The sequence below is a fragment of the Novosphingobium huizhouense genome (assembly GCF_020179475.1).
Taxonomy (GTDB): domain Bacteria; phylum Pseudomonadota; class Alphaproteobacteria; order Sphingomonadales; family Sphingomonadaceae; genus Novosphingobium; species Novosphingobium huizhouense.
The window spans coordinates 55,934-167,989 of record NZ_JAILXZ010000003.1 but is presented as its reverse complement, the minus strand read 5'-3'; the positions used below and the strand labels follow the sequence as shown (position 1 = coordinate 167,989).

Genomic DNA, 112,056 nt, shown 5'->3' with positions numbered 1-112,056 from the left:
CGGGCCCAGGTGGTCGAACGCTTGTCGGGAAAGAACCCGACCAGCGGCGGGTCGAGCGAGATCGAGGTGAACGAGCCGACGACCAGCCCATGGCGTGCGCCGTCCTCGCCAAGCGCGGTGATCACGCAGACCCCGGTTGGATAGGATCCCAGCACGTCGCGGAACTGGCGCGGTTCGATCATTGATTACCCCGTTTCACTTCGCCGATGCCCTTCCGCCGCCGCACGCGCCGATGCAACACCTTCCTTGGCCGCTGCCCCTGAAGGTCGGTCGGCGGGATCGCTGCCGCTAGGCCAATCCGCGCGGCTGCGCCAATGCAATATGCTCATCAACGCATGAGCCGCGCCCAAGGCACCCGTCGCGCTGGAATGGCGCCCTGGCCGCGGGCACGGAACCGGGGCGCCGCCCGTACGCTGCACCTGCAACCAGCACGAGGACCGACCCGATGCAATTCAAGACTCTCCCGGCCGGGGCTTTGCCCATCCTCGCCGCGCTGGCCCTCTCGGCCTGTGACAGCGGCGGCGGCGGCGGGACGCAGCAGGACGTGCCGGAAAACCAGGGCATAGGCAGCAGCGTGGGCGACGGCGCGCCGGGCGGCAGCACAGGTGCAAGCGATACCGCCGTGCCGGCCACGCAAGGCCCCAACACGGCCGCGACGGGAGCGACCACGCCGGCCGCCACCGGCAGTCTTTGAACGCGCAATTCGCGGAGCCTTGCCACACCCCTTGTAATCGCGTCCGGCGGACCCCACATCCGGACCATCGCCTGCGCCTTCATGCATCCAGGCGGCTGAGAGACCCCGCGCGCTCCCGCATGTTAGGAGCACGCCCGTGGACCTCAACCATCTTCTCTATCAGCAGCAGGTCGCGATCCTGCGGAAGAGCGAAGAGACCCCTGCCCGCTGTAGCGCCGGGTTTGACCTCGTTCGCCATTACCAGCGTCGTATCGACCGGCTTCGCGAAGACCTGGGCGCAACCGGCTGGCCGGAATGGTGCGCCGCTGGCCCCGGCATGCTCGCATGAAGCCCGCGCCAGCGCAACTTTCCCGCATCCCCCGATGCCTATTCCGGAGAGACACGTGATCACGAGAGCCATCAACCTTGCGCTTCCTGAACAGGAAGTGCGCAGCCGCTGCGACGCGCGCAAGATCAAGGTAAGCGCGATGGAGACGCTTCCGTCGGGGGGAACCCATCTCGTCTGTCTGACGATCGAGGGCGCCGACGACGCACGCGCGCATTTCAAGAAGGCGATCATGTCCGGGCCAGTGCCTCGCTTCGCCTTCCTGCGGCACGACGAGGCACGCGCGCGCTCGCGCTGAACTTGATAGACCTACGAAAAAGGGGCTGCTCCGAGATGGAGCAGCCCCATTTTTGCATTCGGGTGCGGATGCCACGCGGCGTCCGCCCCTTCAGGTCAGCCTTGCGACTGCAGGTTGACCGCGCTGGTCTTGCCGCGCTGGTCGGTTGCCAGTTCGTAGCTCACGCGCTCGTTCTGGCTCAGCGTTGCGAGGCCTGCGCGCTCGACGGCCGAGATGTGGACGAAAGCGTCCTGCCCGCCGGTTTCAGGGGCGATGAAGCCATAGCCCTTGTCGGCGTTGAAGAACTTGACGGTGCCGGTGATGGTCGAACTCATGATGCGTTCCTTCGATTGGCGGACGGCCGAGAGTCGGCGATCCTCTTGCTGCAAGGGCAGGGAGTGAAGGAAACGCAGCAGCCGCAAAGCGCCGAAAGACCGTCAGTATGCGACTGTTAGCAGTAGCGTAGATAGGGACGATTGGAGCGGGTTCAAGGGGCGCGACGCCCCGGCGCATGCAAAGCCTGCGCCGGGCTCGCTCACGCTCCCGATGAGCGGATCATTCCTCACCCATCCGCAGCGCGGCGATGAAGGCTTCCTGCGGGATCTGGACGTTGCCGTATTCGCGCATGCGGGCCTTGCCCTTCTTCTGCTTTTCCAGAAGCTTCTTCTTGCGGGTGATGTCGCCGCCATAGCACTTGGCGGTGACGTCCTTGCGCAGCGCGGCGATGGTTTCGCGGGCGATGACCTTGCCGCCGATCGCCGCCTGGATCGGGATTTTGAACAGGTGGCGCGGGATCAGGTCCTTCAAGCGTTCGCACATGCCGCGACCGCGTTCCTCGGCGACGGCGCGGTGGACGATCATCGACAGCGCGTCGACCGGCTCGTTGTTGACGAGGATGCTCATCTTGACGAGGTCGCCCTCGCGCAGGCCGATCTGCTCGTAGTCGAAGCTCGCATAGCCGCGGCTGATCGACTTGAGGCGGTCGTAGAAGTCGAACACCACTTCGTTGAGCGGCAATTCATAGTTCACCTGCGCGCGGCCGCCGACATAGGTCAGGCCGGTCTGGATGCCGCGCCGGTCCTGGCAGAGCTTGAGGATCGAGCCGAGGTATTCGTCGGGCGTGTAGATCGTCGCCTTGATCCACGGCTCGTCGATCTGCTCGATCCGGTTGGGATCGGGATAGTCGGCCGGGTTGTGCAGCAGGATCTCGCGCGCGTCGTCGGTCTTGCTGGCGCGCAGCTGGATGCGATAGACGACCGAGGGGCTCGTGGTGATGAGGTCGAGGTCGTATTCGCGGCTGAGGCGCTCCTGGATGATTTCCAGGTGGAGGAGCCCCAGGAACCCGCAGCGGAAGCCGAAGCCCAGCGCCGCGCTGCTTTCCATCTCGAAGCTGAAGCTGGCGTCGTTCAGGCGCAGCTTGGCGATGCTCTCGCGCAGCTTGTCGAAGTCGGCGGCGTCGACCGGGAACAGGCCGCAGAACACCACGGGCTGCACTTCCTTGTAGCCCGGCAGCGCCTCGAGCGCGCCACCCTTCACCGTGGTGATCGTGTCGCCGACCTTGGCGGTTTCGACCTCCTTGATCTGCGCGGTGATGAAGCCGATCTCGCCGGGGCCCAGCTCGGGCAGGTCCTCGCGCTTGGGCGTGAAGCAGCCGACGCGATCGATCAGGTGCTCGGTGCCGCCGGCCATGAACTTGACCTGCAAGCCCTTCTTGATCACGCCATCGACCACGCGGACAAGGATGACGACGCCGAGATAGGGATCGTACCATGAGTCGACCAGCATGGCCTTGAGCGGCGCGGCGCGATCGCCCTTGGGCGGCGGAATGCGCTCCACCACGGCGTCGAGCACATCCTCGATGCCGATGCCGGACTTGGCGCTGGTCAGCACCGCCTGGCTCGCGTCGAGGCCGATCACTTCCTCGATCTCGTCCTTGACCTTCTCCGGCTCGGCCGCGGGCAGATCGATCTTGTTGATCACCGGCACGATCTCGTGGTCGTGCTCGATCGACTGGTAGACGTTGGCGAGCGTCTGCGCCTCGACCCCTTGCGCGGCGTCGACCACCAGCAGCGCGCCCTCGCAGGCGGCGAGGCTGCGGCTGACTTCGTAGGCGAAGTCGACGTGGCCGGGGGTGTCCATCAGGTTGAGCTCGTAGGTCAGCCCGTCCTTGGCCTTGTAGTTCAGGCGGACGGTCTGCGCCTTGATGGTGATCCCGCGCTCCTTCTCGATGTCCATGTTGTCGAGCACCTGCGCGCTCATCTCGCGCTCGGTCAGGCCGCCGGTGTACTGGATCAGGCGGTCGGCCAGCGTGGACTTGCCGTGGTCGATGTGGGCAATGATGGAGAAATTGCGGATCAGCGCGAGGTCGGTCATGCCGCGCGCGTTAGCAGCGCGCCGCCATGCTGTCATCTGCCCCGATTCCCGGAGGGCCATCTGTCCCCAGCGCATTTTTTAATTGATCAATTAAGGCAGATGTCGCAGCGTCGCGGATGTGGCCCAGCGCGATTCCGCGCAAGGCTCAAGAACATTGCCCATGGGAGTGGCGGCATGAATCTCGATTTCTCCGACGAGCAGAAGGCGCTCAAGGACCAGGTGCGGCGGTTCCTCGAGGACCGTGGCGGCGTGGCGCAGATGCGCGCCGTGCTGACCAGCGATGCGAGCTACGACAAGGATCTCTACAAGGGCCTCGCCGAACTGGGCGTGCTCGGCGCGGCGATCCCGGAGGAATTCGGCGGCGTCGGCCTGTCGCACCTCGACCTGTGCGTGGTGGCCGAGGAACTGGGGCGCGTGATCGCGCCGGTGCCGGTCGCCTCGTCGATCTACCTCGCCGCCGAATTCCTGCTCCAGGCGGGATCGCAGGCGCAGAAGGAAGCCTGGCTGCCCAAGCTCGCCGCCGGCGAAGCGATCGGCGCCTTCGCGCTGAACGAAGGCGAAGGGCGCATGGGGCCTGAAAAGATCAAGGCCAGCGTTTCGGGCGGCAAGCTCACCGGCACCAAGAGCCCGGTCGCCGATGGCGACTGCGCCGATGTCGCCATTGTCGCCGCCAAGTCGGACAGCGGCGCTGTCTCGCTCTACGTCGTCGATCTCAACGGCCCGGGCGTCGAGCGCCGGACGCTGGGTTCGATCGACCCGAGCCGTGGGCAGGCGGTGCTGACGTTCAGCGGCGCGCCGGCCGAACTGCTCGGCGGCGAAGGCGATGGCTGGCACATCGCGACGCAGGTGATGGACCGCGCGGCGATCCTGATGGCCTACGAGCAGCTGGGCGGCGCCGACCGCGCGCTGGAAATGGCGCGCGACTATGCGCTGGAGCGCATGGCGTTCGGCCGGCCGATCGGCTCGTTCCAGGCGATCAAGCACATGCTGGCCGACATGTACGTTTCGGCGACGCTCGCGCGCTCGAACTGCTACTACGGCGCCTGGGCGCTCGCTTCCGGCGCATCGGAGCTGCCGGTCGCCGCCGCCACCGCGCGCGTTTCGGCGAGCCAGGCCTTCCAGCACTGCGCCAAGAACAACATCCAGGTGCACGGCGGCATGGGCTTCACGTTCGAGTACGACTGCCACCTGTTCTATCGCCGCGCCAACGCCCTCGCGCTCGCGCTCGGTTCGGTCTCGACCTGGGAGGACATGCTTGTCGACCGCATGACCACCGGCAACGTCGCTGCCGCCGCCTGACCCCTTTCATTCGGAGAGCAATGATGGACTTCGAAGATACCCCGCAAGAAGCCGCCTTCCGCGCCGAAGTGCGCAGCTGGATCGACGCCAACGCCCCCAAGCACCTCGAGGACCAATTGAAGCGCGCCAACTTCGGCGACATGGGCATCACCAGCGAGGACCCGATCCAGGCGTGCAAGGCCTGGCAGAAGAAGAAGGCCGAGGCCGGCTGGGCCTGCCTGCACTGGCCCAAGGAATACGGCGGCGGCAACCGCACGCCGATGGAACGCGTGATCTGGAACCAGGAAGAGGGCATCTTCCGCGCGCTCGGCGGCCTGTTCACGATCGGCCAGGGCATGTGCGGCCCGACGGTGATGGCCTGGGCCGATGAAGAGACCAGGCGCCGCATGCTGCCCCCGCTCGCCTCGGGCGAGGAAGTGTGGTGCCAGCTGTTCTCCGAACCCGCCAGCGGCTCGGACCTTGCCGGGCTGCGCACCCGCGCGGTCAAGGCCGAGGACGGTTCGGGCGACTGGATCGTCAACGGCCAGAAGATCTGGACCAGCGGCGCGCAGAACTCCGACTGGGGCCTGCTGATCGCCCGCACCGACCCCGACGTGCCCAAGCACAAGGGGCTGACCATGTTCTTCCTGTCGATGAAGTCGCCGGGGGTCGAGGTCCGCCCGATCAAGCAGGCGAACGGCCAGTCCTCGTTCAACGAAGTCTACTTCACCGACGTGCGCATCCCCGACAGCCAGCGCCTCGGCGCGGTCGGCCAGGGCTGGGAAGTCTCGCTGACCACGCTGATGAACGAGCGCCTGTCGATTGGCGCGGGCATGTCGACCGGGTTCCCGCAGCTGCTGTCGCTGTGCATGGACGTCGAAGTGGACGGCAAGCCGGCGGTGCAGGATTCGAACGTGCGCTCGAAGCTCGCGCAGTTCGCGGTGCGCGAGATGGGCCTCAAGTACACCGGCATGCGTGCCATCACCGCGCTGTCGAAGGGCGAAACGCCGGGGCCGGAAAACTCGATCGGCAAGCTCGTCGCCGGCGCCACCATGCAGGACCTCGCGATGTTCGCGCTTGATCTGCAGGGCCAGTCGGGCGTGATCTGGGAGAAGGACGGCCCGCACGATGGCCGCTTCCAGGCGATCCTGATGCGCTCGCCCGCCACCCGCATCGAAGGCGGCTCGGACGAGATCCTGCGCAACATCATCGGCGAACGCGTGCTGGGGCTTCCGGGCGACATCCGCGTCGACAAGGACGTGGCGTTCAAGGACATCCCGACCAGCGGCCGAAAGAAGGCTGCCGCCGCCGCCTGATAAGGGCCGGGCACGAACGAACGGAGGGCGCCCCCTTGCGGAACGGGGCGCCCTTCTTCGTGTGGCGCGTGTTGCAGCGTGGGCCATCCTGCGCCAAGGCGCCGCCATGGAGCAGACCCCTTACGAACTCTTCGGCGGCGAGAGCACCGTGCGCGCGCTGTGCGCCCGCTTCTACGCGCTGATGGACACCCTGCCCGAGGCCCACGCGGTGCGCGCGGTCCATCCGCCGTCGCTGGCGAATGCGGAGGTGAAGCTCTACGATTACCTGACCGGCTGGCTCGGCGGCCCGCCGCTCTATACCGACAAGCATGGCCACCCGCGGTTGCGCATGCGCCACTTCGTCGCCCCCATCGGCCGGGCCGAGATCGAAGGCTGGCTGCTCTGCTTCCGTCAGGCGTGGGGCGAAGTGATCGCGCCCTCGCCGCTTGCGGACGCGATCATGGCAAAGGTCGAAGCGCTAGCCTGGCACATGGGCAACCAGCCCGACGCCGCAGCGCCTGATTGAACGCCCGGCAAGCCTGTCCTAGAGAAGGCGCGGCAGGCAGGATGAGGGACGAATGATCTGGCAACGTCTCGTGCTGGCGGCGTTCTGCGCCTCGCTCGGGGTCAACCTTTGGGGCGCGCTGCGCGATCCATCGCTGCTCGCGATCCCGGCGGCGCTCGGTGGGTGGTACCTCGCCGACCTGCTTTCGGGCCTCGTCCACATGGTCATGGACTACCGGCCCTGCCCCGAGGGCAAGGGCCTTGCCGCGCTCTACTTCTACGAGGGGCGGCGCGGGATGCCCGCATACCAGGCGCAGTTTCGCGATACGATGCGCAAGATCAGCGTCTTCGAGCGCATTTCCTACGACTTCAAGAACCACCACCCGCGGCCCGACGCGCTGGGGCGCCGGTCGGTCTGGCGGCTGATCGGATCGACCGTGATCGCCGCTGCGCTGCCGCTTTCGCTGCTGGGCAACGCGCTGGTGCTGCTGACGGCGGTGCCGGGCTGGGTGATGGCCTTCGCCACCGCGATGCTCGTCGGCGGCGGCTTCGCGCAATACTTCCACGGCACGCTGCACCGGCGCGAGAACCCCGGGTTCGTGACTGCCCTGCGCCGGGCGGGACTGCTGATGACGCCACAGGCCCACCAGATCCACCACGATACGCTGCGTCGCGACTTCGCCACCAATTGCGGCTGGTCCAACCCGGTGATCAACCGCCTGTTCCTTGGCCTGCGCGCGCGCGGCATGCTCGACGATGCGGGCCTCGAACCGCGGTCGTGATGTCCACAGCTTTTCCACAGGACCTGCACTTGTTCGGCGATCGCCGCGATCCAAGTCGCTGATCCACAAGGTTCGCCTGCAAAGGGCATCACGCCCGCCCCGTTTGGCCCCGGGCGCCTCCGCGCGTACGAACGGTCACGGGATCTGACGGGGGGTGCGCCGATCATGCTTGCCGACCATCTCGACCACACACCACTTGCCACCGCGCGTGGCAAGCTGATGCTGGCAGGCCTGCTCGCCGCCCAGGGAGCGCTTGCCACCTGGGCGTGGAACGGATGGGTCCATCCCGTCTCCAATGCGCCGCTCCTCGTCCTCGGCATCGGGGCGGGACTGCTGGGCTCGTCCTGGACTCTGATTGCGATCGCGTTCCTCGGCCGGCGGCGTCGCGCCACCTGGCCGGTGCGCTGGCTCGTATTCCTCTGGGCCGCCGCAGTCACTCCCGCCTGCGCCGCCTTCTTCAACAGCCACAGCCCCGCGACCGCGCTGACCGTCGGGATCAACGAGGAGTTCTGGAAGGTTACGCCGCTGCTGCTCGCCGCCTGGTTCGTGCCCTGGTCGCTGCGCGGCACGCGCGACGGGCTGCTCATGGGCGCGCTCGGCGGGGTCGGCTTCAACGTGATCGAGCTTGCGGTCTACTACATCCGCATGTCCTACCCGCAGCAGGGCCTGTTCCGCGGTCTCGACGCACAGCTCGGTCGCCTCGGGCTGTGGGGCGTCGACAATCACGTCGTCTGGAGCGCCCTCGTCGGAGCGGGAATCGGCCATGCGATCCACACCCGCTCGGGGCGGCGGTGGCTGATTCCGCTCGGCACTTACCTCCTCGCCGCGGTGACCCACATGGCGCAGGATTTCCTGCTCGGCCCCGTGCTTCTCGTGCTGATCCTCGCTGGGATCGTCCAGAGAACATCAGGTGTCTCCATCGTGGGCACGCCGACGAAGGCGCAGGTGGCGATGTCCGAACGCTGGCTGCCCACGGCCTCCGGGCTCGAGGTCATCGCGATCAATATGGTCATTCTTCCGCTTCTGGCGCTCGCCCTGCTTCGCAGCGGGCACGAGGAGCGCAAGGCGCTGGCTGCGGCCCTTTCGGGCGAGGACGGCACCATCGTGACCCCTGAGGAGCTTGCCGACGCCAACCGGGCCACGCGCTTCCACAGGCGCATGATCACGGCGTCGACCGCCCGCGCTCGCAAGCACATCCGCCGCGCGCAGGATGCGCTGGCGTTCCGCAAGGAGTTCCTCGCCCGGATCGGGATCGACGACAGGGCCGACCCGGTGGCGACCCGCTATCGCGCGCGGATCACCGCACTGCGCTCCGCGCCCTGAGCCAGCGCGCCAGGACCACCAGTACCGCGAGATTGACCAGCGGGCAGAGCACGACGACCAGGCTTCCCGTGCCGGCGGTCACATCGCCCGCGCCGGTCATGGCGACCCAGGGCAGGCCGAGCGCGACGAGGTAGATCGCCCCGAAAGCGGACCGTTGCGATACCGGGCCGACCAACGACAGCGCGAACACGCCGAGCGCTATCGCATAAGCAAGCAGATATGCGCGGATCACCCATTTCATCGCCAGGCCCTCCACCCGCCATGCTGGCGAATCGCCGCCGGCGATTCAAGCGGTCAGCCGACCTTGCGCTGCGCCATTTCGAGCGCGGGATTGCGCAGCGTGACCGCGGCGATGCGGCCTTCCTCGTCGAGTTCGAGCGGCATCGAAAACTCGACGCCGAGGCGGTCGTCGTTCGACCAGCGGCATGTGGCGGTGACGGGATAGCTTTCCGACAGCAGCACGCGGAAGATCGTGCCGGGCGGCACGTTCCACAGCCCTTCGATCAGCGCGCCGGTGCGGCTGATGTTGCGGATCGTGCCGTGATAGCGGTGCCCGGCATGGTCGAGCACGACCTTGCGCAGCATCGTCTGGCGGCTGGCGCGCGCCGAGCGCGGCCCTTGCGCGATCGCGACGAGGCCCGAGGACAGGCGCGCGGCGGCGGATTCCGCCGAGAGCGGGCGTTCGTAGATATAGCCCTGGACATGGCTGCAACCAAGCACGCGGATGAGGTCGAGCTCGTCGAGCGTCTCGACCCCTTCGGCGGTGGTCTCCATTCCCAGCGCCTCGGCCAGGCTGACGATCGAGGCGATGATCGCACCGTTGCGGCTGCCCGGCTGGGTCGCGCCGCGCACGAACGACTGGTCGATCTTGATCTTGTCGAACGGCGCCTTCTTCAGATAGCCGAGCGAGGAATAGCCGGTGCCGAAATCGTCGAGCGCGAGCCGCACGCCGACCGACTTGAGCGCCCGGAACATCGCCTCGGTGTCCGAATCGTCGTTGAGGAACACGCTTTCGGTAATCTCGAGCTCGAGCCGCTGCGGATCGACCTGTGCGTGCGCCAGCGCGCTGGTGACGATCGACGGCAGCGACGGGTTCGAGAACTGCAGCGGCGAGACGTTGACCGCGACGCGCACGTTGGCCGGCCACTTCGACAGGTCCTGGCACGCGGTGCGCAGCGCCCATTCGCCGATCGTGGTGATCAGCCCGGTATCCTCGGCGATCGGGATGAACTTGGCCGGGGAGATGTAGCCCTGCTCGGGGTGGTGCCAGCGCAGCAGCGCCTCGAACCCGGTGATCCGCTCGGTCGCGGTCTGGACGACGGGCTGGTAGTAGAGCTCGAGCCCGCCGTGGGCGACGGCATCACGCAGGTCTTCCTCGAGCTGGCGGCGCTCCTCGGCATCGCTGTGCAGGTCGGGCGCGTAGAAGTGGTAACGCCCGCGCCCGCCGTCCTTGGCGGCATAGAGCGCAAGATCGGCATTGCGGATCAGCGCCTCGCTGGTCACGCCGTCGTCGGGGGCGAGCGCGATGCCGACCGAGGCCCCGATCATCACCCGGCTGCCGTCGATCGAATAGGGCTGCGACAGCGTCTCGATCACCTGGCCAGCCAGCGCCGCGAGCCTCTCGCGCTCGACCTTGCCGGGCAGGATCACCTCGAACTCGTCGCCGCCGAGGCGACCGACCCGGCCGTTGTTGCCGACCACCCGCTCGAGCCGCTGCGCCACCTGCTTGAGCAGCGCATCGCCCGCGGGATGGCCGAGCGTATCGTTGACCTGCTTGAAGCGGTCGAGATCGAGCAGCATCACCGAACAGGTGCGATGGCTGAGCTGGGGCGCGTTGAGGATCTTCTCGAGCGACTGCGACATGCGGAAGCGGTTCGACAGCCCGGTGAGCGAATCGAAGTGCGCCAGCCGGCTGGCGTGCTCCTGCGAGCGGCGCTTTTCGGTGAGATCGGTGCCCGAGCCGCGGAAACCCTGGAAGTTGTTGAACAGGTCGTAGGTCGGCCGGCCGGTGATCGACCACCAGCGCTCCTCTCCACTGGTTGCGGCGCGCACCGCGAGGTCGGAGAAGCTCGACCGCGCCGAAAGGTGGAAGGCGAGCGTCCGCTCGCCCTCGCCCGACTGGTCGGCGAGGTTGAACAAGTCGGAGAAGGGACGGCCGACCAGGTCCTCGACCGCACGCCCCAGAGTCTCGGCGACCGGCGGCGAGAGATAGGTGAGCTGGCCGCGGCGGTCGGTCTCCCAGAACCAGCCCTGCCCGGTCTCCTCGTAATCGGCGAGGATTTCCTGCGCGCGGGTCTGGACGCGCGCCTCTTCCTGCGCGCGCTCCTGCGCCCTGAAGTCGATCTCGCGCTGGCGCACGTAGGCGACCGCGGCGATCGCGCCGCCGAGCACCAGCACCACCGCCCCGCCCTGCGGGCTGACCACGCAAGTCACCCCCGCCCACAGCGCGACCTGCGCCGCGAGCATCGCCGCAAGCCGGCCCGACTGGGTGACCGTCGCGAACAGCGATATGGTTACCAGAAGCGCCAGCGACTGGGTCCAGGGCACGTGCCCGGACTGGGCCCACAGCCCGACCGCCGCGCCATACACGAACATCGGCAAGGCGACGACGAGCGCGAGCAGGCCGGCGCGCAGCCCGGTGGTGAGCCGCGCCTCGCGCTCGACCCGGATGGCGAAGCGCGCGCCGACCACGAGCACCGCCGCGACCAGCGCCATCACCGGCGCGGTCCACGAGGTAAACGCCGCGTTGACGACCAGCAGCCCTGCAATCCCGCCGGCCATCGGCAGGCCCATGTTCGGCCATTCCTGCCCGACGATCTGCTGGTTGCGCCGATCCCCGAACAGGAACGCGGCCCCCGGCGGGGTCGTCGCCGACCGGTCGCGCCGCCTCTGCGTGCGGGCGAAATCGCGGCCGGACAAGGGCTTGGCGGGTGGTTCGGCCAGGGTCGTCGCCAATTCTTCGGACATGACTGACCAATTGCCGGGTTTGCTTTGAAAAAAGGTTAAGTGCACACGCTTCGCCCCTCGCGGATCGCGCGACTTTTGCCGATGGAGCGAAGCTGCTAGGCCGCTGCGCGACGCAACTTTTGAGGCGCGAGGAACGATTGGCTTCGACGGCATCCTATTCCCTGATCGGCGTGGCCGGGCGGCGGCTGCGGGTCGGCCAGTGGGACATCGGGCGCGGCCCCGCCGGATCGGGGCGCGCGGCCTCGGGCCATGGCCGTCCCGGCGAGCCGCACCCGCTGGTCGTGCTCAACGGCATCGGCATGAACATCGAGCTGCTCGAACCGATCGCGCAGGCCGTCACCGACCGGCGGATCATCGCGCTCGACATGCCCGGCATCGGCGGCTCGCCCGACCCGGTGTTTCCCTATACCATCCCGTGCATGGCGCTGGCGCTGGCCGCGCTGCTCGACCGCCTGCGGATCGAGCGGATCGACCTGCTCGGAATCTCTTGGGGCGGCGCGGTGGCGCAGCAGTTCGCCTTCCAGCATCGCGCCCGGCTCGGCAAGCTGGTGCTGGCGGCGACGGCCAGCGGCGGGGCGACGATGGTCCCGGGCAACGTCGCGCTGCTCGGCAAGATGGCCGACCCGCGCGAATACACCGTGGAAAAGACGCTGCGGCGCAACCTCGCGATGCTTTACAACGGCGGCGGCTCGGGCCGGGTCTCGCTCAACGCCGCGCGCGCGCCCTCGCCCACCGGCTGGGCCTGCCAGCTCGCCGCCTTCGCCGCCTGGTCGAGCGTGCCGTTCCTGCCGCTGATCGGCGTGCCGACGATGGTCATGGCCGACGAGGAGGACCAGCTGATCCCGCCGGTCAATTCGCACTTCCTGCACAATGCCATTCCCGGCAGCCGGCTCGAGATGTTCAGCGGCGGCGGCCATCTGTTCATGCTGTCGAAGGCCGAGGAGTTCGGCGAACGGCTCACCGGATTCCTCGACGAACCGCCTGGCCCGACCTGATTGCGCGCAACGCTTTCCTTTTGCCGCCGGTCCGTTAGCATCACCCGCAGAATCACAACGAAGCGCGGGAGAGCGCATGCGGCACATCGCGATCATCGGGTCCGGACCGGCCGGGTACTATACCGCCGAGGCGGCGCAGAAGCAGTGGGGCGATGACGTCCGCGTCGACATCTTCGACCGCCTGCCCGTTCCCTACGGCCTGATCCGCACCGGGGTCGCGCCCGATCACCAGTCGATCAAGGGCGTCTCGCGCCGCTACGAGCAGACCGCGCTGTCCGACAACGTCCGCTTCGTAGGCAACGTGACGATCGGCGAGGATGTCTCGATCGACGAATTGCGCGACCTCTACGACGCGGTCGTGCTCGCCACCGGCGCGCCGCGCGACCGCGGTCTCGACCTGCCGGGCGACCACCTGCGCGGGGTCTACGGCAGCGCCGCCTTCGTCGGCTGGTACAACGGCCACCCCGAATTCGCCGCGCTCGATCCCGACCTGTCGGGCGAGACCGCGGTGGTCATCGGCATGGGCAACGTCGCGCTCGACGTCGCGCGGATCCTGTCGAAGACGCGCGAGGAATTCGCCGGCAGCGACATCGTCGGCCACGCGCTCGATGCGCTCGCCGGCTCGAAGATCCGCCGCATCGTCGTGCTCGGCCGGCGCGGGCCGCACCAGATCATGATGACGCCCAAGGAACTGGGCGAACTCGGCCACCTTGCCCGGGCGACGCCGCGCGTCGATCCTGCCGACCTGCCCGACATTGCCGAGGACGCGCTGCTCGAGCCGGGCCTGCGCAAGTCGGTGACCCACCTGCGCAACTTTGCCGAGCACGGCGAAGACGCGCCCGCCGACATCGCGGTCGAGTTCGACTTCTTCGCCGCACCTCGCGGGCTGCTCGGGCAAGGCCGGGTCGAGGCGATCGAGGTCGAGCGCACGAGGATCGAGGCGGGCCGCGCTGTCGGCACCGGCGAATTCTACGAGATTCCGGCAAGCCTGGTGGTCGCCTGCATCGGCTATCGCACCGCGCCGATCCCGGGCGTGCCGTTCGACGAGCGGGCCGGTCGCTTCGCCAACGACGAAGGGCGCATCCTGCCCGGCCTCTACTGCGTCGGCTGGGCGCGGCGGGGTCCGTCGGGCACCATCGGCACCAACCGTCCAGACGGCTTCGCGGTGATCGAGAAGATTGCCGAGGACATGCCCGCCTTTGCGCACAATCAGGGCCGCGCCGGGTTCGACGCGCTGGCCGCGGCGCGCGGAATCGACGTTGTCACCTTCCGCGACTGGAAACGGATCGAGGAAGCCGAGGCCGCGCGCGCCCGCGAAGGCGCCCCGCGCGAAAAGTTCGTCGATGTCGCGGAGATGATCCGCGCGCGCGGCTAGCAGTTGACCGTTCCCCGGGACTCTGACTTAATCGGTTGACTAAGCGACGGCAGGGAGAGAACCGGATGACCATTCGCGCGATGCAGCTGGGCGCGCAGCCCGCGACGCTGGACAGCCTCAAGGCGGTGGAGCTAGGCGACCCTGGCGCCCCTGGCGCGGGCGAGATCCGCGTGCGCATCCACGCCTCCTCGTTGAATTTCCACGACTACGCGGTCGTCGCAGGGATGATCCCCGCGCCTGCCGAGCGCATCCCGATGTCCGACGGAGCGGGCGAAGTCGTCGCGGTCGGCGATGGCGTCGGCGAGTTCGCGGTGGGCGATCATGTCGTCTCGGTGTTCTTCCCGCTGTGGGACGATGGCACGCTCCACCAGCCGATGCAGTTCCGCGTGCCCGGCGACAGCACCGACGGCTACGCCCGCAGCGAGGTCGTCGTCCCGGCGCGCTGGTTCACCCGCGCACCCAAAGGGTTCAGCCACGCCGAGGCGGCGACGCTGACCTGCGCCGGCCTCACCGCCTGGCGCGCGCTGTTCGTCGATGGCGCCACCGGTCCTGGTTCGACCGTGCTGGTCCAGGGCACCGGCGGCGTCTCGATCTTCGCGCTGCAGTTCGCCAAGGCGGCCGGCGCGCGGGTCATCGCCACCAGTTCGTCGGACGGGAAGCTCGAGCGGCTGCGCGCGATGGGCGCGGACGAAGTGATCAATTATCGCCGGGTCGAAACCTGGGGCGTCAAGGCGGCGGAGCTGACCGGCGGGCGCGGCGTCGACACCGTGGTCGAGATCGGCGGCGCCGGCACGCTCGAACAGTCGATGGTGGCGACGCGGGTCGGCGGCCACATCGCGGTGATCGGCGTGCTGGCCGGGTTTGCCGGGCCGGTGAACACCGCGCTGCTGATGAACAAGAACCTGCGGGTCCAGGGCCTGACGGTGGGATCGCGGGCGAGCCAGCTCGACATGATCGCGGCGATCGAAGTCAACGGCATCCACCCGGTGATCGACCGCCACTTCGACCTCGAAGCGCTCGGCGATGCCTTCCGCCACCAGATCAGCGGCGCGCACTTCGGCAAGATCGTCGTGGATATCTGAACGCGCCGCGCGACGGCGCAAGGCCGTCAGGCGGCGCGGCGCATCCCGCGCGAGGGGCGGCCTTCGTTGCCGAGCTGGAAGCGGTCCACCAGCTCCGCCATGCGGTCGGCCTGCCCGGCGAGGTTGCGCGCCGCCGCCGTCGCCTGCTCGACCATCGCCGCATTCTGCTGCGTCATCGTGTCGAGCTCGCCCACCGTCTCGCGGATCTGGCCGATGTTGGTCGCCTGATCGCGCGCCGAGGCGGCGATGCTGCTCGCCAGCTCGGCGATCTCGCCGACCCGCCCGACGATGCGCGAGAAGGTCTCGCCGGTCTGGCCGACGATGGCGACGCCGCGGTCGACTTGCGCCGAGCTCGCGCCGATCAGGTTCTTGATGTCGAGTGCAGCGTCGGCCGATCGCTGCGCCAGCGCCCGCACTTCGTTGGCGACGACCGCGAAGCCGCGGCCGGCATCCCCGGCGCGCGCCGCTTCGACCCCGGCGTTGAGCGCGAGCAGATTGGTCTGGAAGGCGATCCCGTCGATCACCGCGATGATCTTGCCGATCTCCTGCGCCGACTGCTGGATGTCGGTCATCGCCTGGACCGCTTCGCCGACCACGGCGCCGCCGGTCTGCGCATCGGCATGGGTCTGGCGCACGGCATTGTGGAGATTGCCCGAATCGTCGGCGGTGGAACGCACGCTGGCAGCGAGCGCGGTCATCGCCGCCGAGGCTTCCTCGAGGCTCGCGGCCTGGTGCTCGGTGCGGCGCGCCATGTCGTCCGAGGCCTGGCGGATTTCCTTGGCGCCGGTATCGACCGCGCCCGAGGCCTGCGAAACCTCGGTCAGCGCCGCCGCGACCTTGCCGCGCATCATCTCGAAATCGGACTGGATCGAGGCGAACTCGGGCGGCAGCGTGTCGATCGGCGAATGGAAATCACCGTTGGTCATCCGCTGCAGCGCCGCGCCGAGATGGTCGATGACCGCGAGCCGCGCCTTCTCGGCGATCTCGAAATACGTCGACAGCGCGATGTTCATGTCGAGCTGGGCCATCTTGACCATCGTGCCCACCATGCGCGCCTTGCGCCGGGGCGAAAGCGTCGGCAAGGCGCCCGCCAGCCCCACGATCACTTCGTCGATCACGCTGGCATAGGCGCCGATGTACCAGTCGGGCGACAAGCCGATGCGGGCATGGACGCGCCCGATCGTGCGGGCGCTGTCGAGGTAGGTGGCATCGGGGCGACCCGAGAACATCTTCTGCCAGTGCAGCAGCTGCTTCTCGCGCGCATGGGCCATCGCCGCGCGCGAGCCGAAGAGCCCGGAGATTTCGGGCGAGACCGCAATGCGATCGTAGAGCCGCTCGAGCGCAGACGGCGCGAGCTTGGCCATCGCCGCCGCGATCGCCGGAAAACGCCCATAATCGGCGTCGGTCAGCGTGAAGAATTCGAGCGTTCGCGACAACGAGGGCGGAGACTGGGACATGACGGGACATCCAGGGTTGGTTGTCGCGTTATGTCAGACCATCCTCAAACAAGACTGCCCGGCTGCTAGGTACGAATACGTCTCCCCAAAGGCCGGCTTGCCGCCCCCCGGGCGAGCCTGGTCGTCAGACCCGCATCGGCATCAGCACGTAGAGCGCGGGCGCCTTGTCGTCCTTGCGGATCAGCGTCGGCGCGCCCGCATCGGCGAGGTGCAGTTCGACCGTATCGCCGTCGATCTGGCTGAGGATGTCCTTGAGGTAATTGGCGTTGAAGCCGATCTCGAACCCGTCGGCGCGATAATCGGCGGGCAGTTCCTCGGCGGCGGTGCCGTTGTCCGGGCTCGTCACCGACAGCGTCACGCGGTCGCTTTCGAGCGCCATCTTCACCGCGCGGGTCTTTTCGGTGGCGATCGTCGCCACGCGGTCCACGCCCTGGAAGAACGAGCGCGGATCGAGCTTGAGCAGCTTGTCGTTGCCGGTCGGGATCACGCGGTTGTAGTCGGGGAAGGTGCCGTCGATCAGCTTGCTGGTCAGCACCACGCCGTGCTCGCCGCCGAGGGTGAAGCGCACCTTGCTTGCCGACAGGTCGACCAGAACGGCCGTGTCGAGCACTTCTTCGAGCAGCTTGCGCAGCTCGCCGACGCATTTGCGCGGGACGATCACGTCGGGCATGCCCTCGGCGCCGTCGGGACGCGGCAGCGTATAGCGCGCAAGGCGATGCCCGTCGGTCGCCGCTGCCTTGAGCACGTCGTCGGCGACGTGAAAGAAGATGCCGTTGAGGTAGTAGCGCGTCTCTTCGGTGCTGATCGCGAAGCGGGTGCGGTCGATCAGTTCGGCCAGCGTGCGCGCCGGGATCTCGAAGCTCGTCGGCAGGTCGCCCTCGACGATCACCGGGAAGTCGTCGCGCGGCAGCGTCGGCAGCTGGAAGCGGCTGCGCCCGGCCTTGACCACCATGCGGTTGTCGGCGGTTTCGAGGCTCACCTGCGAACCGTCGGGCAGCTTGCGCGCGATGTCGAACAGAAGGTGCGCCGAAACGGTGATCGCGCCGGGGCCGTCGACGGTGACTGCCGGCATCGATTCGACGATCTGCAGGTCGAGGTCGGTCGCCATCAGCCGCACCGAATTGTCGGGCGCGGCCTCGATCAGCACGTTCGACAGGATCGGGATGGTGTTGCGCCGTTCGACCACCGATTGGACATGGGACAGGCAGCGCAGGAGCGTCGCGCGTTCGATCGTCGCCTTCATGTTCGTCTCTCGTCCCCCCAGTCGGCCGGTGCCACGCGGGCCTGATGCCACGGCGGCCCTGCCGGTCGGTGTCAGCTAAGGTTTCCAGCGGAATCGCCCGGAAACGCAGGTCAATTCGGACTACCTTCCTTAGCGCGCCGACAAGCGCGGGCAAGCGCCGCGCGCGCCCGATGGTGCGAAGCTGTGCATAAATTGCCGGAATCCCGCCTCAGTCGGTGCGGCGCAGGCCATCGAACATGGTCGCCGTCGCGGCGATCCACGCGGTGACCAGCCGCCAGCCATCGGCATCGATCGCCGCCGGATCGGTGCCCGCCTCGCGCAAGGCCGCCGTGATCCGGTTGAGATCGCCCTGGGTGACCTTCTCGGCAGGGTTGTTGGCCCGGCCCGGACCGATGTCGAGCGCCTCGTCGATCAGCGCGACCCGGATACCGATGGCCGCGAGCCGCGCGTCGAGCACGTCGCGCCCCATCCGCCCCAGCGTGTAGTCGAAGTAGGCGTCGGTCTGCTTGTCGTTCAGGAACTGGTCGCGCGCGCAGGATTCGACCACGGCGCGCAGCGCGTCGAGCGTCGGTTTGCCGCGCGCAGGGTCCTGCATCACGATCACGTCGGCGACTTGCGCGTCGAGCCCGGCAGGCGCGGCCTTGACCGCGCAGGCCAGCGCCTCGGGCGAGCGCGCCTGCGCCCCTTGTGCGCCGGCCAACAGCAGCGCCGGCGCGACAAGGAGCGCGCGCAGCGTCACGAAAGCATCGCCATGCCGCCGTTGACGTGCAACGTCTGCCCGGTGACGTAGCCCGCTTCCTTGCTGGCGAGGTAGGCCACGGCCGCGCCGATGTCACTGCCCTCGCCCATCCGGCCCATCGGGATGCGCGCGTTGAGCGCGTCCTTCTGCGCATCGGGCAGCACGTCGGTCATGGCGGTGCGGATGAACCCCGGCGCGACGCAGTTGACGGTGATGTTGCGGCTGGCGAGTTCCTGGCCCAGCGACTTGCTCATGCCGACGAGGCCGGCCTTGGCCGCGGCATAGTTGACCTGCCCCGGATTGCCGGTGGCGCCGACCACGCTCGTCACCGTGACGATGCGGCCGAAGCGCGCCTTCATCATCGGCTTGGTCGCCGCGCGCATCAGGCGGAACGCGGCCTCGAGGTTGACCTTGATCACCGCGTCCCATTCCTCGTCCTTCATGCGCATGGCGAGGTTGTCGCGCGTGATGCCGGCGTTGTTCACCAGGATGTCGATCTTGCCCAGTGTGTCGATCGCTGCGGGGACCAGGTGCTCGACCTGCTCGGTGTTCGAAAGGTCGCAGGTGATCTCGACATGATCGTGGCCGTAGGTGTCGTTCAGCTCCTCGCGAAAGGCGCGCAGCTTGGCCGGATTGGTCCCCGACAGCGCCAGCCGCGCCCCCTGCCGCGCCAGCGCATGGCTGATCGCCGAGCCGATGCCACCGGCCGCGCCGGTCACGAGGGCGGTCATGCCGCTAAGATCGAACAGGCGATTTTCCATGATGTTGCTCCATTTGTAGTTCGCGCAGAGGCCGCAGAGAGCGCAGAGACTACTGCTCCGGACGATAGTCGTTCACCAGCCGGCGGATACCTTCCTTCATCGTCAGACCGGAAAAATTCAAAAGCAGCCCAACGGGCTGCTTCATCAAGCGGAGATACGTCAAAAGCTGGCGCGCATGAACCTTGGTCAATTGATCCACCGCCTTGACCTCCAGGACGAGCGTGCCCTCCACCAAAATGTCGATGCGGAATGCGCCTTCTATCTGCATTCCATCGTACTGGATCGGAACCGAAACCTGCCGCGACACGTCCAACCCGCTTCTCGACAGCGCTGCCGCAAGCACCGTTTCGTAAACGCTTTCTAGCAGGCCAGGCCCAAGTTCGCGATGTATCTTGATAGCCTCGCGCACAACGACTGCGCTAAGGTCATCGATCCTCATGACGCCCCCTCTGCGCTCTCTGCGGCCTCTGCGCGAACCAAAAAATCAAATATCCTTCAGGATGGCTTCGATGTCGGCCATGCCGACGACGCTGGTAACCGAGACATCGGCCACGGTGCGGTTGATCATGGGCGAAAGGACCTTGCCGCCCAGTTCGATGAACTGTTCGACGCCGGCGTCCTTCATGGCGATCGCGCTTTCGCGCCAGCGCACGCGGCCGGTCACCTGCTCGACCAGCAGGCGCTTGACTTCGGCAGGGTCGGTGACGACCGCTGCAGTCACGTTGGCGAAGAGTGCCACCCGCAGCGCGGCCGGTGGCGTCTTTTCGAAGGCTTCGGCCATGGCATCGGCCGCCGGCTGCATCAGCGGGCAGTGGAACGGCGCGGAAACCGGCAGCAGCACGCCGCGCTTGATGCCGTGGTCCTTGACCAGTGCCACGGCGCGCTCGATCGCGCCCTTGTGGCCGGACAGCACGACCTGCGTCGGGTCGTTGTCGTTGGCGACGGTGCAGACTTCCCTTTCCGCCGCCGCTTCGGCCAGCGCCGAGGCCTTTTCGATATCGGCACCCAGCAGCGCCGCCATCGCGCCCACGCCCACCGGCACGGCCGCCTGCATCGACTGGCCGCGCAGCTTCAGCAACCGCGCGGTGTCGGCAAGGCTGAACGCGCCCGCGGCACAGAGCGCGGTATATTCGCCAAGGCTGTGGCCCGCGACGAAGTCCGCCTTGTCAGCGAGGGCAATGCCGCCTTCCTTTTCCAGCACGCGCAACACGGCGATGGCGTTGGCCATGATCGCGGGCTGAGCGTTCTCGGTCAGCGTCAGCGCGTCTTCCGGCCCTTCCTTCATGATCTGGAACAGCTTCTGGCCAAGCGCGTCGTCGACTTCCTCGAAGACTTCGCGCGCGGCGGCGCTCGCTTCGGCGAGTTCCAGCCCCATGCCGACCTTCTGGCTGCCCTGCCCCGGGAAAACGAAAGCTCTCATGTCCTCTACGCTCCTTTGGGCGCGCGCCCTATTGCCGTCACTCGCGCGGGGCAAGCCCGAACGGGACGATCTTGTTGTCGATATCGTGGCCGATGTCGGCCGAACCCAGGAAGGCGAGGCCGGCAGCGGCGCACCAGTGCCGCGCCATGGCGTCTGGCGCAAAGCCGAACGGCCGGTCGTTCTCGGGTACGTCGCTGACGCGGCCGAGGCGAAGCCCGGCAGCCCCGTGCGCGGCAAGGGCATGGCAGACGTGGAACAGCAGCCGGTCGACGGCATAGTCGTATTCGGCCACTTCCTCGACCAGCACCTCGTGGCCCGCAAGGTCGGGCATCAGCGGCGTGCCCAGCAGCATGGCCAGCGTCATCAGGTTGAACGCAACGCGGGGGCGCGCTGCCGCCGAGGGCTCGATCCCGTCGCGCGCGCCGCTCAGGAAGCCGAGCGTGCGCCGCACCGCCGCCTCGCCGCCGCTGCGCCGGATATCGGTCGGCATCGGCGCATGGACCTGCTGCCCCACCCCCGCGCCATAAAGCGCGCCGAGCAGCGTGCCGCCGTCCGAATAGCCGAGATAGAGCTTGTTGCGCGCACCCACGCCCGCCTGCGCCACGGCGCCGGCCGCGATCCGGTTTGCGCCATAACCGCCGCGCACGAACCACACCGCGTCGAACGCGGCATCGTTGGCGCAATCGAGGAAGGCCGCCAGCCGCACCGCGTCGCTCCCGGCAAAGTGGCCCTCCACCGCAAAGCACTGCTCGTGGAAATCGAGCGCAACCTGCGGGAACTCCGCCGCCGCCAGCGCGACCACGCGCGCCGCATCGTCACGGGTGAACGGGGTCGAGGGAGCGCAGATAGCGACACGCATCGCCCTGCCATAGCGACAACCCCGCGCCGGCGCAAAGCAATGGGCCGGCGTTCGGGGCACTGAGGCTGGACTGGCGCGCCGGTTGCTGTATCGCCCTGCCCCCATGACCTCTCCGACCGCCACCGACCTCACTTCGCGACCCTGGTTCTTCTGCGGCATCGGCGGATCGGGCATGCTGCCCCTCGCCCTGATCCTGCGCGGCCTCGGCGCGCAGGTCGCAGGCTCGGACCGCAGCCGCGACCAGGGCCGGAGCCCTGAAAAGTTCGCCTGGCTCGAAAGCCTCGGCTTCCAGCTCTTTCCGCAGGACGGCAGCGGCGTCACTTCGAGCGAACAGGTGCTGGTCGCCTCCGCCGCGGTCGAAGACACCGTGCCCGAAATGGTCCGCGCCCGCGAATTGGGCTGTCCGCGCATGAGCCGCGCCGAACTGCTCTCGCGCCTGTTCAACGCGAGCAGGACAGGCATCGCCGTCGGCGGCACCAGCGGCAAGTCGACCGTCACCGGCATGATCGGCTGGATCATGACCCTGGCCGGACAGGACCCGACGATCATGAACGGCGCGGTGATGAAGAACTTCCGCGCCCCTGATGCGCCCTTTGCCTCGGCCCGCGTGGGCAATGGCGACGTGTTCGTGTCCGAAGTCGACGAAAGCGACGGCTCGATCGCGCTCTACACGCCGACGATCGCGGTGCTCAACAACGTCAGCCTCGACCACAAAAGCCTCGAGGAATTGCGCGAACTGTTCGGCGATTTCCTCGCCCGCGCCGCGATCGCCGTGGTCAATGCCGACGACGCCGAAAGCCTCGCGCTGCTGCCCCGCGCCCGCACTTCGCTCACCTTTGGCGTTTCACCGCAAGCGCAGATCTCGATCGATCCCGACAGCGTGATCGAAGCTCCCACCGGCATAACCGCCGTGATCGTCGACCGCCGCGACGGCGCCGCCATCCCGCTCGCGCTGCAGGTCCCCGGCCGCCACAATCTCGCCAATGCGCTGGCCGCGCTCGCCGCCGCCAGCGCCGCCGGCCTGCCACTCGCGCAAGCTGCAAGCGCGCTCGAAACCTTCACCGGCCTCGCCCGCCGCTTCGACATTGTCGGCACCAGCCGATCGGGCGTCACCGTGATGGACGATTTCGGCCACAACCCCGACAAGGTCGCCGCCACCCTCGCCACGCTCAAGGCGCACCCCGGCCGCGTGATCGCCTTCTTCCAGCCCCACGGCTACGGCCCGCTGCGCCAGATGGGCGCCGAACTCGCCGAAGTCCTCGCCACGCGCCTCGGCAGCGAGGACCTCACCATCCTGTGCGACCCGGTCTACTTCGGCGGCACCGTCGACCGCTCGGTCGGCTCCGAACGCATCGTCGCGCTGATCGAGGCGCACGGCGGCCACGCCGAACACATCCCCGAGCGCGCCGACTGCGCCGACCGCATCGTCGCCCTCGCCCGCCCCGGCGACCGCATCGTCGTCATGGGCGCCCGCGACGACACCCTGTCGACCTTCGCCCAAGCCATCCTCGCGCGGGTCTAGGGCAAGGGCAACTTTCGCCAGCTTCCGTCATCCCAGCGAAAGCTGGGATCGCTGGCGGTCGAGCGGACCATCAACGTCACGGCAGCCTTTCGACGAACTCACTGCACTGCACGCAGAAACATTGACCGTTCCGTAAATCGATAGCGATGCCAGCTTTCGCTGGCATGACGGATGGACATCCGCCCATCCCCTCTCACCCGAACCGCTTCTCCAGCAGCACCAGGTGCGGGTCGCCGTCGAGCCCGTGCGCTGCAAAACCCTTCTCGCGCTCCAGTTCGATCGCGGCGTGGTTGTCGCGGTCCTCAATCGAGATCACGCGGGCAAGGCCGCGCTTGTCCGCCTCGGCCGCCAGCAGGTCGAGCATCGTCCAGCCCACGCCCCGGCCGCGATAGTCGCTGCGCACCGAGACGGCGATCTCGCCGGTGTCCATCCGCCCGTCGCAGGCGAGCATCGCCGATGCGACCACTTCGCCCGTCGCCGCATCGAACGCGACGAAGCTTTCGGTGCGCCAGTGGTCGACATGGGTCAGCGGCTGGAGCTGCTCGTGCTCGAGATGCTTGACCGCGGTGAGGAAGCGGAAGCGCCGGTCCTCGGCGCTCACCTTGTCGAAGAAATCGGCGAGCGCGCCCTCGTCCTCGGCATAGGCGGCGCGCACGGTCAGCACGGTGCCGTCGCGGGTGGTCATCTGGGTCATCGGGGCAAGCTCCGCAAGCGTGGTGGTGGTCAGCGTCATGGCGGGATCTCCGTCGATTTGGGGTGATGGAGACACGTTAGCGCCCGCAGCACGCGCGACCTTGATCCAGCGCAATCGCCCGCTTGCGAAAGACACGGTTTTGCTTGCGTTTCGCGCGCGCCTGACATAGGGGCCGCGGGTCCGCCGGACGGCTGCAGAGCCCTTCGCCCGGATGCCCGCCACGGCATGAGGCCCGGCGGGCGGATCGGCCCTTTTTGGCCCGCTTTCCCGCATGGTGCGGACGGCGGAGGAAAGACCGGCGGAGACAACCGCCTGGCCGGAATAACACGATACAGGAAGCATAGCATGGCTAGCACTCCCACGCGCGACGATTTCGCCGCGCTGCTCGACGAGACGCTGGGCGCCGCCGCCAATGGCGGGTTCGAAGGCCGCGTCGTCAAGGGCACCATCACCGCAATCGAAAACGACAAGGCCGTCATCGACGTCGGTCTCAAGAGCGAAGGCCGCGTGCCGCTGCGCGAATTCGCGATGGCCGGCCAGCCGCACGGCCTCTCGGTCGGCGACGAAGTCGAAGTCTACGTCGACCGCGTCGAGAACGCCGACGGCGAAGCGATGCTCAGCCGCGACCGCGCCCGCCGCGAAGCCGCCTGGGACAAGCTCGAGAACGAATTCGGCGAAGGCAAGCGCGTCGAAGGCGTGATCTTCGGCCGCGTCAAGGGTGGCTTCACCGTCGACCTCGACGGCGCCGTGGCCTTCCTCCCCGGCAGCCAAGTCGACATCCGCCCGGTCCGCGACGTGACCCCGCTGATGGACATGCCGCAGCCCTTCCAGATCCTCAAGATGGACCGCCGTCGCGGCAACATCGTCGTCTCGCGCCGTGCGGTGCTGGAAGAAACCCGCGCCGAACAGCGCTCGGGCCTGATCCAGAACCTCAAGGAAGGCCAGATCATAGACGGCGTCGTCAAGAACATCACCGACTACGGTGCGTTCGTCGACCTGGGCGGCATCGACGGCCTGCTCCATGTCACCGACATGAGCTACAAGCGCGTCAACCACCCGAGCGAAGTCATCGCCATCGGTGACACCGTGCGCGTCCAGATCGTCCGCATCAACCAGGACACGCAGCGCATCTCGCTGGGCATGAAGCAGCTCGAAAGCGATCCGTGGGATGGCGTTGCCGCCAAGTACCCGGTCGGCGCGAAGCTGCACGGCACCGTCACCAACATCACCGAATACGGCGCCTTCGTCGAGCTGGAGCCGGGCATCGAAGGCCTGGTCCACGTTTCGGAAATGTCCTGGACCAAGAAGAACGTCCACCCCGGCAAGATCGTCTCGACCAGTCAGGAAGTCGACGTCATGGTGCTGGAAGTCGACAGCGACAAGCGCCGCATCTCGCTCGGCCTCAAGCAGGCCCAGCAGAACCCGTGGGAAGCCTTCGCCGAAAAGCACCCGGTCGGTTCGACCGTGGAAGGCGAAGTCAAGAACGCGACCGAGTTCGGTCTGTTCATCGGCCTCGACGGCGACGTCGACGGCATGGTCCACATGTCGGACATCGCCTGGGGCATCTCGGGCGAAGACGCGCTGGCGCTTCACCGCAAGGGCGAGCAGGTCTCGGCCGTGGTGCTCGACGTCGATGTCGAGAAGGAGCGCATCTCGCTCGGCATGAAGCAGCTTGAAAAGGGCGCTCCGGCGGCCGGCGGCGTTTCGGCTTCGGGCGGCAGCAGCCTGCGCCGTGGCGAAGTCGTCACCGTCACCGTCCTCGAAGTCCGCGATGGCGGCCTCGAAGTCCAGGCGGGCGACGACGGCGCGACCGGCTTCATCAAGCGCAGCGACCTCGGCCGCGACCGCGACGAGCAGCGCCCCGACCGCTTCCAGGTCGGCCAGAAGCTCGACGCCATGGTCACCGGCTTCGACCGTTCCAAGAAGCCGAACTTCTCGGTCAAGGCCCGCCAGCTGGCCGAAGAGAAGGAAGCCGTGGAGCAGTACGGCTCGTCGGATGCCGGCGCTTCGCTCGGCGACATCCTCGGCGCCGCGCTCAAGGCCCGTTCGTAAGCCGAGCGCAGGTGAGCAGGCGACGTTTGCAACGCATACGGCAGCCTGCCCACCGCCCGGCGCGAAGGCCGGCCAGCGGCCCGCAGGGCCGACTGACGTCACGGGATTTACTCCCGTGACGGGGCCGGAGGGCACAACGCCCGCCGCACGCACCAAAGCAAGGCCCGTCCGGAGCGATCCGGGCGGGCTTTTGCTTTCTCCGCGCCCGCGCGCTAGCCTGCCGCGATGCGCGCCACCTGCCAGTGCGGCCAGCTCGTTGCCGAGATCACGGGCGAAACCGACCAGATCGTCGCCTGCCACTGCCGCGCCTGCCAGAAGCGCAGCGGATCGCCGTTCGGCGTCCTCGCCTATTTCCCGGCTGGCGCCGTGACGCTTTCCGGAGAGGCGCGAGACTTCGCGCGCGCCGGCGCGAGCGGCGCCGCTTTCGTCAACCACTTCAGCCCCACCTGCGGCGCGACCGTCTGGTGCGACACGCCGTTCAAGCCCGATGCGATCGGCATTCCGGTCGGCGCCTTTGCCGATCCCGGCTATCCCGCGCCGGTGCGCTCGGTGTGGGAAGAGACCCGCCACGACTGGGTTGCCATTCCCGGCGCGATCCCCCACTTTCCGCGTGGCCGCAGTTGAGGGGTATGATGTCGCTCGAAGTCCACCAGTTCCCGTGCCTGTCCGACAACTACGGCTACCTGCTGCACGACCGCGACAGCGGCGCGACGGTGGCGATCGATACCCCCGATGCCGCGGCCTATCTCCGTGCGGCCGAGGCCAAGGGCTGGAAGATCACGCAGATCTGGAACACGCACTGGCACCCCGATCACGCTGGCGGCAACGAGGCGATCAAGGCCGCGACCGGCTGCACGATCGTCGCGCCTGCGGTCGATGCGCCACGCATCGCCGCCGTCGACCGCGCCGTCGCGCAGGGCGATCGGGTGCGGCTGGGCGCTTCCGAGGCCGAGGTGATCGACGTCGGCGGGCATACGCTGGGCCATGTCGCCTACCACCTTCCCCAAGCCGGCATCGCCTTCGTGGGCGATTCCCTTTTTGCTCTCGGCTGCGGGCGCATGTTCGAAGGCACGCCCGACCAGTTCTGGGCGAGCCTGCTGCGGCTCAAGGCGCTGCCGACCGCGACGACCATCTACTGCGCGCACGAATATACCGCCTCGAACGCGCGCTTTGCCGTCCATGCCGATCCCGACAACGGCGCGCTCGCCGCCTATGCCGCAGAGGTGGAGCAGCGGCGTGCAGCCGAACTGCCGACCGTGCCCACCACCCTCGATCGCGAACTTGCCACCAATCCCTTCCTTCGCGCCGACGATCCTGCCATGCAGGCGCGCTGGGGGGGCACGAATGCAGTGGAAACCTTTGCCGCGCTACGTGCCGCCAAGGATGCGTTCCGCTAGGCTCTGCGCGGACCTGAGGGGATCGACAAGCCGATGACCGAAAAGCGCCTGACCCGCGTTACCTCGTTCGACGTGGCCGAGGCGGCGGGCGTGAGCCAGTCGACCGTCAGCCGCGCGCTCGCGGGCGACACCTCGATCAGTGAGCCGACCCGCAAGCGGGTGATCGAGGCGGCGCAGAAGCTCAACTACCAGGTCGACGAGAACGCCGCCCGCCTGCGCCGGGGCAAGACCGGCACGCTCGCGCTGGTGATGATCTGCCGCCCGGGCCAGGACCGCAAGGACCTCAACCCGTTCTACTTCGCGCTGCTCGGCAGCACTTGCGCCGCCGCCTCGGCGCGCGGCTACGAAGTGCTCGTCGCCTTCCAGGACAGCCCGGAGAACTTCTGGGGTCATTACCAGGAGCGCCGCAAGGCCGACGGCATGATCGTCATCGGCACCAGCGAGAACACCGAGGCCTGGGACTACTTCGGCCGCCTGCCCGAAGGCACCAACTGGGTCTGCTGGGGCGCGCCGAACGACGATTTCCCCTGGATCCGCAGCGACAACGCCGCCGGCGCCGCGCTGGCGACGCGGCACATGCTGGTGCGCGGCTATCGCCGGATCGTCTGCCTGGGGTCCGAAACCTCGCCGCAGCGCCAGTTCAAGGAGCGCTTCGACGGCTATGCCGCGGCGATGCGCGAGGCAGGGCTCGAGCCCGTCCTGCAGAAGATCGAACGCGGCCTCCCGCGCGAGGAGCAGGGCCGCCTCGCCGCTGCCGCGCTGATCGACAGCGGCCGCCCGTTCGACGCCGTGTTCGGCGTCAGCGACGAGATCGCGCTGGGCGCGCTCAAGGAACTGACCCGGCGCGGGTACAAGGTGCCCGAAGACATCGGCGTGGTCGGCTTCGACGGCGTGCGCGCGGGCCAATGGTCGGTGCCGCCGCTGACCACCGTCGAATCCGATTTCGAGGTCGCCGGCTCGTTGCTGGTCGACCGGCTGATCGCAACGATCGGTGGCGACGCGCCCTCGCCGCGCCGGGCGCCGGTGCGCCTCGTCGTGCGTGGCTCGACCCGCGACTGAGGTGCGGATCCGCTCGGCGGTTGCGCGCGACGCCGATCGCATCTGGGCGATCCTCGAGCCGGTCATCCGCGCCGGCGAGACTTATGCGCTCGATCGCGCGATGCCCCGCGATGCGGCGCTCGCCACCTGGTTCGCGCCGGACAAGCAGACCTTCGTCGCGGAGGCCGAAGGCCTCGTCCTCGGCACCTACTACCTGCGCGCCAACCAGGCCGGCGGCGGCGCGCACGTTAGCAACTGTGGTTACATGACCGCGGCCGACGCCACCGGTCGCGGGGTGGCCCGCGCGATGTGCGCGGATTCGCTCGAACGGGCGCGTGCGGCCGGGTTCACCGCGATGTAGTTCAACTTCGTCGTCAGCAGCAATGTCCGCGCGCTCGCCCTGTGGCGCTCGTTCGGCTTCGTCGAGGTCGGGCGCCTGCCGCGCGCCTTCGACCATCCGGCGCTGGGGCCGGTCGACGCGCTGGTCCTGCACCGCTTCCTTTAGACAACAAAAAACCCCGCCGTTTCCGGCGGGGTTCTTGTCCGGGAAGGCGGGAAGCGCCTTGCGATCAGTGCGACAGCCCGGCGATCGCCCCGTCGACCAGCGCCTTGTCCGCGCTCGCGCCATGGTTGGTCGCGATGAGCTGGCTGGCGGCAGCCGCAGCGGCGCTGACCGCCCGGGCGCGCAGTTCGTCGACCGCCGCGCGTTCGGCCGCGCCGATCTTGTCCGCCGCCATCTTTTCGCGACGGGCGATCACGTCGGCGGTGTCCTGCGTCGCCTTGGCCACGATCAGGTCCGCTTCGTGGCGCGCATGCGCGAGCATGGCGACCGCGTCCTTCTCGGCATTGGCGATCCTGGTCGCATACTCCGCGCGGAGCTTCTCGGCTTCGGCGCGCAGCGCCTTGGCCTCGTCGAGCTGCTGGCGGATCGCGCCGATCTGCTTGTCGAGCCCGCCGACGATCGCTGCCGGCACCTTCTTGACCACGAGGATCAGGAGGAAAACCAGCATCGCCGCCGCAACCCACATGCCGGGGGTGAGGCCCAGTGCGGTGGGTTCGACTTCGTGCTCGCCGCCGTGCGGCTGTTCGACGGTAGCGGTGGTTGCGCCGGCTTCAGCCATGGGCGAGAACTCCCTTCACGGCGGCCTGCGCCTGTTCGGCCGGCACCGAGATGCCGGCAAGGCGGGCCACGATGTCCTGGGCCGCTTCGGCGGCGACGGCCTCGATCTCGCCGAGCGCTGCGGCGCGCGCAGCGCCGATCCGCGCTTCGGCGGCGGCGAGCGTTTCGTCCACCTTGGCGCCCGCCGCGGCGAGCGCCGCTTCGGTCGACTTGGCGGCATCGGCCTTGGCCTGGGCGATCAGCGCCTGGGCCTCGGCGCGCTGCTTGGCGGCCGTGACCTTCCATGCCTCTTCCTCGGCATCGGCGGCGGCCCGGGCGGCTTCGGCCGCGGCGAGGTCGTCGGCGATCTGCTTGTCGCGCAGGTCGACGGTCGAGGTCACCTTGGGCAGGAGCCCGAGGCCCACGACGAAGAAGACCAGGCCGAAGCACACCAGCAGCCAGAAGATCTGGCTCGAATAGGTGGTGGCAAGCTGTGCTATCTGAGGCATCGCGTTGGTCCGCGCTTCTTGCGGCCGGGATCAACGCGATCTGCGCGCCCCGGCCGTTGCATCAACAGTATTCGAAACGTTCGATCAGGCGACGAAGATCAGGATCATCGCGACGACGAACGAGAGCAGGCCGAGGAGTTCCGCGGCCGCGAAGCCGATGAACAGGCGGCCCTGCTGGCCGTCGGCAGCGCCGGGGTTGCGCAGCGCGCCTTCGAGGAACTTGGCGAAGACGTTGCCCACGCCGAGCGAGGCGAGACCCGCACCGATGGCGGCCAGACCAGCGCCGAGAAGCTTTGCGCTCTGTGCGTCCATGATAAAAACTCCCTCTTTCAAATCCGTAGTGGAAAGGTTGAAACTGTTCAGTGAAGGTTTTCGGCGTCGTTGAGATAGACGCAGGTAAGCAGGGCAAAGACGTAAGCCTGGATGCCCGCGACCAGCAGTTCGAGCGCGCAGATGCCGATCATCAGCAGGAAGCTGGGCAGCGCGGCGATGCCGAAGGTCAGCGCGCCGGCATTGGTGCCGGAGATGACGAAGCCCGACAGCACTTCGAGAAGGACGTGGCCGGCCATCATCGCGACGAACAGACGCAGGCCGAGCGAGAACGGACGCACCATGAACGAGATCAGCTCGATCGGGAAGATGATCGGGATCATCGGCAGCGGCGTGCCGTGGGGCACGAACAGCGAGAAGAAGTGCAGGCCGTGCTTGGCGAAGCCGACCGCGAGCACGATCGCGAAGCTCATCACCGCCAGCACGCCGGTCACGGTGAAGTGGCTGGTCGCGGTGAACGGGTGCAGGCCGACCAGCGCCAGCGGCAGTAGGCCGAGCAGGTTGGCAAAGAGGATGAACATGAACAGCGAGAAGATGTACGGCAGGTACTTGCGCCCGGCCGCGCCGATGTTCGACTGCAGCAGGTTGTCGACGAAGCCGGTAAAGCCTTCGACCGCCATCTGCCAGCGGCCCGGCACCACGGCGCGCTTGGCGCCGCCCGCCACGAACACGATCAGCACGACGGCGGTGATCGCCATCCACAGCGCCGAATTGGTGAACGCCACGTTGTAACCGGCGATGGACCAGTGATCGGTGCCGAACAGCGGCTCGATCGTGAACTGGTGAACCGGATCGACCTTGCCTTCGGCCACGCGCTTGTCCCCGTCAGACTCAAAACATCACCACGGCGCCCTATTCGGGCGGCCGGCTCGAAATCCTGATGATATTGCGGAAGGCAACTGCGACCCCCACGAACAGCATCACCAACAACCCCCAGGGCGACGTTCCGGCAAACTGGTCGATGACCCAGCCGATGAACGCACCCCCCACCATGCCGCCCACAAGTTCGGCCAGCACTCGGTTACCAAGGCGATAGTTCGCGTCGGACCCATCCGGTGCCGGCTTGTTGACCCGCTCTTCCTCGCGCTGGCGGGCGGCTTTCAGCCGCTCGTCGAGCGTGGAGATCCGCGGATCCTCGCCGATGGGCGCCACGTCGGATGTGTCGTCGGTCATGCTGCTCTCCCTAAAGTCGCGGTTTATCCCGACCTTGGAGCGCTGCGCAACCAACGGCTGTCCGCCGAGGGCGCCTGCCCCTTAGGCGGGGGGTTTGTTCAAGTCAACCGCTACAGGGCCGTCACGATCCGAAATGAAAGCCCCTTCCCGCGGGTGCAGGAAGGGGCGGAATCTCGTGGTTTGCTACGTATGCGCTGGGCGGCGCGGCTTCAGGGGCAACGCGCATCGCGCAAGGGCGGCGCGGCGGTGCGCGTCTGCCACGATCCGTCGGGCGCCTGGTACTTCTCGCCCGGCCTGGTCTGCGCGATCAGCAGGCAGCCGGACGTGAGCGCATACTCCTCGACGGTGGCGCTGTTGGCCTTGGCCTTGTCGGCGTAGACCGCCTTGCGCTTGATGTTGATGTCCTCGACCACCGCGCGCAACGCAGGGCTCGGCGGCACCACGTAGCCGAGGTAGCCGTCCATCTTCTCGCCCACCTGGCCGCCCGCGCGCGCCGCGGCATAGGCCGGGTCGCGCTGGGCGAAGGCGACGGCGGGCAGCACCAGCCCGGCGAGCGCCGCGGCTGCAACAATCCTGGTCCCGATGCGTGCCATGATCAGAAAATCCCCGCGTTCTTGTCGATCGTCTGCGCAGCGTCCGCCGCCAGCCGATAGACCACTTCCTGCTTGATGTTGATGTTGAGCTCGATGACGATCGGCTTGTCGGGCGCCTTCACCGAAATGCACCCCGCCAGCACCGCCGTCGCGCCCATCACTGGAAGGAGCCGCAGCGCGCGCCTTCCGCGTTTCGACCTGATCGCGCTGTCCCTCATCATCCGCAGGGTCGCAGGGTTCGCGTGACTGGTCAATTCGAGGCTCCTCATGGCATGGTTCCGCTTGCTGGAGGCTGAATGCCCCCCGCCGCGCCGGCACCCGGGCCGGCGGACAGGCGCGGCACCGCCCGGCCCTTGTCGTCGACGAGACCGAGCGTGCGCGGGTCCTTGACGAAGGCGGGGTCGTACATCGCCTTCACCGAGGTGATCAGCTGGTAGAACGGCGCGCGGATGTTGACGTTGAACTGGATCGGCAGGTTGGCGAGCTGCCGGGTGATGAAGTTGCGCTTGACCTTGGCCCCCTGCTTCACCCCGGCGAACTTGACGTTGGTCACGATCTCGCCCTCGAGATCGCCCTGCATGGCGATGGTCATCGCCCGGTAGTCGAGCGACTTGAGCTGGTCGAAGGCGTAGTTCGCCATCGGCGAAAGGTCCTTGTAGGTCAGCGCGCCGACATAGGAGACGTTGCCGCCCGGCGCGCGCGCGACCAGGGTTCCGCCTTCGATCCGCCCGCCGTTGGCGTCGAACAGCAGCGGCAGCCGCCCGTCGAAGATACCTGTCGCCGAAAGGTTGCCGATCTCGAGCCGCGCCAGGAACCGCGCCGCGTCGAGCCCGTCGACGACCAGCGTGTAATGCCGCGTCTCGGCAAGGCCCAGCCGCAGCTCGGTCGGCTCCATCGTCAGCGTGCCGCCGAGGAACGGCCAGCGCGCGTCGTTCAGCCGCAGCACCTGGTCGGGCAGCACCTGGATGTCGATCGTGCCGTCGTTGACCTCGATCCCGGGATTGACCGAGGCGACCTTGAGCACCTGGTGCGGCGCGGTGACCATGCCGAGCAGGTCGGTGAAGACGAGCTTGCCCGAAAGCCCCCGCACCGGCCCGAAGGCGGCGGCAAGGTCCATGCTGTCGGTGCCGAACGTGCCGCGACTGGTCACCCGCTGCCCGTTCCAGTCGATCCGGCCCTTGCCCGTGACGGCGCCCGAGACATTGGCGACCACGCCGAGCGCGAGGCGGGTCAGCTGGTCGGGCCGCAGCCGCGAATCGAACGCGAGTTGCCCGACGTCGAGGTCGGCGCGGCCGCTGGCGTCGGTCAGGTCGTGGCGCAGGCTCACCCGCACCACCTCGCGGTCGGTTTCCGGGTGGCGCAGCAGCGCCTCGGCGGTGATGCGGTTGTCGACCAGGCTCAGCGTCGCGCCCCGCGCGGTCAGTTTCTCGAAGCGCGGCGGCCCCTGCCGGTCGGAAAGGTCGAACGCCGCGTTCGACAGCGTCAGCGCGCCGTCGGCGAAACGCCAGTCGCCGCTTGCGCCGGTCACGTCGAGCGGCACCGCGGCGAGCCGCGCCTCGACCCCGGCGAACGTCCCGGCGGTCTCGCCGTCGAGCCGCGCGACGAGCTCCTCGAGCTTGAGCCGCGTCGCGGTCGCCTCCGGCCCCAGCGCGACGTCCACCTTGCGCGCGGTCACGACGCCCGGCCAGGAGAACCCGACCGGGCCGCTGCTCACCTGCACCGGCGTCTCGCCCAGCTTGCCGGCGAGCGACAGCGCGTCGGTCCCGCCGGCGATGCGCAGGCCGCCCGGCCCGTTGCGCACGATCGCCTGCCCGCCCACCGGGCAGACGACCAGGCTCTGCGCATCGAGCGCGACCGCGCCCAGTTCGAGCCGTTCGAAGCGCGGCGTCACGCAGCGCCGCCACAGCGCGAGGTCGCCCCGCGCGGAGTAAGCGCCGCTGAGCGGCAGTTCGAGCCCCTCGACCCGCCCGCCGGGGATCGCGCCCGATACCCGCGCCTGCCCCGAGAACCCGAGCGAGCCGTCGCCCACTTGCGCCACGGTCAGCGCAGGGATCGCGACCCGGCCCCCGCCTGCGCGATATTCGTCCATGCCCACGCGGAACACCGCGCGCCCGGGCAGCGACTGCTCGAGCCGGGCGCTCACCTGCGGCAGGCCGCGCCCGCCGGTGCGGAAGGCACCCGCCATCTGCGGCAGTCGCCCGCCTTTCGCTGCGAGCTGGAAGCGTGAAACGGTCAGCAAGGGCGCGCCGCTGCCGCCCTTCACCGCCGCCGCCGGGACGACGAGGCTCCAGCCCTCGTCCTGCCGCCGGAAGGCGACCTCGCCGCCGAGGCGGCTGCCGCGCTCCTCGCTCGCCAGCGCGCGGCGGACTTGCGCGACCATCGGCGCGAGCAGCGTGCCCGCAACCTTGTCCTGGGTCGACAGCAGCGCGCGGTCGAACACCGCGCCGCGGCGCAGCCCCTGCCCGTCGATCCCGCCACGAAACTCGACGGTCGAAAAGCCGTCGCGTGCGGCGACCCGGCCGTCGACGGTGAGGAGAGCAATGGTGGTCCCGCCCGCGTGGGCGCCCCCGGCATTGGCGGCGAGCCGCCCGCCGAGCCGCCCGTCGCGCCAGGTCAGCGCCGAATCGAGCGCGAGCGATTCGACCGCGAGCGTGCCCGAGGCGATGTCGCCGGTGCGCAGGCTGCTCTTCGAGACGAAGCCCTTGAAGTCGCGGTCGGATGTGACGTCGAGCGCGAGCACCGCATCGGCGATGCGCGCGCCCTGGCAATCGAGCCGCGCCACCTCGAGCGGCCCGGTCAGCCGCAGGCGCTCGCCGCTGGTGGCGATGCGCGCCGACAAGGTGGCGTCGCGCAAGCTGCAGCCCGTGCCGGCAAGGCGCGGCGCGGCGCCCGCCAGCGTCCCGGCAAAACCGTTGCGCAGCCGGCCCTTGCCGCGCCCGACAAAGGCGATCGGGCCCATCGCGCTGTCGATCAACGCGTGGCCGTCGACGATCTCGAGATCGAGCCGCGGCAGGCGGAACGGCTCGCCCGAAGGCTTTTCGGGATAGATCAGCCGGTCGAGCGCGCCGAACCGGACCGCACCATCGCGCAGCACGCCGTGCAGCCGCGGCCGGGTCAGCACGACCTTGCCGATCTCCGGCAGGCCCAGCCCGTAGACGACGCGGAACTCGGCCCGCTCGATGGTGAGGTCGGGATGCGCGGGATCGCCGATGACGATGTGCCTCAGCACCTCGACGCCGGGCGCGATCGTGTCGATCTCGTAGGCGGCGGGAAGGCCGAGCGCGGCGAGCTGGCGCTTGATCACCCGGTCGGCGATCTCTTCGCGCGCCAGCCAGAACCCGCCGATCGCCGCGACCAGCGCGGTCCCCGCCACCAGCGCGGCGGCGCGCGCACGGCGCGGCCGGCGCGGCGGCAGCCCTTCGCCGCCGTCGGTCGCCCCGCCATCTTCCGCCAAATCGGTCGCGTCCCCCATCGGCCCCTTCTTGCGCACTACCCCGGCATGGGCAATGCACGGTCGCGCAACGCGCAAAGCCCGGATTGGTGCCCACAGGCGGATCGATGCCCGACGAACCCCGACTCTTTCCTGAACGGGAGTCCGACCGGCGCGGAAAAGATCGCGTGCGCGAAGCGGGACACGATCCCTCGGGCCACCGCGCCCGGCTGCGCCAGCGCCTGCTCGATGGCGGCGACGATGCCCTCGCCGATCACGAACTGATCGAATACCTGCTGATGACCGCGATCCCGCAGAAGGACGTGAAGCCGCAGGCGCGCCTGCTGCTCCAGCGCTTCGGCTCGCTCGCCGGGGTGTTCAACGCCGACTGGCGCGCGCTGGTCGAAACCCCCGGCGTGAAGGAAACCGCTGCCGCCGCGCTCAGGATCGTCGGCGTCGCCGCGCGCCGCCTCGCCCGCACCGGGGTGCAGCAATTGCCCGTTCTCGGCAGCTGGCAGGCGCTGATCGACTACCTCACGATCGACATGGCACACCTGACGCACGAGCGCGTGCGCGTGCTCTACCTCAACACCCAGAACCGCCTGATCCTCGACGAGAAGGTCGCCGATGGCGATATCGACGAAGCCGCGATCCACCCGCGCCGCGTGATCCACAAGGCGATGGACATCGGCGCCGCCGCGCTGATCCTCGTCCACAACCACCCCTCGGGCTCCCCCCAGCCGAGCCGCGCCGACATCCAGATCACGCAGAAGATCATCGAGGCCGGCCGCCTGCTCGGCGTCATGGTCCACGACCACGTGATCATCGGGCGCGAAGGCCACGTCTCGCTGAAGGCGCAGGGGCTGATCTGAACGCGCTGTAGACAAGCGCCCCCTCGCCGCGCCATGACCCCCGGCAAACAAGACACACTTGGGGGACGACGCGATGACACGGCTCGACGACGGCAGGCGGACACACGGTCCAGGCCGCAGCGGCCCGCTCGCGATCGTCCTCGCCGGCGCCTGGCTGCTCGCGCTCGCCGCCGAAAAGCTTGCGGGACTGCCCGGGCTTTCGCTGCTGGTGCTGATCGCCCTCGTGCTCGCCCACGGCGGCGCCACGCTCGGCGCGCGCGGCATGGCGCTGTTCGTGGTCCTTGCCGTGCTGGTCTCTTTCCTGCTCGAGGCGCTGAGCATCGCCACCGGCTTTCCGTTCGGCTTCTATGTCCACCACGCGGCGATGCCCAAGCCGCTGGGCGTGCCGCTGATCGTGCCGCCGACCTACGCCGCCTACGGCTACCTCGGCTGGCGAATCGCCTGCACGTTGCTCCACTGCGAGGAGGCGGGGCCATCGGCGCAGCGCCTGCTCGGCGCGCCGCTGCTCGCCGGGCTGATCGTTCCGGGCATCGACCTTGCCGGCGATGCGCTCGGCTCGACCGTCGCTGGCACCTGGACCTACGCGCACCCGTCGGGCTTCTTCGGCGTGCCGCTCAGCAATTTCCTCGGCTGGATCGTCACCTCGTGGGCGATGATCCAGGCCTATGCCCTTGCCGAAGCGCTGTTCGACCGGCGGATGCGCCATGCCGCGATGCCGCTGCGCCTGCGCATCCTGCCACCGCTCGTCTGGCTGGTCAGCGCGGTCCAGTTCGTGCCCGACCTGATGCGTGCCGGCGCCGCGACAGCCACCGTGGCAGGGCGCACCTTCCTCGTTTCCGACATCGTCGAGAGCGGCGTGATCGTCGGCCTCCTCGCCATGGCGCCGCCCGCGCTCGCCGCGCTGCTCGTCGTGCTCGGCAGCATCGGCGCCCCGGCGCGGCGCTGATCGCGACGGGACCGGTCCGATGTGCGTCGCCGCCCTCGCCTGGGACGCGCACCCGCGCTGGCGGCTGGTCGTCATCGGCAACCGCGACGAATTCCACGACCGCGCCGCAGCGCCGCTGGCGCGCTGGGACGACGGCACCATCGCCGGGCGCGACCTCCTCGCGGGCGGCACCTGGCTCGGCGCGAATGCCGCCGGACGACTGGCGCTGGTCACCAACTACCGCGTCGAGGGCTATCCGCGCCCCGGTGCCCCCTCGCGCGGCAGCCTCGTCACCGACTGGCTCGCGGGCCGCGCGCCGGGCGACATCGCGGCGATGAACCCGTTTCACCTGATCGAGGCGTCGCCCGAGGGCGCCTGGCACCGCAGCAACTACCCCGCGCCCGTCCGCACCGCGCTCGCCTCCGGCATCCACGGCCTGTCGAACGGCGGCTTCGACGACCGCTGGGCCAAGACGTTGCGGCTCGAGGCGGTGCTGGCCGACTGGCTGGCGAGCGGAAGCGACGCGATCGCGCCGCTCCTCGCCGCGCTCCGCGACGAAACGCCGCTCCCGCCCCCGCCGAGCGGCGCGGGTCCCCTGCCCGGCTTTTCGCCCGTGTTCATCGCCAATCCGGTCTACGGCACGCGCTGTTCGAGCGTGTTCCTGCTCGATCGCGAGGGCGCCGGCACCGCATTCGAGCGCAGCTTCGATGCCGGCGGAGCGGCGACGGGCGAGGTCGAGATCCGCTTCCGGGCGCAAAAATAACTGACGCGTCAGTTATTATCCACGCGATCTTTCATGACTGACGCGTCAGTTATCTTCCGGAGACAGCCCGCGCTTGCATCCGCGCGCCCCCTTCCCTAGCGGCGCGGGCACACGATCAATCGGAGTCGAACCATGGTCCCCCGCTACGCCCGCCCCGCGATGACCGCCATCTGGGAGCCCGAAGCCCGCTATCGCATCTGGTTCGAGATCGAGGCCCACGCCACCGAAAAGCTCGGGGAACTCGGCGTCGTCCCGCCCTCGGGCGCCAAGGCGCTGAGGGACTGGTGGGCGACCAACCCCGCCATCGACGTCGCCGCGATCGATGCGATCGAGGCGGTGACCAAGCACGACGTGATCGCCTTCCTCGACTGGGTCGCTCAGCAGGTCGGCCCCGAAGCGCGCTTCATGCACCAGGGCATGACCAGCTCCGACGTGCTCGACACCACCCTCGCCGTCCAGCTCGCCCGCGCCGCCGACCTTCTGCTCGAGGACATCGACGCCCTGCTCGCCGCGATCAAGCGCCGCGCGCTGGAGCACAAGTACACGCCCACCATCGGCCGCAGCCACGGCATCCACGCCGAACCGACCACCTTCGGCAAGAAGCTCGCCGAAGCCTACGCCGAATTCGTCCGCTGCCGCACGCGCCTCGAACATGCCCGGGCCGAAATCGCCACCTGCGCCATCTCGGGCGCGGTCGGCACTTTCGCCAATATCGACCCTTCGGTCGAGGAATACGTTGCGGAAAAGCTGGGCCTCGCGGTCGAGCCGGTCAGCACGCAGGTCATCCCGCGCGACCGCCACGCGATGTTCTTTGCAACGCTCGGCGTGATCGCCAGCTCGATCGAGCGCCTCGCCGTCGAGATCCGCCACCTCCAGCGCACCGAAGTGCTCGAGGCCGAGGAATACTTCTCGCCCGGGCAAAAGGGCTCGTCGGCGATGCCGCACAAGCGCAACCCGGTGCTGACCGAGAACCTCACCGGCCTTGCCCGCATGGTCCGCTCGGCCGTCACCCCGGCGCTCGAGAACGTGGCGCTGTGGCACGAGCGCGACATCTCGCACTCCTCGGTCGAACGCTTCATCGGCCCCGACGCGACGATCACGCTCGACTTCGCGCTCGCCCGCCTCACCTCGGTGGTCGACAAGCTCGTCGTCTACCCCGAGCGGATGGAAAAGAACCTCAACAAGATGGGCGGCCTCGTCCACTCGCAGCGCGTCCTGCTCGCGCTGACCCAGGCCGGGCTCGAGCGCGACGCCTCGTACCGCCTCGTCCAGCGCAACGCGATGAAGGTGTGGGAATCGGACGGCCAGCTCTCGCTGCTCGAACTGCTCAAGGCCGATCCCGAAGTCGCGGCGGTCCTGACCGCCGAACAGATCGAGGAAAAGTTCAACCTCGACTATCACTTCAAGGCGATCGACACGATCTTCGCGCGCGTTTTCGGAGAATAGGCGCATCTTTCGCTCCGGACTCGCCTTCCGCGCCGATGCGACATAAGGTCGTGACGGCCGGAGGGGGTCCGGAAGGGGAAGCATGAAGGTCCTGCGCAGCATCATCTGGGTTCTCGCGATCGCGGTGCTCGTCGCCTTCACCGTCGCCAACTGGGTGCCGGTCGAAGTCCGCATCTGGCAGGGGCTGGTGCTCGATACCAAGCTGCCCGCGCTGGTGATCTTCGCCTTCCTCGCGGGGCTGGTGCCGACCTGGCTGGTCTATCGCGCCACCCGCTGGCGGCTCGCGAAGCGCATCGCCACGCTCGAGGCGAACCTTTCAGCCCCGACCGCATCCCTCAGTTCCACGCAGCTCGACCAGGCTGCCCAGCAATCGACAGAGACGCCGTGAGCAACCCGATCTACCTCGCCCTCGACCTGCCCCGCCTCGACGCCGCCGTCGCGCTCGCCCAGAAGGTGCGCGGCCATGTCGGCGGATTGAAGCTCGGGCTCGAATTCTTCTGCGCCCACGGCCACCACGGCGTCCACGAAGTCGCCAAGGTCGGCCTGCCGATCTTCCTCGATCTCAAGCTGCACGACATCCCCAACACCGTCGCCGCGGCCATGCAGTCGATCCATGTGCTCCAGCCCGCGATCGTCACCATCCACGCCGCCGGCGGGCGCGCGATGATGGAGGACGCCAAGGCCGCCGCGGGCGAGAGCTGCAAGGTCGTCGCGGTCACGGTGCTGACCAGCCTCGACGACGGCGACCTCGCCGCGGTCGGCGTGGGCAGCAACGCCCACGACCAGGCGCTGCGCCTTGCCGATCTCGCGCAGGAAGCCGGGCTCGACGGCATCGTCTGCTCGGGTCACGAGGTGGGCGCGATCCACAAGCGCTGGAAGAACGGCTTCTTCGTCGTGCCCGGTCTGCGCCCGGCCGACGCCGCGCTCGGCGACCAGAAGCGCGCTGTCACCCCGCGCGCCGCGCGCGACGGCGGCGCCAGCGTGCTCGTCATCGGCCGCCCGATCAGCCGCGCCGAAGATCCGGTCGCCGCCGCCCGCGCGATCGAAGCCACGCTCTGACGCCGTGACCACGATCCGGCTCGCCACTGCGGCGGACGTGCCTGCGCTGCGCCTGCTGGTCGAGCGCGCCTATCGCGGCGACAGCGCGCGCGGCGGCTGGACCCACGAGGCCGACCTGCTCGACGACGAGCGCACCGACGAGGAAGAGCTGGCGGCAACGCTCGCCGACCCTGCCTGCCACATCCTCGTCGCCGAAGACGAAGGCCGCCTTACCGGCACGGTCACGATCACCCGCAAGAGCGATGCCCGCGCCTACCTCGGCATGCTCTGCGTCGATCCCGCGCTGCAGGCAGCAGGGCTCGGGCGACGGCTGATCGCCGCGGCCGAAGCGCAGGCGGTGCGCGACTTCGGCGCTGCGTTCATGGAAATGACCGTCATCGACAAGCGCCCGGAACTGATCGCGTGGTACGAACGGCGCGGCTATGCCCGCACCGGCGAGACGCGGCCCTTCCCCATGCCGGGCGAGTTTCCCTTCGCCATGGTGGTGCTGGAACGTCCGCTCGCCTGAACGGTTCATCGCCGCGCAACTTCGTCTCGTCCACACTATGCAGGACCAAGACAGGGAGACCGACCCGATGAACCGCCTGATCCTCGCCGCCTCGCTCGCCGCGCTGCCGCTCTGCGCCGTGCCGGTCGCCGCCAATGCCCAGCAACTGTCCGCCGCCCCCGTGGTCGCTCCGGGCAACAGCGTGCTGACCGTCTCGGCCGATGGCCGCTCGAGCCGCACGCCCGACCTTGCGACCTTCAACGCCGGCGTCACCACCCAGGCCCAGACCGCCAGCGCCGCGCTTGCCGAAAACGCCGCCAAGATGAACGCGGTCATCGCCGCGCTCAAGAAGACCGGCATCGCCGATCGCGACATCCAGACCAGCAACCTGTCGGTCAATCCGGTCTATGGCCAGCCGCGCCGTCTCGCCGATGGCACCACCGAGGGCGACCCGGTGATCGTCGCCTACCAGGCGACCAACCAGGTCCAGGTGCGCCAGCGCAAGCTCGACCAGTACGGCAAGGTGATCGACACCCTCGTCAACGCCGGCGCCAACCAGGTCAATGGCCCCAGCTTCGAGCTGGAGGACAGCGACGCGGCGATGGACGAAGCGCGGATCGAGGCGATGAAGAAGGTCCGCGCCCGGGCCGACCTCTATGCGCGGGCGGCTGGCCTGCGCGTCGTGCGCGTGCTGACGATCAGCGAGAGCGGCGGCTGGAGCCCGCCCCAGCCGATCCTGTTCGCCCGCGCCGAGAAGATGATGGCCGCCGCCCCGCCGCCGAGCCCGGTCGCCGCCGGCGAGCTCGAGATGCGCGCCAACGTCACCGTCACCTACGAACTCGCCCCCTGACCGGCCGGGCCGATTGACCTCGTGCGCGCCGCCGTCCTATCGGCTGCGCGCATGAGCACGCCTGCACGCCCCTCTGCCCAAATGAAGATCTGCGGAGTCAACACCCCGGCGGCGCTCGACGCCGCCGTGCGCCACCGCGCCGACTACCTCGGCTTCGTGTTCTTCGCCAGGAGCCCGCGCAACCTTGCCCTGCGCGATGCTGCCGCGCTCGGCGCGCGCCTCGCCGGCCGCGCCAGGGCGGTCGGGCTGTTCGTCGACGCCGACGACGCCACCATCGCCGAAGCCGTCGCCGCCGCGCGCCTCGATGCCGTCCAGTTGCACGGCGCGGAAAGCCCCGAGCGCGTCGCCGCCTTGCGCGCGCGGCTCGGCCTGCCGGTGTGGAAGGCGATTTCGGTTGCGGCCCGTGCCGACATCGAGGGCGCCGCGCGCTATGCCGGGGCCGCCGATCTCGTATTGTTCGACGCGAAGGCGCCTAAGGGCGCGGACCTGCCCGGCGGGCTCGGCCTCGTCTTCGACTGGAGCCTGCTGGCCGGCTACCGCGCCCCCTTCGCCTGGGGCCTTGCCGGCGGCCTGTCGCCGGACAACGTCGCGCACGCGATCCGCGAGACCGGCGCGCCGCTGGTCGATGTCTCCTCGGGCGTGGAAAGCGCGCCGGGAGTCAAGGACGAGAGCCGCATCGCCGCCTTCGCCGCAGCGGTTCGCAGCGCCTGACCGCACAAGAAAAAGGGCGGCCTCCCGCAGGAGACCGCCCATCGATCCTGACGGAGCGGCGCGAAGCCGCCCGGATCAGAACTTGGTGCCGAGGCCCACGGCCACCGCGTCGAAGTCGGGCAGGCCGTCCTTGACGAAGAAGTGGCGGTATTCGACCTTGCCGTAGAGGTTGCCGAACGCGTGCTGGTAACCGGCGCCGAGCGTCCAGGTGCCGTCGCAGAACTCGCAGTTCTTGGTGTTGTAGCCACCGACCACATACAGCTTGCCGTTGTCGCCGAGCTTGGCGCCGCCGCGGCCGTTGAAGCCGAAGGTCACGCGGGTGCCATCGGTGAGGATCTTGTCGGCCGAGACTTCGGCGCCGACGAACGCGGCCGAGCCGAGGTCGTAGTCGTAACCGGCGGCGATGCCGGCGATCGCTTCGCTGTCACCCTGGCTCCACACGACGCCGCCGCGCGCTTCGACGCGGGCTTCGTTGGCAAGCGCGGGGGTGGCGGCGGCAAGCGATGCCGCAGCTGCGAGAAGGATCGTACGCATAATGTAAACTCCTGAAACACAAGCCCCTTCTTGCTTGGGGGCGAGGCGTGAGCTAGGAGCGGCGAGACGAGGGAGCAACCCTCGCATTGCAAAGAAACTGCAATAAAACTGCGGTTGTGCTATAAATACAACAGCAGGTTTCGACAGTAACTGCCAGTATTTAGCAGTAATCGCCCAGACACGCAGAAAGACGGCCCCGTTGCCGGAACCGCCTTCCACGACGTAACGCCGCCTCCCTAGCCACGCCGCATTGCAGCAAGATGAACGAACCTGAATGGTTTGAAATTTGCGCCGGCCCCTCGCCGTGCCCCCGAGGGCTGCAAACTGGACATTCGCAGCCCACTCTGCCAACGCCCGAGCCATGACCCAGACGATGCCCAACAGCTTCCGCACCCTGCCCGACGAGCGCGGCCACTTCGGCCAGTTCGGTGGCCGCTACGTCGCGGAAACGCTGATGCCGCTGATCCTCGATCTCGAGGCGGAGTACCGCACGGCCAAGGCCGATCCCGCCTTCCACGCCGAGTTCGACGACCTGCTCGAGCATTATGTCGGCCGCCCGAGTCCGCTCTATTTCGCGCCGCGCCTCACCGCCGAACTGGGCGGCGCGCAGATCTGGTTCAAGCGCGACGAGCTGAACCACACCGGCGCGCACAAGATCAACAATTGCGTCGGCCAGATCCTGCTCGCCATGCGCATGGGCAAGACGCGCATCATCGCCGAAACCGGCGCCGGCCAGCACGGCGTCGCCACCGCCACGGTCTGTGCGCGCTTCGGCCTGCCCTGCACCATCTTCATGGGCGCGACCGACGTCGCCCGCCAGCAGCCCAACGTGTTCCGCATGAAGCTGCTGGGCGCCGAAGTCGTGCCGGTCACGGCGGGCGCCGGCACGCTCAAGGACGCGATGAACGAGGCGCTGCGTGATTGGGTCGCGAACGTCCACAACACGTTCTACATCATCGGCACCGCCGCCGGCCCGCACCCCTATCCCGAGCTGGTCCGCGATTTCCAGAGCGTGATCGGGCGCGAAGCGCGCGAACAGCTGCTTTCCCGCACCGGCCGCCTGCCCGACCTGCTGGTCGCCGCGATCGGCGGCGGCAGCAACGCCATCGGCCTGTTCCACCCCTTCTTGGACGACAGCAGCGTCAAGATGCTCGGCGTTGAAGCCGCGGGCCACGGTCTCGACAAGGAACACGCCGCGTCGCTCGCCGGTGGCCGTCCCGGCATCCTCCACGGCAACAAGACCTACCTGCTGCAGGACGAGGACGGCCAGATCACCGAAGGCCATTCGATCTCGGCCGGGCTCGACTACCCCGGTATCGGGCCGGAGCACGCCTGGCTCAAGGAAGTGGGCCGCGTCGATTACACCTCGGTCACCGACAAGGAAGCCTTGGACGCCTTCCAGCTGCTCTGCCGCACCGAAGGCATCATCCCCGCGCTCGAACCCAGCCACGCCATCGCCGCCGTGGCCAAGGTCGCGCCGACGCTGCCCAAGGACACCATCATCCTCGCCAACCTTTGCGGCCGCGGCGACAAGGACATCTTCTCGGTGGCCGAGCATCTGGGGGTGAAGATCTAGGGCGCCAAAGCGGCGCGATTTGCGCGTGCCTAGCTCGGCGCTTTCCCGTAAGAATGCCCCCGTGAACGCCTACAATCCCCTTGCTGCGGCCCAGCCCCTCGAAGCGGCAGGATTGCCGCGCAAGCAGGCCGAGGCTATTGCTGGCGAAATCACCGACGGGACGAACGGACTCGTGACCCAGGAACAACTCGTTGCGGCGCTCGACAAGCAGACGATCAAGATCGGCATCATGATGTCGGCGATCATCGCGCTGGCCTGCTCGATCATGGGCGTCCTCATTTCGCTCAAGTAGGCGAAAGCGTCAGCAGGGCCGCAGAATTCCAGCCGATCTATTTGCGGCGCGCTGCGAAAGCTGTATCGGCCTGCCATTGCGCCCATGCTCGCCGGACAAGACAGCAAGAATGACCAACCGCCTCTCCTCCGCCTTCGCCAAGGGCCATCCCGCCCTCGTCTGCTTCGTCACTGCTGGTGACCCGACGCCAGACGCTACGCCCGCGATCCTCGACGCGCTGGTCGAAGGCGGCGCCGACGTGATCGAACTGGGCATGCCCTTCACCGATCCGATGGCCGACGGTCCGGCGATCCAGCTCGCCAACCTGCGCAGCCTCGGCGCGGGCACCACGACCGCCGACATCCTGCGGATCGCGACCGACTTCCGCGCCCGCCATCCCGACGTGCCGCTGGTGCTGATGGGCTATGCCAACCCGATGACCATCCGCGGACCCGAATGGTTCGCAGACGCCTGCGCCAAGGCCGGCGTCGATGGCGTGATCTGCGTCGACATCCCGCCCGAGGAAGATCCCGAGCTCGGCCCCGCGCTGCGCGCCAAGGGCATTGCGCCGATCCGCCTCGCCACGCCGACCACCGACGACGCCCGCCTGCCTGCCGTGCTCGAAGGCTCGTCGGGCTTTCTCTACTACGTCTCCGTCGCGGGCATCACCGGCAAGCAGTCCGCCGCGCTCGATTCCATCGAGCAGGCGATGCAGCGGCTGAAGGCTCACGCCGAAATTCCCGTCGCGGTCGGCTTCGGCGTGCGCACGCCGGAACAGGCCGGCCCGATCGCCCGCGTCGCCGATGGCGTCGTCGTCGGCTCGGCCCTCGTTGATCTGATCGCCGAACACGGCGCCAACGCCGCCGAACCTGTGCGCAAGCTCGTTTCCGCGCTTGCCCAGGCCGTGCATTCGGCGCGAAAGGAAATGGCATGAGCTGGCTAACCCGCGTCCGCAACGCGCTTCCCTTCACGCCCAAGCGCGACACCCCCGACAACCTGTGGATCAAGTGCCCTTCGTGCAGCGAGATGCTGTTTACCAAGGAATACGAAGACAACCTCTCGGTCTGCCCGCGCTGCGAGCATCACGGCCGCATCGGCGCCGACGCGCGCCTTGCGCAATTGCTCGATCCCGGCTTCGAGCTGCTGCCCGCGCCCAAGGTCAAGGAAGACCCGCTCAAGTTCCGCGACAGCAAGAAGTACACCGACCGCCTGAAGGCCGCCAAGGCCGCCAACCCGCATCCTGATGCGATGACCAACGCCTTCGGCACGATCGAAGGGCACAAGGCCGTGGTCGGCGTGCAGGACTTCGCCTTCATGGGCGGCTCGATGGGCATGGCCGTGGGCAACGCCTTCCTCGCCGGCATCGATCGCGCGGTGAAGGAAAAGTGCCCCTATGTCGCGGTCACCGCTGCCGGCGGCGCGCGCATGCAGGAAGGTATCCTCAGCCTGATGCAGATGCCGCGCACCACCGTCGGCATCGCCAAGCTGCACGCGGCAGGCCAGCCCTATATCGTGATTCTGACCGATCCCACCACCGGCGGCGTCACCGCCAGCTACGCCATGCTCGGCGACGTCCAGATCGCCGAACCCGGCGCGCTCATCGGCTTTGCCGGCCAGCGCGTGATCCAGGACACCATCCGCGAAAAGCTGCCCGAAGGCTTCCAGCGCGCCGAGTACCTCCACGATCACGGCATGCTCGACATGGTCGTGCACCGCCACGCGCTCAAGGAAACACTCGCCAGGACGATCGGCTATCTGACGGCGGCCAAGGCGGCATGAGCCCCTCCACCGTCCTGCGGACGGTCCCCCTCCCCGTTTGGGCTTCGCCAAAACAGGGAGGATCCAGAAAGGTCCTCCCCATTTTTGCAGGGCACAAATGGGGAGGTGGCAGCGCGAAGCGCTGACGGAGGGGTAGATTGCGCGATTTCGCCATTTCCGATGACCTGGCGGTCCAGGCCCAGCTCGACCGCCTCGGCGCGCTCTCGCTGCCGACCGGGCGCCTCGGGCTCGACACGTCGCGCGCCCTGCTCGCCCGCGTCGGCAATCCGCAGGATGCGCTGCCGCCGGTGTTCCACGTCGCCGGCACCAACGGCAAAGGCTCGACTTGCGCCTACTTGCGCGCGATCCTCGAAGCGCAGGGGCTGAAGGTCCACGCCGCGACCAAGCCGCACCTCGTCCGCTACAACGAACGCATCCGCATCGCCGGACGCCTCGTCTCGGACGAACTGCTCGCCGAACTCCTCAAGGAAGTTCTCGACGCGGGCGAGGACCTCGCGCCCTCGTTCTTCGAGGTCACCACCGTCGCCACCTTCCTCGCCTTCCATCGCGAACCCGCCGACGTCTGCGTGATCGAGACCGGGCTCGGCGGGCGGCTCGATGCCACCAATGTGCTCAGGACCGCCGCCGCCTGCGGCATCGCGACGCTGGGCATGGACCACGAAGCCTTCCTCCTCGCGCCAGAGGACGGCGTCCCTACCGATCCGCTCGCCCGCATCGCGTTCGAAAAGGCGAGCATCGCCAAGGCGGGCGTGCCGCTGGTCACGCAAGCCTATCCCGCCAATGCCGCTGCCTCGGTGCTGGAAACCGCCGCGAAGCTCGGCGCGAGCGTGGTCATGCGCGGCCGCGACTGGGACGCGCGCGCCGACAGCGCGATCCACTACCGCGACGCGAACGGCGAACTGCTGCTCCCCCTCCCCGCCCTCGCCGGCGCGCACCAGGCCGACAACGCCGCGCTCGCCGTCGCCATGCTGCGCCACCAGAGCATGATCGAGGTCGGCCATGCCGCCATGGCCAAGGGCATCGTCGACGCCCGCTGGCCCGCCCGCCTGCAGCGTCTGGGCCACGGCCCGCTGACCGACATCGTCGCCGGCCGCACCGTCTGGCTCGATGGCGGCCACAACCCGGACGCGGGCGAAGCCATCGCCCGCCACCTCGCTGCGCAGCCGCCGGTGCACATCGTCATGGGCATGCTCAAGGCGAAAGACCCCGGCGCGCTGCTGCGCCCCCTGGGCAGCCACGCCCTGTCGCTCTCGATCGTCCCCGCCCCCGGCCACGACGCGCACAGCCCCGAAGACTTCGCCCCGTTCAGCGCGCTGCCGGTGCAGAGCTTCCCCGACGTCGCCTCCGCGCTGCGCGCCCTCCCGCCCGAGGGCGACGTTCTCATCGCCGGCTCGCTCTACCTCGCCGGTGAAGTGCTGCGCCTGAACGAGGAAGTGCCCGACTGACGGGGATCGCGCGGGCGAGGCTGCACAAGCAACACCACCCACGTCGCCCCGTGCTCGATACGGGGCTGGGCTTTTCTACCGACCTGCCGTTGGCATTTCACCCGGGTGGATGTTAGCCAAGCCCCGTGTCGAGCACGGGGCGACGGGAGTTTTTTGTTGCCCAGCGGGCGCGAAAACGGCGGGAAATGGGTGGGAAGCTGCCGTAGGCGGAACCGGGCTATTGTTGCTCAGTCCTCAGAGGTCCGGAATGAAACAATCGACGCCACCCTTTAGCCGCTACTATCTTGCCACCCAAGAACGTGAAGGTGACAGGAAAGGAGCTGTCACTATGCGTGTCGATAAACTCAACCTCAATCTGCTCTTCCCCGCATCGATCCTCCACTGGCGTCGGAATGCCATCCCACACCGCAAATCTATAAGTGTCAGCTTTCATCTCGCGTGCAAGCGCCATTGCTCCGGCCACTCCGCTGGCAAGAGGAAGCCCTACATCTCCGCTGCCAGATGAGAAAGAAGCTGTGGGATCAATTAAGCGTTTAAGTTCGGCCGTGAGCTTTCCATCAGATGCGGCCGCCAAATTGATCGCTTGGATAGCTCTTTGGCTCAATATGCTATGTAATTCCCCAACGTACTCGACGGGCGGTACATCACACACCGTACGCACAATATGAGTGCTCGACTGTTTCGAGGCAGTCGATGAGACGGCGAGGAGACCGAGAGCCAGCGCAATCATAAAAAGAAATATGCAATGATAAGCGAACTTCCGCAACCGAGCGCAAGTGGCTTCATGATCCCTATTCCCTTTCCGCCAGCCTCTCACGGCCCACCCGCACCCACTCCAGCAGCACCATCACCACCGCGACCAGCCCCGCCGCCGCCGTCCAGCGGAACACCGTCGCGTACCCGTAAACATCAAACGCCTCCCCCGCGATCCCGCGCCCCAGCGAGCCGATCAGGAAGGTCAGCGAGGACAGCAGCGCGTACTGCACCGCCGTGTAGCTCTTGCTGACGATGCCCGACATGTAGGCGACGAAGGCCGCGCCGGCGATGCCGGTCGAAACGTTCTCGAAGCTGATCGCCAGCAGCAGCCGCACCATCCGCGCGTCGAAGCCGAAAACGCCAAACAGCGCATTGAGGCCGGTGGCGTTGCCCACCACGTCGATGTGCCGCGCGCCTTCGGCAAGGTCGGCATAGACGAAGTTGCCCAGGATCGGCAGGATCGCGCCGATCAGGATCGTCGGCATCCGCCCCAGCGCGGTGAACAGGTAGCCGCCCAGGCTGATGCCGAGGATCGTCATGAAGATCCCGAACAGCTTCGAGGCGAAGGCGACCTCGTCCTTGGTGTACTTCAGGTGCTCGAGGTAGAACGGGAAGGCGAAGCTCGACCAGATGTTGTAGCACAGCGTGTAGGTCAGGATCATGCCGATCACGATCAGCACGCCCCAGCCAAGGCGCCCCGAAAGCTCTGCCAGCGGCGATACCAGCGCGACGTAGAGGTGGTTGGCCGCCGTGCGCAGCGGCGAAACGCGGGCGTCCGGGGCGGTCAGGACTGCGCGGCCATGCGCTTTCAGCCAGTTGGTCAGCGCGGCCACCACCAGCGGCACGACCACTGTCGCCACCACGATCCACGGGCCATAGCTGCGGGTGAAATCGCTCACCGAAGGGTGCGGGCTTGCGGGATCGGCCGGCGCCAGCATGCCGACCATGAAGTGCCCGATCGTCCCGATCGCCCAGGCCCAGCTGACGCCGACCACCGCCAGCGCGGCCCAGCGCGCGGAGGGCGCCAGTTCGCCCGGCTGCGCCAGCGCCGCATGAAGCGCGCCCTGTTCGGGGCGCGGCGTATCGGGCGCGCGCAGCGTCACCACCAGCATGATCGCCACGATCAGCCCCGCCATCGACAGGTAGACCAGCGGCCAGCTCATCCGTCCCGCCATCACCAGCGCCAGCGCGCCACCGACGATCGAGGCGATGCGATAGCCGAACTGGTAGATCGACGAGAGCAGCTCGACCGGCGTCGCCTCGTCCGCAACTTCGATCCGCCAGGCATCCACCGCCACGTCCTGCGTCGCCGAAGCGAAGGCGGCGAAGAACGCGAACAGCGCGAACGTGCCGATGGCGGTCGCCGGATTGGTCGCGGCGAGCCCGCCGAAGCCGAGCACCAGCACCATCTGGCACAGCAGGATCCAGCTCTTGCGCCGCCCCAGCCGGTCAAGCCCCGGCAGCGGCAGCCGGTCCACCAGCGGCGACCACAGGAACTTGAACGAATAGGACAGGCCGATCCAGCTCAGCACGCCGATCGTCGCCAGGTCGATCTTCTTCTCGCCCAGCCAGGCGTTGAGCGTGCCGATCAGCAGCGCATAGGGCAGGCCCGATGAGAACCCGAAGCCCAGCATCGTGGCCGACTTGCGCTGCGCGAGCGCGATCCGCAGCAGCTTCAACCCCTTGGGGCGTACAGGCTTTGCGCCGTCGTTGGTGGCGGCACTCGATGCCATGCGATCCGATGTCCCTTGTCCAATTGCCATAGGAGATTAGCGGCGTTTCGGGGTAAGGCTAGGCCGATAACGGCGAAAAGCCGGGCAGAAGGAGAGGACGATGAGCGAAACGCTCGACCTGCGGCCCACCGAAGGCCAGATCGCGCTCGCCCGGCGCATCGCTGCCGGCGTCGGAGAATCCGCCGGCGTCGTCACCCACGTGCCCGCCGCCGCCTATGTCGATCCGCAGCACTTCGCGCGGGAGAAGGCTGGCCTGTTCGACCGCCTGCCGCAAGTGCTGATCCCCTCGGCCCTGCTGCCAGAACGCAACATGGCTCTGCCGCACGACGCCACCGGCCGTCCGCTGCTCGTCACGCGCGATGGCGCAGGCCGTGCGCACGTGTTCCTCAACGTCTGCCGCCATCGCGGCACGCGCCTGGTCGAAGGCAGCGAGATCCAGTGCAGCGCGAGGCTGGTCTGCCCCTACCACGCCTGGACCTATTCGACCGACGGCCGCCTGCTCGCCCTGCCCCGCCCCGAAACCTTCCCCGGCTTCGACAAGGCCGCGCACGGGCTGGTCGAACTGCCAAGCCTGGAAGCAGGCGGCCTCATCTGGTTCGCGCCGGTCGAGGCTGACTTCGCCGACGCCGCCGCGATCAGCGCGGACTTCGGCGCGGTCGACCTTGGCGGCCACCACCTCTTCGCGCGCCGCACGCACGATGTGGCGGCGAACTGGAAGCTGATCATGGATGCCTTCCTCGAAAGCTACCACGTGCTGCGGCTCCACTCCGGCTCGATCGCGCCCTTCTTCAAGGATGGCGTCACCGCCGGGGACCGCATCGGCCCGCACCAGCGCTCGCTGGTCGGCCGCGCGGCGGAGATGGAGGGGCTCGACCTCGCCGACTGGCCCACGCTGCGCCGGCTCGGCACGTTCGCCTATCAGCTGTTCCCGGCGACGGTCGTTGTCGTGAGCCCCGACTACGTGAACCTGATGACGATCATGCCGCGCACTGTCGATCGCACGCTTGTCGAAGACTTCATGCTGATCCCCGAAGCGCCCGCAACCGACAAGGCGCGCGACCACTGGCAGCGCAGCTGGGAGCTGTTGGACGGCCGCGTGTTCGGTTCGGAAGACTTCCGCGCCGCCGAACTTGGCCAGCAAGGGCTGAGTTCGGGCGCGATCGCGGAGTTGACGCTCGGCACGCTCGAAACCGGCATCCGCCGCTTTCACGAGATCTGCGCCGAGATGATGGGCGGCGCCTGAAACGCCGCCCGATTAGCATCAGACCAGACGCGCCTGCTTCACCGCCGCTTCGATGAAGCCACGGAACAGCGGGTGGACGTCGAACGGGCGGCTCTTCAGCTCGGGGTGGAACTGCACGCCGATGAACCACGGATGGTCGGGCCGCTCAACGATTTCGGGCAGCAGGCCATCGGGCGACATGCCGGAAAAGACGAGGCCGCCCTTTTCCAAGGCCTCGCGATAGGCGACATTGACTTCATAGCGGTGGCGGTGGCGTTCGCTGATCTCGCTCGCGCCATAGACCTGCGCCACGTGGCTGTTGCCCGCCAGCGCCGCAGGATAGGCGCCAAGCCGCATGGTGCCGCCAAGATCGCCGCCGGCCTGCCGCGTCTCGAGGCCTTCGGCCGTCATCCATTCGGTGATGATGCCCACCACCGGCTCCTCGGTCGGGCCGAACTCGGTCGAACTTGCTGCCTTGATCCCGGCGGTGTTCCGCGCGCCTTCGATGCATGCCATCTGCATGCCGAGGCAGATGCCGAAGAACGGCACGCCGCGCTCGCGCGCGAAGCGCACGCTCGCGATCTTGCCTTCCGATCCGCGCTCGCCGAAGCCGCCGGGCACGAGGATGCCGTGCATCGGCTCGAGCTGCGCGGCGATCTCGGCGTCTTCCTTCTCGAACAGCTCGGCGTCGATCCAGCGGACGTTGACCTTGACGCGGTTGGCCATGCCGCCGTGGACCAGCGCTTCGTTGAGCGACTTGTACGCATCCTGCAGGCCGACGTACTTGCCGACCACGCCGATGGTCACTTCGCCTTCGGGGTTCTGGTGGCGGTCGACGATGTCGTGCCAGCGGGCAAGGTCGGGCTCGGGCGCGGTCAGGCCGAAGTGGCGCAGCACTTCGCTGTCGAGCCCTTCGGCATGGTACTGCAGCGGCACGGCATAGATGCTCTTGGCGTCGAGCGCGGGGATCACCGCCGATTTGCGCACGTTGCAGAACTGCGCGATCTTGGCGCGCTCGCCTTCGGGCAGCGGCTTTTCGCAGCGGCACAGCAGGATGTCGGGCTGGATGCCGAGCCCGGTCAGCTCGCGCACGCTGTGCTGCGTCGGCTTGGTCTTCAGCTCGCCCGCCGCCGCGATATAGGGCACCAGCGTCACGTGGACGAAGCAGGTCTGGTCGCGGTCGAGCTCGTTGTGCAGCTGGCGCAGCGCCTCGATGAACGGCAGGCCCTCGATGTCGCCCACGGTGCCGCCGATCTCGCACAGCACGAAGTCGAGGTCGTCGGTCTCGTCCTGCGCGAAGTCCTTGATCGCGTCGGTCACGTGCGGGATCACCTGCACGGTCGCGCCCAGGTAATCGCCACGGCGCTCCTTGGCGATGATGTCGCGATAGATGCGCCCGCTCGTGATGTTGTCCGCCTGCCGCGCCGAAACGCCGGTGAAGCGTTCGTAGTGGCCGAGGTCGAGGTCGGTCTCCGCCCCGTCGTCGGTCACGAACACCTCGCCGTGCTGATACGGGCTCATCGTGCCCGGATCGACGTTGAGATAGGGGTCGAACTTGCGGATTCGCACGCGATAGCCGCGCGCTTGCAGCAGCGCCGCGAGGCTCGCTGCCATGAGTCCCTTGCCGAGCGAGGAAACCACGCCGCCGGTGATGAAAATGTACCGCGCCATGGGAGTCGGGCCTTAGCGTCAGAGGTTGCACACGCGCAAGCGGTTGCCGTCGAAATCATCGCGGCAATCCACAGATGCGGATCGAAAACGGCACAGGTCCGGCCTCCCGCCGGGTGGGGCGGGACGTCGGACAGGGCCTTGCGGGCATCACGCCGGCAGGCGCGCCACGCCGGCGCGCTCTGCCCGGCGTGCGTTACGGCTTCGCGGCGGGCGCGAGCGGATCGGTGGCGGGCGCCTGGCTCGCCGGAGCGGCGGGCGCCTGCTGCTGCGTCGCGCCGACTTCGGGCGCGGGCGGCGGCGGCGCGAGCGGATCGGCGGGCGCTGCGGGAACCGTGCGGTCGAGCGACGTGTCGATCTTGCGACCGCCGCTCTGCCCCACCGCCAGCGCGGCGAGGAGAATCGACAGCACGACGAAGAGCGTGGCGAGCACGGTCGTGGCGCGGGTGATGAAGTCCGCCGCGCCGCGCGCCGACATGAAGCCGGCCGGGCTGCCGCCGACGCCGAGGCCGCCGCCTTCGGACTTCTGGATCAGGATCACGCCGACGAGCGAGGCCGCGACCAGCGCCTGCACGACGGTAAGGAAAATGAAGAGCGACATTCAAGTCTCGCGATAAGCTGTTGCCGCGCATCTAGGCGCAAGGGGCCGCGAGCGCAAGGCGCGCTGCGCCCTGCTCGTGGCCCGGGGTCGGAGCGGTGGCTCAGCCCTCGCCGCTGCCGGCCGCCGCGACGATCGGCAGGAAGGCATCGGCGGTCAGGCTCGCCCCGCCGACCAGCGCGCCGCCGACCCCCTCGGCCGCAAGCAGGTCCGCCGCGTTGCCGGCATTCACCGAGCCGCCATAGAGGATGCGCACCTTCTCGCCCGCCTCGCCATAGGCGGCGACGAGCCGCGCGCGCACCGCCGCGTGCATCGCGACGACGTCCTCGACCGCGGCGACGCGGCCGGTGCCGATCGCCCAGACCGGTTCGTAGGCGAGCGCGAGCTTGCCCGCCGCGACCGCCTCGGCAACCCCTTCGCCCTGCGGCAGCGAGCCGTCGACCTGGCCGCCGACCACCGCCTCGGCGCGACCGGCGTCGCGCTCCTCGAGCGTCTCGCCGACGCAGACGATCACGCCGAGCCCCGCGGCCAGCGCCGCCTCGGCCTTGGCGCGGACCAGCGCGTCGCTCTCGCCGTGGTCCTTGCGCCGTTCGCTGTGGCCCAGGATCACGAAGTCGGCGCCGATGTCGGCCAGCATCGCGGCCGAGACGTCGCCGGTGTGCGCGCCCTTGACCGCGACGTGGCAGTCCTGCCCGCCGACGCCGATCCCGCTCACTTCGGCGAGCAGCGCGCCGATCAGCGTGAACGGCGGCGCCAGCGCGATGTCGACCTCGGGATAGCGCGCCGCGGCGCGCGCGATGGCGCGGGCCTCGGCCAGCATCGCGCGCGTGCCGTTCATCTTCCAGTTGCCGACAATATAGGGTCGGTGCGGCATTGGCTTGGTCTGCCCCCTCGAAATGGTGATTCCCGTGAACCTTGCGCGGCGGCTATCAAAACGGGGATACGAATGCAAAACGCTTGGGCGCTTTTTGCGCCCGCGTCCACCCTGCGCCCGCCCGCCGCCCGGCGGGTTCCAGATGCGGCGTTGCGGATTTGCCGTTTGGCTCCTAAGGCAGCGCCCTTGGTAGTTAACCCCCGTCTGGACGACCGGCTGCAATGATCGCCTTCCTGCGTTCCCTCATCCATTCGCGTATCGGTGCGCTCGTCGCGCTGGTGTTCCTCGGCCTGATCGCGCTCGCCTTTGCCGGCGCCGACGTCACCGGTTCGCGCTTCGGCGGCATCGCCGGAGGCGATCGCGTCGCCAGCGTCGGCTCGGACCGGATCGGCACTGCCGACCTCGGCAAGGCGATGACCAATGCGCTCGAAGGCGAACGCCAGCGCAACCCGCAGCTGACGATGAAGCAGTTCGTCGCCGCCGGCGCGCTCGACGAAGTGCTGACCGGGCTGATCGACCGCGCCGCGATGATGGAATGGGGCCACAAGCACGGCATCTTCGTCTCCGATCGCCTGGTCGACAGCGAAATCGTCAAGATCCCGGCGTTCCAGGGCCCCGACGGCAAGTTCAGCGAAACCGCCTACAAGCAGCTCCTCGCCCAGCGCAGCCTCAGCGAGGCGATGGTCCGCGCCGACATCGGCCAGGGCCTGATGGCGCGCCAGCTGCTCGTCCCGGCGAGCTTCGGCGCCCGCTTCCCCCAGGGCGTCGCGCTGCGCTATGCCGCCTTGCTCAAGGAAACCCGCGAAGGCGTGCTCGCCTTCGTGCCGGCGACGGCGTTCGCGCCCGCGCAGGGCCCGGACGACGCCGCGCTCGCCGCCTACTACAAGGCCCACGCTGCGCGCTACAACCTGCCCGAGCGCCGCACGCTGCGCTATGCGCTGCTCGATGAAAAGGCGGTGAAGAGCGTTCCCGCCCCCAGCGAGGCGGAGATCGCGCAGCGCTACAAGCTCAACGCCGCGACCTACGCGCCCAGCCAGACGCGCGACTTCAGCCAGGTGATCGTAGCCGACGAAGCCGCCGCCAAGGCGCTCGCCGCCGAAGTCGCCGCGGGCAAGCCGATCGACGCTGCCGCCAAGGCCAAGGGCCTCTCGGCGGCGAAGCTTCCCGGCCTTGCGCGCGACGCGCTCGCCGCGCAGGCCTCGAAGGCGGTCGCCGACGCCGCCTTCGCCGCCGCGCAGGGCAAGGTCGCCGCGCCCGCGCGCAGCCCGATCGGTTGGCACGTGATCCGCGTCGATGCGATCCACGACAATCCCGGCAAGACGCTCGACCAGGCGCGGGGCGAGATCGTCGCGGCGCTGACCGCGGAAAAGCGCCGCGCCGCGCTCGGCGACCTCGCCGCGAAGATCGAGGAGCAGTTCGAGAACGGCACCGGTCTTGCCGATGCGATCAAGCCGCTCGGCCTTACCCCGGTCGTCACCGATCCGATCCAGGCCGACGGCACCGTGTTCGGCCGTCCCGGGATCAAGCTCGCGCCCGAACCCGCCGCGCTGGTCCAGGCCGCGTTCGCGATGGAGCGCGAAGGCCAGCCGCAGGTCAACCAGGCCAACGACGGCCGGCTCGTGCTGTTCGACGTCGGCCGCATCGACGCCGCCGCGCCCGCCCCGCTCGCCCAGATCCGCGATCGCGTGGCGCGCGACTGGGCGGTCGATGCCGGCAGCGCCAAGGCCCGGGCGGCGCGCGACACGGTGCTCGCCGCGCTGCGCAAGGGCACTCCGCTCGACCAGGCGCTCAAGGCCACCGGCGCCACGCTGCCGCCGCCCAATCCGGTGAAGATGAGCCGCGAACAGCTCAATGCGATGCAGCCGCGCATTCCCGAAGCGCTCGCGCTGATGTTCTCGATGGCGCAGGGCACCGCCAAGTCGATCGCCGCGCCCGACGGTTCGGGCTGGATCGTGGTCTCGCTGGCCAAGGTGGTGCCCGGCACCGTCGCGCCGACCGATCCGATCGTTCCCGCCGCCGCGCAGGAGCTGTCGCAGGCCCTCGCGCGCGAATATGGCGAGGCGATGCGCCGTGCGATCAGCGCCGAAGTCGGCGTCAAGCGCAACGAGGCCGGCATCCGCGCGGTCCGCGCGCAGCTGGTCGGCAGCGGCCAGTAAGGCGATGGCGGCCGATCCGGCGACTCTCGACCGCGCCCCGGCAGCCGCTGCGCGCCCCGAGAACTGGGACGGCGCGGCCGCCGCGCTCGCCGCGGGCAAGCCGGCGCTGATCTGGCGCCGCCTGATCGCCGATACCGAAACCCCGGTCGGCGCCGCGCTCAAGCTGATGGAGCCGGGCCGCGGCGACTTCCTGCTCGAATCGGTTCAGGGCGGCGAAGTGCGCGGGCGCTACAGCCTCCTAGGACTCGACCCCGACCTCGTCTTCCGCGCGACCGGCCATGCCTGCGAAGTGAACCGCATCTGGCGGCACGATCGCGCCGCCTTCGCCCCGCTCGCAGGCGACGCGCTCGCCGAACTGCGCGCGCTCGTCGACGCCTGCCGCATCGACGTGCCGCAGGGCCTGCCCCCGGTGCTGGCGCTGTTCGTCGGCTACTTCGGCTACGAGACCATCGGCCTCGTCGAAAAGCTGCCCCGCGCGCCCGACAGCGATCTGGTCCTGCCCGACATGCTGTTCGTGCGGCCCACCGTGGTGCTTGTGTTCGACCGCCTGTCCGACGAACTCGTCGCCGTCGCCCCGGTCTGGGCGGGCGCGGGCGAGCCTGCGCACCTGCTCGAAGCCGCCGCCGACCGCATCGACGAAGCGCTGCGCCGCCTGTCCGGCGCCGCGCCCGCCGAGCCGCGCCTCGACCAGCCGCTCGAAATCGAGCGCAACGCGGTCATGGCGCCCGAACAGTATGCGGGCATGGTCCGCCGCGCCAAGGACTACATCGAAGCGGGCGACGTGTTCCAGGTCGTCCTCGCCCAGCGCTTCACCGCGCCCTTCCCGCTTCCCGCCTCGGCGCTCTACCGCTCGTTGCGGCGGATCAACCCCTCGCCCTTCCTCTACTTCCTCGACCTGCCGGGCTTCGCGCTGGTCGGATCGTCGCCCGAAATCCTCGTCCGCATCCGCAACGGCGAAGTCACCATCCGCCCGATCGCGGGGACCCGTCCGCGCGGCGGCACGCCCGAGGAAGACCAGGCCAACGAAGTCAGCCTGCTCGCCGATCCCAAGGAGCGCGCCGAACACCTGATGCTGCTCGATCTCGGCCGCAACGACGTCGGCCGCGTCGCGCAAGGCGGCACGGTCAAGGTGACCGAGAGCTACACGATCGAACGCTACAGCCACGTCATGCACATCGTGTCGAACGTGGTGGGCAAGCTCGACACTACCCGCGCCGATAGCGTCGACGCCCTCTTCGCGGGCTTCCCCGCCGGCACCGTCAGCGGCGCGCCCAAGGTCCGCGCCTGCGAGGTGATCGCCGAACTGGAGCCCGAGACCCGCGGCGCCTATGCCGGTGGCGTCGGCTACTTCGCCCCCGACGGCTCGGTCGACAGTTGCATCATCCTGCGCACCGGCGTGCTCAAGGACGGCGTGCTCCACGTCCAGGCCGGCGCCGGCATCGTCGCCGACAGCAACCCCGAATACGAACAGCGCGAATGCGAGGCCAAGTCCGGCGCCCTCTTCGCCGCCGCCCGCGAAGCCATCCGCGTCGCCAGCGAACCCCGGTTCGGACAGTAAGGCCCCGTTTCCATGATCCTCGTCATCGACAACTACGACAGCTTCACCTGGAACCTCGTCCACTACCTGATGGAGCTGGGCGCCAAGGTCGAAGTCGTGCGCAACGACGCGATGAGCGCGGCCGAGGCCATCGCCACCGGCGCGGACGGCTTCCTGCTCTCGCCCGGCCCCTGCACGCCCAACGAAGCGGGGATCAGCCTCGATCTCGTCGCCGCCTGCGCGGATGCGGGCCGGCCGCTGCTCGGCGTGTGCCTCGGCCACCAGTCGATCGGCCAGCACTTCGGCGGCAAGGTCGTGCGCGGCGGGCTGATGCACGGCAAGACCAGCCAGGTCAGCCACGACGGCACCGGCCTGTTCGAAGGCCTGCCCTCGCCGTTCACCGCCACGCGCTATCACTCGCTGATCGTCGAGGACGTGCCCGACGCGCTGATCGTCAACGCCCGCTCGGACGACGGCCACGTGATGGGCTTCCGCCACGTCTCGCTGCCGATCCATTCGGTGCAGTTCCACCCCGAAAGCATCGCCACCGAGCATGGCCACGCGATGATCGCGAATTTCCTGCGCGTCTGCGGACTGGTCCCGCTCGCCCGCGCAGCATGACCCGCCTTCCCGACGTCACCGCCACGCCCTTCGCGGCGGACGAGGCCGAGCACCTGTTCGGGCAGGTCCTCGACGGCCGCGCCGAAGAGCACGACATCGCCCGCTTCCTCGTCGCGCTGTCCGACCGCGGCGAGGTGGCGAGCGAAATCGCCGGCGCGGCGCAGGCGATGCGCGCGCGGATGATCCCGGTCGAGGCGCCTGCCAATGCCATCGACGTCTGCGGCACCGGCGGCGATGGCCTGCACACGCTCAACGTCTCGACCGCGGTCGCGCTCGTCGTCGCGGCCTGTGACGTCCCCGTCGCCAAGCATGGCAACCGCGCCGCAAGCTCGAAGGCGGGCGCCGCCGATACGCTGGAAGCGCTCGGCCTCGACCTTGCCCGCGCCGGTGAAACGGCGCAGGAAACGCTCGCCGACATCGGCATCGGCTTCCTCTTCGCCGCGCGCCACCACCCGGCGATGGGCCGGATCATGCCGATCCGCAAGGCGATCGGCCGCCGCACGATCTTCAACCTGATGGGCCCGCTCGCCAACCCTGCTGGCGTCTCGCGCCAGCTCGTCGGCATCGCGCGCCCCGCCTACGTGCCGATCTATGCCGAGGCGCTGCGTTCGCTCGGCAGCCAGCACAGCCTCGTCGTCTCGGGCGACGAAGGCATGGACGAGCTGAGCCTTGCCGGCGGCAACGAAGTCGCCGAGCTCAAGGACGGCGTCGTGCTGATGCGCCGCGTCCACCCCGCCGACGCCGACCTGCCCGTCCACCCGGTCTCCGCCATCCAGGGCGGCGATGCCGCCCACAACGCCGCTGCCCTGCGCCGCCTGCTCCATGGCGAGCCCGGCCCCTATCGCGATGCCGTGCTGTTCAACGCCGCCGCCGCGCTGATCGTCGCGGGCGAAGTGCAATCGCTCCACGAAGGCGTCGAGGAAGCGGCCGAAGCCATCGACAAGGGCCTCGCCAACGCCCTGCTCAACTGCTGGATCGCCGCGCTCAGGTAATAAGCGGTTCGCGCAGAGACCGCAGGGTTCGCAGAGAAGCAAACAACATTCGTCCGCCGAAGGCGGAACGTTTCATCATTCGACAATAAGACAGGCAGACGGCCTCGCCGCCCGAAGTGATCTCTCTGCGATCTCTGCGATCTCTGCGCGAACCAATCCCTTCCCCCGCACCCCCTCGACAAACCCCGCCCCAGACGGCAAGGCGCTGCCCAAGATGACCGACAAGCTCGCCGAGATCTGCGCCACCAAGCGCGAGGAAGTGCTCGCCCGCAAGGGGTTCGCCACGCTCGCCGACCTCGCCGCCCGCGCCAGCGAGCAGACGCGCCCACGCGGGTTCGAGGCCGCCTTGCGCCGCCGCGCCGCGACCGGCTTCGCGCTGATCGCCGAGATCAAGAAGGCAAGCCCGTCCAAGGGCCTGATCCGCGCCGATTTCCGCCCCGCCGAACACGCCCTCGCCTACCAGGCGGGCGGCGCCGCCTGCCTCTCGGTGCTCACCGACGCGCCCTACTTCCAGGGCCATGAGGACTACCTCGTCGACGCCCGCGCCGCCTGCGCCCTGCCCGTGATCCGCAAGGATTTCATGGTCGATCCCTGGCAATGCGCCGAGGCGCGCGCCATCGGCGCCGACGCCATCCTGATCATCGTTGCCGCGCTCGAGGACGCCCAGATGGCCGAGATCGAGGCCGCCGCGCGCGAACAGGGCATGGACGTGCTCGTCGAAGTCCACAACGAGGCCGAGATGGAGCGCGCCCATGCGCTGCACTCGCGCCTGATCGGGGTCAACAATCGCGACTTGAAGCGCTTCGTCACCGACCTGTCGACCACCGAGCGCCTCGCCCCGCTCGCGCCTGAAGGCACGCTGCTCGTCGCCGAAAGCGGCATCAACACCCACGCCGACCTGCTCCGGCTGGAAACGTGCGGCGCGCGCACCTTCCTCGTCGGCGAAAGCCTGATGCGCGAGGCAGACGTCGAAGCCGCGACGCGCGCCCTGCTCGAAGGCTGACATCGCTCTCGCGGCGCCTCCGTCGGGCAAGCGCCGGATTGCTCACGCAACGGCGCAAAGCCAGCAAGGGCCGGAAACGCAAAGCGACATCGGCCCCTCACCCGACATCTTCGCGCCTTTGCGCCTTTGCGTGACTCAAATGCCCTGTCGGTCCCACAGCTCGGGCCGGCGCAGCAGCAGCGCCTGCGCCAGCACCAGCGTCTTGGCGTCGGTCAGGGCGCCCGCCAGCACCATGTCGCGCAGGGCGTCCAATCCGATCTCGTGGACGGTGATCGCCTCGAATTCGCCCTCCGCCCCGCCGCCTTCGCCCACGCGGTCGGCTTCGCCGTATTCGGCGAGGTAGAGCATCACCCGTTCGGTCGAGACCGGCGGGATCGGCCAGATGTTGGCGACCGGCTCGAGCGCGCCCAGCCGCAGCCCGCCTTCCTCCATCGCTTCCTCGACGATGCGTTCGGCAGGCGCCGCGCCATCGAGCCCGCCGGCGATCGCCTCGAGCACCGGCGGCTCGCCCGCCGCCAGCACCGCCGCGCGCGGCTGGGTGATCAGCAGGCAGCAGCGCCGCACCGGATCGTAAGGGAGCACCGCCACCGCCTGGCCGTTGTCGAGCAAGTGGCGCTCGACCACCACGCCGTCAGGCAGCCGGATCTGCACCCGCGAGAACCTGTACCAGCCGTCGTAGACCAGTTCGCGTCCGATGATGTGCGCCATGGCCGCTCCTGTCGCTCCCGTCCGCCCGCAGGCCTAGCCGTGGCCGCCCCCGGCAGGCAACCGGCAATTGCTGCAATGCAAAAAGATCGCTAGCCTCGGGCCATGGCTCCTCTCCGCGTCGTTCTCGCCGTCCTCGTCTCCGCGCTCGCGGCCGGCGCCGCAGCGCGCCCTGCGGCGGCCGAGCCGGTCGAACAACGCGTCACCCTGCCCTTGTTCGGCAGGACGCTCGCCTACCGCATCCCGGCGCACTACGCGGCGCAGACCCCGCAATATTCCGAGCGCCTGTTCCTGATCGAATATCTCCGCGAAGGCGAAACCTTCGCCGACTGGACCACCTTGCTGACCGTGCGCGGCTTCCGCGGCTTCGGCGGCCTGCCGCGCACCACGCAGGAGATCGCGCGCGCCATTTACGAACCGCGCAAGTGCCCGACCGGCCCGATCTTCGAGGCAGCGCCGCCCGAAACCACCGCCGACGGGATCGAGGTGACCTATCTCGCGATCGGCTGCGCCGCGACCCCGGCCGATGCCTATGCCGAGGCGCAGGCCGGCTCGGGCGAAATCGACGTGATTGCGCTCTATCGCGACGCCGAGAACCTCTATTCGGTGCAATATGCGGTGCGCGGGGACTCGTTCCGCGACGGCAAGCCGCCGCTCGCGCTCGCCGATGCCCGGGCTACGCTGGCGCGGGTGTTCGGCGCGGTGACGCTCAAGCCCACGCCGGCACCGACCGCGCAGGCGCGCCGGTGACGGGCGCGCGCCTGCGTCGGCTAGGGCTGATCGGCGGGATGAGCTGGGAAAGCACCGCGCATTACTACCGCCTGATCAACGGCCACGTCCGCGCCGCGCGCGGCCCTGCCGCATCGGCCGATCTGCTGCTCCACTCGCTCGACTTCGCGCCGATCGCGCAGGCGCAGCGCGAAGGGCGCTGGGACGAGCTTGCCGCAACGCTCGCCGGTTCGGCCCGGCTGCTCGCCGGTGGCGGGGCCGAGGCGCTCGTGCTGTGCACCAACACAATGCACCGCCTGGCAGACGCGATCGCGGCGGCAACGCCGGTGCCGCTGCTCCACATCGCCGATCCCACCGGCGCCGCGATCGTCGCGGCCGGGCACGCCCGCGTCGCGCTGCTCGGCACCGCCTTCACCATGGAGCAGGACTTCTACACCGGCCGGCTGCGCGCCCGCCACGGGCTCGAGGTGATCGTGCCGGAAGCCGAGGACCGCGCGCTGGTCCACCGGGTGATCTACGAGGAGCTCGTCGCCGGGATCGTCGCGCCCGCCTCGCGCGAAGCCTATCGCGCCGTCATCGCGCGGCTGGTGGACCGGGGCGCGCAAAGCATCATCCTCGGCTGCACCGAGATCATGCTGCTGGTCGACCACAGCGACAGCGCCGTGCCGCTGTTCGACACCACCGCGCTGCACGCGCGCGCGGCGGCAGATTTCGCCCTCGGGACGGGATAAATAACGGACGCGTCAGTTATTTAAGGCGGCCTACGGCACTTTGCGCTGTCCTACATCGTGCACTTCTGGCATCAGCCCGCGCCATGCAAACCCGCAGGAACCTGTCGATTTCACGCTTCCGGCCGCGCTCTGCCCGCCTGCCTGCATTTTCCGCCAGGACCGTGTCAACCTTGTCCATTTGGAGCCGGCGGAGTTTTGTTGCCAGGACTGTGTCAACCCCGTCAACCCCCTCTCTGACAGGAGCCGTCGCATGACCGGCCTCACCCATCTCGACTCGCACGGCCACGCCCGCATGGTCGACGTGGGCGGCAAGGCGGAAACGCAGCGGCTCGCTGTCGCCGGCGGCCATATCCGCATGAGCGGCGAAGCGCTCGCCGCGATCCGCGATGGCGCCGCGCCCAAGGGCGACGTGCTCGCCGCCGCGCGCATCGCCGGGATCATGGCGGCGAAGAACACCGGCGCGCTGATCCCGCTCTGCCACCCCCTCGCGCTCGATGCGGTCAGGGTCGATTTCACGCTCACCGACACCGGCGTGACGGTCACCGCCAGCGCGTCGCTCACGGGCCGCACCGGGGTCGAAATGGAGGCGCTGGTCGCCGCCTCGATCGCGCTGCTGACGATCTACGACATGGCCAAGGCGCTCGACAAGGGCATGGTCATCGAACAGGTCCGCCTGCTCGAGAAGCGCGGCGGCAAGTCGGGCGACTGGAAGGCGGCCGAGCGCGGAGCCGAAGGCGCATGAGCGAGCCCGCGTCAGCGCCCGCGCAGCCTGCCGCGCCGCTCGCGCTCGAGGAGGCGCAGCGGCGTCTGGTCTGGATGGCCCCGGCGCTGCCGATCGACCATCGCGCCAGCGCCGAATGCGCGGGCTTCTACCTCGCCCACCCGGTCACCGCGCGCCGCAGCCAGCCCGAAGCGCCGCTTTCCGCGATGGACGGCTACGCCCTGCGCGCCGCCGACCTGCCGGGGCCGTGGCGGGTCGTCGGCGAAAGCGCTGCCGGGCACCCCTTCGCCGGCGCCGTCGCTTCCGGCGAGGCGGTGCGGATCAGCACCGGCGCGGTCGTGCCCGAAGGCGCCGACATGGTGCTGATGCAGGAGGACGCCCGCCGCGAAGGCGATCGCCTCGTCCTCACCGGAACCCCGCCGACGCCGCCCGCCGCGCACGTCCGCGCCGCCGGCATGGACTTCCTCGCCGATGCGCCGCTGCTTGCGCCGGGCACGCGGATCGGCCCGGCGCAGATCGCGCTCGCGATCGCCGCCGGCCACGCCTACTTGCGCGTGCGCCGCCCGGTCCGCCTCGCGATCATCGACTGCGGCGACGAGCTCGCGGCGCCGGGCAAGCCGCTCGGACCGCACCAGATCCCGTCGAGCAACGGGGCGATGCTCGCCGCGATGGCCGCCGCGCTGCCGGTCGAGGTCACGCGGATCGGCCCGGTTCCTGACCGGCTCGACGATCTCGTCGCCGCGCTCGACCAGGCGGCAGGCGCCGACGTCGTGGTGACCAGCGGCGGCGCCTCGGTCGGCGATCACGATCTCGTGCGTCCCGCGCTCGCCGCGCTCGGCGTCACGCTCGATTTCTGGCGCGTTGCGATCAAGCCGGGCAAGCCGCTGCTCGTCGGCCGCCGCGTCCGCGCCGCCAGCCGCGAAGGCGCCGCGCCGCAGGTCGTGCTCGGCCTGCCCGGCAACCCCGCCTCGGCCTTCGTGACCGGCTTCCTGTTCCTGCTGCCGCTGCTGCGCGCTGCGCTCGGCGCGGCAGAGCCGCTGCCGCGCACGATCCCTGCCCGTCTGGCGCAGGACATGGCCGCAGGCGGTGGCCGCACCGAATTCCTGCGCGCCCGCTACGATGGCGGCGTCGTCACGCTCGATCCGCTGCAGGATTCGGGCGCGATCACCTCGCTCGCCCGCGCCAACGCGCTCGTCGTGCGCCAGGCCCGCGCGCCTGCTGCGCCGGCCGGAACGCAGGTGGCGGCCTATCTGCTCGAAAGTGGCGGAATTGCTTGACGAGTTTGGGCAGGTTGCTTATTCGTTCCGCATTCGTTCGCCGAAAAGCAGGAACAGGCAGCGAATGAAACGGCAATAGGGAGCAAGCGTGATGTTGACGCGCAAGCAGCACGAGCTGCTGACCTTCATCCAGAACCGCCTCGAGGACTCCGGCATTTCCCCCTCGTTCGAGGAGATGAAGGAAGCGCTCGACCTCAAGTCGAAGTCGGGGGTGCATCGCCTGATCTCCGCGCTCGAGGAACGCGGCTTCATCCGCCGCCTGCCCAACCGCGCCCGCGCGCTCGAAGTGCTCCGCGCCGCCGACGGCAACATGCTCAAGGCATCGGGCGCGGCCGCGCCCGCGCCGGTCGCGGCGAACCAGAACGCCGGCGCGAGCGCGAGTGCCGTGGTGCCGCCGTTGCGCGCGCCGGCCCACGCGCCCGAGCCGGCCAACGACGTGATCGAGCTGCCGCTCCACGGCCGCATCGCCGCGGGCGCCCCGATCGAGGCGCTCGAAGGCACCTCGACGCTCCCCGTCCCCGCCGCCCTGCTCGGCGCGGGCGAGCACTACGCGCTCGAGGTTTCGGGGGACTCGATGATCGAAGCCGGCATCCTCGATGGCGACTACGCGCTGGTCCGCCGCACCGAGACCGCGCGCGACGGCGAAATCGTCGTCGCGCTCGTCCGCGGCGAGGAGGCGACGCTCAAGACGCTGCGCCACGAAAAGGGCATGGTCCGCCTCGACCCGGCCAACGCCGCCTACGACCCACAGTACTACGCCCCCCACGAAGTGCAGATCCAGGGCAAGCTCGCCGGCCTCCTGCGCCGCTACCACTAAGGCGGCGGTCGCAGCGGGTTCGGCGTCGGCGGCGGGCGTGGCCGGCTCGTTCGCGGCGGTCCCGCCCCTTCGGAAGCGGGCCAGCGATACCAGCCGTGGTGGCCCTGGGTCTCGGCGACGGTGCGGATGCGTCCGCTCGGCAGCGCGATGGCAAGGCCCCCGGTGCGGGCGAGCAGGGCGCGGTCGGCCTTGAGCATCCGGGGACGGCAGGCGGCGGGCAGGCGGCGGTCGGCGATGACGATGTCGGCGGCGGCGCAGGCTTCGATCAGCGGCTGCCACGGCGTCAGGTCGCGCCCCCGGCTCATCAGCACGACGAAGCGGCGCGGTCGGCCCTCGACGTCGCGGACGAGCGCCAGGCGGCAGAAGTCGGCATTGCATTGCGCGCCCGGCGCCTGCTCGACCGGCATCGCACGATCCTTGATGCCCGCGGCCTCGAGCAGCGCGTCGCGGGCGAAATCGCTGCGCCCCTCGCGCAGCAGCAGCAGGCCGCCGCCGGGCGCCTCGACGATCCCCACCTGGTGGCCGTCGCCCGAGACGAGCACGTCGGGCGCTTTCGCGGCGAACACCAGCACCGTGCCGAGCGCCACGGGCGCAAGACCCCCCAGCCGCACGCGCCCGGTCCACAGCGCCAGCCACAGCAGCCCGCCGACGAACAGGCCGAACGTCGCCCGGTCCATCCCCGGCAGCATCCGCACCGCGCCCGGCTGCGCGGCGCTGACGTGGGCGAGCCACAGCAGCAGGTCGAGCGACTTGCCGCACAAGTACCATGCTGGCGCGCCCCAGCCCGCGAGGTCGAGCAGCAGCGCCAGCGCGATCAGTGGCATCGTCCCGAACGTGGTCAGCGGGATCGCCACCACATTGACCAGCGCGCCATAGAGCCCGGCGCGGTGGAAGTGGAACACCGCGATCGGCATCAGCACCAGCTCGATCACCACGCCCGTCGCCAGCAGCAGCGCGAGGTGGCGCGCCAGCCGTGCGATCCAGCCTTCGTCGCGCGGCGCGAGGAAGCGGCGCGCGGGCGCGGCGTTGTGGAAGGCGATGATCGCGACGACCGAGGCGAAGCTCATCTGGAAGCTCGGCCCCCACACCGCCTCGGGCCAGAACAGCAGCACCGCGAAAGCCGCCACCGCGACCAGCCGCAGCGACACCGGATCGCGGCCGAGCACCATCGCCGCCAGCACCAGCAACGCGCCGACGCAGCTGCGCACCGTCGGCACCTGCGCGCCGGTCAGCAGGGTGTAGCCGATCCCGGCGAGCGCGCCGGCGGTCGCGGCGACGATCGGCAGGCGCAGGCGCAGCGCGATCGGCGGAAACAGCGCGAGCAGGCCGATGGCCAGCGCATAGACCCCGGCGATCACCGCGCTCACGTGCAGGCCGCTGATCGACAGCAGGTGCGTGAGCCCGGCATCGCGCATCGCGTCCTCGTCGGCCTGGGCGATCGCGCCGCGGTCGCCGCTGGCGAAGGCTGCGGCGATCGTGCCGGGCGAGCCGCCGAGCTGCGCGCGGACGTGGCGCGAAAGCGCCCGGCGCAGCGCGCCGAGCGAGCCGCCGGCAGGCGCGGGGCGGACGATCGTGACCGGGCCGAGCGCGCGGCCGGTCGCGGCAAGGCCCTGGAACCACGCAGCGCGCGCGAAATCGTAGCTGCCCGGCAGCATCGGCGGCGCAGGCGGCATCAAGCGGGCGTCGAGCCGGACGAGAGCGCCCTCCGCGATGCCGGGCGCATCGCGCTCGACCGGCAGGTTGATCCGCACCTGCAGCGGCGCTTGTGGCAGCCCGCCCTGCCGCTCGCCCGCCCGCTCGCCCGGCCGGGCGCGCGCAGGACTTCCGGCATCGGCGTTGGAGAGGCCCGTCCCCGCGCCCGCCCCCACGCCCGTCCCCCCGCCCGGCCCCGCACCCTGCCCCGCACCGGCGCGCGGCAGCAGGCGGGCGACGAGCACAAGCCGGATCGCATCCTTCGCGCCCTGGTCCTCGCGCGAGAGCACCCGGCCTTCCAGCCGGGCGACGACCGGCCGCGGTAGCGGCGGTTCGCCGACCAGCGCCGACTTGGTCCAGACGAGACCGAGCCCCGCAGCAAACATCACCACGAGGCCGAGGATCGCCGCCCGCAAGTGCGAAAGATCGCCCTCCGCATCGAGCAGCAGCGCGCCCGCCGCCACGGCCCCGCACAGCGCCAGCGTTGCAAACCATTGCGACGGACCCGGCAGCAGCAGCCACGCCGCGATCCCCGCGCCGAAGCCGACGACCAGCCAGGCGCCGCGTTCGAGCGGGCGTGCGGCGAGGAATTGGTCCATGGTGCGGTGCACACTGGACAAGCGGCGCAGATTGGCCCAAGGCCGCGGCGAAGATGCCGCGAGCCAGTCTTGCGCGTCTGCCGCGGACGAGTCTTCGGCTCGCGTCGCCATAAGAACACTGGAAGGATCGCGTTCCGAAAATGGCAAGCGCCACTGATACCGTTTCTGCAGGATCGGCTCTTGCCGGCGGTGGCGACCGCACCGGCGTGGTTACCCGTTTCGCCCCTTCCCCGACCGGCTACCTCCATATCGGCGGCGCGCGCACCGCGCTGTTCAACTGGCTGTTCGCGCGCCACCACGGCGGCACCTACCTGCTGCGGATCGAGGATACCGACCGCGCGCGTTCGACCGACGCCGCGATCGAGGCGATCTTCGACGGCCTCGATTGGCTGGGCCTTGGCGGCGACGAACCGGCGGTGTTCCAGTTCGCCCGGTCGGCCCGCCACGCGGAAGTCGCGCGGCTGCTGCTCGATGCCGGCCACGCCTATCGCTGCTACCTGACGCAGGACGAACTCGCCGCGATGCGCGAGGCGGCGCAGGCCGAAAAGCGCCCGTTCCGCATCCAGAGCCCCTGGCGCGAGGCAGGGCCCGCCGAATGGCCGGCGGACAAGCCCTACGTCGTGCGGATCAAGGCGCCGCGCGAAGGCGAGACGGTGATCGAGGATCTCGTCCAGGGGTCGATCACGGTCCAGAACGTCGAGATCGACGACTACGTGATCCTGCGCAGCGACGGCACACCCACCTATATGCTGGCGGTGGTAGTCGACGACCACGACATGGGGGTGACCCACGTGATCCGCGGCGATGACCACATCAACAACGCCTTCCGCCAGCTCGTGCTGATCCGGGCGATGCACGCGATCGAGGGCAACTGGCCCGATCCCACCTATGCCCACATCCCGCTGATCCACGGCGCCGACGGGGCCAAGCTGTCCAAGCGCCACGGCGCGCTCGGCGTCGATGCCTATCGCGACGAGATGGGCCTGCTGCCCGAAGCCGTGCTCAACTACCTGATGCGGCTGGGCTGGGGCCACGGCGACGAGGAAATCATCAGCACTGCCCAGGCGATCGCCTGGTTCGACATCGGCAACGTCAACAAGGGCGCCTCGCGCTTCGACTTCAAGAAGCTGCTGAACCTCAACGGGCACTATATCCGCGAGGCGGACGATGCACGGCTGGCCGCGCTGGTGGCCGAACGGCTGCCGGCGCTGGTCGGCACGTTCGATGCCGCGCGCGATGTCGCGCTGCTGACGAAGGCGATGCCGGTGCTCAAGGTACGCGCGGCCGACCTCAACGATCTTGCCCGCGGCAGCCTGTTCCTGTTCGCGCAGCGCCCGCTGGCGGTCGACGAGAAGGCGAGCGGCCTCCTCACCGACGAGGCGCGCGGCCTGCTGGCGCGGATCGCCGACCGGCTCGAGGCCGAAACCGACTGGAACCTCGAGGCGCTCGAAGCGTCGCTCAAGGCAATGGCCGAGGACCTCGGACTTGGGCTAGGCAAGCTGGCGCAACCCTTGCGTGCGAGCCTGACCGGGACGACTACCTCGCCCGGAATTTTCGACGTACTGACGCTTCTGGGCAAGGACGAGTCGCTGGCGCGCATTCGCGACCAGGCAGCGTGATCCACCGGATGCACAGGCATACCAGACACATACAGAACACAAGGAGGGCATAGCGTGAGCGAGAACCAGGCGACCTTGACCGCCGATGGCAAGACCATCGAGATGCCGGTGAAGAGCGGCACGATCGGCCCGGACGTCATCGACATCCGCAAGCTCTACGGCGCGACCGGCATGTTCACCTATGACCCCGGCTTCACCTCGACCGCGAGCTGCGATTCCGCGCTCACCTACATCGACGGCGACGAAGGCGTCCTGCTCCACCGCGGCTATCCGATCGGCCAGCTCGCCGAGCACAGCTCGTTCATGGAAGTCAGCTACCTGCTGCTCAACGGCGAACTGCCGAACCAGGCCGAGCTCGACGAGTTCACCCGCACGATCACGCGCCACACCATGGTGCACGAACAGCTGTCGAGCTTCTACAGCGGCTTCCGCCGCGACGCGCACCCGATGGCGGTGATGTGCGGCGTGGTCGGCGCGCTTTCGGCGTTCTACCACGACAGCACCGACATCTCCGATCCGGTGCACCGCAAGATCAGCTCGCACCGCCTGATCGCCAAGATCCCGACGATCGCGGCGATGGCCTACAAGTATTCGGTCGGCCAGCCGTTCCTCTACCCCGACAACAAGCTGTCCTACACCGGCAACTTCCTGCGCATGACCTTCGGCGTGCCGGCCGAGGAATACGAGGTGATCCCGGCGGTCGAAAAGGCGATGGACCGCATCTTCATCCTCCATGCCGACCACGAGCAGAACGCCTCGACCTCGACCGTGCGCCTCGCCGGCTCGTCGGGCGCCAACCCGTTCGCGTGCATGGCGGCGGGCATCGCCTGCCTGTGGGGCCCGGCGCATGGCGGCGCCAACGAAGCCGCGCTCAACATGCTCAAGGAAATCGGCACGCCCGACAAGATTCCGCACTACATCGAGCGCGCCAAGGACAAGAACGATCCGTTCCGCCTGATGGGCTTCGGCCACCGCGTCTACAAGAACTACGACCCGCGCGCGACCGTGATGCAGAAGACCGTGCGCGAGGTGTTCGACGCGCTCAAGGTCAACGATCCGCTGTTCGAAACCGCGCTGCGCCTTGAAGAGATCGCGCTGAACGATCCCTACTTCATCGAGAAGAAGCTGTTCCCGAACGTCGACTTCTATTCGGGCATCATCCTCTCGGCGATCGGCTTCCCGACCACGATGTTCACCGTGCTCTTCGCGCTCGCCCGCACCGTCGGCTGGGTCGCGCAGTGGAACGAAATGATCAGCGACCCCGGCCAGAAGATCGGCCGTCCGCGCCAGCTCTACACCGGCCCGACGGCGCGCGACTACGTGCCGATCTCGCAGCGCTGAACGCGTGAGGCGCGGAGTCAATGCGAGCCGGTTTTCCAAGGAAAACCGGGCGGGCCAACTCCACACCGGCCCGACGCAGCGCGACTACGTGCCGATCACGCAGCGCTGAACGAGGGACGACGACCGCGGCCATGACGATGCTCTTCCGGATCGTCGGCATCGCCGCGCTCGTCATCGGAATCGTCTGGATCGGCCAGGGCACGGGGATCGTGCCCTGGCCGTCCTCGTTCATGGTCGGCGAAAGACAGTGGGCGCTGTGGGGCCTGCTGCTGGCCGCGCTCGGGCTGGTGCTGTTGCTGCGCGTCGCGCGCCGGCGCTGAACCGACCGGCGCGTCCGCCCCTTCGGTAATCGGCGCTCAGCTCGCGCCGGCGGCGCGCACGGCCGCTTCGCCGGCGCGGTCGGCGGGCAGCGAGAGGATGAAGCAGGCGCCTTCGCCCGGCGTCGGCGCGACCCTGAGATCGCCCCCCATCGCCTTGGCCAGCCGCCGCGAAATGTAGAGGCCGAGCCCGCTGCCGCCATCGCCGCTGCGCCCGAGCCGTTCGAACTTGTCGAACACGCGGCCGGCCTGGGCCTCGGTCAGCCCTTCGCCTTCGTCGGCGACCGAGACCCAGGCCGTCGCGCCTTCGCTGCCGACCGCGATGCGCACCGTCGAGCCGCCCGGGGTATAGCGCAGCGCATTCGACAGCAGGTTGAGCAGGACCTGGAGGACCCGGCGGAACTCGCCGATCGCCGGCGCGCTTTCGGCAACGCCCGGACATTCGACGACGATGCCCGATTCCTGCGCGCGGACCGACAGGATGCCCGCCGCGCGCCGGGCGCAGTCGGCAAGGTCGATGTGATCGGGCGCCGGGCTGAAATCGGAGGCCTCGACCGCCTCGAGATCGGCGAGATCCTCGATCAGTCCCATCAGGTGCCGCCCGGCCTCGGCGATGTCGTTGGCGTAGGCGACGTATTCGTCGACCAGCGGCCCGGCAAGGCGCGTGCGGATGGTCTCGGCATTGGCGATGATGCGGGTGATCGGCTGGCGCAGCGCGGGCGCGAGATCGCGGCCGAGCAGGCTGTTCCAGGCCGGCTGGGTGGTCACCGTATCGGCCAGTTCGTGCGGCAGGCGGTCGATCGCCTCGGGAATGACGAGCAGTTCGAACCCGCCGCCGCCCTGCGGCAGGATGCGGGCGCGCCAGCGACGCATCGATCCGGGCACGGTGAAGGTCGCGTCGTCGAGCAGGCGCCAGTGCAGCGGCTGGCGCTGCCCGGCGCGGTCGAGCCGGACGAAATCGGTCCAGAACCGCCCGAGCCCCTGGTGCACCGCGGCCGACCAGCCCTGCAGGTCGGCGGCGCGCAAGTCGGCCGCGAGCACGCGCTGCTCGCCATCGAGCAGCAGGTCGCCTTCGGCCAGCTGGCGAAGCAGATCCTCGTCGGGCTGCAACTCGCCCGCGGGCTGGACTTCGCCGGTCGGCCGCCACTGGCTCGCCTCGATGAAGGTCATCTCGGCGGTCGGGCGCACCGAGACCCAGGCCGAGATCGAGCGCCCTTCGTCGACCGCGACGATGCTTCGCGACAGCGGCAGGCGCGCGCGGCGCGCCTTGCGCACCAGCGCGAGCAGGCCCGGAATCGCGATCGGGCCCGGAAGCCGTCCGCCGCAGCGCAGTTGCAGCCCGGCGAGCGGCTCGTCCGCTTCGACCAGCCAGTTCGCCGCGTCGGATCGCGCCCGCACCGGGCCCGGCGCGCTCATCCGTCGTTGGCCGCTTCGGCGAGGATTGCCGCGGCGCGATCGGGATGGAGCGCGCCCAGCCCCTCGGGCAAGCCGATGTCGGGATGCAGCGCCATGAACTGCGCGGTGACCGCCTCGGCCCCGACGCCACAGGCGCCGAGCGCGAGCGCGAGCCGCGAGAACTGCGTCTCGGTGGTGGCCATAACCGCCATTTCGCGCGTGAGGCCGGCGCCTGCGGCCAGCGCGGAGAGGAAGATCGCGACGCCCGCGTTCTCGATCGACAGCGCCTGCGCGGCCTCGACGCCGGGCATCGAGGCGAGCACCTGGTCGATCAGGACGAGGCGATTGCGGCCCGGTTCGCTGCGCTGGCGCAGGCGCTGCGCGGCAAGCGCGGTGATGCGCTGCGCCTCCTCGCCCTCGCCCGCGACCGCCCCCAGCGCGCGTACCGCGGCGGCCAGCAGCGGCGCGGGCAGTTCGGCGACGGAAAGCTGCATGCGTCGCTGCGCCTGGCCAAAGCGCGCCTGCGCCGCCAGCAGGTTCATCGCGGTGGCCGAGGCGACCGCATCGCCCGCCGCGATCCGCGCCTGGAGCAGCGGGGGCAGCACCGGATCGAGCGCGATCCGGCCCTCGAGCCGCTCGGTCAGCTGCCATTCGAGCGAGAGCGCGTGGAGATGCGCGAGCAGCGCGCGATCGGCGATCAGCCGCGCCGAGAGCTCGTCGGCCCCGGCCTGCGCCCACTCCTGCGGATCGCCCTGCCCCGCGGCCTCGGCCAGCGCCATGACCAGCTGGCGCGCGAGATCGTGGAACATGCCGCGAACCCGGGCGACGATCTCGTCGCTGAAGATGGAGTTGTCGTCGCTGCGCAGGAGATGGGCGAGGATCGGCCCGTTGTTGGCAATCAGCCGGTCGGCTGCGACGAGTTCGTCCCGCAACAAAGCCTCGATCGCTCGGGGTGCGCCGTCGGATGATGCGGGAATGGCCATGCGACGCTCTTAGGCGTTGCTGGTTAATGCCGGGTTAGGTGCTTGTCCATCGCGGGTCGGTCCGCTGCGGACCTTCCTCAGCCAGACCACACATCCCCCCAGAAGTGCGATGATCGACCCCGCCAGCGCGCCGTCGAAGGCGGAAAGCAGGGACATGGCGGAAAGCGCCAGGGCGAGCGCCAGGCGATCGCCCAGCCATTCGGCCGTACGCGACGGCGGCGCGACGATCGCCAGCAGCCGCAGCAGCAGCACCAGCACCAGCGGCGCGAACCAGCGCAGCAGGCCGGTCGCGCCGGGCGCGAGCGCGAGGCTGCTGCGCCAGGCGCAAAGCGCGACGATCGCGACATCGAGCGCGATCGCCACGAGCGGCGCCAGCAGCGCGCGCAACGGCCCCGCGAGCAGGGCGTTGCGCTCGATCTGCGCCAGCTTGTCGGCGCCGGACGCGATCACCGCGGCCAGCGCGCAAAGGAGGAGACCGACCGGCGTCCAGCCGAACCAGCCCGCGCCCAGCGCCAGCAGCAGCAGCACCAGCGCGCCCAGCCGGATCACCGGCGGCCGCGTCCCCGCATGGAGCAGCGACGGCCCGGCATAGCGCAGCGCCACCGCCGCCAGCACCGCGACCGGCGCGACCGAGGGATCGGCCGCGGAATTGTGCGCCAGCCAGCGCCGCTCGACCTGCTGCGCCTCGGCTTCGCTGCGGACCAGTTGCCAGCGCGCCTCGCCGAGCATGGCACCGGGCAGGTCGCGCATCGGCTGGCGCGCCTGGACCGCCAGCCGGAGCAGCGCGGACACCGGGTTCCATTCCGAAGGCAGGTCGCCCAGCCCCGCCACGATCCGGCCGGGCAGCCGCATCATCCCGGCAAAGGCGTGGTTGATGTCGATGCGCTCGAAGCCCGCCGCGATCCCGGCCTCGACCGGCAAGGTGAGGACGCCCGGCGCCTTCTCGAGCAGCGCGAGCGCGTCGACCGGCAGGGCAAGCAGGCCATCGGCCACGACCAGCAGCTCGTCCTCGGGCGCGACCAGCGGCACGATCGCGCGGGTGCTGGCGACAACGTGGAAGCGCGCGCCCTGCTGCTCGGCGACGTGCTGGAGCGCGACGAGCTCGCCGGTGAGGTTCTCCGACAGCGCGACGATGCGCTTGCAGCCGAATGCCAGCGCCAGCGCCAGCTGGTGGCGCAACACCGTGCGCCCGCCGACGAGCAGGCTGCCGCGCAGGATCTGCGGCTCGCCCGGAAGGGTATCCAGCGACGAAAGTAAGGCGACGCGCAAGCGGTTGGTTCTCCTGAAGCGGCGCACCGTAGGGCGCAGCGCCCGCGCTGCCAAGCCGGGGGCAACAAGGATGCACCGCCGACTCGATCGGGGACGCACCCGGCGCGGGCGAGCCGGCGCGGGCATGTGGGGGGAGCCGGCGGGAGACGGCGCGACCAGCCGATGCAACGCAATCGGCGGTATTGCTTCTCCCGGGCTTTATGGAACGAGGCAAGCCATGGTATGACGCGCGCATGACTGGGGGATCGCGGATCATACCGATCGATGGCGGCGGGGCCGATGGCTCCGGCGTCGAGGACGCGCGTGCGCAGGCGGAGGCGCGCGATCCCGTCGCGCCACCGTTCGAGACTGCCCGGGAGTTCGCGGGCGCTCCCGATGCAGAGACAGATTCCGGGCCAGATGTGGAGGAGGAGGCGCCCAGCCTGCCCCGAGCCTGGTCGCCCTTTGTCGCGGCGGCGTTCGTCGCGGGGTGGAGCGCGTTCTTCGCCTGGGCCAATCTCGCCGTGCTGCGCGCCGGGATCACGCCGGCCGAAGGCGCACAGCTGGTTGCGACCTGGTCGATGCCGGTGCTGGTGGCGATGGTCGCGCTGCTGCTGGTGCTGCGCACGTCGCGCCGTGAAACGCTGCGCTTCAACGACGCGGCCCGGCTGCTGGCGGCAGAGTCGGGCCGACTCGAAGCGCGGCTCGTCTCGGTCAACACCGAACTCGCGCTGGCGCGCGACTTCATTGCGGCGCAGGGCCGCGACCTCGAGGCGCTCGGTCGCATCGCGGTCGACCGGCTGTCGGGTTCGGCCGACCGGCTGCAGGAGCTGATCGCCGGCAACGGCGCCCAGGTCGACCGCATCGGCGAGGTTTCGGGCTTTGCGCTCGCCAACATGGAAAAGCTGCGCGGGCAGCTGCCGGTGATCGCCAATTCGGCCAAGGACCTGACCAACAACATCGGCAATGCCGGCCGCGCCGCGCACGTGCAGATCGAGGACCTGGTCAGCGGCTTCCAGCGGCTCAACGAATTCGGCGTGGCGAGCGAGCGCCAGGTCGGCAAGGTCCGCGAGCGGGTCGATGCCGCGCTCGAAGCCTTCGCCGCCGCTGCCGAGCAGATCGGCGCGACCGCCGCCGAACGGTTCGACGCGCTCGACCGCGAAAGCGCCGCACGGCGCGCCGCGCTCGATGCCAGCGAGCAGGCCGCGCTTGCCGCGCTCGGCGAGCAGATGGCGCGGCTGGCCGGTGAGACCGAACGGTTCGAGGCGGACCTTGGCGGACGACGCGCACGGATCGAGGCGGATTTCGCCGAGCAGCGCGACGCGCTCGAGCGGCGCCTGGCGGAGCTCGACCGGCAGATCGGCGAGCGCCGCAGCGCGATCGCGGCCGCCGGGGCGCAGGCGGCCGAGGCGCTGGCCGACACGCTCGCCCGGCTCGACGCCGCGGTCGAGGCGCAGCGCGACAAGCAGCGCGAGGAAGCGCGGCTGCTGGCGAACCATTGCGATGCCGTGGCCGAGCGCGTGGCGGGCTTCTCGGCCACCTTGCGCGCCTCGGGCGAACAGGGGGCGGCGACCGCGGCGACCGTCGACAAGGCGATGGAAATGCTCGGCGCGCGGCTGGTGCAGATGCGCGAGGCTCTGTCGGGCACCGACCTGCAGATCGGCGAACTGACCGAATCCGCGGTGCGCCTGCTCGAGCTGATCCGCGCCGGCGGCGACCATACCCGGACGCAGATTCCCGAGGCGCTGCGCAGCACCGAAGCCGGACTCAACAAGATCGAGGATCGCGTGGTGGCGCTGCGCGATTCCTTGCGCGAGGCTGGCGACAGCGGCCGCCTGCTGTCCGAAAGCATCGTCGGCACGCGCGGGGATGTCGCCGCGATCACCGGCGAAGTGGCGGCCCTGCAGGAGGCCTTCGCGGCGCGCGCGGCCGAACAGGAAGCGCAGCTCGAGGCGCTGCGGCGCGCGCTGGCCGGCGCGCGGGCGGACAGCGAGGCGCTGTCGGGCGAAGTCGAGGCCCGCCTGAGCGGCGCGATCGCCGAGCTCGATGCGGCGGCCACCCGCACCGGCGAAACCTTGCGCGAAGGCGTCGCCGTCGAGGTCGAGGCGCTGGCCGGGCGGCTCGACGAAGCGAGCCAGGCCGCGATCGTCCGCGTGCTGCAGGGCCGCGGCGCCGAGCTGGTGGCGCGGCTCGAAGAAGCGATCGACGTCGCCGCCTCGTCGAGCCGCGAGACCGCGGTGCAGATGACCGACCAGCTGGCGCGGGTGGGCGAACTCGCCACCGCGCTCGAGGATCGCATCGCGCGGGCCCGCGCGCGCGCCGAGGAAGAGGTCAACAACGACTTCGCGCGTCGCGCCGCGCTGATCACCGAATCGCTGCATTCGACCGCGATCGACATCGCCAAGGTGTTCTCGGCCGACGTGTCGCAATCGGCCTGGGCCTCCTACCTGCGCGGTGATCGGGGCATCTTCACCCGGCGCGCGGTGTCGTTGCTCGACAATGCCGAGGCGCGCGCGGTCCAGCAGCACTATGCCCAGGACGCCGAGTTCCGCGAGCACGTCAATCGCTTCATCCATGATTTCGAGGCGATGCTGCGCCAGCTTCTGTCGACCCGCGACGGCAATGCGCTGGGCGTGACGCTGCTGTCCTCGGACATGGGCAAGCTCTACGTCGCGCTGGCGCAGGGGATCGAGCGGCTGCGCACCTGAGGGAGCCGCGCTAGAGCCGCTTCCACATCAGCGCCTCGTCGGCATATCCGTCTGCGCGCCGGACCGAGTCCGGCTCGATCGCATAGAGTTCGAAGCCGTGGCGCTCGTAGAGGCGGCGCGCGCGCAGGTTGTCGGCCATCAGCGTGAGCTGGAGCTGGCGCAGGCCAAGGTCGCGCGCGACGGTTTCCAGCGCCGCGAGAATGATTGCCGCAGCGCCGGTGCCACGGGCGGCAGGCACGGCGTACATGCCCCATACCAGACCCTTGTGATCGAGCTTCTCGCCCGCAAGGCGGGTCAGGCCCCCGACCGCGCGCCATTCCTCGCCTTCTGCCAGGGCCAGCACATGATCGCGCGCCAGCCGTTCGCGCCAGGCCGGCAGCCCCAGGGCCGCGTCATCGGCGCTCGCCCCGCGGAAATTGTGCGCATCGCCATCGAGCGCCAGGCGGCGCAGGTCGAGGAAGCGTTCGGCATCGTCGGAGGTCAGGCGGATGATGTCCATGGCCCGAGCCTAGCCGGACAGGCGGCGCGCGTCATCGTCAATGGAAGTCGCGCGACTTGGGAATGATCCGCACGTCGCGCGGATGGCTGCGATGGTAGCCACATTCGCGATTGCCGGGCGGGGCAACGAAAGGTTCCTCGGGCGGGAACGACACCGCGGCGCCGCGCATATGGCTCGGCAGCGGGTTGTTGACGTGATCGGCGCGCGCCAGCGGAGGCGCCAGTGTCGCGTCGGACAGGGCATTGAGCGCGGCGCTGGCGTCGGTGAGATGCGCGGCAATCACGTGGATCACCTCGTCGTCGTATTCGACGCGACCGCGCACTTCCATCAGCCGCGCGCCCATCACCACCTTGCGCTGCTTCTCCTTGAGATCGGGCCAGACGACGAGGTTGACCACGCCGGTCTCGTCCTCGAGCGTGATGAAGCACACCCCCTTGGCCGACCCCGGCTGCTGGCGGATCAGCACCACCCCGGCGACATGGACCATCGACCGGAACTTGCGCTGGCGCAGGTCGCAGGCGCGCACGAAGCCGCGCTCGGCAAGGCCGGCGCGCAGGAAGGCCATCGGGTGCGCCTTCAGCGACAGGCGCTGGGTCTGGTAATCGGCAACGACTTCCTCTGACAGCGGCATGGCCGGCAGGCGGGTGACGCTGCGCTCGGTTCCCTGGTCGCGCGCGGCGGCGGCAGCGAACAGCGGCAGGTCTGGCGCGGCGATCAGGCTGCGCGCATCCCATAGCGCCTGGCGCCGCGACAGGCCGAGCGAGCCCAGCGCATCGGCGGCGGCCAGGCGCTCGATCACCGCCGGCGACAGCCCCGCCCGATCCTTGAGCGCGGCGGCATCGGCGAAGGCCCCGCCCTCACCCCGCGCCGACACCAGCGCGGCGGCGGCGTGTTCGGCCAGGCCATCGATCTGGCGCAGGCCGAGGCGCAGGGCGATTCTGGTTTCGCGCGGAGGCGAGGAAGACGGCAGGTGGTTTCGCGCAGAGACCGCAGAGGGCGCAGAGAGGCCCTGCCCGCCGCAGGCGGGATGTCTTCCGGCATCGCCATCTGAAAGCAAAGCGGCTTCGCCGCCGCGCGCCCCCTCTCTGCGCTCCCTGCGGTCTCTGCGCGAACCCGTTCCTTCTTCCCTCTGCGCCTCTGCGCCTCTGCGCGAAACATCCTCATCGCCCTGAACCTCCAACGTGCAGTCCCAGTCCGAGTGGTTGACGTCGGCGGGAAGCACGACGACGCCGTGCTGGGCGGCGTCGTGGACGATCTGCGCCGGGGCGTAGAAGCCCATCGGCTGCGAGTTGAGCAGCGCGCAGGCGAAGGCCGCAGGATAATGGCACTTGAGCCACGACGAGACGTAGACGAGGTGCGCGAAGCTCGCCGCGTGGCTTTCGGGAAAGCCGTATTCGCCGAAGCCCTTGATCTGGTCGAAGCAGCGCGCGGCGAAGTCGGGATCGTAGCCACGCTCGATCATCCGCCCGACCATCATGTCCTGCAGTTCGTCGACCATGCCGCGGCTGCGGAAGGTCGCCATCGCCTTGCGCAGGCGGTTGGCTTCGCGGCTGGAGAACTTTGCCGCGTCGAGCGCGATCTTCATCGCCTGTTCCTGGAAGATCGGCACGCCGTATGTCCGCCCGAGGATCGCACTGAGTTCATCCGGGGGACCGTGGCGCGGGTCGGGCGCGGGGATCGTCACCGCCTCGTCCCCGCGCCGCCGCTTGAGGTAGGGGTGGACCATGTCGCCCTGGATCGGCCCGGGCCGGACGATCGCCACCTGCACGACAAGGTCGTAGAATTCGCGCGGGCGCAGGCGAGGCAGCATGTTCATCTGCGCACGGCTCTCGACCTGGAACACGCCCAGCGAATCCCCCTTGCACAGCATGTCGTAGACCGCCGGGTCCTCGCGCGGGACGCTGGCGAGAGTCAGGTCCTGCCCGTGGTGCGCGCGCAGGAGGTCGAGGCACTTGGCAATGCAGGTGAGCATGCCGAGCGCGAGCACATCGACCTTGAGGATGCCCAAGGCATCGATGTCGTCCTTGTCCCATTCGATGAAGCTGCGCTCGGGCATCGCCCCGTTGCCGATCGGCACGGTCTCGGTCAGCGGCCCCTGGGTGAGGATGAAGCCGCCGACGTGCTGCGAAAGATGCCGCGGCATTCCGATCATCTGCTGCGTCAACTTCAGAACCCGTCTCAAGTGTGGATCCGTCAGATCGAGCCCGGTTTCGGCGACGTGCTTCTCGGCGATCTCGGTGCCCCAGCCGCCCCAGACGGTGCGCGCCAATGCGGCGGTGACGTCTTCGGTCAGCCCCATCGCCTTGCCCACCTCGCGCACCGCCATGCGCGGGCGGTAGTGGATCACCGTGGCGCAGAGCCCGGCGCGCTGGCGGCCGTAGCGGCGGTAAATGTACTGGATCACCTCCTCGCGCCGCTCGTGCTCGAAATCGACGTCGATGTCGGGCGGCTCCTTGCGCTCCTCGGAGATGAAGCGATCGAACAGCAGCGCGTGGCGCGCAGGGTCCACTGCGGTGATTTCCAGGCAGTAGCACACCGCCGAATTGGCCGCCGAGCCGCGCCCCTGGCACAGGATCGGCGGCTCGCAGCCGCGCGCGAAATCGACGATGTCCTTGATCGTGAGGAAATAGGTCGCGAGGTTGAGCTTGCCAATCAGTTCAAGTTCGCGGCGCAGCGTGTCGGCGACGCTTTCGGGCACGCCGGCGGGATAGCGGATCGCCGCGCCGGCCCATGTCCGTTCTTCAAGCCAAGTCTGAGGATCGTGGCCTTCAGGGCAGATTTCCTTGGGATATTCGTAGCGCAACTCGCTCAAGCTGAAGCGGCAGGCATCGGCGAGATCGCGCGCGGCGGCAATCGCGTGCGGCCAGCGCGCGAAGAGCCGGACCATCTCCTCGGGCGACTTCAGGTGCCGTTCGCCATTGGCTTCGAGCAGATAGCCGGCGCGATCGACCGTGGTCTTGTGGCGGATCGCGGTCATCACGTCCTGCAGCGGCCGCCGCTCGGGCGCGTGGTAGAGCACGTCGTTGGTGGCGAGCAGGCCGAGGCCGTGCGCGCGCGCCAGCGCGTCGAGCCGCTCGATCCGGGCGACGTCGTCGCCGGCATGGAGCGGCGTTGCCGCGAGGTGGCGCAGCGTGGGCAGGCTGTGGACAAGGTGGGGGACAAGTTCGGCAAAAGCGGTGGACCCGGCTGTGGGCAAGCTGGCGTCATCGTGCAGCGCGACCACGTTGCTCCCCGCGCCGAGGGGAAAGCGGCGGTCGAGATCACGCGGCGGCACCAGCACGAGATGCACGCCATCGCCATGCGCGGCGAGCAGCGCGAGGTCGATCTCGCACACCCCCTTGGCCTGCCATTGTCCGTCGAGCGTCGCCATGCGGGCGGCCGAGATCAGGCGGCACAGGCGACCGTAGGCGGCGCGGTCGGAGGGATAGGCGAGGAAGGCGAACCCCTCGACCGTCTCGATCCGGCAGCCGATCACCGGGCGCAGGCGCAGTGCATGGGCTTCGGTGTGGATGCGCACGACGCCCGCCATCGAATTGACGTCGGCCACGCCCAGCGCATCGTAACCGAGCGCGCGCGCCTGGAGGACGAGATCGACCGGGTCGGACGCGCCGCGCAGGAAGGAAAAGCAGGTGACGAGGCCCAGTTCGACGAACGGCGCGCGCAGCGGGGGAAGCAGGTCCTCTTCGGGCTCGATCCGCCGCCGCTCGGGAGTCAGCGGTCCTTCGGGCACGGCGCCCTCCGCCTGCCGGTCATGACGTCAGCTCGGCAAGACGCCCTGCGACCGTGCGCAAGTCCTGCGCAAAGCGGGCCTCCTCGCCTGCCCTGGCGTCATCCTGGAGCCGCAGCAGGTAGCTGGGGTGGGTGGTGATCCACAGCTCCGCCCCATCCTCGAGCGCATGGGGCCGGCTGCGCTCCTTCTGCACGCTGACGGTGCGGCCGAGCAGCCCGCGCGCCGCGCTGGCGCCGAGCGCGAGGATCAGCCGCGGACGGACCAGCAGGCGCTCGCTGTCGACCCACCAGCGGCAGGTGTCGATCTCCTTGGCGGTGGGCGACTGGTGCAGCCGTCGCTTGCCCCGCGGCACGAACTTGAAGTGCTTGACCGCATTGGTGAGCCAGGCAGCGCCGAGATCGAGGCCCGCGTCTTCGAGATGCGAACGGAGCAGGCGCCCGGCCGGGCCGACGAACGGCCGCCCCTGCTGTTCCTCGACATCGCCGGGCTGCTCGCCGACGATCATCAGCGGCGCGCGTGAAGGCCCTTCGCCCGCCACGGCATGGGTGCCGTTGCAGCCGATCGGGCAGCGGCGGCAGGCCTCGATCATGTTCGCAATCTGCTCGAGGTTCGCCGGGCGCTCCGCGTCCTCGAACATCGACCTGCCGCTATCCACCATCGTCGCCTCGCGCGCCTGGGCCGTGGCGACGAGCTCGGGAATGAGCGCCGCTTCGGGCATGTTCTTCCAGTACTTGCGGGGCATCTCCTTGAGCATCGCCCCGATCTTCAAACGCGCGGGGTTGAAGATCGACGCATAGTAGCGGCGCCACAGGTCCTCGGTGGGGTCGCCACTGGGCGCATCGGCGCGTTCGGCCGGGGGGCCTTCCTGCAAGCTCTCGCCATCCCAGTGGAGCGTCCCCTGGGGCGTGAGGATCGACCAGCGCATGGTGGTGAAGCGGCGGACGAAGAACCCGGCATTGGCGCGCAGGATGTGGTGCTCGGGCTCGAACCAGGCGACGTAGCGTTCCGCGCCGCTGTCCTCCTCGACCACGCGGAAGCGCAGGAAGGCGCGCATCTTGTGGATGTCGCGCCGCACCTGCCGCGCCAGCCGGTCGGCCTGCCCGACATCGGCATCGGCGGCATCCTCCATCAGCCGGGGCTGCGCCTGCAGCCGCCAGAGCAACCGGTACAGCAAGGAAAATCTTTCCGGATCAGAATGAAGGGTGACGCTTTGGGCAAGTTGCAGGAACTGACGCGACGCGCGCGGTTGCGCCGCCCCAGCCGCCGGCACGGGCAGGCGGCGGTCGCCTTGGGCAAAGAGATCCGTGGCCGCGCTGCCGGGTGCATCCCATACCACGCGGTCGGGCGGGACGTCGCACTGGACCAGCCGCCGCGCCTGATCCCGCCAGCCTTCGAAATCGTCCGGCGCGCCGAGCGTGACCTGATAGGCGTGCGGCAGGCGCATGTCGCGAAACGGGGTCATGCCACGAACAGTTCGAGCTGCTCGGCCTTCCTGGGCGCGACCAGCGTGCGCAAGTCGGCCTTGTCGGTCAGCAGCACCGGGCGCCAGTCCTCGGCGACGAGGAACGGGCGCACCTTGGCGAGCGAGACCGTCAGCCGGGCGATGTCGTCGAGTCGCAAACGACGCTGGCGGCGCGCGGCGAGGATCGCGTTGACCGCGCGCACGCCGAGCCCCGGCACGCGCAGCAGCGCTTCGCGCGGAGCGCGATTGACGTCGACCGGAAAGCGCTCGCGGAACTTGAGCGCCCAGGCGAGCTTGGGATCGATGTCGAGCGGGAGCATGCCGCCGGCGTCGGTCACCTGCTGCACTTCGCCGGGGGCATAGCCGTAGAAACGCATCAGCCAGTCCGACTGGTACAGGCGGTGCTCGCGGATCAAGGGCGGGCGCTTGAGCGGCAGGACCGCGCTGGCGTCGGGGATCGGGCTGAACGCGGAGTAATAGACGCGGCGCAAGGCGAAGCGATCGTAGAGCGTGCTCGCGCGCCCGACGATATCGGCATCGCTCGCCGCATCGGCGCCGACGATCATCTGGGTGGACTGCCCGGCGGGCGCGAACTTCGGAGCCGACTTGAACTTCGTGCGGGCATCCTTGGCTTCGACGATCGCGGCCTTGACCGTGCCCATCGCGCCTTCGATCTGCCCCGCCGATTTGTCAGGCGCGAGGCGGGTGAGGCCAGCAACCGTCGGCAGTTCGACGTTGATCGACACGCGATCGGCGTAGAGCCCGGCGCGCGCGACCAGCTCGGGATCGGCCTCGGGGATCGTCTTGAGGTGGATGTACCCGCGAAAATCGTGTTCTGCCCGAAGGATGCGTGCGACTTCTATCAACTGTTCCATGGTGTGGCTGGAGCTTTTGACGATGCCCGAGGAAAGGAACAGCCCTTCGATGTAGTTGCGGCGGTAGAACGCCAGCGTCAGGTCCACCACCTCTTGCGGGGTGAAGCGCGCGCGCCGCGTGTTCGAACTCTTGCGGTTGATGCAGTAGTGGCAATCGAACACACAGTGGTTGGTCAGCAGGATCTTGAGCAGCGAGATGCAGCGGCCATCGGGCGCATAGGCGTGGCAGATGCCCATGCCTTCGGTCGAGCCGATCCCTTTCCCGCCCTTGCTGTTGCGCCTGGCCGTGCCCGACGAGGCGCAGGAAGCATCGTACTTGGCGGCGTCGGCCAGGATTTCGAGTCGTTCCATCACGGATTGCCGGGTCATTTGTTCCTTATATGTTCTCGCGTTGGAAATGGCCAGACCCGTTCCCTGCCTCTTGAGGCAGGCCGAGGGGCAGCGCGCGAGGAACCGCTGCATGGCTCGCGCGGTTGATCGGCGGACGGACGGGACCCCACGGAGATTCAATGCCATGCCGATGATCGAGACCCGCGACGGGACCAGTCTCTACGTCAAGTCCTGGGGCGACGGCGCGCCCGTGATCCTGATCCACGGCTGGCCGCTGTCGGGCGATTCGTGGGACCCGATCAGCCATGCGCTGGCCGAAGCGGGCTACCGCGCGATCGCCTACGACCGGCGCGGCTTCGGCCGGTCGGACCAGCCCTCGGGCGGTTACGACTACGACACCTTCGCCGACGACCTTGCCGATGTGATGGCCGCGACCGGCGCGACCGAGAACGTTTCGCTGGTCGGCTTCTCGATGGGCGGCGGCGAGATCGCGCGCTACATGTCGCGCCATGGCGGGCGCGGCGTGGCGCGCGTGGCGCTGGTCTCGTCGGTCGTGCCCTACATGCTCCAGACCGACGACAACCCCGATGGCGTGCCGCAGGCGACCTTCGACCAGATGACCGACGGCATGCTGGAGGATCGCGCCAAGTTCATGGCCACGTTCTTCAAGGAGTTCTACGGCGTCGGCTGGATCAGCCAGCCGGTCAGCGACGAAGTGCTGCAGTTGTCGTGGGCGACGGCGATGATGGCGGGGCTGCGCCCGACGCTCGCCGCCGCCAAGGCCTTCGCCACGACCGACTTCCGCCCCGACCTGCCCGCCTTCACCGTGCCGACGCTGGTGATCCACGGCACCTCGGACAAGACCGTGCCGATCGAGGCGACGGGGCGCGCGGTTGCGCGGGCGGTGCCGCAATCGACGCTGATCGAATACGATGGCGAGCCGCACGGCGTGTTCGCGACGCAGGTCGAACGATTGAAGGCCAATCTGCTCGATTTCCTTGCGGGGCGCGATCCCGACGACCGGCAGGAAGTGCTCGATGCAATGACCGCGAGCGCCATGGTGGCGCCACCGGTCTGAGCAGGGCGCTAGGCCGATAGCCCCTGGATGAACCATTCGGGCATGCCGCCGCGGCCATCGCCTGCGATGCCGTGGCGGTAGATCCAGAAACGCCGGCCTTCCTCGTCCTCGATGCGGTAGTAGTCGCGCAGGCGCACGCTCGAGCGTTCGCGCCACCACTCGGGCGCGATCCGCTCCGGGCCTTCGGCGCGCGCGATCACGTGCCGCCGACCGCGCCACCCGAACACGCGCGGCAGGCCGTCGGGAGCAGCGTAGATGACCGCGATCGATTCGGGTCTATCCAGCAGTTTCAGTGGCCTGTGGTGAAATTCGAATTCTTCCTGTGAAGTCTTCACCGGTGCGAGAGGTGGCTGCCAGCGCTGCGCGCGTTCGGGCAGGTGGCTCGCCTGGGGCGCCGGGCGGCGCACCGCCTGCGGCCCCAGCCGCACCGTCAGCCGGTCGATGCAGGCGGCAAGGCTGGTGCCGTGGTTCTCGGCCGCGGCCTCGAGATCGCTCTGCGCCAGCGCCAGCGGCTCGGTCCACGAAGCGCGCATCCGCACCAGTTCGATGCCGAAGCCTGCATCGACATCGTCGAGCCGCGCCGCGAACAGGCGCACCAGATGCGCCGGATCGCGCGAGGCGGCGGCCATCTCGAGCCGCCGCACCAAGACCTCGCCATCGACCTTCCACAGCCCCAGTTCGAGCCGCCGCGCCCCCTGCCCGCGCCCTTCGAGCGCGCGCGCCATGTCCCCGGCCAGGTCGGCGACGACGCGGTCGAGCAGGCTGCGGTGGCGGATCGGCTCCATCAGCCGGCGCTGGACCATCGGCGCCTCCACCCCGATCACCGGCAGCGCCGGCTCGGGCACGCGGCCGAGCAACTGGTCGAGCCGGACGAGCGGATTGGCGGCGGGCGAGCGGCGGTTGCGGAAACGCCGGGCGAGGTTCTCGCGTTCGACCGAAGCGAGATCCTCGATCCGCTTGAGCCCCAAGCGACGCAACAGCAGCAGGACATCGTCGTCGAGCCGCAGCGCCGCCACCGGCAGCGCGCCGAGGCGGCGGGCGACGTCCTCGCCGCCCGCCAGGATCGCGCCTTGCGGACCGTGATGGGCAAGCGCCCAGGCCGCGCCGGCGGTGGGCGCGAGCGCGACGCGCGCGGCAAGGCCCCGCCGCTGCAGCAGGCGCAGGGCATCCGCGACCAGCGCCTGCTCGCCGCCGAACAGGTGCGCGGCGCCAGTGGTGTCGACGATCACTCCATCGGGCGGATCGAGCGCGCTCCACGGCCCCCAGCGCTGCGCCCAGAGCGCGAGGCCTTCGAGAAAGGCGAGATCGCCGGCAGGATCGGCGGGATGGACGACGAGCCCCGGGCACAGCGCGCGGGCATCGGCGAGCATCGTGCCCACCACCGCCCCTTGCGCCTGCGCGGCGGCATTGACCGCGGCGATGCGCGGGCCGTGCGCGCTTTCGCCGACCAGCACGACGGGGGCCGCATCGGCGTCGCGCCCCCTGTCGCAGCCCTCAGCCAGCCGCCAACGATCGATCGCCAGGTGCGCGCACCAGATCGCCAGCACCCGCCTCGAAAGCGGGGGAGACAGCGAGGGCGGAGGCGTCATCGCGCAAGGTCCATTGTCCGGGTTGGAAGGTGTGGGCGCGGAACAGCTCGGCGCGCCAGGTGGGATCGCCCGGGGCATGGGCATTCCAGCGCGGCGCCGGCGATGGCGCGGCGACCACTTTCCAGCGCATCCGCGCCGAGCCGAGATCGCAGGCGGCATCGAGCCGCACCAGCCAGAGCGGCACGCCGTGCCTTTCGGCCGCGAGGCTCAATCGGCGCGAGGCGGTGAAATCGAGCGCCTTGGGGTTGCCCGCAATCTCGCCGATGACGAAGGCGAGATCCCGGCAGCGCAAGGCCTCCTCCAGCGCGAACAGCGCGTCCTCGGGCTTGTCGGCGGCGACGTGGATCAGGCGGTGGCGCAAGTCGGGCGGCAGGCCCGGGCGATAGGGCCGGCCCGACAAGCGACGCGCGGCCTTGTCCTGCACCCAGAGCCAGGCGCGCTCGTCGGGCGTATCGGCGGCAGGATCGCCGGGAGCACAGCGCCAGCCTTCGTTCTTCAGCGCTTCGCGCGCGAGGGCAAGGGCAAGGCCCGCGCCGCTGCCTTCGCCTGCGGGCGCAAAGATCTCGGCATGGCGGCAGCCGGTGGCGAGCCCCGGACGCCACCGGCCCGCGCGCGTCGATGCGGCAAGGCCGCGGACAAGACCAGGCGGAAGGCCGGAAGGAACGGACGAGTTGGACAGGTGCATGGCGAATCGACTCCGATGTTCTTATTATGTTCCATGGACGGACCGATGCAATCCGGCTGTCCACAGGCTTGCCCATGGGGGCTCCATCGCGCGCTGCAGCGGAACCAACCGCGCCGAAATCCCGTTGCAGGCCCAAGCCAAACAACAGGATGCACTGCCATGAAATACGACCAGGGCGACCCGCAGGAGCTCAAGGACAAGTTCTGGAAGGCGATGTCCGCCTCGCCTTACGTGATGCTCCAGCTCGACCAGGACCCCGATTCGGCGGCGCCGATGACCGCGCAGCTCGACAAGGACGCGAACAGCGCCATCTGGTTCTTCACCTCGCGCGACAACCGTTTCGCCACGATGGGTGCGGCGACCGCGACCTTCGCTTCCAAGGGTCACGACGTGTTCGCGCGCTTTGCCGGAACGCTCGTCGAGGAAACCAGCCGCGAGCGGCTCGAGGCGCAGTGGAACAACTTCGTCGAAGCCTGGTTTCCCGGCGGCAAGGACGATCCCAACCTGCTGATGCTGCGCATGGACCTGGGCGACGCTTCGATCTGGGCGGGCGAACTGGGCGCGCTCAACACGGTCAAGATGGCGCTGGGCATGGACGTGACCAACGACATCAAGGGCGGGTTTGCCGAAACCCAGCTCTGAGCCCCACATCCCCCAAACCAAAAGGGCGCCTCCCAGCGGGGAGACGCCCTTTTTTCATGCCCTGCGGCGATGGTCAGGCGACCGGCGGCACCGGCTGCGGCGGAACGTCGCCGTCCTCCTCGTGAACTTCGACGAGACCGCGCCCGACATGGCTCATGCGGAAGCCGTAGGCGAAGTAGAACACCAGCCCGATCGCGCCCCAGACCGGCAGCACGATCATCGCCTCGAACGGCAGGTTGAAGAACAGGAACACGCAGCCCACCGCCGCGATCGGCCCGATCACCCAGACCAGCGGGGTGCGGAACGGGCGGACGCGATTGGGATCGCGCAGCCGCAGGATCAGCACCGCGATCGCCACCATGAAGAACGCGAACAGCGTGCCCGAGTTGGAGATATCGGCCAGCTGGCCGACCGGCAGCAGCGCCGCGGCAATCGCCACGAACACACCGGTGACAATGGTGACAACGTGCGGCGTCTTCCACTTCGGGTGCACGCTGGCGAGCTTTTCGGGCAGCAGGCCGTCGCGCGCCATCACGAAGAAGATGCGGGTCTGGCCGAACATCATCATCAGGATGACCGAAGGCAGCGCAAGATTGGCGGCAAGGCCGATCAGGTCGCCCGCCCACGAATAGTTAATCGCGCGCAGCACATGGGCCAGCGCCTCGTTCGAGCAGACCAGCGGTTCCTGGCCCTGCGCGAGGAGCGCGGCGCACTGCTGGGTGAACTCGGCCGAGCCCGGGGGCACGCCCAGCGCCGTCGGCTGCGCGCCGATCGCACCGATCGCGCCCGACGCGACGAGCAGATAGAAGATCGTGCACAGCGCAAGGCTGCCGATCAGGCCGATCGGCACGTTGCGCTGCGGATCCTTGGTTTCCTCGGCCGCGGTCGAGACCGCGTCGAAGCCGACATAGGCGAAGAAGATCGACGAAGCGGCGCCGACGATGCCCATGCCCGAGGTGCCCGCCGGGCCGAACCAGCCGTTGGGCGCGAACGGCGCGAAATGGCTGCGGTCGAGCGCCGGCAGCGTCAGCACGATGAACATGGTCAGCGCGGTGACCTTGATCGCCACCAGCACCGCGTTGAACGTGGCGCTTTCCTTGGTGCCGCGCACCAGCAGCGCCGTGACCGCGAGCGCGACGAAGATCGCCGGCACGTTGATCAGGCCGGTCGAGAAATCGGGGTGCGGAATGACCCCGTTCATCGTCCAGGTCGGCCCGGCGCGCAACATGGCGGGTAGCTCGAAACCTGTCAGGCTTTTGACAAGTCCCATGAAGTAACCCGACCACCCCACGGAAACCGCGGACGCAGCCACCGCGTACTCGAGGATCAGCGCCCAGCCGACCATCCACGCGAGGAGTTCTCCGACCACCGCATAGCTGTAGGTATAGGCCGAGCCGGAGACCGGCACCATCGAGGCGAGTTCCGAATAGCACAGCGCCGCCACCGCGCAGACGAAGCCGGCGATGACGAAGCTCCACATCATGCCAGGTCCCGCCTTTTGCGCGGCCGCGGCGGTGAGCACAAAGATGCCGGTGCCGATGATGGCGCCGACGCCGAGCAGAGTAAGCTGGACAGGGCCGAGCGAGCGATGAAGGCCCTTTTTCTCGGCAGTTGCTAGAATGGCGTCGAGTGGTTTGACGCGACCGAACATGCATTTCTCCCGAACGCGGGGCGGCGCAACGCACCACCCCCTTGCGGTCGTTGCACCGGTAACCAGGTTATGCAGACGGACGCTAGCGGCAAGCGCAGGTGCCGAAAAGCGCTTTTTCCCCAGCCTTGCGCGGCTGCTTGCGGCTTTTGCGCGAGGGGTTAGAAGCTTTCGCCCCGAAGGGAGAGAAATTTTCACGATGTCGACCACCTTCCAGCTCGATACCGCCACCAGCCGCGCGAACCCGACGCCCGCGCCGATGAAGCGCCTGACCGTGCCGGCAATCCGCCAGCGCAAGAAGGACGGCATGACCGCCGAGCCCGTGGTCATGCTCACGGCCTACACCGCGCGGCAGGCCCAACTGCTCGATGCGCACTGCGATCTGCTGCTGGTGGGGGATTCGCTCGGCCAGGTGATCTATGGCCTGCCCTCGAGCGTGCCGGTGACGCTCGACATGATGATCGCGCACGGCGCGGCGGTGGTGCGCGGCTCGTACCACGCCGCCGTGGTCGTCGACATGCCGTTCGGGACTTACGAGCAGAGCCCCGAGCAGGCCTTCGCCAGCGCCAGCCGGGTGCTCAAGGAAACCGGCTGCGCAGCGATCAAGCTCGAAGGCGGCGAGGCGATGGCGCCGACGGTCGCGTTCCTGACCCAGCGCGGCATCCCGGTGATGGGCCATGTCGGCCTGACCCCGCAGGCGGTCAACGTGCTCGGCGGATACAATGCGCGCGGCCGCAACGAAGCCGAAGCGGCGAAGATCGTCGGCGACGCCAAGGCGCTGGCCGATGCCGGCGCCTTCGCCATCGTCATCGAGGGCGTGGTCGAGCCGATCGCGATCGCGATCACCCAGGCCGTCCCCTGCCCCACCATCGGCATCGGCGCTTCGGCGCAGTGCGACGGGCAGGTGCTGGTGACCGAGGATATGCTGGGCATGTTCGAGCGCGTCCCGCGCTTCGTCAAAGTGTATGAAAACATTGCCGACGTGATTTCCGGCGCGGCCGCGCGATACGCCGCCGAGGTGCGCGACCGCAGTTTCCCCGGGATCGAGCAGACCTACCAGCCGCGCGCGCCCAAGGCGTAAGCGGCGGCGGTTCTCGCCGCGCAACTGGAACCATACTGGCCCGGAAGGCTTTGCGAACGCAGGCCCGCCGGGCTAGAGGCGCGCCCTGGACCGACGTGGCTGCCGCCACACCCACACACGAAAGCGCGAAACGTTTTGCTCAACCAGTTCAAGGGATCCTTCCTGTTCACCCTCGCCTGCCTCGCGCTCGCGGTGGCCTATGGCTGGTGGCAAACCCATTCCGCATCGGCAACGCTGTCGCTGGTGTGGATCGTCGTGGTCCTGTCGGTGCTCGAAATCTCGCTCTCGTTCGACAATGCGGTGGTGAATGCGACCGTCCTGCAGGAGATGGACGACGTCTGGCGGCGGCGCTTCCTGACCTGGGGCATGGTGATCGCGGTGTTCGGCATGCGGATCGTCTTTCCGCTGGCGATCGTGGCGATTGCCGCCGGGATCGGCCCGGTCGAGGCGCTCCATCTCTCGCTGCGGGACCCCCGCCGCTACGAGGAGATCGTCAGCGGCGCGCACATCGGAATCGCCGGGTTCGGCGGCGCGTTCCTGGCGATGGTGGGGCTGTCGTTCTTCTTCGACGACGAGAAGGACGTCCACTGGATCGACTGGATCGAGGAGAAGCTCGCGCTGTTCTCCAACGTCAAGGCAGCGGAGATCGCGCTGCTGCTGCTGGCCCTGTGGGGTGTTTCGCTGCTGCTGCCGGTCGACGGCGCACTGACCTTCATGGTTTCCGGCGCGCTCGGGATCGTCGCGTTCATCGCGGTCGAGGCCATCGGCACGATCCTCGAAATGCGCGAGGAGGCACAGAAGGCGGCGGGCGCCATGGTGCGCTCGGGTCTCGGCGGGTTCCTCTACCTCAACGTGCTCGACGCCTCGTTCAGCTTCGACGGGGTGATCGGCGCCTTTGCCCTGTCCAACAACATGATCGTGATCGCGCTGGGCCTGTCGATCGGCGCGATGTTCGTGCGCTCGATGACGATCGTCCTGGTCGAGCGCGGCACGCTGTCGGAATATCGCTACCTCGAACACGGCGCGTTCTGGGCGATCATCGCGCTGGGCGGCATCATGCTCGCCTCTGCACGCTTCGAGATACCCGAGACGGTGACCGGGCTGATCGGCGCGGTGCTGATCGGCGCTTCGCTCTACTGGTCGGTGCGCCACAAGCGCAAGCTCCCGGACGGCGAGATCGAAGCCGCCGTCCGGGCCGACTGACCGATCAGTCGAGCGGCACGCTCGTCATCCGCGGCTCGGGCGCAGGCGTGCCGAGGAAGCGCGGCGCCGGGCGCGGCTGGACCATGCCGTCGACGGTGGTGAACGTGCCGCGCGCCACGTTGTGCGGGTGCGACGGCGCTTCGGCGAGGCTGAGGACCGGGGCGAAGCAGATATCGGTGCCGTCCATGATGGCGCACCATTCGTCGCGGGTCTTCGTCGCGATTAGCGCGGCGATTCGCTGCTTCAGGTCGGGCCACTGCGTCGGGTCCATCTGGCGCTGGAACTGCGGGTCTTCGGCAAGACCGGTCTTTTCCATCAGCAACGCGTAGAACTGCGGCTCGATCGATCCAAGCGAGATCCACTTGCCGTCCGCGGTTTCGTAGGTGTCATAGAAGTGGGCGCCGCCGTCGAGCAGGTTGGTGCCGCGCTCGTCCTTCCACGTGCCGTTGCCATAGAACGTCCAGGTCATGCCCGACAGGATCGCCGCGCCATCGACCATCGCCGCGTCGATCACCTGGCCCTTGCCGGTGCGCTGCGCCGAGAACACGCCGGCCATGATGCCGAAGGCCATGACCATGCCGCCGCCGCCGAAATCACCCACCGCATTGACCGGGAACTGCGGCTTGCCGCCGGCCTGCCCGTAAGTATGCAGCGCGCCCGAGAGGGCGATGTAGTTGATGTCGTGCCCGGCGAGCGGCGCCATCGGACCGTCCTGGCCCCAGCCGGTCATGCGACCGTAGACGAGCTTCGGATTGTCGGCGAGCAGCACTTCGGGCCCGAGGCCGAGCCGCTCCATCACGCCCGGGCGATAGCCTTCGACGATCGCATCGGCCTCCTTGGCCAGTTCGCGGATGCGGGCGATCGCAGCCGGGTCCTTGAGATCAAGCTCGATCCGCACGCGGTTGCGGTTGAGGATATCGCGCTGGCCGGCATCGCCGTGGCGACCGGGCTTGCCCGGGCGTTCGATGCGGATGACCTTGGCGCCGTGGTCCGCCAGCATCATGCAGGCAAAGGGGCCGGGCCCGATTCCTGCGAATTCCAGAACGGTAAGACCCTCAAGCGCGCCGGCCATTGCCCTCTCCATGCAAATTTAATTGATCGATTGAACAGGCGATAGCCGCTGGCGCGCGCGGCTGTCGAGTGCAAAATCAGTCGAGGCCGGGCAGCTGTCCCCGCGCGGCGAGCGCTTTCCCGAGTTGCCGGCGAGCGGGAGTCGCTCCCCCCGCCGCCCACGAAGCGTCGAGCAGCTTCATCGCAACGAGGCTCGACGGGTTCTGGGCAAGGTAGCGCGAGGTCATGCCGTCGGCCTTGTCGCGAGCCCCGAGCGCGCGCAGGGCCGCGTCCATGCGGCGCAGCACCGGCTCGTTGAAGCGGATCGCCGCGGCATTGCCGAAATCGGCAAGCGCCTCGCCGGTCCGGCCTCGGGCCATCTCGACATCGCCCGACAGCAGCCAGGCGTCCGCTGCGCCGGGATTGGCATCGCTCAACCGGTCGGCGACATCCTGCGCCTCGTCCTTGCGTCCGGCCGCGAGCAACGCCCGGACGTATGGCACGGCGTTGACGGCAAAGCGGGGTCCATCGGCGTAACGGGCGGCAAGCACCGGCAGCGGCAGATCGGTGCGCAAGGGGACCGCGGCGCGAGTGCCGCGTTGCGCCGCACGGGCGAGCAACTGGTCCGCGCGGGCGCGATTGCCGAGCTTCGCCCAGGCGCGCGCGACGATCTCGAGCAAATAGGGCGAAGCGTAGGCCTGCTGGGCATCCGCATCGAAACGGGTGACGACCTGGCGGGCATCGCCCATGCGGTCGAGCGCGCGCGCGAGCAGGTCGCGCGCCTGGAGATTGTCGGGCTGGACGCGCAGGAGCCGGTCGAATTGCGCGACGGCCAGGTTGCTGTTGCCGGCGCGGAACTCGAGCACGCCGTTGAGCAGGATGGCGGCAGGCACGTCGCGCAGCGCCGTGCCCGTGCGCAACAGGATGGCTCGGGCCAGATCGGTTTCCCCGGCGCGCGCCGCCAGCACCGCCTGAAGGAACAACGGCCGCGGGTTGCGGGGGTCGATCTGCGCGATCTTCCGGCAGACGATCAGCATGGCCCGATATTCACCGATGTCGCCGAGCGTGGCGGCATATTCGCCGAGGAGCCCGGGATCGTCCGGCTGCAGGCGCAGCGCCGCCTCGAACCAGGGAAGCGAGGCGAGAAGGCCGTACTGTTCGCGGATCAGCATCCCGCGCAGCGCCAGCGCGCCGGGGTTGCGCGGATCGAGCCGCACCGCAAAGTCCGCCGCCGCCACGGCCTGGGCCTGCTCGCCGCCCGAAAACCGCAGCGATGCGATCGCGGTCCACAAGTCCGCATCGCGCGGCGCGACCGCGAGCGCCTTGTCGAAGGCCTGGGCCGCGCCGCCGAGATTGCCCGAGGCAAGCTCGAGCTGTCCGCGCACGCGCCACCCGAGTCCGCTGGTCTCCGGCGTAAATCCGCCCGCGGCGAGCACGCGCCGCACTTCGTCGCCCTCGCCCTGCCTCAGCAAGGCCTCGGCGAGCTGGGCGCGCAAGGCATCGGCCGGAACACCGCCGGCGATCGCCTTGCGCAGGATGACCTCGGCGGCAATCGGATCGCGACGGTCGAGCGCCGCACGCGCCGAGGCGCGGGCCTGCTCGACCGGAATGCCGCCGCCCGCCACCGGCGATGTCAGCGCAAGCGCCAGAGCCAGCGCCGGGAGGATCCGCAGGGCCCGGCGCATCAGGCCTGCATGTCGTACTGCTTGAGCAGGTCGTAGAGCGTCGGGCGACTGATGCCGAGCAGCCGCGCCGTGCTCGAGATATTGCCTTCGCTGCGTGCGAGGGCATGGCGGATGATCTTGCGATCGGTCGCCTCGCGCGCGGACTTGAGGTTGAGCGGGGTCTCGCCTTCGCCCTCCCCGCCTTCGAGATCGAGGTCCATCGCCGTCACCAGCTTCGCATCGGCCATGATCACCGCACGCTTCACCCGGTTCTCCAGCTCGCGCACGTTGCCAGGCCAGCCCCACGCGTCGATCGCCGCAAGGGCATCGGGGGCGAACCCCTTGACCTGCGGGTTCATCTCGCGGGCAAAGCGGGTGAGGAACACTTTTGCCAGCAACGCGGCGTCGCCGGGGCGCTCGGCAAGGCTCGGGATGCGCACGACGATCTCGGCGAGGCGGTAGTAGAGGTCCTCGCGGAAACGCCCGTCGGCGATCATCGCCTCGAGGTTCTGGTGCGTTGCGCAGACGATGCGGGTATCGACCTCGATCGACTTGCGTCCGCCGATCCGCTCGATCGTCCGCTCCTGCAGGAAGCGCAGCAGCTTGACCTGGAGCTGGAGCGGGATGTCGCCGACTTCGTCGAGGAACAGCGTGCCGCCATTGGCCAGCTCGATCTTGCCTTCGGTGGTCTTGACGGCTCCGGTGAAGGCGCCCTTCTCGTGCCCGAACAGTTCACTTTCGAGCAGGTTCTCGGGGATGGCGGCGCAGTTGATCGCGATGAACGCTCCCTTGGCGCGGGTCGAGGCTTCGTGCAGCCCGCGTGCGAGGAGTTCCTTGCCGGTGCCGCTCGCGCCCAGCAGCATGACCGAGACGTTGGTGTTGGCGACGCGCTCGATCGTGCGGGCGACCTTGACCATCTCGGGTGCACCGGTGACGAGACGGCCCAGCACGCGATTGTCGGCCGGGGCCTTTTCCGCGAGCACGCGGTTCTCGCGCTCGAGCCGGTGGAGGTGAAGCGCACGGCGGACGATAAGGCCGAGCGCGTCGATGTCGACCGGCTTCTGGTAGAAATCGTAGGCGCCGTGGGCGATCGCATGGAGCGCGCTTTCGCGCGCGCCGTGGCCCGAGGCGACGACCACCTTGGTATCGGGCTTGAGCGCCATGATCTCGTCGAGCACGGCGAAGCCTTCGCTGGTGCCGTCGGGATCGGGCGGCAGGCCTAGGTCGAGCGTAACCACCGGCGGCTCCTCGGCGCGCAGCAAGGCCAGCGCGCTGGCCCGATCGCCGGCGATGAACACCTCGAAATCCTCGTAGGCCCACTTGAGCTGGGCCTGCAGCCCCGGATCGTCCTCGACGATCAGCAGTTTCGGACGATCGTCCGCCATCATGCCACCTTCTTCGCGTTGTCTTTGCCGCCGATGCCCGCAGGGATCGACAGGGAGTCCATTAGTCCGGCCGTCGCGGCGAGCGGCAGGCGGACGGTAAAGCGGCTGCCGAGGCCCTCGCGGCTTTCCACATCAAGCCGCCCGCGCATCGCCGTGACCAGTTCGCGCGCCTCGAACGCGCCGATGCCGAAGCCGCCGTTCTTGGTCGAAACGAACGGCTTGAACAAGCGGTTGCGGACAAAGTCGGCGCTCATCCCGCAGCCGGTGTCGATCACCTCGACATAACCCCAGACGCCCTCGCCGCGCGTCTGGAGGAACACCGCCATGCCGGGCGGGCTCGCGTCGACCGCATTCTGCACGAGGTGGAGGAGCACCTGCTCGAGCGTTTCGCGATTGGCGAGCAGCGTGCACGGCTGCGCGTCGGTGACGATCACGCGGGGCCCCTCGCCCGCCGGTGCATCGGGCAGCGGATCGTAGCGCCGGGCGATTGCGCGGACCACCTCGGTCGCGTCGACGTCCTCGAGCCGCTCGACGTTCCCGGCGCCATAGCGCGACAGACGGGCGAGCAGCGCGTTGAGCTTGTCGGCCGCGTTGCGCAGCGTGACGAGCATGTCCTTGCGGAACTCGGGGTTGTCGGCATGGCGCTCGGCATTGCGCGACAGCAGCGCGAGCTGGCTCGCAAGGTTCTTGATGTCGTGCATCACGAAGGCGATGCGGCGGTTGAACTCGTCGAACCGGCTTGCCTCGAGCAGTGCGACCTGGCCGGTATGCTCGGCCAGGTAGCTGGCGAGCTGCTGGCCGACCACGCGCAGCATGTCGAAGTCCTCCCAGTCGAGCTTGCGCGGCAGCGGCGGGTGGCCCAGCACGACCAGCCCGACGAGGCGATCGAAGTGCAGCAGTGGGACCAGCGCCCAGACGCTCGCCTCCTCGATAAGCCAGCGCGGCATCAGCGCACCTTCGCCCGCATGGTCGATGCCGGCGCGGATCTCGTCGCAATCGACGATGAAGCCGCGCCGCTCGAAGAAGGCGGCGCTGGCGGCCGCCATGGCTTCGGCAGGGACTTCGAGCGTCGGCCACTGCCAGCGGGCGGCGAGCACCAATTCGCCATGTTCACCGGGAACGAGCAGCAGGCCGCGGCTGCTGTCGGTGATGTCGGCCACGGCCTGGACCACGCGATCGTGCAGCGGCGTTGCGCCGGTCCCGCCGCGCCCCACGGTGCGGGTGAAGCGCAACCACTCGGCGCGATAGTCGTAGCGGTGCTGGAAGAAGTGCTTGGCGAGCCAGACGTTGAGATAGCCGCGCAGGCGGCGCGAGGGCACCAGCGCGACGACGATGATCGTGGTGGCGAAGGCGAAGCCGAGTTGCGCCAGTTGCCCGACGTTGCCCCCGAGCCAGGCGAGCGACTGCGCGGCGGCGACCATCGCGATCATGTAGCCGCCGATCACCAGCAGCGAGAGCGACTGGAACGCGATCGTGCGCGAAGGCGAAAAGCGCAGGGTGGATTGCCCGCGCAGCGCGCCGACAAACAGCAGCACCACCGAAAGCAGGCTCGCCAGGCTGCGGATCGCGGCCATTTCGTTCGGGATCTGGCTGCCGAGGTAGGCGATCGTGTAATAGTTGAGATCGTAGCCCCAGATCACCCCCAGCGCGCCGCAGATCCAGCGCACGGCGCCACGCTGCGCGGCGATCGACCCGGCGTAGAGATTGTGGACGAGGACCAGCGCGCCGGTCGCCAGCAGCAGGCGGAACATGACCGACATCTGGAAGATCATGCCCTGCGCCACCGCTTGCCCGGTGTAGCGCAGGTTCAGGACCAGCAGCCCCAGCTGGAACACCTCGAGCATCGCCAGCACGACCAGCACCGGGCGCACCGGCCCGACGCTCGCGTGTCGCCCGTCGCGGGCTAAGAGCGCGTAGACCACCGCCAGCCAGCCGAGGTTGCGCAGAACCTCGGCCGCCTGCGTGACGAAGTAGAGCTGGCCGACCCCCGCCGCCAGCAGCGCCCACAGCGCTGTCGCACCGAGGGCCGCGATCTCGCTGCGGGTAGACGGCCTGCCGCGCCTGCGGCGGTCGACCTGCCAGACCGCCAGCAACATCGCGCCGAACGCGGCGAGAAGGAACGACCATTGCGCAAGGCCGGCCCAGCCGAGGGGGTTCAGCATCAGCGCGGCTCCTTCAGCGCGCGCCCTCGCGCCAGATCACCACGCGCAAGGTCTGCAACAGGATGATCAGGTCGAGGAAGGGCGAGTAGTTCTTGGCGTAGTAGAGGTCGTATTCGAGCTTGTGGCGCGAATCCTCGATCGAGGCGCCGTAGGGGTAGTTGATCTGCGCCCAGCCGGTGATCCCCGGCTTGACCATGTGCCGCTCGGCGTAGAACGGCAGCTTGTCCTCGAGATCGGTCACGAATTCCGGCCGTTCCGGGCGCGGGCCGACGAAGCTCATCTGCCCCTTGAGCACGGTCCACACTTGCGGCAGCTCGTCGATGCGGACTTTGCGGATGAAGCGACCGATCCGGGTCACCCTGGGATCGTTTTCCTGCGCGAACTGCGCGCCGGCGGCTTCGGCGTCGACGCGCATCGAGCGCAGCTTGATGAGGTTGAAGGTCTCGCCGTAGAGCCCGACCCGGGTCTGGCGGAAGAAGGCGGGGCCCCGGCTGTCGAGCTTCACCAGCACGGCGAAGAGAGCCACCAGCGGCAGGGTCAGCACCATCAGCACGAGACTGACGAAGACGTCGAACAGGCGCTTCAGCACGCTCGAGAACATGCGGCCCGAGGAGAAGCCGTCGGAAAAGATCAGCCAGCTCGGGTTGACCGTGTCGAGGTCGATGCGCCCCGTCTCGCGCTCGATGAAAGTCGAGAAGTCGCTGACGTGGACGCCCGTGGTCTTGATCCGCAGGAGGTCCTGCAGGGGCAGCGCGTTGCGGCGTTCCTCGAGCGCGAGGACCACCTCGCCAACCCCGAGATTGTCGACGAAGCGGGTAAGGTTGTGGATCGCGGTGCGGTTGATCGCTTCCTCGATGACCGGTATCTGGTCGCTCATCGTCACGAAGCAGACGATCAGGAACCCGGCCTCGGGTCGCTCGGCGAGCTGGCGCAGCCGATCGGCCCGCTCGCCCGCGCCGAGCACGAGCACGCGACGGCGGAACGGCGCGGTGCCGAGCACGTTGCCCAGCACCAGGCGGACGAAGACCAGCAGCGCGATGGTGATCGCCATCGCGTAGAACAGGTTGGAACGCCACAGCGTGCGTCCCGGCAGGAGGAAGTAGAACACCGAGAGCGCGATGATGCCGAGGCTGATGGCAACGAGAAGCCGGGCGGTTGCATAGCGCATCGAGCGCAGCGCGTCGGAACCGTAGACCCCCACCGCGATCATCGCGAGCTGGGTCAGCACAGCATAGCTCAGCAGCGGCAGCCAGCGCTGCGTGACGTTGCCGGGGTCCATGCCGATCTGGCGCGCGCGCAGCAGCCAGCCCAACTCGCCCGAGACGAGCAGCAGGACGAAGTCCACCAACGCCAGCACCAGCACGGCATTGGGAATGTAGTGCTTGAAAAGCCGGAACATCTGCCTGTCGTCACCCCGATCGCGTCAGGTCCGGGCCCGTCGCTTGCGACCGTCCTACCCCCCGGACGTAAAGCGTCGGTAAATCTGACAGGTCTTTCGAGATGCGCAAGACAGAAAAGAGACGCAAAAGAGCGCGCGCGGGCGGGCCGCGTGCACTCTTTTGTCGATGCAGTTTACAATGCCGTCGTTTACTTGTCGGTGGCCTTTTCGGCTGCCGTCTGGGCCGCGTCGCCGACCTTCTCCGCCGCCGCGCCGACATGTTCCGCCGCACCGGCGATCGCATTGTCGCGCGAGGCGCGGCTGTCCGACATGTTGGCGAAGAAATAGAGCGCCGCGGCAAGGGCAAGTACGACGACGATCGCCATAAACCAGCCCGCGCCGCCACCCGAACGGGGGCGGTCGTCGTAGACGGTAGTGTGGGTGTGCGTCGAACCGGCAGGACGCTCGATTTCGACCACGCGTTCTTCAACCATGATCCGTGCCTTTCATAAAGTGTTCACTCGGCCCTGAAATGCGCGGATTCGGTGCGGGTTCCGCAGGCGCTGCGGCTCGGTGCTGGCGCAAGCGAGCGCAGGCTGCCATGCTGCGGCCATGTGCCAGAAGGAACTCCGCATCGCGCTTGTCTGCTACGGTGGCATCAGCCTTGCGGTCTACATGCACGGAGTGACCAAGGAGATCTGGCACGCCACCCGGGCCAGCCGCGCCTTCCATCGCGGCGACGACCGCTCACTTGGAGTCGAGGGCGTCTATCGTGCGATGTTCGAGACCGCGCAGCTGACCCGCGACCTGCGGCTGCGGCTGCTCCCCGATATCGTTTCGGGCGCAAGCGCGGGCGGAATCAACGGCGTGTTCCTCGCCCAGGCGCTCGCCACCGGCCAGAGCCTCGAGCCCCTGACCCACCTCTGGCTCGACCGCGCCGACGTCGACGTGCTGCTCGATCCCGACGCCAAGCCGTGGAGCCGCTTCGCCAAGATCTGGGCGCAGCCGATCGTGTGGTTCGTTCTCAAGTGGCCGGGCAACGTGGTCTCGCGCACGGTCGCCCCTCAGACCCGCGCCGAAGTCCGGCGCAAGGTCTCGCGCCTGATCCGCGCACGCTGGTTCGCTCCGCCGTTCAGCGGCATCGGCTTTTCGCGCCTGATCGCCGAGGCGCTCGACGCGATGGCGCAAAGCGTCGGCGATGGGGATGCCGACGGGCAGCCGCTGCTGCCGCAGGGCCATCCGCTCGACCTCCAGGTAACCGTCACCGATTTCAACGGACACCCGGAGGAACTCCGGCTCAACAGCCCCGCGCAAGTCACCGAGAGCGAGCATCGTTTGTCGATCGGGTTTCGCAAGGCAATGGGCGCGGGCGCCGGCGAGGAACTGGCGCCGGTCCCCGAACTGGTCTTCGCGGCGCGTGCGACGGCGAGCTTTCCGGGCGCATTTCCGCCGCTGACGATCGGCGAAGCGGACCGGCTGGTGGCCGAACGCGCGCTCGCCTGGCCGACACGCTCCGCTTTCCTGCAACGGATCATGCCGGTTCGCTGGAAGCGCGGCGAGATCGAGGGCGCCGCGCTGGTGGACGGTGCGGTGCTGGTCAACCGACCGTTCGCGCAAGCCATCGGAGTTCTGCGCGATCGACCCGCGCAACGCGAGGTCGACCGCCGCTTCGTCTATATCGATCCGAGCCCCGACCACATGCGCATCGCCCCCCGCGGCGGCGCGACGGTCGGCTTCTTCTCTTCGATCTTCGGCTCGCTTTCGTCGATCCCGCGCGAACAGCCGATCCGCGACAATCTCGAAGCGCTCGAGCAGCAGTCGCGCGAGAGGGCACGGATGCGCGCCATCGTCGATGCGCTCCAGCCGGAGATCGAAGAGGCGGTCGAAAGGCTGTTCGGCTTCACGCTGTTCTTCGATTCCCCCACGGTCAAGCGGCTGACCGGATGGCGCAACAAGGCGCAGCAGGCCGCCGCCGAACAGGCGGGCTTCGCCTTCCACGGCTATGCCCAGGTCAAGCTCGCGGGGATCGTCGCCGATCTCGCCGCCGTAATCTTCGAAGCCGCGCCCGATGCCGCGCCGCGCGGTGCGGTGGAAACGGCGCTGTGGAGCCACCTTTCCGCACAGGGACTCGATCGCCTCGCCGAATTGCGGGGCGGCGCCCGCCCCGAAGCGATCGGCTTCTTCCGCAGCCACGACCTTGCCTTCCGCGTCCGCCGTCTCAAGCTGCTCGCCCGCCGTTTGACGCACGACTGGGATGAAGCCGAAGGCATTGCCCCAACCGCGCGCGAGGCGGCGCGCGACATGGTCTATCGCGCGCAGGCGCTGTACCAGGGGCGCGCGACCGCGGCAGGACTGGGCCCCGGCTTTGCCGAGACCGCCGCGATTGCAACCCGCGATCCCGCCGCCGCGCTCGCAACCATCGCGGCCCGGCGCGATCTCGCCAGCATAGATCTGCAGGTCGACGCGATGATCGTGGCTGCGCTCGCGGCAATGGACAAGCCGCTGCGACGGCGCTTCCTTCACGCCTACCTCGGCTTCCCGTTCTACGACGTGGCGACATTGCCGCTGCTGCAGGGCGAAGGCATGGGCGAATTCGATCCGGTCAAGGTCGACAGGATATCGCCCGACGACGCCACTGCGATCCGTCCCGGCGGCACGTTCGACTGCCTGCGCGGCGTCGAATTCTTCAATTTCGGCGCCTTCTTCAGCCGCGCCTATCGCGAGAACGACTACCTGTGGGGCCGGCTCCACGGCGCCGAGCGGACCATCGACCTGATCGCCTCGACCATCGAACCGTCGCTCGATGCGGTGGTCGTGCGCCGCTTCAAGCGCGATGCGTTCCTCGCCATCCTCGACGAGGAAAAGGCCCGCCTCGTCACCGAGCCGGGCCTTGTCGTTGGTATCGAGCAGGAAGTCCGCGCGGCCTTCGCGCAGGACTGAAGCGACGTTGCCGCCGCGCTACTCGGTAAGGTCGGTCCAGGCATCCTTGATGCGCTCGAAAAAGCCCTTCGACTGCGGGCATTCCTCGCCCGTCTCGGTCGCCTGGAACTCGCGCAGCAGTTCCTTCTGCCGGGCCGAAAGGCGCGTCGGCGTCTCGACCTGGATCTCGACCACGAGGTCACCCTGACCGCGTCCCTGCAGCACCGGCATGCCGGCCCCGCGCTTGCGCAGCTGCTTGCCCGACTGGATGCCCGCCGGAATGTCGATCGCGTGGCGCTCGCCGTCGAGCCCGGGGATTTCGATCGACCCACCCAGCGCAGCGGTAGTGAAGCTGATCGGCGCCCGGGTCAGCAGCGTGGTGCCGTCGCGCTCGAACACGCGGTGGCGCTTGACATGGAGGAAGATGTAGAGGTCGCCTGCCGGTGCGCCGAACGGACCGGCCTCGCCCTTTCCGGCAAGGCGGATGCGAGTGCCGTTGTCCACCCCCGGCGGAATCTGGACCTCGAGCTTCTGCTCGGCATCGACGCGCCCCTCGCCGCGGCAACTGCGGCAGGGTTTCTCGATCACCTCGCCGCGGCCGTGGCAATTGGGGCACGGCCGCTCAACCATGAAGAAGCCCTGCTGCGCGCGGACCTTGCCGTGGCCACCGCACAAGTTGCAGCGACGCGCAGACGTGCCCGGTTGCGCGCCGGTTCCGTCGCAGGGATCGCACCGCTGCGAGATTTCGACTTCGATCTCGGCCTGCTTGCCGTGAAACGCGTCCTCGAGCGTGATTTCCATGTCGTAGCGCAAATCCGCGCCGCGCCGTGGCTGGCTCCGTCCGCCGGCGAAGCCTGCGCCGAAGATGCTTTCGAAGATGTCGCCGAGATCGCCGAATTCCGCGCCACCGCCGAAGCCTCCGCCAGCCCCGCCGCCGCCCTGCTGGAACGCGGCGTGGCCATAGCGATCATAAGCCGCCCGCTTCTGCGGATCGGACAGGCAGGCATAGGCCTCGTTGATCTGCTTGAACTTGGCTTCGCTGTCCTTGCACCCCGGGTTCTTGTCCGGGTGGAACTTCATCGCGAGCTTGCGGTACGCGGACTTCAGCGTCTTGTCGTCCGCGGTGCGCTCCACTTCGAGGAGCTCGTAGAAATCGATCTCGACCGACATCGCGGTTCCCTAGATGCACGAACCGCCGCCCACGATTGCACGCGAGCGGCGGTCCGGTTTCATCGCAACATTACTTGGTGTCGTCGACTTCCGAGAACTCGGCATCGACCACGTCGTCGTCCGCCTTCGGGGCGCCGCCGCCCGGAGCCGAAGCCGCAGCCTGCTCCTTCTCGTAGATCGCCTGGCCCATCTTCATCGCCTTCTCGGTGAGCGCCTGGGTCTTGGCGTTCATCTCGTCGGCGTTTCCGCTTTCGATGGCGGTCTTGGCTTCGGCGATCGCGGCCTCGATCTCGGCCTTCAGCGAAGCCTCGATCTTGTCACCGTTCTCCTCCAGCTGGCGCTCGGTCGCATGGACGAGGCTTTCGGCGTTGTTCTTCGCCTCGGCATCGGCGCGGCGCTTCTTGTCCTCTTCGGCGAACTTCTCCGCATCGCGCACCATCTGGTCGATGTCCGCGTCGGACAGACCGCCCGAGGCCTGGATGCGGATCTGCTGCTCCTTGCCGGTGCCCTTGTCCTTGGCGCTGACGTTGACGATACCGTTGGCGTCGATGTCGAAGGTCACCTCGATCTGAGGCACGCCGCGCCGCGCCGGCGGAATGCCGACGAGGTCGAACTGGCCGAGCAGCTTGTTGTCCTGCGCCATCTCGCGCTCGCCCTGGAACACGCGGATCGTCACCGCCTGCTGGTTGTCCTCGGCGGTCGAGTAGACCTGGCTCTTCTTGGTCGGGATCGTGGTATTGCGGTCGATCATCTTGGTCATGATGCCGCCCAGCGTCTCGATGCCCAGCGACAGCGGGGTCACGTCGAGCAGCAGCACGTCCTTGACGTCGCCCTGCAGCACGCCGGCCTGGATCGCCGCGCCCATGGCCACGACTTCGTCCGGGTTCACGCCGGTGTGCGGGTCCTTGCCGAAGAAGTCCTTCACCACTTCGCGAACGCGCGGCATGCGGGTCATGCCGCCGACGAGCACGACGTCGTCGATGTCCTTGGCGGTGACGCCGGCATCGGCCAGCGCCTTGCGGCAAGGCTCGAGCGTGCGCTCGATCAACTTGGCGACGAGCTTTTCAAGGTCGGCGCGGGTGATCGTTTCGACGAGATGCAGCGGGGTGGTGCTGCCGCCTTCCATGCGCGCGGTGATGAAGGGCAGGTTGATCTCGGTAGTCTGGGCGCTCGACAGTTCGATCTTGGCCTTTTCCGCGGCTTCCTTCAGGCGCTGCAGGGCAAGCTTGTCGGTGCGGAGATCCATGTTCTCCTTCGACTTGAACTTGTCCGCGAGATACTCGACCAGCGCGGTGTCGAAGTCCTCGCCGCCGAGGAAGGTGTCGCCGTTGGTGCTCTTCACCTCGAACACGCCATCACCGATCTCGAGGATCGAGATGTCGAAGGTGCCGCCGCCGAGGTCGTAGACGGCAATGGTCTTGCCGTCCTGCTTGTCGAGACCATAGGCGAGCGCGGCCGCGGTCGGTTCGTTGATGATGCGCAGCACTTCGAGACCCGCGATCTGGCCGGCGTCCTTGGTCGCCTGGCGCTGCGCGTCGTTGAAGTAGGCCGGAACCGTGATCACCGCCTGGGTGACGGTCTCGCCAAGGTAGCTCTCGGCGGTTTCCTTCATCTTCTGCAGCGTAAACGCCGAGATCTGCGACGGGCTGTAGTCCTGGCCGCCGGCCTTGACCCAGGCATCACCGTTCTTCCCCTTAGTGATCGAATAGGGGACGAGCTCGGTGTCCTTCTGGGTCAGCGGATCGTCGAAGCGACGACCGATGAGGCGCTTGACCGCAAAAATGGTGTTGTCCGGATTGGTCACCGCCTGGCGCTTCGCCGGCTGACCGATCAGGCGTTCGCCGTCCTTGGTGAAGGCGACGATCGAAGGCGTCGTGCGCGCGCCTTCCGAATTCTCGATGACCTTGGGCGTGCCCCCGTCCATCACCGCGACGCAGCTGTTGGTCGTGCCGAGGTCGATACCGATAACTTTAGCCATGGTTTCCCCAATTCCTTCCAGATGAGACACCGCGAAATCGCTCGCCCCCCTGCCGGGCAGGCGGCGTTGTGCGGCTCCGACGAGGGGCGATATAGGTGCGCTTCCACTTGGCACAAGGCCCGGCCCGCACTAGGTCGGGCACAGTTTCAGCAATGTAGAGGAAACCGATGCGCGCCCTGTCTCTCGCCCTTCTTGCCGGCATGGCCGTGACGCTGTCCGGTTGCGGGAAACAGCAGGGCGCCAACCCGGAAGCGAGCGCGGCGGCAACCGCTTCGCCGCCCGCGGCCGCAGGGCCGGAAGCGGCCCCGGGCATTACCGTGTCCGACGCCATCGTTCGCCTGCCGGCCGTTCCCGGCAATCCCGGCGTCGCCTATCTGACCGTCACTCAGGGTGCGGGCGCTCCGCGCAAGATCGCCGCCATCCATGTCGATGGCGTCGAGCGTGCCGAGATCCACGAGAGCGCGACCAAGAATGGCGTGACGAGCATGAAAGCAGTGCGTGAAGTCCCGCTCGAACCGGGCAAGTCCGTGCAGTTCGCGCCCGGCGGGTATCATGTCATGCTGTTCGGCATCGGCGAAGCGCTCAAGGCAGGCGGCACGGCCGAGCTCACCATGACCCTGGACGATGGCGACAAGGTCAGCGTCGCCGCCAAGGTCGAGGGCCTCGGAGGTGACGATGCCATGGCCGGCCACGACATGAAGATGTGAAGCGGCGGTGGAGGCGGAACGCGCGCTGACGACCGGAGAGCGCGCCCTTTCGCGCAGGGTGTTCGGCGATGCCATTGCGCTCGACCAGGTGCGGTTGCGGCGGCGTCGCTTCTTCCCGTTCCAGCCGCGCAATACCGTGATGGCGCCGATGGGGCACATCCATTTTCACCCGGAGGGGCCACACTGGCAGGATGACTTCGCCACGGCGTCGCTCGGCGCGCAGGGCCTGTTCATCCACGAGATGGTGCACGTCTGGCAGGCCCAGCAGCGAGGGAAGTGGTGGCTGCCGCTGATGCGCCACCCCTTCTGCCGGTACGATTACCGACCGATCCCGGGTCGCCCGTTCGACGGATATGGCATCGAACAACAGGCGGAAATTGTCCGGCACTGGTTTCTGGCGGCGTGCGGCGCGCCGGTACCAGGAGCGCCGGCAAGGGAAGTTCTGGCGGAGCTGAACCCTTTTACTGGTCGTTTATCCTGATCCCGTACCGTGATGCAGCATGGCGACCTCCACAACAGAACAATCGCTCCACATCTGGCGTAGCCGAGCCATCGACGCGTTTGCGCAAGCGGAAGCCACGATCGACTTGCTGCTTCGGAAGCTCAATTGCCAGGCAAAGGGCGAACTGATCAGCAGCAAGATCGAGCGGCTCAGGAAGGCCAAGCCTAACAGCGCCATTCCGCAGGAGCGCAAGAGCAATGTCGATCTTGCTCTTGCCGACTTGGCGCAACTCCTGCCGATCCGGAACGACCTCGTACATTCGAAGATGCATGTGCGGACGGATGGCGACCACGTCGTTGCGTGCTTCGCCAACCCCAACCTGCAATGCGACTATTCGTCGTTTCAGCGCGAGGTCAGCGCACCGCGGCTGCAGGCGCTTACGTCCAGGGCTGCGCACCTCGCCAAAATCCTCTCCGAGGCCTGATCAGCAGCGGACGCGATATTCGTAACCGTTCGCGTCGCGCCGGTAGCAGCGTCCGTTCTTCTTGATCAACGAACCGACCGCACCCCCGGCCGCAGCGCCGATCGCCGCGCCGGTGGCCACGTCGCCGCCGGTCGCGGCGCCGATCAAGGCGCCCCCGGCGCCACCGGCCAGCGCACCTTCGCCGGCATAGTTGCTGGCGCACCCGCCGAGCGCCAGTCCGCCGGCCAGAACCGGGATGAAAAGCTTCGATACCATCGACATTCTCCTCGCAATCCGTTCCAGTGGACTACGAGGAGAGCGCCCGGCGGGTTCCCCGCCAGGGTCGTCGATCAGTCGGGCTTCTTGGCGACGGCGACCATCGCCGGACGCAGCAGGCGATCCTTGATCATGTAGCCCGCCTGGAGTTCCTGGAGCACCACGCCCGGTTCGACGTCGGCCGAAGGAATCTCGAGCATCGCCTGATGCTGGTGCGGATCGAGCGGCAGGCCCTTGGCGGCAATGCGCACGATCCCGTGGCTGCCGAAGACCTTCTCGATCTCGCGACCGGTAGCCTCGAGCCCGGTCACCAGGTTCTTCGTCTTGTCGTCCTCGCGCAGTTCCGCCGGGATCGAATCGAGCGCGCGAGAGAGATTGTCGGCGACCGAAAGGATGTCGCGCGCAAACGACGTGGCGGCATAGGCGCGCGCATCGGCGATGTCCTTCTCCATGCGGCGACGCAGGTTCTGCGTTTCAGCCTTAGCGTAGAGCACATCCTGCCTGGCCGCTTCGAGCTCGGCCTTCACCGCCTCGAGTTCGCCGCTCGAAGCTTCTTCCTCGCCGGCGCCGAGCACCAGGTCTTCGGGCACGCCTTCCAGTTCGGCCTTTGCCTCGGCATCCTGCGGGCGCGTCTCGTTCTCGGTCATTTTCTCGAAAATCCGTCCTGTGCGATAAGTTTGCTCAAGCTCTGAGCCGTGAAATCCACCATGGGGACAACCCGCGCATAATTCAACCGCGTGGGGCCGATTACCCCGACCACGCCGACCACCCGCCCTTCGAGATCGCGCCACGGCGAGGCGATCACCGAAGAGCCCGAAAGCGAGAACAAGCGGTTCTCGCTGCCGATGAAGATGCGCGCGCTTTCGGCTTCGCGCGCGGCGTCGAGCACGCCGGCGATCGCCTCGGCGCCTTCTAGTTCCTCGAGCAGCAACCGCACCCGCTCGATGTCGTGCAGCGCGGCCTCGTCGAGGAGGTTCGCCTGCCCCCGCACCACCAGCACCGGCCGCTGCGCCGCGTCGATCGACCACACCGCCAGCCCGCGCTGCACCAGATCGGCGCTCACCGCATCGAGCGCCGAACGCCCGCCGGCGATCTCGGCGCGGATCGCCGTCAACGCTTCGGCCAGCGTACGCCCGGCAAGGCGGCTGGTGAGATAGTTGGACGCCTGCTCAAGCGTGACCGCGCCGACCGAAGCGGGAAGATCGAGCACCCGGTTCTCGACACTGCCGTCCTCGGCCACCATCACCGCCAGCGCCCGCTGCGGGCCGAGCGACACGAAGGAAAGCTGAACCAGCCGCGCCTCGCGCCGCGGGACCATGATCACCCCTGCCCCGGCCGACAGCTCGGAAAGCGCCAGCGAGGCCGCCGCCAGGGCGGCTTCGATCGTGCCACCGCTGGCAAGGCCGCGCTCGATCTGCTCGCGCTCGGCGATCGAGGGTTCCGCCACTTGCATGATCCCGTCGACGAACAGCCGCAGCCCCATCTCGGTCGGCATCCGCCCCGCGCTCGTATGCGGCGCCGCCAGCAGCCCGGCGTCCTGCAACTCCTGCAGCACCGAGCGGATCGAGGCGGGCGACAGGTTGACCGCGCCGGATCCGGCCAGCGTCTTCGACCCCACCGGCAGGCCGCTCGCAATGTAGCCTTCGACGACCAGCCGAAAGATGTCGCGCGCGCGCGTGGACAGTTCGGGGAGCGTCGGTCCGGTCATGGCATCGTCCAATTTAGCCACGGCCCTTGCAGGCTCAAGACCAATGCGCCAGAGGCTGGCCGCAATTTCCGTCACTCCGTGCTTTGCGAGGAACACCCCATGCGACCTTCCGGCCGTGCCGCCGATGAAATGCGCGCCATCTCGATCGAGACCGGCTTCACCAAGCACGCCGAAGGGTCCGTGCTGATCGGCTTCGGCGACACCAAGGTGCTGGTCACCGCCTCGATCGAAGAGCGCGTGCCGCCGTTCCTGCGCGGCAAGGGCGAAGGCTGGGTGACGGCCGAATACTCGATGCTGCCCCGCGCCACCCACACGCGCGGCAGCCGCGAGGCCGCAAAGGGCAAGCAGTCCGGCCGCACGCAGGAAATTCAGCGCCTGATCGGCCGCTCGTTGCGCGCCGTGACCGACCTCAAGAAGCTCGGCGAGCGCCAGATCACCCTCGACTGCGACGTGATCCAGGCCGATGGCGGCACCCGCACCGCGTCAATCTCGGGCGCGTGGGTGGCGTTGCGGCTCGCGGTGCAATCGCTGCTCGACAGCGGCGCGATCAAGGAAGACCCGCTGACGCGCAAGGTCGCGGCAATTTCCTGCGGCATCCACCAGGGAACCCCGGTGCTCGACCTCGACTACGTCGAGGATTCCTCGGCGGACGCCGACGCCAACTTCGTGCTGATCGAGGGCGGCCACATCGCCGAGGTTCAGGCCACCGCCGAGGGCGCGACCTACGACGAGGAAGGCCTGCTGCGCCTGCTGCGCCTTGCGCGCATGGGTTGCGCCGAGATCTTCGCCGCGCAGGAAAAGGCCGTCGCCCGATGACCAGGCTCGCGCCGGGCAAGCTGGTCATCGCCACGCACAACAAGGGCAAACTCGGCGAGATCAGGGCGCTGCTGGCGCCCTACGGGATGGACTGCATCTCGGCCGGCGATCTGGGACTGCCCGAGCCCGCAGAGACCGGCACGACCTTTGCGGAAAACGCGCTGATCAAGGCGCATGCTGCGGCACGCGCCGCGCAACTGCCGGCGCTGGCCGACGATTCGGGCCTGTGCGTCGCCGCACTCGGCGGCGCGCCGGGTGTCTATACCGCAGACTGGGCTGAGGCGGCGCCCTTCGAGGGCGGACCGGGACGGAACTGGTACATGGCGATGGGCAAGGTCGAGGGCCGTCTCGCCCAACTGGGCCCCGCCGCCTCGCGCGAGTGCTGGTTCGCCTGCACGCTGGCGATCGCTTGGCCCGATGGCGCAGAGGCCGTCTACGAGGGCCGCGCTGCAGGCACCCTGACCTGGCCGCCGCGCGGGACGATGGGCTTCGGCTACGACCCGGTCTTCGTACCGCTGGGCGATACCCGAACCTTTGCCGAACTCGATCCGGCCGAGAAGCACGCGATCAGCCATCGTGCCGATGCGTTTGCAAAGCTCGTCGCTGCGCAGTTCGCCTAAGGCACCTGCTCCCCGTCGACATTGCCGGCAGGATAATAGCGGCAAACCAGCACTTCGCTCTGCCGGTTCTGAGCGATGCCACAGCCGACCTGTTTCGTGTCGGGCCAGATCAGCTGGGTATAGTGGCCGACGTCGGCCCAGTCGCCGGTG

106 protein-coding genes and 1 pseudogene (2 of these 107 only partly in view) are annotated in these 112,056 nt (G+C 68.9%); 56 read left to right on the top strand and 51 right to left on the bottom strand.

Annotation, left to right across the window (positions count from 1 at the left end; translation table 11 throughout):
* Positions 1-182 carry the beginning of a flavin reductase family protein gene (locus K3A85_RS12760; protein WP_225206906.1) on the bottom strand. 304 nt of this gene lie to the left of the window's left edge, so only the first 182 of its 486 coding nucleotides appear in the window; its start codon is at positions 180-182; its stop codon lies beyond the left edge, outside the window.
* 263 nt (positions 183-445) lie between these two features.
* Here K3A85_RS12760 and K3A85_RS12755 point away from each other — a divergent pair, with 263 nt between their 5' ends.
* From K3A85_RS12755 to K3A85_RS12745, 3 genes are all read left to right on the top strand, one after another.
* Entirely contained in the window at positions 446-694 is a 249-nt protein-coding gene (locus K3A85_RS12755) for a hypothetical protein (protein WP_225206905.1), read from the top strand.
* Between the two features lie 136 nt (positions 695-830).
* Entirely contained in the window at positions 831-1,022 is a 192-nt protein-coding gene (locus K3A85_RS12750) for a hypothetical protein (protein ID WP_225206904.1), read from the top strand.
* A gap of 55 nt (positions 1,023-1,077) precedes the next feature.
* A complete protein-coding gene (locus K3A85_RS12745; RefSeq protein WP_225206903.1) occupies positions 1,078-1,317 on the top strand; it encodes a hypothetical protein in 240 nt (79 codons plus the stop codon).
* A 95-nt stretch (positions 1,318-1,412) separates the two neighbouring features.
* On the opposite strand, the gene K3A85_RS12740 is transcribed toward K3A85_RS12745, so the two are convergent.
* Positions 1,413-1,631 carry a cold-shock protein gene (locus K3A85_RS12740; RefSeq protein WP_225206902.1) on the bottom strand — a complete coding sequence of 73 codons (219 nt, stop codon included), beginning with the start codon at positions 1,629-1,631 and terminating at the stop codon, positions 1,413-1,415.
* A gap of 220 nt (positions 1,632-1,851) precedes the next feature.
* Entirely contained in the window at positions 1,852-3,669 is a 1,818-nt protein-coding gene (gene lepA / locus K3A85_RS12735; protein ID WP_225206901.1) for a translation elongation factor 4, read from the bottom strand.
* A gap of 174 nt (positions 3,670-3,843) precedes the next feature.
* Between lepA and K3A85_RS12730 the strand changes: the two genes are divergently transcribed.
* The 5 genes from K3A85_RS12730 (at position 3,844) to K3A85_RS12710 (ending at position 8,851) form a co-directional block, all read left to right on the top strand.
* Positions 3,844-4,968 carry an acyl-CoA dehydrogenase family protein gene (locus tag K3A85_RS12730; RefSeq protein ID WP_225206900.1) on the top strand — a complete coding sequence of 375 codons (1,125 nt, stop codon included), beginning with the start codon at positions 3,844-3,846 and terminating at the stop codon, positions 4,966-4,968.
* Positions 4,969-4,991: 23 nt separating this feature from the next.
* Positions 4,992-6,263: an acyl-CoA dehydrogenase gene (locus tag K3A85_RS12725; protein ID WP_225206899.1), complete on the top strand. Its 1,272-nt coding sequence runs from the start codon at positions 4,992-4,994 to the stop codon at positions 6,261-6,263.
* Between the two features lie 106 nt (positions 6,264-6,369).
* On the top strand, positions 6,370-6,768 hold the full coding sequence (locus K3A85_RS12720; RefSeq protein WP_225206898.1) for a group II truncated hemoglobin: 399 nt from the start codon (positions 6,370-6,372) through the stop codon (positions 6,766-6,768).
* A gap of 52 nt (positions 6,769-6,820) precedes the next feature.
* The gene (locus tag K3A85_RS12715; protein WP_225206897.1) at positions 6,821-7,528 is read left to right on the top strand and encodes a fatty acid desaturase family protein; all 708 of its coding nucleotides are present in this window, start codon (positions 6,821-6,823) and stop codon (positions 7,526-7,528) included.
* Positions 7,529-7,693: 165 nt separating this feature from the next.
* Positions 7,694-8,851: a PrsW family glutamic-type intramembrane protease gene (locus tag K3A85_RS12710; protein ID WP_225206896.1), complete on the top strand. Its 1,158-nt coding sequence runs from the start codon at positions 7,694-7,696 to the stop codon at positions 8,849-8,851.
* Here the strand turns inward: K3A85_RS12710 and K3A85_RS12705 are convergent.
* Together K3A85_RS12705 and K3A85_RS12700 are read right to left on the bottom strand one after the other, a co-directional pair.
* On the bottom strand, positions 8,826-9,092 hold the full coding sequence (locus tag K3A85_RS12705; RefSeq protein ID WP_225206895.1) for a hypothetical protein: 267 nt from the start codon (positions 9,090-9,092) through the stop codon (positions 8,826-8,828). The two genes, K3A85_RS12710 and K3A85_RS12705, sit on opposite strands and share 26 nt — an antisense overlap.
* Positions 9,093-9,145: 53 nt before the next feature.
* On the bottom strand, positions 9,146-11,818 hold the full coding sequence (locus tag K3A85_RS12700) for an EAL domain-containing protein (RefSeq protein ID WP_225206894.1): 2,673 nt from the start codon (positions 11,816-11,818) through the stop codon (positions 9,146-9,148).
* Positions 11,819-11,955: 137 nt separating this feature from the next.
* Here K3A85_RS12700 and K3A85_RS12695 point away from each other — a divergent pair, with 137 nt between their 5' ends.
* From K3A85_RS12695 to K3A85_RS12685, 3 genes are all read left to right on the top strand, one after another.
* Positions 11,956-12,813: an alpha/beta fold hydrolase gene (locus K3A85_RS12695; RefSeq protein ID WP_225206893.1), complete on the top strand. Its 858-nt coding sequence runs from the start codon at positions 11,956-11,958 to the stop codon at positions 12,811-12,813.
* A gap of 76 nt (positions 12,814-12,889) precedes the next feature.
* On the top strand, positions 12,890-14,188 hold the full coding sequence (locus K3A85_RS12690; RefSeq protein WP_225206892.1) for an FAD-dependent oxidoreductase: 1,299 nt from the start codon (positions 12,890-12,892) through the stop codon (positions 14,186-14,188).
* Positions 14,189-14,253: 65 nt separating this feature from the next.
* The gene (locus K3A85_RS12685) at positions 14,254-15,270 is read left to right on the top strand and encodes a zinc-dependent alcohol dehydrogenase family protein (RefSeq protein ID WP_263624850.1); all 1,017 of its coding nucleotides are present in this window, start codon (positions 14,254-14,256) and stop codon (positions 15,268-15,270) included.
* A gap of 26 nt (positions 15,271-15,296) precedes the next feature.
* On the opposite strand, the gene K3A85_RS12680 is transcribed toward K3A85_RS12685, so the two are convergent.
* The 7 genes from K3A85_RS12680 to K3A85_RS12650 form a co-directional block, all read right to left on the bottom strand.
* Complete coding sequence (locus K3A85_RS12680; protein WP_225206891.1) at positions 15,297-16,727, bottom strand: globin-coupled sensor protein; 1,431 nt, start codon at positions 16,725-16,727, stop codon at positions 15,297-15,299.
* Between the two features lie 124 nt (positions 16,728-16,851).
* Positions 16,852-17,970, bottom strand: a complete 1,119-nt coding sequence (dnaN, locus tag K3A85_RS12675) for a DNA polymerase III subunit beta (protein ID WP_225206890.1) — start codon at positions 17,968-17,970, stop codon at positions 16,852-16,854.
* Between the two features lie 208 nt (positions 17,971-18,178).
* A complete protein-coding gene (locus K3A85_RS12670) occupies positions 18,179-18,709 on the bottom strand; it encodes a hypothetical protein (RefSeq protein WP_225206889.1) in 531 nt (176 codons plus the stop codon).
* On the bottom strand, positions 18,706-19,458 hold the full coding sequence (fabG, locus tag K3A85_RS12665; RefSeq protein ID WP_225207349.1) for a 3-oxoacyl-[acyl-carrier-protein] reductase: 753 nt from the start codon (positions 19,456-19,458) through the stop codon (positions 18,706-18,708). The genes K3A85_RS12670 and fabG overlap by 4 nt, the downstream gene beginning before the upstream one ends.
* A 61-nt stretch (positions 19,459-19,519) precedes the next feature.
* The gene (locus K3A85_RS12660) at positions 19,520-19,909 is read right to left on the bottom strand and encodes a GxxExxY protein (protein ID WP_225206888.1); all 390 of its coding nucleotides are present in this window, start codon (positions 19,907-19,909) and stop codon (positions 19,520-19,522) included.
* Between the two features lie 45 nt (positions 19,910-19,954).
* Positions 19,955-20,890: an ACP S-malonyltransferase gene (gene fabD, locus K3A85_RS12655; protein WP_225206887.1), complete on the bottom strand. Its 936-nt coding sequence runs from the start codon at positions 20,888-20,890 to the stop codon at positions 19,955-19,957.
* A gap of 37 nt (positions 20,891-20,927) precedes the next feature.
* A complete protein-coding gene (locus K3A85_RS12650; RefSeq protein WP_225206886.1) occupies positions 20,928-21,749 on the bottom strand; it encodes an LD-carboxypeptidase in 822 nt (273 codons plus the stop codon).
* Between the two features lie 103 nt (positions 21,750-21,852).
* On the opposite strand from K3A85_RS12650, the gene K3A85_RS12645 reads away from it, so the two are divergent.
* Entirely contained in the window at positions 21,853-23,271 is a 1,419-nt protein-coding gene (locus K3A85_RS12645; protein ID WP_225206885.1) for a glutamate ligase domain-containing protein, read from the top strand.
* Between the two features lie 193 nt (positions 23,272-23,464).
* Here the strand turns inward: K3A85_RS12645 and K3A85_RS12640 are convergent, their stop codons facing one another.
* Positions 23,465-24,004, bottom strand: a complete 540-nt coding sequence (locus K3A85_RS12640) for a GNAT family N-acetyltransferase (protein WP_225206884.1) — start codon at positions 24,002-24,004, stop codon at positions 23,465-23,467.
* Positions 24,005-24,310: 306 nt separating this feature from the next.
* On the opposite strand from K3A85_RS12640, the gene rpsA reads away from it, so the two are divergent.
* The 5 genes and pseudogenes from rpsA (at position 24,311) to K3A85_RS12615 (ending at position 28,957) form a co-directional block, all read left to right on the top strand.
* A complete protein-coding gene (gene rpsA / locus K3A85_RS12635; protein ID WP_225206883.1) occupies positions 24,311-26,017 on the top strand; it encodes a 30S ribosomal protein S1 in 1,707 nt (568 codons plus the stop codon).
* Positions 26,018-26,242: 225 nt separating this feature from the next.
* On the top strand, positions 26,243-26,641 hold the full coding sequence (locus K3A85_RS12630; RefSeq protein WP_225206882.1) for a GFA family protein: 399 nt from the start codon (positions 26,243-26,245) through the stop codon (positions 26,639-26,641).
* An 8-nt stretch (positions 26,642-26,649) separates the two neighbouring features.
* Positions 26,650-27,414, top strand: coding sequence for a hydroxyacylglutathione hydrolase (gene gloB / locus K3A85_RS12625; protein WP_225207348.1), 765 nt, complete (start codon positions 26,650-26,652; stop codon positions 27,412-27,414).
* Positions 27,415-27,447: 33 nt separating this feature from the next.
* Positions 27,448-28,473, top strand: coding sequence for a LacI family DNA-binding transcriptional regulator (locus tag K3A85_RS12620; protein ID WP_225206881.1), 1,026 nt, complete (start codon positions 27,448-27,450; stop codon positions 28,471-28,473).
* A 1-nt stretch (position 28,474) separates the two neighbouring features.
* Positions 28,475-28,957: pseudogene (locus K3A85_RS12615) on the top strand (N-acetyltransferase family protein).
* Positions 28,958-29,021: 64 nt separating this feature from the next.
* Here the strand turns inward: K3A85_RS12615 and K3A85_RS12610 are convergent.
* The 8 genes from K3A85_RS12610 to K3A85_RS12575 form a co-directional block, all read right to left on the bottom strand.
* Positions 29,022-29,573 carry a F0F1 ATP synthase subunit B family protein gene (locus K3A85_RS12610; RefSeq protein WP_225206880.1) on the bottom strand — a complete coding sequence of 184 codons (552 nt, stop codon included), beginning with the start codon at positions 29,571-29,573 and terminating at the stop codon, positions 29,022-29,024.
* A complete protein-coding gene (locus K3A85_RS12605; protein WP_225206879.1) occupies positions 29,566-30,060 on the bottom strand; it encodes a F0F1 ATP synthase subunit B family protein in 495 nt (164 codons plus the stop codon). The genes K3A85_RS12610 and K3A85_RS12605 overlap by 8 nt, the downstream gene beginning before the upstream one ends.
* An 84-nt stretch (positions 30,061-30,144) precedes the next feature.
* The gene (locus tag K3A85_RS12600) at positions 30,145-30,372 is read right to left on the bottom strand and encodes a F0F1 ATP synthase subunit C (RefSeq protein ID WP_022677864.1); all 228 of its coding nucleotides are present in this window, start codon (positions 30,370-30,372) and stop codon (positions 30,145-30,147) included.
* A gap of 47 nt (positions 30,373-30,419) precedes the next feature.
* Positions 30,420-31,202 carry a F0F1 ATP synthase subunit A gene (locus K3A85_RS12595; protein ID WP_225206878.1) on the bottom strand — a complete coding sequence of 261 codons (783 nt, stop codon included), beginning with the start codon at positions 31,200-31,202 and terminating at the stop codon, positions 30,420-30,422.
* A 40-nt stretch (positions 31,203-31,242) separates the two neighbouring features.
* The gene (locus K3A85_RS12590; protein ID WP_225206877.1) at positions 31,243-31,563 is read right to left on the bottom strand and encodes an AtpZ/AtpI family protein; all 321 of its coding nucleotides are present in this window, start codon (positions 31,561-31,563) and stop codon (positions 31,243-31,245) included.
* A gap of 209 nt (positions 31,564-31,772) precedes the next feature.
* Complete coding sequence (locus K3A85_RS12585; RefSeq protein WP_225206876.1) at positions 31,773-32,156, bottom strand: YdbL family protein; 384 nt, start codon at positions 32,154-32,156, stop codon at positions 31,773-31,775.
* A gap of 2 nt (positions 32,157-32,158) precedes the next feature.
* A complete protein-coding gene (locus tag K3A85_RS12580) occupies positions 32,159-32,314 on the bottom strand; it encodes a YnbE family lipoprotein (RefSeq protein WP_225206875.1) in 156 nt (51 codons plus the stop codon).
* Between the two features lie 107 nt (positions 32,315-32,421).
* Entirely contained in the window at positions 32,422-35,628 is a 3,207-nt protein-coding gene (locus tag K3A85_RS12575; RefSeq protein WP_225206874.1) for a YdbH domain-containing protein, read from the bottom strand.
* A gap of 86 nt (positions 35,629-35,714) precedes the next feature.
* Here K3A85_RS12575 and radC point away from each other — a divergent pair, with 86 nt between their 5' ends.
* The 9 genes from radC to K3A85_RS12530 all read left to right on the top strand — a co-directional run bounded on the left by radC (position 35,715) and on the right by K3A85_RS12530 (position 42,699).
* Positions 35,715-36,458 carry a RadC family protein gene (radC, locus tag K3A85_RS12570; protein WP_225206873.1) on the top strand — a complete coding sequence of 248 codons (744 nt, stop codon included), beginning with the start codon at positions 35,715-35,717 and terminating at the stop codon, positions 36,456-36,458.
* Positions 36,459-36,531: 73 nt separating this feature from the next.
* The gene (locus tag K3A85_RS12565; RefSeq protein WP_225206872.1) at positions 36,532-37,404 is read left to right on the top strand and encodes a carotenoid biosynthesis protein; all 873 of its coding nucleotides are present in this window, start codon (positions 36,532-36,534) and stop codon (positions 37,402-37,404) included.
* Between the two features lie 19 nt (positions 37,405-37,423).
* Positions 37,424-38,146 carry an NRDE family protein gene (locus tag K3A85_RS12560; protein WP_225206871.1) on the top strand — a complete coding sequence of 241 codons (723 nt, stop codon included), beginning with the start codon at positions 37,424-37,426 and terminating at the stop codon, positions 38,144-38,146.
* A gap of 132 nt (positions 38,147-38,278) precedes the next feature.
* Entirely contained in the window at positions 38,279-39,592 is a 1,314-nt protein-coding gene (gene purB / locus K3A85_RS12555; protein WP_225206870.1) for an adenylosuccinate lyase, read from the top strand.
* A gap of 82 nt (positions 39,593-39,674) precedes the next feature.
* Positions 39,675-39,980 (top strand): DUF1049 domain-containing protein, encoded by a 306-nt coding sequence (locus K3A85_RS12550; protein WP_225206869.1) that lies wholly within the window; start codon positions 39,675-39,677, stop codon positions 39,978-39,980.
* A complete protein-coding gene (gene pyrF / locus K3A85_RS12545; RefSeq protein ID WP_225206868.1) occupies positions 39,977-40,651 on the top strand; it encodes an orotidine-5'-phosphate decarboxylase in 675 nt (224 codons plus the stop codon). Before K3A85_RS12550 ends, pyrF begins: the two co-directional genes overlap by 4 nt.
* A 4-nt stretch (positions 40,652-40,655) precedes the next feature.
* Complete coding sequence (locus K3A85_RS12540; RefSeq protein WP_225206867.1) at positions 40,656-41,159, top strand: GNAT family N-acetyltransferase; 504 nt, start codon at positions 40,656-40,658, stop codon at positions 41,157-41,159.
* A gap of 67 nt (positions 41,160-41,226) precedes the next feature.
* Entirely contained in the window at positions 41,227-41,988 is a 762-nt protein-coding gene (locus tag K3A85_RS12535) for an SIMPL domain-containing protein (protein WP_225206866.1), read from the top strand.
* Between the two features lie 51 nt (positions 41,989-42,039).
* Positions 42,040-42,699, top strand: coding sequence for a phosphoribosylanthranilate isomerase (locus K3A85_RS12530; protein ID WP_225206865.1), 660 nt, complete (start codon positions 42,040-42,042; stop codon positions 42,697-42,699).
* A gap of 75 nt (positions 42,700-42,774) precedes the next feature.
* Here K3A85_RS12530 and K3A85_RS12525 read toward each other — a convergent pair whose 3' ends face one another.
* Complete coding sequence (locus K3A85_RS12525; RefSeq protein WP_225206864.1) at positions 42,775-43,233, bottom strand: outer membrane protein; 459 nt, start codon at positions 43,231-43,233, stop codon at positions 42,775-42,777.
* A gap of 361 nt (positions 43,234-43,594) precedes the next feature.
* On the opposite strand from K3A85_RS12525, the gene trpB reads away from it, so the two are divergent.
* From trpB to K3A85_RS12500, 5 genes are all read left to right on the top strand, one after another.
* Positions 43,595-44,809, top strand: coding sequence for a tryptophan synthase subunit beta (gene trpB, locus K3A85_RS12520; RefSeq protein WP_225206863.1), 1,215 nt, complete (start codon positions 43,595-43,597; stop codon positions 44,807-44,809).
* Positions 44,810-44,870: 61 nt separating this feature from the next.
* Positions 44,871-45,101: a hypothetical protein gene (locus K3A85_RS12515; RefSeq protein ID WP_225206862.1), complete on the top strand. Its 231-nt coding sequence runs from the start codon at positions 44,871-44,873 to the stop codon at positions 45,099-45,101.
* 109 nt (positions 45,102-45,210) lie between these two features.
* Positions 45,211-46,014, top strand: a complete 804-nt coding sequence (gene trpA, locus K3A85_RS12510) for a tryptophan synthase subunit alpha (RefSeq protein ID WP_225206861.1) — start codon at positions 45,211-45,213, stop codon at positions 46,012-46,014.
* Positions 46,011-46,859 (top strand): acetyl-CoA carboxylase, carboxyltransferase subunit beta, encoded by an 849-nt coding sequence (gene accD, locus K3A85_RS12505; protein WP_225206860.1) that lies wholly within the window; start codon positions 46,011-46,013, stop codon positions 46,857-46,859. The genes trpA and accD overlap by 4 nt, the downstream gene beginning before the upstream one ends.
* Positions 46,860-46,996: 137 nt before the next feature.
* Positions 46,997-48,304, top strand: a complete 1,308-nt coding sequence (locus K3A85_RS12500) for a bifunctional folylpolyglutamate synthase/dihydrofolate synthase (protein WP_225206859.1) — start codon at positions 46,997-46,999, stop codon at positions 48,302-48,304.
* A gap of 217 nt (positions 48,305-48,521) precedes the next feature.
* Here the strand turns inward: K3A85_RS12500 and K3A85_RS12495 are convergent, their stop codons facing one another.
* A complete protein-coding gene (locus tag K3A85_RS12495; protein ID WP_225206858.1) occupies positions 48,522-49,034 on the bottom strand; it encodes a hypothetical protein in 513 nt (170 codons plus the stop codon).
* A gap of 61 nt (positions 49,035-49,095) precedes the next feature.
* Positions 49,096-50,793 carry an AmpG family muropeptide MFS transporter gene (locus K3A85_RS12490; protein WP_225206857.1) on the bottom strand — a complete coding sequence of 566 codons (1,698 nt, stop codon included), beginning with the start codon at positions 50,791-50,793 and terminating at the stop codon, positions 49,096-49,098.
* 100 nt (positions 50,794-50,893) lie between these two features.
* Here K3A85_RS12490 and K3A85_RS12485 point away from each other — a divergent pair, with 100 nt between their 5' ends.
* Positions 50,894-52,036, top strand: coding sequence for an aromatic ring-hydroxylating oxygenase subunit alpha (locus tag K3A85_RS12485; protein ID WP_225206856.1), 1,143 nt, complete (start codon positions 50,894-50,896; stop codon positions 52,034-52,036).
* Between the two features lie 18 nt (positions 52,037-52,054).
* Here the strand turns inward: K3A85_RS12485 and K3A85_RS12480 are convergent, their stop codons facing one another.
* The 3 genes from K3A85_RS12480 to tpiA all read right to left on the bottom strand — a co-directional run bounded on the left by K3A85_RS12480 (position 52,055) and on the right by tpiA (position 55,155).
* A complete protein-coding gene (locus K3A85_RS12480; RefSeq protein ID WP_225206855.1) occupies positions 52,055-53,686 on the bottom strand; it encodes a CTP synthase in 1,632 nt (543 codons plus the stop codon).
* Between the two features lie 193 nt (positions 53,687-53,879).
* Positions 53,880-54,284 carry a preprotein translocase subunit SecG gene (gene secG / locus K3A85_RS12475; RefSeq protein ID WP_225206854.1) on the bottom strand — a complete coding sequence of 135 codons (405 nt, stop codon included), beginning with the start codon at positions 54,282-54,284 and terminating at the stop codon, positions 53,880-53,882.
* 100 nt (positions 54,285-54,384) lie between these two features.
* A complete protein-coding gene (gene tpiA / locus K3A85_RS12470) occupies positions 54,385-55,155 on the bottom strand; it encodes a triose-phosphate isomerase (RefSeq protein WP_225206853.1) in 771 nt (256 codons plus the stop codon).
* 221 nt (positions 55,156-55,376) lie between these two features.
* On the opposite strand from tpiA, the gene K3A85_RS12465 reads away from it, so the two are divergent.
* From K3A85_RS12465 to trpC, 5 genes are all read left to right on the top strand, one after another.
* A complete protein-coding gene (locus tag K3A85_RS12465; protein WP_225206852.1) occupies positions 55,377-57,311 on the top strand; it encodes a peptidylprolyl isomerase in 1,935 nt (644 codons plus the stop codon).
* Between the two features lie 4 nt (positions 57,312-57,315).
* Complete coding sequence (locus K3A85_RS12460) at positions 57,316-58,869, top strand: anthranilate synthase component I family protein (RefSeq protein WP_225206851.1); 1,554 nt, start codon at positions 57,316-57,318, stop codon at positions 58,867-58,869.
* A 12-nt stretch (positions 58,870-58,881) separates the two neighbouring features.
* A complete protein-coding gene (locus K3A85_RS12455; protein ID WP_225206850.1) occupies positions 58,882-59,469 on the top strand; it encodes an anthranilate synthase component II in 588 nt (195 codons plus the stop codon).
* Entirely contained in the window at positions 59,466-60,461 is a 996-nt protein-coding gene (gene trpD, locus K3A85_RS12450) for an anthranilate phosphoribosyltransferase (protein ID WP_225206849.1), read from the top strand. Before K3A85_RS12455 ends, trpD begins: the two co-directional genes overlap by 4 nt.
* 214 nt (positions 60,462-60,675) lie before the next feature.
* Positions 60,676-61,464 (top strand): indole-3-glycerol phosphate synthase TrpC, encoded by a 789-nt coding sequence (gene trpC / locus K3A85_RS12445; protein ID WP_225206848.1) that lies wholly within the window; start codon positions 60,676-60,678, stop codon positions 61,462-61,464.
* A 135-nt stretch (positions 61,465-61,599) separates the two neighbouring features.
* Here trpC and K3A85_RS12440 read toward each other — a convergent pair whose 3' ends face one another.
* The gene (locus K3A85_RS12440; RefSeq protein ID WP_225206847.1) at positions 61,600-62,172 is read right to left on the bottom strand and encodes an NUDIX hydrolase; all 573 of its coding nucleotides are present in this window, start codon (positions 62,170-62,172) and stop codon (positions 61,600-61,602) included.
* Positions 62,173-62,274: 102 nt separating this feature from the next.
* Here K3A85_RS12440 and K3A85_RS12435 point away from each other — a divergent pair, with 102 nt between their 5' ends.
* The 5 genes from K3A85_RS12435 to lexA all read left to right on the top strand — a co-directional run bounded on the left by K3A85_RS12435 (position 62,275) and on the right by lexA (position 66,444).
* The gene (locus tag K3A85_RS12435) at positions 62,275-62,919 is read left to right on the top strand and encodes a hypothetical protein (protein ID WP_225206846.1); all 645 of its coding nucleotides are present in this window, start codon (positions 62,275-62,277) and stop codon (positions 62,917-62,919) included.
* An 11-nt stretch (positions 62,920-62,930) separates the two neighbouring features.
* Positions 62,931-63,629: an aspartate/glutamate racemase family protein gene (locus tag K3A85_RS12430; protein ID WP_225207347.1), complete on the top strand. Its 699-nt coding sequence runs from the start codon at positions 62,931-62,933 to the stop codon at positions 63,627-63,629.
* Positions 63,630-63,879: 250 nt separating this feature from the next.
* Positions 63,880-64,371 (top strand): cyclic pyranopterin monophosphate synthase MoaC, encoded by a 492-nt coding sequence (gene moaC / locus K3A85_RS12425; RefSeq protein ID WP_225206845.1) that lies wholly within the window; start codon positions 63,880-63,882, stop codon positions 64,369-64,371.
* A complete protein-coding gene (locus tag K3A85_RS12420) occupies positions 64,368-65,627 on the top strand; it encodes a molybdopterin molybdotransferase MoeA (RefSeq protein ID WP_225206844.1) in 1,260 nt (419 codons plus the stop codon). Before moaC ends, K3A85_RS12420 begins: the two co-directional genes overlap by 4 nt.
* 91 nt (positions 65,628-65,718) lie before the next feature.
* On the top strand, positions 65,719-66,444 hold the full coding sequence (lexA, locus tag K3A85_RS12415) for a transcriptional repressor LexA (RefSeq protein ID WP_225206843.1): 726 nt from the start codon (positions 65,719-65,721) through the stop codon (positions 66,442-66,444).
* Here lexA and K3A85_RS12410 read toward each other — a convergent pair.
* A complete protein-coding gene (locus K3A85_RS12410; protein ID WP_225206842.1) occupies positions 66,441-68,735 on the bottom strand; it encodes a ComEC/Rec2 family competence protein in 2,295 nt (764 codons plus the stop codon). The genes lexA and K3A85_RS12410 overlap by 4 nt on opposite strands.
* A gap of 140 nt (positions 68,736-68,875) precedes the next feature.
* On the opposite strand from K3A85_RS12410, the gene gltX reads away from it, so the two are divergent.
* From gltX to K3A85_RS12395, 3 genes are all read left to right on the top strand, one after another.
* The gene (gltX, locus tag K3A85_RS12405) at positions 68,876-70,354 is read left to right on the top strand and encodes a glutamate--tRNA ligase (protein ID WP_225206841.1); all 1,479 of its coding nucleotides are present in this window, start codon (positions 68,876-68,878) and stop codon (positions 70,352-70,354) included.
* A 54-nt stretch (positions 70,355-70,408) separates the two neighbouring features.
* The gene (locus K3A85_RS12400; protein WP_225206840.1) at positions 70,409-71,695 is read left to right on the top strand and encodes a citrate synthase; all 1,287 of its coding nucleotides are present in this window, start codon (positions 70,409-70,411) and stop codon (positions 71,693-71,695) included.
* 131 nt (positions 71,696-71,826) lie between these two features.
* Entirely contained in the window at positions 71,827-72,015 is a 189-nt protein-coding gene (locus K3A85_RS12395) for a hypothetical protein (RefSeq protein ID WP_225206839.1), read from the top strand.
* Positions 72,016-72,051: 36 nt separating this feature from the next.
* Here the strand turns inward: K3A85_RS12395 and K3A85_RS12390 are convergent, their stop codons facing one another.
* Genes K3A85_RS12390 through K3A85_RS12380 form a run of 3 tightly spaced genes read right to left on the bottom strand, consistent with a single transcriptional unit; the run spans position 72,052 to position 75,659 of the window.
* Positions 72,052-73,428: a sensor histidine kinase gene (locus K3A85_RS12390; protein WP_225206838.1), complete on the bottom strand. Its 1,377-nt coding sequence runs from the start codon at positions 73,426-73,428 to the stop codon at positions 72,052-72,054.
* Positions 73,425-74,390, bottom strand: coding sequence for a hypothetical protein (locus K3A85_RS12385; protein WP_225206837.1), 966 nt, complete (start codon positions 74,388-74,390; stop codon positions 73,425-73,427). The genes K3A85_RS12390 and K3A85_RS12385 overlap by 4 nt, the downstream gene beginning before the upstream one ends.
* Positions 74,391-74,399: 9 nt before the next feature.
* A complete protein-coding gene (locus K3A85_RS12380) occupies positions 74,400-75,659 on the bottom strand; it encodes a hypothetical protein (protein WP_225206836.1) in 1,260 nt (419 codons plus the stop codon).
* A 233-nt stretch (positions 75,660-75,892) separates the two neighbouring features.
* Here K3A85_RS12380 and K3A85_RS12375 point away from each other — a divergent pair, with 233 nt between their 5' ends.
* A complete protein-coding gene (locus tag K3A85_RS12375; RefSeq protein WP_225206835.1) occupies positions 75,893-78,346 on the top strand; it encodes a coiled-coil domain-containing protein in 2,454 nt (817 codons plus the stop codon).
* Between the two features lie 10 nt (positions 78,347-78,356).
* On the opposite strand, the gene K3A85_RS12370 is transcribed toward K3A85_RS12375, so the two are convergent.
* Genes K3A85_RS12370 through K3A85_RS12355 form a run of 4 tightly spaced genes read right to left on the bottom strand, consistent with a single transcriptional unit; the run spans position 78,357 to position 85,281 of the window.
* Positions 78,357-78,845, bottom strand: a complete 489-nt coding sequence (locus K3A85_RS12370) for a GNAT family N-acetyltransferase (RefSeq protein WP_225206834.1) — start codon at positions 78,843-78,845, stop codon at positions 78,357-78,359.
* Between the two features lie 37 nt (positions 78,846-78,882).
* A complete protein-coding gene (locus K3A85_RS12365) occupies positions 78,883-82,575 on the bottom strand; it encodes an error-prone DNA polymerase (RefSeq protein ID WP_225206833.1) in 3,693 nt (1,230 codons plus the stop codon).
* Positions 82,576-82,594: 19 nt separating this feature from the next.
* The gene (locus K3A85_RS12360) at positions 82,595-84,037 is read right to left on the bottom strand and encodes a UdgX family uracil-DNA binding protein (RefSeq protein ID WP_225206832.1); all 1,443 of its coding nucleotides are present in this window, start codon (positions 84,035-84,037) and stop codon (positions 82,595-82,597) included.
* A complete protein-coding gene (locus tag K3A85_RS12355) occupies positions 84,034-85,281 on the bottom strand; it encodes a putative DNA modification/repair radical SAM protein (protein ID WP_225206831.1) in 1,248 nt (415 codons plus the stop codon). Before K3A85_RS12355 ends, K3A85_RS12360 begins: the two co-directional genes overlap by 4 nt.
* 145 nt (positions 85,282-85,426) lie before the next feature.
* Between K3A85_RS12355 and K3A85_RS12350 the strand changes: the two genes are divergently transcribed.
* Complete coding sequence (locus K3A85_RS12350) at positions 85,427-86,320, top strand: alpha/beta fold hydrolase (protein WP_225206830.1); 894 nt, start codon at positions 85,427-85,429, stop codon at positions 86,318-86,320.
* Between the two features lie 8 nt (positions 86,321-86,328).
* Here the strand turns inward: K3A85_RS12350 and K3A85_RS12345 are convergent, their stop codons facing one another.
* Both K3A85_RS12345 and K3A85_RS12340 read right to left on the bottom strand, forming a co-directional pair.
* A complete protein-coding gene (locus K3A85_RS12345) occupies positions 86,329-87,909 on the bottom strand; it encodes a DUF6504 family protein (RefSeq protein ID WP_225206829.1) in 1,581 nt (526 codons plus the stop codon).
* Positions 87,815-88,594, bottom strand: coding sequence for a hypothetical protein (locus K3A85_RS12340; protein ID WP_225206828.1), 780 nt, complete (start codon positions 88,592-88,594; stop codon positions 87,815-87,817). Before K3A85_RS12340 ends, K3A85_RS12345 begins: the two co-directional genes overlap by 95 nt.
* A gap of 159 nt (positions 88,595-88,753) precedes the next feature.
* Here K3A85_RS12340 and K3A85_RS12335 point away from each other — a divergent pair, with 159 nt between their 5' ends.
* Positions 88,754-89,236 (top strand): pyridoxamine 5'-phosphate oxidase family protein, encoded by a 483-nt coding sequence (locus tag K3A85_RS12335; protein ID WP_225206827.1) that lies wholly within the window; start codon positions 88,754-88,756, stop codon positions 89,234-89,236.
* 73 nt (positions 89,237-89,309) lie between these two features.
* On the opposite strand, the gene K3A85_RS12330 is transcribed toward K3A85_RS12335, so the two are convergent.
* Complete coding sequence (locus K3A85_RS12330) at positions 89,310-90,887, bottom strand: amino acid permease (protein WP_225206826.1); 1,578 nt, start codon at positions 90,885-90,887, stop codon at positions 89,310-89,312.
* Between the two features lie 196 nt (positions 90,888-91,083).
* Between K3A85_RS12330 and panB the strand changes: the two genes are divergently transcribed.
* Positions 91,084-91,965 (top strand): 3-methyl-2-oxobutanoate hydroxymethyltransferase, encoded by an 882-nt coding sequence (gene panB / locus K3A85_RS12325; protein WP_225206825.1) that lies wholly within the window; start codon positions 91,084-91,086, stop codon positions 91,963-91,965.
* A 135-nt stretch (positions 91,966-92,100) separates the two neighbouring features.
* Positions 92,101-93,168, top strand: coding sequence for a DUF475 domain-containing protein (locus K3A85_RS12320; RefSeq protein ID WP_225206824.1), 1,068 nt, complete (start codon positions 92,101-92,103; stop codon positions 93,166-93,168).
* 4 nt (positions 93,169-93,172) lie between these two features.
* Here the strand turns inward: K3A85_RS12320 and K3A85_RS12315 are convergent, their stop codons facing one another.
* The 6 genes from K3A85_RS12315 to K3A85_RS12290 form a co-directional block, all read right to left on the bottom strand.
* On the bottom strand, positions 93,173-94,240 hold the full coding sequence (locus tag K3A85_RS12315; RefSeq protein WP_225206823.1) for a CaiB/BaiF CoA transferase family protein: 1,068 nt from the start codon (positions 94,238-94,240) through the stop codon (positions 93,173-93,175).
* Between the two features lie 76 nt (positions 94,241-94,316).
* A complete protein-coding gene (locus K3A85_RS12310; RefSeq protein ID WP_225206822.1) occupies positions 94,317-95,903 on the bottom strand; it encodes a tetratricopeptide repeat protein in 1,587 nt (528 codons plus the stop codon).
* On the bottom strand, positions 95,903-97,267 hold the full coding sequence (gene prsR / locus K3A85_RS12305) for a PEP-CTERM-box response regulator transcription factor (RefSeq protein WP_225206821.1): 1,365 nt from the start codon (positions 97,265-97,267) through the stop codon (positions 95,903-95,905). The genes K3A85_RS12310 and prsR overlap by 1 nt, the downstream gene beginning before the upstream one ends.
* Positions 97,267-99,429: an XrtA/PEP-CTERM system histidine kinase PrsK gene (prsK, locus tag K3A85_RS12300; RefSeq protein WP_225206820.1), complete on the bottom strand. Its 2,163-nt coding sequence runs from the start codon at positions 99,427-99,429 to the stop codon at positions 97,267-97,269. The genes prsR and prsK overlap by 1 nt, the downstream gene beginning before the upstream one ends.
* Positions 99,430-99,442: 13 nt before the next feature.
* Positions 99,443-100,828, bottom strand: a complete 1,386-nt coding sequence (locus K3A85_RS12295) for a TIGR03013 family XrtA/PEP-CTERM system glycosyltransferase (protein WP_225206819.1) — start codon at positions 100,826-100,828, stop codon at positions 99,443-99,445.
* A 188-nt stretch (positions 100,829-101,016) separates the two neighbouring features.
* A complete protein-coding gene (locus K3A85_RS12290) occupies positions 101,017-101,301 on the bottom strand; it encodes a hypothetical protein (RefSeq protein ID WP_225206818.1) in 285 nt (94 codons plus the stop codon).
* A 118-nt stretch (positions 101,302-101,419) separates the two neighbouring features.
* On the opposite strand from K3A85_RS12290, the gene K3A85_RS12285 reads away from it, so the two are divergent.
* Complete coding sequence (locus K3A85_RS12285) at positions 101,420-103,747, top strand: patatin-like protein (RefSeq protein ID WP_225206817.1); 2,328 nt, start codon at positions 101,420-101,422, stop codon at positions 103,745-103,747.
* Positions 103,748-103,765: 18 nt separating this feature from the next.
* Here K3A85_RS12285 and dnaJ read toward each other — a convergent pair whose 3' ends face one another.
* Together dnaJ and dnaK are read right to left on the bottom strand one after the other, a co-directional pair.
* The gene (dnaJ, locus tag K3A85_RS12280; protein ID WP_225206816.1) at positions 103,766-104,896 is read right to left on the bottom strand and encodes a molecular chaperone DnaJ; all 1,131 of its coding nucleotides are present in this window, start codon (positions 104,894-104,896) and stop codon (positions 103,766-103,768) included.
* A gap of 70 nt (positions 104,897-104,966) precedes the next feature.
* Positions 104,967-106,874, bottom strand: coding sequence for a molecular chaperone DnaK (dnaK, locus tag K3A85_RS12275; protein ID WP_225206815.1), 1,908 nt, complete (start codon positions 106,872-106,874; stop codon positions 104,967-104,969).
* Positions 106,875-107,074: 200 nt separating this feature from the next.
* Between dnaK and K3A85_RS12270 the strand changes: the two genes are divergently transcribed.
* Genes K3A85_RS12270 through K3A85_RS12260 form a run of 3 tightly spaced genes read left to right on the top strand, consistent with a single transcriptional unit; the run spans position 107,075 to position 108,507 of the window.
* Complete coding sequence (locus K3A85_RS12270) at positions 107,075-107,581, top strand: copper chaperone PCu(A)C (protein ID WP_225206814.1); 507 nt, start codon at positions 107,075-107,077, stop codon at positions 107,579-107,581.
* Positions 107,582-107,588: 7 nt separating this feature from the next.
* Positions 107,589-108,062 (top strand): vgr related protein, encoded by a 474-nt coding sequence (locus K3A85_RS12265; protein ID WP_225206813.1) that lies wholly within the window; start codon positions 107,589-107,591, stop codon positions 108,060-108,062.
* A gap of 19 nt (positions 108,063-108,081) precedes the next feature.
* Positions 108,082-108,507, top strand: a complete 426-nt coding sequence (locus K3A85_RS12260) for a hypothetical protein (protein WP_225206812.1) — start codon at positions 108,082-108,084, stop codon at positions 108,505-108,507.
* Here the strand turns inward: K3A85_RS12260 and K3A85_RS12255 are convergent, their stop codons facing one another.
* From K3A85_RS12255 to hrcA, 3 genes are all read right to left on the bottom strand, one after another.
* Positions 108,508-108,762 carry a glycine zipper domain-containing protein gene (locus tag K3A85_RS12255; RefSeq protein ID WP_225206811.1) on the bottom strand — a complete coding sequence of 85 codons (255 nt, stop codon included), beginning with the start codon at positions 108,760-108,762 and terminating at the stop codon, positions 108,508-108,510.
* A 74-nt stretch (positions 108,763-108,836) separates the two neighbouring features.
* Positions 108,837-109,409 (bottom strand): nucleotide exchange factor GrpE, encoded by a 573-nt coding sequence (locus K3A85_RS12250; RefSeq protein WP_225206810.1) that lies wholly within the window; start codon positions 109,407-109,409, stop codon positions 108,837-108,839.
* Positions 109,406-110,470: a heat-inducible transcriptional repressor HrcA gene (hrcA, locus tag K3A85_RS12245; protein WP_225206809.1), complete on the bottom strand. Its 1,065-nt coding sequence runs from the start codon at positions 110,468-110,470 to the stop codon at positions 109,406-109,408. The genes K3A85_RS12250 and hrcA overlap by 4 nt, the downstream gene beginning before the upstream one ends.
* Before the next feature lie 99 nt (positions 110,471-110,569).
* Here hrcA and rph point away from each other — a divergent pair, with 99 nt between their 5' ends.
* Both rph and rdgB read left to right on the top strand, forming a co-directional pair.
* A complete protein-coding gene (gene rph, locus K3A85_RS12240) occupies positions 110,570-111,286 on the top strand; it encodes a ribonuclease PH (protein ID WP_225206808.1) in 717 nt (238 codons plus the stop codon).
* Positions 111,283-111,906: an RdgB/HAM1 family non-canonical purine NTP pyrophosphatase gene (gene rdgB / locus K3A85_RS12235; protein WP_225206807.1), complete on the top strand. Its 624-nt coding sequence runs from the start codon at positions 111,283-111,285 to the stop codon at positions 111,904-111,906. Before rph ends, rdgB begins: the two co-directional genes overlap by 4 nt.
* Here the strand turns inward: rdgB and K3A85_RS12230 are convergent.
* Positions 111,903-112,056 carry the end of a CAP family protein gene (locus K3A85_RS12230; RefSeq protein ID WP_225206806.1) on the bottom strand. 266 nt of this gene lie beyond the right edge of the window, so 154 of the gene's 420 nt are visible here — the last part of the coding sequence; its start codon lies off the right edge, out of view — the gene reads right to left on this strand; it ends in the stop codon at positions 111,903-111,905. The two genes, rdgB and K3A85_RS12230, sit on opposite strands and share 4 nt — an antisense overlap.

Excerpts from the sequence above, each read along its gene's own strand:
- K3A85_RS12560 (WP_225206871.1), top strand. The coding sequence starts at position 37,424 with ATGTGCGTCGCCGCCCTCGCCTGGGACGCGCACCCGCGCTGGCGGCTG.
- K3A85_RS12360 (WP_225206832.1), bottom strand. The coding sequence starts at position 84,037 with ATGACCCCGTTTCGCGACATGCGCCTGCCGCACGCCTATCAGGTCACG.
- gltX (WP_225206841.1), top strand. The coding sequence starts at position 68,876 with ATGGCAAGCGCCACTGATACCGTTTCTGCAGGATCGGCTCTTGCCGGC.
- dnaK (WP_225206815.1), bottom strand. The coding sequence starts at position 106,874 with ATGGCTAAAGTTATCGGTATCGACCTCGGCACGACCAACAGCTGCGTC.
- K3A85_RS12355 (WP_225206831.1), bottom strand. The coding sequence starts at position 85,281 with ATGACCCGGCAATCCGTGATGGAACGACTCGAAATCCTGGCCGACGCC.
- dnaN (WP_225206890.1), bottom strand. The coding sequence starts at position 17,970 with ATGAAGGCGACGATCGAACGCGCGACGCTCCTGCGCTGCCTGTCCCAT.
- trpB (WP_225206863.1), top strand. The coding sequence starts at position 43,595 with ATGACCCAGACGATGCCCAACAGCTTCCGCACCCTGCCCGACGAGCGC.
- K3A85_RS12605 (WP_225206879.1), bottom strand. The coding sequence starts at position 30,060 with ATGCCTCAGATAGCACAGCTTGCCACCACCTATTCGAGCCAGATCTTC.
- K3A85_RS12740 (WP_225206902.1), bottom strand. The coding sequence starts at position 1,631 with ATGAGTTCGACCATCACCGGCACCGTCAAGTTCTTCAACGCCGACAAG.
- secG (WP_225206854.1), bottom strand. The coding sequence starts at position 54,284 with ATGTCGCTCTTCATTTTCCTTACCGTCGTGCAGGCGCTGGTCGCGGCC.
- K3A85_RS12575 (WP_225206874.1), bottom strand. The coding sequence starts at position 35,628 with ATGGGGGACGCGACCGATTTGGCGGAAGATGGCGGGGCGACCGACGGC.
- K3A85_RS12495 (WP_225206858.1), bottom strand. The coding sequence starts at position 49,034 with ATGATTGCGCTGGCTCTCGGTCTCCTCGCCGTCTCATCGACTGCCTCG.
- K3A85_RS12525 (WP_225206864.1), bottom strand. The coding sequence starts at position 43,233 with ATGCGTACGATCCTTCTCGCAGCTGCGGCATCGCTTGCCGCCGCCACC.
- K3A85_RS12455 (WP_225206850.1), top strand. The coding sequence starts at position 58,882 with ATGATCCTCGTCATCGACAACTACGACAGCTTCACCTGGAACCTCGTC.
- trpC (WP_225206848.1), top strand. The coding sequence starts at position 60,676 with ATGACCGACAAGCTCGCCGAGATCTGCGCCACCAAGCGCGAGGAAGTG.
- K3A85_RS12660 (WP_225206888.1), bottom strand. The coding sequence starts at position 19,909 with ATGAGGATCGATGACCTTAGCGCAGTCGTTGTGCGCGAGGCTATCAAG.
- K3A85_RS12375 (WP_225206835.1), top strand. The coding sequence starts at position 75,893 with ATGACTGGGGGATCGCGGATCATACCGATCGATGGCGGCGGGGCCGAT.
- K3A85_RS12705 (WP_225206895.1), bottom strand. The coding sequence starts at position 9,092 with ATGAAATGGGTGATCCGCGCATATCTGCTTGCTTATGCGATAGCGCTC.
- K3A85_RS12485 (WP_225206856.1), top strand. The coding sequence starts at position 50,894 with ATGAGCGAAACGCTCGACCTGCGGCCCACCGAAGGCCAGATCGCGCTC.
- K3A85_RS12335 (WP_225206827.1), top strand. The coding sequence starts at position 88,754 with ATGAAATACGACCAGGGCGACCCGCAGGAGCTCAAGGACAAGTTCTGG.
- trpA (WP_225206861.1), top strand. The coding sequence starts at position 45,211 with ATGACCAACCGCCTCTCCTCCGCCTTCGCCAAGGGCCATCCCGCCCTC.
- K3A85_RS12640 (WP_225206884.1), bottom strand. The coding sequence starts at position 24,004 with ATGACGCTGACCACCACCACGCTTGCGGAGCTTGCCCCGATGACCCAG.
- K3A85_RS12330 (WP_225206826.1), bottom strand. The coding sequence starts at position 90,887 with ATGTTCGGTCGCGTCAAACCACTCGACGCCATTCTAGCAACTGCCGAG.
- K3A85_RS12645 (WP_225206885.1), top strand. The coding sequence starts at position 21,853 with ATGACCTCTCCGACCGCCACCGACCTCACTTCGCGACCCTGGTTCTTC.
- K3A85_RS12755 (WP_225206905.1), top strand. The coding sequence starts at position 446 with ATGCAATTCAAGACTCTCCCGGCCGGGGCTTTGCCCATCCTCGCCGCG.
- moaC (WP_225206845.1), top strand. The coding sequence starts at position 63,880 with ATGACCGGCCTCACCCATCTCGACTCGCACGGCCACGCCCGCATGGTC.
- K3A85_RS12650 (WP_225206886.1), bottom strand. The coding sequence starts at position 21,749 with ATGCGTGTCGCTATCTGCGCTCCCTCGACCCCGTTCACCCGTGACGAT.
- K3A85_RS12715 (WP_225206897.1), top strand. The coding sequence starts at position 6,821 with ATGATCTGGCAACGTCTCGTGCTGGCGGCGTTCTGCGCCTCGCTCGGG.
- K3A85_RS12725 (WP_225206899.1), top strand. The coding sequence starts at position 4,992 with ATGGACTTCGAAGATACCCCGCAAGAAGCCGCCTTCCGCGCCGAAGTG.
- K3A85_RS12370 (WP_225206834.1), bottom strand. The coding sequence starts at position 78,845 with ATGGACATCATCCGCCTGACCTCCGACGATGCCGAACGCTTCCTCGAC.
- rph (WP_225206808.1), top strand. The coding sequence starts at position 110,570 with ATGCGACCTTCCGGCCGTGCCGCCGATGAAATGCGCGCCATCTCGATC.
- K3A85_RS12315 (WP_225206823.1), bottom strand. The coding sequence starts at position 94,240 with ATGGCCGGCGCGCTTGAGGGTCTTACCGTTCTGGAATTCGCAGGAATC.
- rdgB (WP_225206807.1), top strand. The coding sequence starts at position 111,283 with ATGACCAGGCTCGCGCCGGGCAAGCTGGTCATCGCCACGCACAACAAG.
- K3A85_RS12295 (WP_225206819.1), bottom strand. The coding sequence starts at position 100,828 with ATGTTCCGGCTTTTCAAGCACTACATTCCCAATGCCGTGCTGGTGCTG.
- purB (WP_225206870.1), top strand. The coding sequence starts at position 38,279 with ATGGTCCCCCGCTACGCCCGCCCCGCGATGACCGCCATCTGGGAGCCC.
- rpsA (WP_225206883.1), top strand. The coding sequence starts at position 24,311 with ATGGCTAGCACTCCCACGCGCGACGATTTCGCCGCGCTGCTCGACGAG.
- K3A85_RS12395 (WP_225206839.1), top strand. The coding sequence starts at position 71,827 with ATGACGATGCTCTTCCGGATCGTCGGCATCGCCGCGCTCGTCATCGGA.
- K3A85_RS12345 (WP_225206829.1), bottom strand. The coding sequence starts at position 87,909 with ATGACGCCTCCGCCCTCGCTGTCTCCCCCGCTTTCGAGGCGGGTGCTG.
- K3A85_RS12710 (WP_225206896.1), top strand. The coding sequence starts at position 7,694 with ATGCTTGCCGACCATCTCGACCACACACCACTTGCCACCGCGCGTGGC.
- K3A85_RS12350 (WP_225206830.1), top strand. The coding sequence starts at position 85,427 with ATGCCGATGATCGAGACCCGCGACGGGACCAGTCTCTACGTCAAGTCC.
- K3A85_RS12435 (WP_225206846.1), top strand. The coding sequence starts at position 62,275 with ATGGCTCCTCTCCGCGTCGTTCTCGCCGTCCTCGTCTCCGCGCTCGCG.
- K3A85_RS12270 (WP_225206814.1), top strand. The coding sequence starts at position 107,075 with ATGGCCGTGACGCTGTCCGGTTGCGGGAAACAGCAGGGCGCCAACCCG.
- K3A85_RS12565 (WP_225206872.1), top strand. The coding sequence starts at position 36,532 with ATGACACGGCTCGACGACGGCAGGCGGACACACGGTCCAGGCCGCAGC.
- K3A85_RS12420 (WP_225206844.1), top strand. The coding sequence starts at position 64,368 with ATGAGCGAGCCCGCGTCAGCGCCCGCGCAGCCTGCCGCGCCGCTCGCG.
- K3A85_RS12480 (WP_225206855.1), bottom strand. The coding sequence starts at position 53,686 with ATGGCGCGGTACATTTTCATCACCGGCGGCGTGGTTTCCTCGCTCGGC.
- K3A85_RS12290 (WP_225206818.1), bottom strand. The coding sequence starts at position 101,301 with ATGGTTGAAGAACGCGTGGTCGAAATCGAGCGTCCTGCCGGTTCGACG.
- trpD (WP_225206849.1), top strand. The coding sequence starts at position 59,466 with ATGACCCGCCTTCCCGACGTCACCGCCACGCCCTTCGCGGCGGACGAG.
- prsR (WP_225206821.1), bottom strand. The coding sequence starts at position 97,267 with ATGGCGGACGATCGTCCGAAACTGCTGATCGTCGAGGACGATCCGGGG.
- K3A85_RS12620 (WP_225206881.1), top strand. The coding sequence starts at position 27,448 with ATGACCGAAAAGCGCCTGACCCGCGTTACCTCGTTCGACGTGGCCGAG.
- lexA (WP_225206843.1), top strand. The coding sequence starts at position 65,719 with ATGTTGACGCGCAAGCAGCACGAGCTGCTGACCTTCATCCAGAACCGC.
- lepA (WP_225206901.1), bottom strand. The coding sequence starts at position 3,669 with ATGACCGACCTCGCGCTGATCCGCAATTTCTCCATCATTGCCCACATC.
- K3A85_RS12700 (WP_225206894.1), bottom strand. The coding sequence starts at position 11,818 with ATGTCCGAAGAATTGGCGACGACCCTGGCCGAACCACCCGCCAAGCCC.
- K3A85_RS12410 (WP_225206842.1), bottom strand. The coding sequence starts at position 68,735 with ATGGACCAATTCCTCGCCGCACGCCCGCTCGAACGCGGCGCCTGGCTG.
- tpiA (WP_225206853.1), bottom strand. The coding sequence starts at position 55,155 with ATGCCGCACCGACCCTATATTGTCGGCAACTGGAAGATGAACGGCACG.
- dnaJ (WP_225206816.1), bottom strand. The coding sequence starts at position 104,896 with ATGTCGGTCGAGATCGATTTCTACGAGCTCCTCGAAGTGGAGCGCACC.
- K3A85_RS12580 (WP_225206875.1), bottom strand. The coding sequence starts at position 32,314 with ATGGGCGCGACGGCGGTGCTGGCGGGGTGCATTTCGGTGAAGGCGCCC.
- K3A85_RS12255 (WP_225206811.1), bottom strand. The coding sequence starts at position 108,762 with ATGGTATCGAAGCTTTTCATCCCGGTTCTGGCCGGCGGACTGGCGCTC.
- K3A85_RS12390 (WP_225206838.1), bottom strand. The coding sequence starts at position 73,428 with ATGAGCGCGCCGGGCCCGGTGCGGGCGCGATCCGACGCGGCGAACTGG.
- K3A85_RS12385 (WP_225206837.1), bottom strand. The coding sequence starts at position 74,390 with ATGGCCATTCCCGCATCATCCGACGGCGCACCCCGAGCGATCGAGGCT.
- K3A85_RS12590 (WP_225206877.1), bottom strand. The coding sequence starts at position 31,563 with ATGACCGACGACACATCCGACGTGGCGCCCATCGGCGAGGATCCGCGG.
- K3A85_RS12720 (WP_225206898.1), top strand. The coding sequence starts at position 6,370 with ATGGAGCAGACCCCTTACGAACTCTTCGGCGGCGAGAGCACCGTGCGC.
- K3A85_RS12610 (WP_225206880.1), bottom strand. The coding sequence starts at position 29,573 with ATGGCTGAAGCCGGCGCAACCACCGCTACCGTCGAACAGCCGCACGGC.
- K3A85_RS12550 (WP_225206869.1), top strand. The coding sequence starts at position 39,675 with ATGAAGGTCCTGCGCAGCATCATCTGGGTTCTCGCGATCGCGGTGCTC.
- K3A85_RS12465 (WP_225206852.1), top strand. The coding sequence starts at position 55,377 with ATGATCGCCTTCCTGCGTTCCCTCATCCATTCGCGTATCGGTGCGCTC.
- K3A85_RS12310 (WP_225206822.1), bottom strand. The coding sequence starts at position 95,903 with ATGCGCCGGGCCCTGCGGATCCTCCCGGCGCTGGCTCTGGCGCTTGCG.
- K3A85_RS12585 (WP_225206876.1), bottom strand. The coding sequence starts at position 32,156 with ATGGCACGCATCGGGACCAGGATTGTTGCAGCCGCGGCGCTCGCCGGG.
- K3A85_RS12600 (WP_022677864.1), bottom strand. The coding sequence starts at position 30,372 with ATGGACGCACAGAGCGCAAAGCTTCTCGGCGCTGGTCTGGCCGCCATC.
- fabD (WP_225206887.1), bottom strand. The coding sequence starts at position 20,890 with ATGAGAGCTTTCGTTTTCCCGGGGCAGGGCAGCCAGAAGGTCGGCATG.
- panB (WP_225206825.1), top strand. The coding sequence starts at position 91,084 with ATGTCGACCACCTTCCAGCTCGATACCGCCACCAGCCGCGCGAACCCG.
- hrcA (WP_225206809.1), bottom strand. The coding sequence starts at position 110,470 with ATGACCGGACCGACGCTCCCCGAACTGTCCACGCGCGCGCGCGACATC.
- K3A85_RS12340 (WP_225206828.1), bottom strand. The coding sequence starts at position 88,594 with ATGCACCTGTCCAACTCGTCCGTTCCTTCCGGCCTTCCGCCTGGTCTT.
- K3A85_RS12535 (WP_225206866.1), top strand. The coding sequence starts at position 41,227 with ATGAACCGCCTGATCCTCGCCGCCTCGCTCGCCGCGCTGCCGCTCTGC.
- radC (WP_225206873.1), top strand. The coding sequence starts at position 35,715 with ATGCCCGACGAACCCCGACTCTTTCCTGAACGGGAGTCCGACCGGCGC.
- accD (WP_225206860.1), top strand. The coding sequence starts at position 46,011 with ATGAGCTGGCTAACCCGCGTCCGCAACGCGCTTCCCTTCACGCCCAAG.
- K3A85_RS12460 (WP_225206851.1), top strand. The coding sequence starts at position 57,316 with ATGGCGGCCGATCCGGCGACTCTCGACCGCGCCCCGGCAGCCGCTGCG.
- K3A85_RS12490 (WP_225206857.1), bottom strand. The coding sequence starts at position 50,793 with ATGGCATCGAGTGCCGCCACCAACGACGGCGCAAAGCCTGTACGCCCC.
- K3A85_RS12530 (WP_225206865.1), top strand. The coding sequence starts at position 42,040 with ATGAGCACGCCTGCACGCCCCTCTGCCCAAATGAAGATCTGCGGAGTC.
- K3A85_RS12285 (WP_225206817.1), top strand. The coding sequence starts at position 101,420 with ATGTGCCAGAAGGAACTCCGCATCGCGCTTGTCTGCTACGGTGGCATC.
- K3A85_RS12260 (WP_225206812.1), top strand. The coding sequence starts at position 108,082 with ATGGCGACCTCCACAACAGAACAATCGCTCCACATCTGGCGTAGCCGA.
- K3A85_RS12630 (WP_225206882.1), top strand. The coding sequence starts at position 26,243 with ATGCGCGCCACCTGCCAGTGCGGCCAGCTCGTTGCCGAGATCACGGGC.
- K3A85_RS12680 (WP_225206891.1), bottom strand. The coding sequence starts at position 16,727 with ATGTCCCAGTCTCCGCCCTCGTTGTCGCGAACGCTCGAATTCTTCACG.
- K3A85_RS12730 (WP_225206900.1), top strand. The coding sequence starts at position 3,844 with ATGAATCTCGATTTCTCCGACGAGCAGAAGGCGCTCAAGGACCAGGTG.
- K3A85_RS12690 (WP_225206892.1), top strand. The coding sequence starts at position 12,890 with ATGCGGCACATCGCGATCATCGGGTCCGGACCGGCCGGGTACTATACC.
- gloB (WP_225207348.1), top strand. The coding sequence starts at position 26,650 with ATGTCGCTCGAAGTCCACCAGTTCCCGTGCCTGTCCGACAACTACGGC.
- K3A85_RS12440 (WP_225206847.1), bottom strand. The coding sequence starts at position 62,172 with ATGGCGCACATCATCGGACGCGAACTGGTCTACGACGGCTGGTACAGG.
- prsK (WP_225206820.1), bottom strand. The coding sequence starts at position 99,429 with ATGCTGAACCCCCTCGGCTGGGCCGGCCTTGCGCAATGGTCGTTCCTT.
- K3A85_RS12685 (WP_263624850.1), top strand. The coding sequence starts at position 14,254 with ATGACCATTCGCGCGATGCAGCTGGGCGCGCAGCCCGCGACGCTGGAC.
- K3A85_RS12250 (WP_225206810.1), bottom strand. The coding sequence starts at position 109,409 with ATGACCGAGAACGAGACGCGCCCGCAGGATGCCGAGGCAAAGGCCGAA.